We start from the raw sequence: 115055 nt of genomic DNA on the forward strand, positions 1-115055 counted from the left end.
AGCGTTTTGCCGTCCTTCAGCTGCGCTTGCAGTTCCTCCGCATCCAGCTTCAAGAGCGACAGCAGCTGCTCATTCTCCGAGAGAGAGGCGCCTTTTGCCAATTTTACGGTTCCTTGTCCGTTATGTGTTTTGAATACACCCAGCCTGATTTTATCAGGATCGTCTTTCTTCGCGCTTTGATCCGAACTTGTCACGACAGCAGGAGTAGCGGCATACGCGCTTCCTACACTTAGAACAGTTGCCATTGCTCCAAGGACCAAACCAACTTTTGCTTTACTCCACATTTTCTTATCACCCTTTCAGAATGTGTTGTACCCAGGCACATCCCTAGTGTAGTTCTCGTATCTTAAATTTGCCTTAAAGAAATGTGGAAAACCCTTGGAAAAGCTGTGGTGCTTCACGGAAAGCCGAGTTGGTCCAGTCACTGCGCCTATTCGCCGGTTTCGCGAAATGAAACGAGCAGCGTATGCTGGCATACCGTTTGCAAGTCCCGCCAAGCCCTGTTCACTGGTGCTTCTTCCATAATCGCGTTGATCCCCAGGTAGGGAAACAGGGACTGGGCGCAGTGCAGTGCGGTTTTCGCTGTTTGCTTGCACTTTCGGCTGATTTGCTGCCCGTCCGCTTCCGAAAGCTGAACGCAGCCGATCTGCTTCTGCCAAGTATCGTCAATCACGCGATAAAAATTGGCAACCGCTTGCTCAAACTCCGTATCCGCCTGCTCCAACCGGTCTGTGACAAAGCGGGACCGATCCGGATTGGATGCTTTCCAAGCTTCCCGGCTTAGATCGACCATCCGCCTTGCTTCATCCAAAAAGTGACGGCACACTCCGATGCTTACTGCTGCAAATGAGGTTTCGGCAAACTGCATGAAGGGATAGCGGAAGAGCGGGTCGGGGAAGCAGGTATGCTGCTTCGCAAGCTCAAAGGTCATTTCGGCCGGTACGTATGCCCCTTCAACCGAAATCGAATGGCTGGCGGTCGCTTTCAGACCGAAAGCCCGCCAGTCGTCCGCGATCTTGACCTGTTCAGGCAAAAGAATGAATGAGCGTATTTCCGGCGCGGCACTGGGCTTGTCTGCTTCAATCACGCAGTTTGCCGTAAACACGGTGGCATGTGTCGAGCCGCTGCAAAATTTCCACTGCCCGCTTACCTCATATCCGCCCGCTACCGGCCTTGCCACTCCCGAAGGAAAGCCGCTTCCGGCGATCACCGCCCTGGAGTCCGAGAAAATCCGCCGAGACACCTCTGGCGATATCGACGATGCGAAATATCCCCCGCCGGAGCCGATCGTCACCAGCCAGCCAAAACTGCCGTCAATCCACGAGGCCTGTTCAAATATTCGCAGGGCCTCAGGCAGCGGTACCATCCTTCCGCCAAGTTCTTTCGGCACAAACAGCTTGAACAGTCCAAGCTCATAAATATAGTCGAGAACCTGCGGTGTGACGGTTCCCGCTTTCTCCATTGCCAGGGATTGTTCCCTGATGACGCTCACCATATTTTTATTGAACATTTCCCGGAACCACTCCTCTTTCGGCAAAAATCTCTTGATTCGATAGCTTAATACATGCGAATCCTTTACAATGGAAACGGTCAGAAAATTTCATTTCCTTTAGAAGGGTACCTGCATGGACAAGGATAGCCGATTTTTGTTGAACGGTAAATAACCGAGCGGCTCAGCTCCATGTACAAGGCAGCCCACCAAGGCTAGGAGTGGTGTCATGCTGGCAATATGCAATACGATCATTTCAAAATTTCTTCCGTTGTGGATTATCTGCTTTGCCCTGCTCGCCTATCATTTTCCGCAACATTTCGTCATATTCAAGAACTGGACAGCCCCTGCTTTGGGATTCATCCTGTTTAACATGGGTCTGACACTGTCGCGCGAAAGCCTCAGACGAGTGATTTTGCAGCCAAAACTGGCCCTGCTCGGCGTCCTGGGAAAATGGACAATCACTTTGGGCGTCTCGATCCTGTTGGCCTTTCTCTTTTTTCCGGAAAATCCGGAACTGTTAGCCGGGGTGATCCTGGCTGGTTCGGTTCCCAGCGGCACCTCGGCCAATCTCTACACGTTTATGGCGGGCGGCACACTGGCGCTGAGTATTATGATGTCCTCTGTTGATACGCTGATCGGGCCGTTTCTTACACCCGTGATTATGAAAAGTGCCGTAGGCAGCGTCGTGCCGGTCGATTTTTGGGGCGTCTTTTTACAGATGGTCTACGTCGTGCTGATTCCGATCATGCTTGGATTATTGATTCAGATAAAGTGGGAAGCAAAGCTGACGCACGTCAAAAAGATCATTCCCCTGCTGTCGTCCGCCGCCCTCCTGATCATCGATGCAGCCGTTGTCTCGGGCGCGCAAGCGATGCTGAAGCAGTATGTCCACCTGCTGCCATTGCTGTTTGTTTGCGTGTTCCTGCAGGTAACCGTGCCGATGCTGCTCGGCTACGGCTACAGCGCTGCACTGGGAGCGCCTGAGCCGGACCGGCGCTCGATCGTTTACGAAATGGGCATCTGCAATACGGCGCTGGCGGCGCTTTTGGCCATTCATCACATCAGTCCAATCGCTGCCGTTCCGGCCGTGGCCAACATGATCACCAACACTTCTGTCGGAGCGCTGATTGCGATCTTATGGCAGCCGGCAGCAGACAGATTAGGACGAAACAAACAAAAGTGGCGGTCGGCGAAGCCCGGTTCCTGACCAGGCGCGTGACGACCTGCCACTTTTGCCAGAGTGCTCGGGCGCTAGACTCGACCCTGCAGACTTTCCGGAGGAGAATTGCAGACAAAGCGGTTGGATTGATGCCGCTTTGTCTGCATGGCGCAGAAGCTGTCTTTCGGTCCGCCGGTTTCCACCCGTGTGTTAAGGCCCGATCCCGGCCAGTTCCTGATCGTTTTTCGGCAGGTGGTAGATCGTGTCCAGGAACCGGTTCACTTCCGCTCTCTGCCGCTCCGCCTCACCGCTGTCCCAATCAAGCATTTCGGCCATCAAAGCGATCACTGCATCCGCATTCTCTTCGGCCTGCCGCAGGTCGAAATACGTCCAGCCGGTTCGCAGCCGCAGAAAATCGACAGCCTGGACCGTCATTTCTTCTTCAATGGAATAAGCCAGTTGAGCCGCCAGCAGTTCTTTCCGGGAATACCCCTGCGATCCGGACGGTCTGCCCTGCAAGCGTTCATAGATGTGCAGCGTGTTGGTCCCGTAGGTCTCGATCCATTCCCCGGCGACAGCCGGATCGACTCCTTTGGCTGCGCCCATCTGCAGCATTTCCTGTTTCCATTCCGCATACCGGGACCGGTCCTTGCATTCGCCGCCGCTGATGACGATCTGATCCGTCGTACAGCCCGGCAAGCTCCCTCTGCCCGCTTTGGCCAGCTGCTGACCTACCAGGTCCACCACCTTCTCCGCCATTTTGCGGAAGCCGGTCAGCTTGCCCCCGGCGATCGTGATCAAGCCGCTGTCGGAGATGAATATCTCGTCTTTGCGGGACAGCTCGGACGGTCCTTTGCCTTCTTCGTAGATCAACGGCCTGAGGCCGGCCCAATGCGACAGTATATCGCTTTCGGCAAGTTTGACCGAAGGGAACATAAAGTTGACCGCCCGGATCAAGTAGGCCCGGTCCTCTTCCGTCGTCCGCGGCAGGTCGACGGAGTGGGAGTAAGCCGTATCCGTGGTTCCGATATAGGTGATCTTGCCGCGCGGAATGACAAAGACCATTCGTCCGTCAGGCGTGTCGAAATACGCCGACTGCGCCACCGGCAGTCTGGCGTGATCGACTACCAGGTGAACGCCTTTGGTCAGGAACAGCCGCTTTCCCTGCAGTGAGCCGTCAAGCTTGCGTACACCATCGACCCAGGGACCGGCGGCATTGACGATTTTTTTGGCGTACAGCTCGATGCGTCTGCCGCTCACCCGGTCAAGCGCCCGCACCCCAACTACCCTCCCGTCCCGGTAGATAAACTCTGTCAGCTCGGTGTAATTGACGATCTTAGCCCCGTAGCGCCATGCCGTTTTCATGATGTCCAGTGTCAGCCGGGCATCGTCGGTACGGTATTCGTAGTAGAGCCCCGACCCCTTCAGTCCGTCTGGCTTCAGCAGCGGTTCATGCCGCAGCGTATCTGCTTTATTCAACATTTTTCGACGTTCTTTGCGCGCCACCCCGGCCAGCCAATCGTAGATATAAAGTCCGACAGATGAAGCCAGATAGCCGTACGTGCCGCCCTTGTAGATCGGCAGCAGCATCGGCGCCGGCGTGACCAGATGCGGAGCGTTTTTGTACAAGATCGTCCGCTCGCGTCCAACCTCCTGCACCAGCTTTACTTCTCCCTGCTTCAAATAGCGCAAGCCGCCGTGAATCAGTTTGGTCGAACGGCTGCTGGTGCCGGAGCCGAAGTCGGCTTTTTCCAGCAGCCCGACTCGCAGACCGCGTACGCTGGCGTCCAGGGCGATGCCCGCTCCGGTAATGCCGCCGCCGATGATGATCAAATCAAGTTCATTTTCTGCCATCTGATCGAGGACACACGCCCTGTTCTTTGCGGAAAATGTCATGTTCACAGTAGTCCTCCTCTCCTGCCCAATGGCGGAGTTAATTCGAAGAAGCCAGTTCTTCTTTAGCGGATGCTTTTCTTGCTGTATCAGGATGCTGATTCACCGAAGTTTATACTTTCTGATACAGAAAAACCCCCATGGAAAAGAGACGGCTTGCCGACAAGCCGCACCATTCCAAAGGGGTTTCTCCTGATCTCTACCCTTTTTGTGTACAGGTTCACTTCAGTTCATCCACAATTCTTTGCTTCCGACAGAAACGGCCAACGCTCCCGCTTCCAGTGCTTCGTCAATCTCTTTTTGCGTTCCGATCAGACCGCCGGCGATGATCGGAAGCGGCGTCAGATTGGTGATTTCGCCGATGACCCGGGGCATCACGCCCGGCATGATTTCCACCGCATCCGGCAGCGTCTGCTCGATGACCTTGATGCCCTTGACCACCGCATTGCGGTCGATCAAGAAAATGCGTTGAATGGCCATCAGGTTCATGTCTTTGGCCACGCGGATCAGGTTGCTGCGAGTGGAGAGAATGCCCGTCGGTTCGATATGCTGGGCTACATAAGCCACACCGCTCTTGTCGGCGGCAATTCCCTCTATAAATTCCATATGCAAAAACACGTGTTTATTTGCCTGTTTGCTCCGGGTCACCAGCTCTTTGATGTTAATAATGGAGCCGGTCAGCAAAAAAATGATATTGACCTTGCTCTTCAGCGCGTCGTCCAAATCTTCCTCTGACTGAACAGCGGCAATCGTTTGGTGCTCGACCATATCAACGATAGGATACATCAATATACCTCCGTGACGTTCGTGATGATCCTAATTATACCACCGTTCCGCTTACAAATTGACAATCTCTTTGATGCTGCCAAGCACATAACGAGGGCGGTACGGGCTTGTCTCTGCCATCTCTCTGGTGCTGATCCCGGTCAAAACAAGGACAGAGTTCATTCCCGTGTCATTGCCCATCTTGATATCGGTCTCCAGTCTGTCGCCGACCATATAGCAGTCCTCGTGCTTCAATCCCAGGTGCTGCACAGCGGCTTCAGCGGCAATCGCTGACGGTTTGCCGACGACCAGATCGATCGGCTTGCCGGTCGCTCCCTCCAGGGCGCCAATCAGCGCGCCCGTATCGGGAATCTGCCCGTCTTCCAGCGGGCAGGTTCGATCGGGATTGGAAGCGATCACTTTGGCTCCGCGAATGCTGGCCTGGTAGAGATCATTGAGCATGTCATACGTAAAGCTCCGATCCCAGGAGAGCACGACGTACTGTACGTTCAGCGGATCTTGGCTCATGTTGATCCCGTGTTTGCGCAGCTCTGCGCGGATCGGCTGTTCCCCGATGACCAGCACGCGGTCGTCTGGTTTGCAGACGCTTTGCAGATATCTGGCCACGATCAGGGAAGAGTTGATCACGTCATCCAAGCTGGTCGGTATCCCCATTTTCGTCAGCTTATGGGCGTACGATTCACGGGTGGCAATCGGTTTGTTGGACAGAAACACGACTTTGTCGCCGCGCTCCCGCAAGCTGTGGATCGCTTCCGCGGCGCCGTCGATCAGCCGGTCGCCCAGATAGACTGTTCCGTCTAGGTCAAAGATAAAGCCCTTCATGATGTCCCTCGCTCTCGTATTAGTACAAATGATCCTTCGCAAGTTTCTTGGCTATCGCTTGCAGAATGATGACGATCACGATGATCAGGATGGCCATGGCTGAAGCGGTGTAGTATTCGCCCCGCAGCAGGTTTTGGAAGACGGCCAGGCTCATCGGCGCCCAGTCAGTCGGCGCCAGCAAAATGGAGATGCTGGTTTCCTTGATGACGGTGACGAACACCAGGATAGCGCCTGCGGCAATCCCAGGCAGCATCAGCGGGCCGATGACCGTCAGGGCCGCGAGCAGCGGCGAGGCCCCAAGCGAAACTGCCGCTTCTTCGATGTCTTTGCGGATCGCCATCATCGACCCCATCGTCGAGCGAATCATGTACGGCATCCGGCGGATTGTGTAAGCGATGATCAACAGCAGCGCTGTCCCCGTCAACTGCAGCGGCGCGGTGTTAAACGTCTGGATCATGGCGATCCCAAGCGCAATCCCCGGCACGATCAGCGGAATGGACGAGACGAAGTCAAGGCCGGATGAGCCGCGGCGAACCACAAAGTACGAGACAAACGTAGCGACCACGACACTCAAGACGAGAGCGCCTGCAGCCAGGATCATGCTGTTGACGATATTCTGATACGATGTGCTGAAAATCGTCTTGTAGTGCGCAAGCGTGTACCCGTCCGGAAGCGCGTGGTGCCCCCAGGTGGTAGCGATGGAAGAGAGGAACACCGAGCCGGCTGCCAGCAATGGAACGAGCACGACCAATCCGGAATAAATCGTCAGGACGGTAAGCGCCCCTTTGTGGTCGTTCAGCTTTTGCTTGCTCGGCTTTCCGGAGATCGTCCCGTACTCCTTGCCGCGTACCACCAGGCGCTGCATCCAGAAGAAGAACGCTGCCACGAGCAGCATGATCACCGTCAACACGGCCGAGCCTGACCAGTTGAAGAATCCGGCGATTTCCCGATACGCTTCGACGACAATCAGGTTCAGATCTTTCGGCGCCAGGATAATAGGTGTTCCGAAATCGGAAAAACTGACGGTGAAGAGGAGCAGCATGCTGGAGACGATCCCTGGCATCGCCAAAGGCAGCGTCACCCGCAAAAAGGTATACCAGCTTTTCGCCCCCAGATTTTGCGACGCTTCTTCTAAAGTCACGTCACTGATCTTGAACGCGGCGACCATCGGCCACAGCGCATAGGGAAAGAAGAAAAAGATCTGCACCAGGGCGATCCCGAGCATCGATTGGACGTCGAACAGCACACCGTCCCCGCCCATGCTGCGGTAGATGTGATTGACCCACCCTGTTTTGCCGAACATCAGCTGAAATCCGTAAGAAGAGATAAACGTCGGACAGATCAGCGGAATCGTACAAAGGGCGGCGAACACCCCTTTCAGCGGCATCTTGGTGCGGGCGAAGGCGTAGGCGATCGGCAGCACCATCACTGTCACCAGCAGGGCTACGCTCGTTGACAGTTCCAGGCTGTTGACCAATGCGGCAAAGTAACCCTTGCCTTGAATGATGGCAGCGTAGGCATCCCACGACATTTCCGAGAGCTTTTTCAACGTCGAGCTGAAGATTTTTTGGCTGACGAAGCTGCCGAAGATGTTGATCGGCTGTCCGGTAAAGCTCACCAGCAGGATCGAAAACAGCGGAACGAGCAGGAAAACGAAAAAGAACAGGTAAATAAGCCATTTCAACAAGGTAAAACCTTCAAAGGTAAAACGCTTCTTCTTGGCCTTTTTCGGCGTTTGGACAGGCTGCTGATTGGTTGCGATCTGGCTCATAGGATCACCACGCGAGACGGATCGATTTCCAATTTTACTTTTACTCCAGGCGCAAGCAGCGGGTTGCCCCCCTCAAAAGTGGTGTCCACCTCAAATTGCAGATCGCCCACTTTGACGTCATAGCGGACAGCCGGCCCCAGGTAGGTAGACATCGTCACCGTCCCTGCCAATATGTTGTCGTTTGTCGTCGGTTGATCTTCCGTGTACAAACGTATGCTTTCAGGCCGAATAATCACTTCTACGTCTTTTTTGCCGGTCGGATAAGCTGAGCGCAAGACCTGCTGCTCATTGATCGCGATGATGGTCTGTCCATCGTTGCTGTCTTTGACTGTGCCGGTGAAGATGTTGGACGAGCCGACAAAATCGGCAACAAATTGTGAAACAGGATTGCTGTACAGCGCAGTTGGCGTGTCAACCTGAACCAGTTTGCCTTTGTTCATGACCGCTACCCGATCGGCCATGCTCATGGCCTCTTCCTGATCGTGGGTGACAAAGATCGTCGTAATCCCCACTTTTTGCTGAATTTGCCGAATCGTGACCCGCATGACATTGCGCAGCTTCTTGTCCAGGTTGGACAGCGGTTCATCCATCAGGAGCACAGCCGGTTCCATGATCAATGCACGGGCAAGGGCCACGCGCTGCTGCTGGCCGCCGGACAGCTCTGTCGGCAAACGGTCAGCCATTTGTCCCAGTTCGACAAAGTCGAGTGCATCCCGCACTTTCTGCTCGATCTCACGGTTCACCTTGCCCAGCCTGCGGTTCAGCAGATTGGCCAAAACCGCCATTTTGGTGCCGAATCCGCCCTGGTAAAAGCGGCGCATGTTTAAGCTGTAAGCGACGTTCTCAAAGACGGTCAGGTGCGGAAACAAGGCGTAGCTTTGAAACACCATGCCGCAGTTGCGCTGGTTGGCCGGAATTTGGCTGACGTCGCGGTCGCCAATGTAAATCTTGCCTGATGTCGGGGTTTCAAACCCGGCAATGCAGCGCATCGTAGTCGTCTTGCCGCAGCCGGAGGGACCCAAGAGGGCAAAAAATTCGCCCTCTTTGATCTCCAGATTGACATCTTCCAACGCGGTCACGCCGTTAAAGACTTTTCCCAGATGTTCGATTTTAACCGATCCCATGATGGAAGATCCCCCTTATTGGAATTTCTGGCGCCATTCGTTGCGTACGCGGTCGTAGTTCTCGACTACCCAATCCACGTCAAGCTCCATCGCGTGCGGCAGCACTTTTTCCAGTGTCAGCGGCGTTTTTGATTCTACCCCTGGCATGATCGGAATGTGGTACCAGTTTGCCAACTGCTGCTGCCCTTCCTGAGAAAGCAGGTAATCGATCATCGCCTTGCCGCCTTCCGGGTTCGGACCGTCTTTGACCAGGGAGGCTGGGTTGACGATGACCGGCGTTTTTTCCGGCACGATAAAGTCTACTTTTTCGCCTTTTGCCTTCATTTCATAGGCCATAAAGTCAAATGCGATGGCTACTTCCGCTTCCCCTTTTGCCACCGCTTTGGTCGGAGCGGAGCCGGAATCCGGTAAAGCGCTTACTTGATCAACCAATTTTTTGAAGTAGCCCCAGCCTTGCTCCTCGCCCTTGTCCATCAATTGGCTGAGAACCGTCAATGTAGCCGTTCCGGATGCTGCCGGGTTCGGCATTTGAATTTTGCCTTTCCATTTCGGATCAAGCAGGTCGTCCCACGTTTTCGGGGCGTCTTCCGGCTTCACCAGGTCGGTGTTGTACACAAAACCAAGCGCGAACACTTCCACGCCCACCCAGTTCCAATCCTTGTCGCGAACCTTGATGCCGTCCTTGATCTCCGGCCAATCCTTTACTGCTTCCGGTATGTAAGGAGTGATAATGTCCTTTGTCTTGGCCGTCTCAAACGGGAGGAAGCCGCCGCCGCCATACCACAAATCCCCCTGCGGGTTGTCTTTTTCGGCGATCAGCCGGTTGACGATTACGTTGGTTCCGCCGTACTGCACATTCACTTTGGAGCCCGGGAAAGCCTTTTCAAAATTGAGCCCGATTTCTTTCGTAAAGTCCGGTGTTTCAGGGGAGTACAGGGCAATCGACCCCAATTTTTTATCTCCTCCGCCAGAAGCCTCACCGCCGCTCGCTGCCCCGCCCCCAGTCGAACTCTCCGATGACGAACAACCGGCTGCGACAACAGATGTCAGCATAACGGCAGTCGCTGCGACACTGAACCACTTTTTCATCTTCATGCACAAAACCCCTCTTTCTTGTTTCGTTCCGTTGAACGATACGAAAAAAGAAACCCTTCCCCAATATAAACACGCCGCCCCCAGGAGCACTGTGTTTACGGGTAAGGGTTTCTCCATTTCTCCGCCTAACCGTAACGCTTATGATCGTTCAACTTTTACCAAAGTATATCCTATTATTTCTATTACTGTCAATGCAACTATTCTAAAAATATGGATTGATGGCAAGATTTCTTTTTTTCGGCACTTAACCCCGCCAAACACAAACGGTACTTGGGCTTTGTTCATTTTTGGAAAAAATACTTCATTAATAATCTATTTTTTTCCTTTTATGTAAACTACAAATGCTGCTTTGCCAAATGTTTTCCTGGCGTATACAATTGTTTTCATCAAAAAAACATATTACAATGCAAGTAATTCATCAGTGAAGCCTGACGACGATTAGGAATCTGACATTACGATAGAAGCAGCAAGGAGAAGAGGAAGCACAGTGGAAACCAAGGAATTGAAGAGAGGCCTCGAAGCGCGTCACATTCAGATGATTGCTTTGGGCGGCACAATCGGTGTTGGTTTATTTATGGGTTCAGTTAGCACGATCAAATGGACAGGTCCGTCAGTCATGCTTGCGTATGCAATTGCAGGAATTTTTATCTTTTTCATCATGCGCGCAATGGGGGAGATGCTGTACGTAGAACCAAGTACAGGTTCATTTGCGACCTTTGGCCATAAGTACATTCACCCCTTGGCCGGTTATCTGACGGCTTGGAGCAACTGGTTCCAGTGGGTGGTCGTCGGGATGTCGGAAATTATCGCTGTTGGGACGTATATGCAGTACTGGTTCCCGGATTTGCCCGCTTGGATACCAGGTATGATCGCAATGGTGATTCTCGGTGCAGCCAACTTATTTTCTGTTAAATCGTTTGGTGAATTTGAGTTTTGGTTTGCGATGATCAAAATTGTAACAATCGTATTGATGATTATCGCAGGGATTGGTCTGATCTTCTTTGGAATCGGCAACGGAGGAAACGCGATCGGATTATCCAACCTTTGGGAACACGGGGGCTTCTTTGCCGGTGGCTGGTCGGGCTTTTTCTATGCGCTATCGTTAGTGATCGGGGCGTATCAAGGCGTCGAACTGATCGGGATTACGGCAGGCGAGGCAAGAGACCCGCGAAAAACATTAACCAGTGCCATTCAAAGTATTATTTGGCGTATTTTGATCTTCTATATTGGCGCGATTTTTGTCATTGTTACCGTTTATCCCTGGGATCAATTGCATGCCATCGGCAGCCCTTTCGTCGCAACTTTCGCGAAAATTGGTATAACAGCAGCAGCCGGGCTGATTAACTTTGTCATCATCACCGCGGCAATGTCTGGCTGCAACAGCGGGATTTACAGTGCGGGGCGGATGCTTTATACATTGGGAATAAATGGACAGGCACCCAAAGTATTTACGAAACTGTCTCATCATGGCGTGCCTTTGCTGGGAACGATTGGCGTGCTTGTGGGTTTGGGCGTAGGCGTCATCTTAAGTTATATCGCACCAGAGAATCTGTTTGTGTATGTGTACAGTGCGAGTGTGCTTCCCGGTATGGTTCCCTGGTTTGTCATTCTGATCAGTCAAATCAAATTCAGAAAAGCAAAAGGGGCTGAAATGGAGCATCATCCATTCAAAATGCCGCTTGCCCCGGTGACAAACTACGCAACCATTGCCTTTTTGCTCTTGGTGTTGGTTGGCATGTGGTTCAATGACGATACACGCATCTCCCTCCTTGTGGGAATTGTTTTCTTGGGTATCGTTTCGATTAGTTTTTACGCTTTCGGAGTTGGCAAGGCTGTTCCAGTGGACAACCGGACAAAAGATGAAAACGCAAACAGCTAGATTAGCCGGTAGAAAAAGGGACATTGATCGCGATGTCCCTTTTTCTTGTTCGAAACGAGAATGCGCGCGACAGCTCTTTGATTGACAGCTTACACCTACATGATGTAGCGGAAGACAAGGCGTGGAAGCAGAATACAGTAATTACGTTTTTAGCCCGTTTAATTGAAAAAGGGATGGTTAAAGCGGCTCGGATCGGCAAGGCGAATCACTATCAACCCTGCATGTCTCGTCGCCATTCCCGCTAACACAACATGGACGGTTTCCAATGAAAAACCATGGGCTGTTGGAACCTACTACGCCAACTTCACATCGGGGAATGGCATGTCAGGTCAAGCAGCATTTACCTTAACGAAAGGGTAAGCAAGCTTGACACGGGCACCCGGAGCGTGCCGGTTCACAGTCTCGCTTTTCAACCCTGGTTATGTTTCCGAAGAAAGGCCATCATCATATGACATGTTTGTTTGGCTGACTGTTCGTCGTATTTCGGGGAATACGGGTCGCTAAATCCGTGGTTCCCGTTACACTTGTGCGCCTCGACATTGTCCTTGGCGTTCAAAACTGCCATGACCTCGTCAACATGAAACGATTTTTCTTCTTGCGGAAAGAACAGCAGCGCAGGGCATCGGGGATTGATTTCCAAAAAACCCCTAATACGAGAGCCGTAGTACCCGATGATTCCATCAAACTGCCGTTCTTCACTGCACATCCAGGCAACCGTCGCTCCAACGCTGAATCCGAGGACAAATATTTTTTTATACTGATTCTTACTGACTTTCAACCATTTTTTTACATGGAGACAGGCCTTGGGAAAACCTATTTTCTCCATAAAATAACGGTAGGCGTCTTCCTCTTGAGCGTAGTCAAAATGCGACTCTCGCTCCAAACAAATCGGGACAGAGGACGTCAACACCGCATTCGGCAAGGGATTGGCAAACCTTCTGCATATGCGAATTGATTCCGTAAATTTCATGAACGACGATGACTGCAGCAGCCGCGTTTTTCTGTATCCGAAGCATTCCTGTCACCCCTTACCCGATTATAGCGGAAGGACAGCATCACATCCAGATGACAAGCTCCCTCTGCCAGCAATGGCAGCGAGGGAGCTTGGCTGATCATGCATCATGCGCGCTGTTTTTTCAAGCTGTCCACCAGGGACAGGCCGGCTGATTGCAGCAGGACGACATCCATGCCGACGGTAAAATACTGGATGCCCTGGGCCGCCCATTCCTTCGCCTGTTCGGGGCTGGAGGCATGAATCCCGACAGCAATGCCCCTCTTGCGGATGGTTTCTGTCATCGACTGGATGGCCGCTTTTACCTTGGGATGTTCCACCTGACCGGGGTACCCCAGCGCCTGCGATAGATCCAGCGGCCCGATATAGACGACATCGATGCCGGGAACCTCCAGGATCGATTCCAAATTGGCCAAGCCGGGCTCCGATTCGATCTGGATAATCATCGCGGTCTCTTGCTGCGCTTCTGCAAGATGCTGCTCCAACGGAGTCATTCCCCAACGGTTTGCCCGCACCGGGCCGCCCAGTCCTCTCGTACCTGCCGGCGCGTACCTGGCCCCTTTTAACAGTTTTTCGCACTGTTCGGCTGTCTCGATCCGCGGCAGGATAAAGGAAGAAACCCCCAGATCCATCACCCGGTACAGGTCAGCCGGGTTTTGGGTAGCGGTTCTGACGATGAGCGGGACATTCTGTACAGTCCCGGCCAGAACCATGTAATCAAGCATTTGCAGATCAATCGCGCTGTGCTCCATATCGACGTGCAGGAAGTCGAAGCCCACGCTCCCCAAGGCCTCCACGACGATAGGCGAGGTCATTCGCAGCCAGGTTCCGTAGACGCACTCTCCCGCCTGCAGCTTGTTCTTGATTGAATTTTGTTCCAAATCGGTCTCCTCCTATTGCTGACGGGCTGCTTGTATCGCCGCCACATACTGTTTCGCCGTCCGGGTGATTTGCTGAAAGTCTCCGGCTTCGATCGCCTGGCGGTCAACCAGATTGCCGCCGATTCCGACCGCGGCCACGCCTGCTTTTACGAATGAAGCGACGTTCTCCAGGTTTACCCCGCCGGTCGGGATGACGGGGATATGCGGAAACGGCGCTTTTACATCCTTGATATAGGATACGCCAAGTCCGGCGGCCGGAAAGATTTTGACCAGATCAGCTCCCCATTCGATCGCCGTAATCATCTCGGTCGGCGTCATCACTCCCGGCACCGCTATTTTCCCGTAGCGCAGGGCCGTGCGAATCACATCGCGGTGCAGGCTGGGACTGAAGATGAAATCAGCCCCGCTTTGAATCGCCAATCGGGCTGATTCGCTGTCGATCACAGTCCCCGCACCGATGATTGCCCGACCCTTCCACTGCGCCGACAGTCTGCTGATCGCAGCAAGGGCCCCTGGTGAGTCCACTGTGACTTCAAGTGCGGTGACGCCCCCTTCGATGAGGCTTTCGGCAACCCGATCAACCTGTTTCTCGGGAATTCGCCGGATGACAGCGATCACGCCGCTTTCCACCAGTTTTTGCAAAAGAATAACTTTTGGCAGCAATCTGTCTCCTCCTCTTCTCCCAATCCTATCGCAATACCTCTTTTTCCTCGCTTTCGGGGGCAATCTGCTCCCAGGATGGATACCCTTCTACGTCGCCTGCCACAGTTAAGGCGTATGCGCCGACCCGATTCCCCAGTGCAACGGCTTCCCGGTAGGGCCAGCCGCGGATCAGGCCGGACAAAAAACCGGCGGCAAAGCCATCTCCCGCGCCGATCGGGTCCACAATCTGCCGAACAGGATACCCGGCTACGTACTCCGCCTGCTCACCAGCAGCGTAATAGGCCCCTTTTTCGCCCAGCTTGCATACGACGACTTTGGCGCGGCTTTGCAAAAGCCGCTCGGCGATTTTTTCCGGCTCCGCTTCCCCGGTCATGATCTCTCCCTCTTCGATGCCCGGCATCACGATATCACAGCGGCTGGCGATATCCATCAATACTTCTCTTGCCTCTTCCCTAGGCCAGAGCTTCAGCCGGATATTGGGATCGAAAACCACAGTGAGCCGGTGGCTTCGCGCGATCTCAATGGCCCGGTAAAGCGTGTCCCGACAGGAAGGGCTGAGCGCTGCCGTGATTCCCGTCAGATGAAGGAACCTGGCCTTGGCGATGTACGCCGCGTCCAGATCAGCCGGAGTCATCCGGCTTGCCGCCGATCCTCTGCGGTAATAATAGACCTTGGGATCTCCACCCGCTTGCCGCTCTTTGAAAAAAACCGCCGTGGGATGCGTTGCATCGAACACCACCCGGGAAGTGTCCACACCCTCGCCCCGGATATAATTGCGAATGTACAAGCCAAATTCATCATCGCCCAGCCGGCTGACCCAGCCAACCTGATGGCCCAGCCGCGACAGCGCGATCGCCACATTCGATTCCGCGCCGCCGATGGTTTTTTCAAAGGTACTTACATAACGAAGCGGACCTGTCGACCCTGGAATAAAGAGCACCATGGTTTCTCCGATTGTTACGACGTCCAAATTGGCCCACCTCCTTCAACATGTGCTGTAAACTCTATCTGCCCAGCCATCCTCCATCCACCGCAAGCACATGGCCATTTACGTAATCGGAGGCCCGTGAAGCGAGAAAGACGACGCTCCCCTTGAGATCGTCAGGATTGCCCCAGCGTCCTGCCGGAATTCTCTCCAGGATCTGCCGGTTTCGCGATTCATTCTGCCTGAGTGCTTCATTCATCTCCGTATCCATATACCCTGGTGCAATGGCATTAACATTGATCCCAAGGGCAGCCCATTCGTTTGCCAGCGCCTTGGTCAGCTGGGCGACGCCGCCTTTTGCCGCGGCATAGGCGGGGACTGTCACCCCGCCCTGAAACGACAACAGGGAAGCGATGTTGATGATCTTCCCCCGCCCCTGGGCGATCATCCGACGGCCGGCTTGCTGACACAGCAAAAAGACGGTTTTCAGATTGACATCAAGCACATCATCCCAGTCCTCCTCCGGGAATTGCGCGGCAGGGGAGCGGCGTTGAATCCCCCCGTTGTTCACCAGGATATCCACCCGCCCGAATGCGTCATCTACCTGGTCCATCACATGCTTCACCTGATTCATGTCCGCCAAATCACACAAGATTACTTCACAGCGGCGGCCCAACTCTTCGATCATCCGCTTTGTGGTTGGATCGGAAGTGCTTCTCGCGAGCAGGGCAATATCTGCACCCGCCTCTGCCAAAGCCAGCGCCATCGCCTGGCCAAGCCCTCGCGTCGCCCCCGTGACGACGGCCACCTGTCCGTGAAGATCGAACATGCTCAACGCCCATCAGCTCCCGTCTGATTGCTTGTTTCCTCAGCGCCGACTTGAATCAGGACCTTGACCGCATTCCCTCCGGACAGCAAGAGGTCAAAGCCTTTCTGTACGGCTCCCATCGGCAGGACATGGGTAATCAGCTTTTCAAAGTCAAACGGCTTGCTCAAAAGCCGGGCGGCAATCTCAAAATCTTTCGGTGTATACACCCGGACGCCTTTTAGCGTGATCTCCTTGAACATGGCTTGCAGCAAATCAATCGGTGCTGGTTTTTTGTATGCCGCGACAACCACGGCCGTCCCCCGCACCTTCGTCACCTGGGTCAGGATTTCCGAGACGGAAGGGTGGCCGGCGCAATCAAAGGTATGATCAGCGCCGTTTCCTGCTGTCTTCGCCAGAAGCTGCTCCACGATCCCGCCCGCTTCCGGATCAATCGTCTCAAATCCCAATTCTGCCGCCATTTGCAGCCGAAAGCGGTTGGTCTCGGCCACGATCACCCGGCTGGCGCCCAGCAGCTTCAGCGACACGGCCACACACATGCCGATCGGCCCGGCTCCAATAACCAATGCTGTATCGCCGGGGGTGAACGCCGCTTGCCGGACGGCATGGACGCCCACCGCCAGCGGCTCAATCAAAGCGCCCACTTTCAGCGATACGCCCTCGGGCAGTGCGTGGATCGTCTCGACCGGTGCGATCACATACTCAGCCATGGCCCCGTCGCGATCTATTCCCACCAGCTTCAAATCCTTGCAGACATGGCTCATCCCCGTCTGGCAAGGCACGCATTCTCCGCAGAACAACAGCGGCCGTATCGTAACCGGCGTTCCTGCCGCCAGTTCGGGATGGCCTTCTATCAGCGTTCCGGAAAGCTCATGCCCGATGATCAGCGGCCCCAGCGCTCGCGGATGGGCCCCGACGTAGATGTTCAAATCGGTGCCGCAGATACCGGCATAACTCACCTTGACCAGCGCCCACCCTTCAGGAGGAGTCGGCCTTTCTGTCTGTTCTACTCGTATTTGTCCCGCATCGTAATAGACCACACTGCTCATTTTATTCAAAAGGCTCACGCTCATTCCTCCTGCAGCTGATTCACCGGGTAGCGCGGTTCTTGTCCTGACAAGACGCGAACCGCTTCCTCGGCCGCCTTGCGCTTCAATTCATCGAAGGCTTGTTCCGAATACCAGGCGACGTGGGGTGTTATGATACATGTCTCATGCCGCAGCAGCGGGTTTTCCGGCGCGGGCGGCTCCAGCTCCATCACATCAAGCGCCGCTCCGGCAATCCACCCTTCCGTCAGTGCGCGATCCAGGGCACCCTCATGGATAATCGATCCGCGCGCCGTGTTGATGAGATAGGCGGAGGGCTTCATCGCCCGTAATTGGCTCTCGGCAAACAGGTATTTCGTCGCTTCCGTCAAGGGACAGTGGATCGAGATGAAATCGGAGCGCTCCAGAAGCGCTTCAAAACGGACCCGCTCGACAAAAGGCAGCGGGTCCGGCAGATCCTCCCGGTGATCGTAACCGATCACCTTGAAACCCGCCCCGTGGGCCTTCTCGGCAAAAACTCTCCCGATCCGCCCCAGTCCGACCACTCCGACTGTCTGGTCCCTGAGCCGCGGGATGGGACGGGAAATGCTGAACTCCCATTCGCCCCGGCGGACGGCATTGCCGAGCAGCAGCGTCTTTCTCGCCAGCGTGTACAGCAGGGCCAGTGCGTGATCAGATACTTCGTCGACGCCGTAATCCGGCACGTTGCAAATCTGAATCCCATAATCGGTCGCTGCCTGGATATCTACGTTGTTTACACCGACGCCATAGCGGACGATGACCTTGCAGCGCGGCAGTTGGCTCAATACGTTTCGCGTCAAGGGCGCATATTGATTCAACAGCCCGTCGGCATCCCGGCACTCCCGAATCACGTCCGCTTCTGTTTTGCATTGATGCAGAACCATCTGTCCCAAGGCTCTGTCGATGACATCTCGTTCAATCTCAACCGATGGATGGTCGCAATCGGTGATTCCTATTGTGAAGGAGTACATCTAGATCACCTTTCGCAGGAAAGATTGCGTCCGCTCGTTTTTGGGAGCTTGGAATATCTCCTCCGGCTTCCCTTCCTCAATGATGTAGCCTTGATCCATGAAGATCACCCGGTCGGCAACCTCGCGCGCAAACCCCATTTCATGCGTGACGACAACCATCGTCATCCCTTCACGGGCCAAATCCTTCATGACGTTCAATACTTCCCCGACCAGTTCAGGGTCAAGTGCCGAAGTCGGCTCATCGAACAGCATGATCTTGGGATCCATCGCCAAGGCCCGGGCGATCGCCACGCGCTGCATTTGCCCGCCCGAAAGACTGCCCGGATAGGCATTCGCCTTGTCTTTCAAACCGACCTTGTCCAGCAACTCGAGAGCCCTTGTCCTGGCCGCTTCTTTCGGCACGTTTTTCACGATCACCGGCGCCAGCATGACATTCTGGATCGCGGTCTTGTGCGGGAACAGGTTGAACTGTTGAAACACCATGCCCACTTCCGTCCGCACCTTGTTGATATCTGTCTTCCCGTGGGTGAGATCGTAATCGCCAATCAGCACCTGGCCGCTGGTGATCTCCTCCAACAGGTTGAGGCAGCGGAGAAACGTGCTTTTCCCGGACCCCGAGGGACCGATGACGCAAACCACCTCGCCCTCGCGGATCTGACAGTCGATTCCTTTTAAGACCTCCAGCTTGCCGTAGCTTTTATGCAAATTTTTCACTTGAATATTCATCCGGAATCTTCCCTCCCTTTACATGCCTTCATGGCTGCGTGCAGAGCTGTGGCTCACGCATTCGTCTGCAGAAATCTTCTTTCAAAGTAGTAAGCGGCCTTCGACAATCCAAAACAGATGACGAAATAGACGGCAGCCACAACCAGGAAAGAAGCGATCGGGTTAAAGGTGAGATTGCTGACTACTTTTCCCGCCTTCGTCAGATCGATGTATCCAATGATGGAAACCAGGGACGAATCCTTGATTAGCGCGATAAAAAATCCGATGCCAGGCGGAATGATGTATTGGAGCGCCTGCGGAACGATCACGTGCCGGAACTTTTGGAAGTAGCTCATCCCCAATGCGTCAGCAGCTTCAAATTGCCCTTTGGGAACGGATTGGATGCCACCCCTGACGATCTCGCCCATGTAAGCGCCGGCGTAGACGGAGAGGGCCAAGACAGCGGAAAACCCTTTGGAAAAATTGATGCCGATATCGAGCATGGGGAGTGCGAAGTAAACCAGAAAGATGATGACGAGAAGCGGAACACCCCTGACCAGCCTGATGTACAATCCGGAGAGGACATTCGCCAGCTTGTTTTTGGATGTCGCCCCCAGGCCGAGAATCACCCCTATGACTCCGCCAAAGAGCAAGGAAAAGAAACAAAGCTGAATCGTCAGCCACGCCCCCTTCAGGATCGGGATGATATGAATCCAACTGAAATCTTGTATCACCGGTTATCCCCTCCCCTTCACCATTTGAACACTTTCTTAGCCATAGCGTTTGACAGATAGACGAAAATGGACGAGCAGCCGTAGTAGAGCACGGCGGCAATCAGCGTAATTTCCAGCGTACGAGATGTTTGCGTCTCCACATTCATAATCTGGTACGTCAATTCCTCAAGCGAAATAATCGAGGCGACGGAAGAGAACAGGAACAACAAAATAAGCTGATTGGTCAAGGCCGGAAAGGCAGTACGAAATGCGGGGGCCAGTATGACATGCCGAAAAATTTGCGCTTTATTCATCCCGAGCGCGCTTCCCGCCTCATGAAGCCCTTTGGGTACACTGCTTAAACCCGCCCGGAATATCTCGGCCGTATAAGCACCGTTGTTTATCGTGATCCCGATCAAAGCAGACCACAGCGGACTGATGTCGATGCCAAGCTGTCCGAGACCGAAAAAGAGGATGTACAACTGGACGAGCAGCGGAGTATTGCGAATCAGTTCGATGTATGCATTTCCAAGAAAACGCAAAATGACATTCTTGCTCGATTTGCACAGAGCGACAAACAGGCCCAGCACCGTTCCTGCCAGCATGCAGATGACAGTGACGTACAAGCTTACAGCCAAACCGCTCAGCAGCTGGGGGATGTATGGAATAATATCGTGGAATACCAAATTCACGAACCAATCACCTCATTTTCAGGGTGATCAGAACGGGGGAAGGAGATTTCCCCGCGTTCCGATTGATGTCACGCAGCTTGAGGATTAATAGGTCAACAGTTTCGGGGCATCTACGCCAAACCACTTCTTGTACAGCTCGGCACCTTCTCCGGAGTAGTTCAGGTTGCGGATAAACTGGTTCAGGTAATTCAACCATTCCTGGTCGCCCTTTTTCACACCCATCGCAATGTAGGAAGACTTGAATGGCTGTCCCGGCAGCGATTCGAATTCCGGATTCTTCTTAAGGAGGTCGAGGATAATTCCGTCTTCTTCGACGAACACGTCCACTTTTCCGGTTTTCAAGGCCATAAAGGCATCTGAGGTGGCATCGAAACGGACGATCTGCGCCTCAGGGTAGTACTTGGACAGTGCGATGTCCCCTGTCGACCCCTTGGAGACCGACACCTTCTTGCCTTTCAAATCGTCCCAGCTCTTGATCGGTTTGTTCTTGGGATACATCGGGACCAGGCCGGCAGCGGAATACGGGATCGTAAAATCGATCGATTTTGCCCGTTCATTGGTTGGCGTAAACACCGCGATGGCGACGTCTACCTTGTCCGATTCAAGCAGCGGAATCCGGTTCACGCCGTCCGTGGTCACGAATTCTACCTCTGCTCCCAGGGATTCGGCAAGCAAGCGGGCGATATCAGGGTCGTATCCTTCATATTCGCCGTTCGCATTCAATACGCTCCAACCCGGACTGTCGGCATAGGTGGCTACTCTGATTTTTTTCGACTTGATGATCTTGTCCAGATGGCTCTCCGCGTTTTGCGCAGGTGTGGTGCTCGCATCAGAACTGCACCCGGAGATCAGCAGGATCATCGACATGACGAGAACGACAATGGCACTTTTGTTTTTCAGAAACATGTTGAGACTCCCCCTCGTTTTTCATTTTCTTTTATGTTTTCTTGCAAAATCACAGATTCGCCTGACGCCTTCAAATAATTTCGAATCTTCCGTAGCCAGCGAGATGCGGATCATCTGTTTCGCAGTCGACCCGAATGTCGCCCCCGGCGCCACCGCCACCCCTGATTCCTTCAGCAGGGCAAGGGCGGGATTTTCCCCGTTTGTCTCGACATCCGAAAAGTCGATCATCATGTAAAAGGCTCCCTTGGGCTTGAACGCCTTGATGCCGGCTTCTTCCAACAGCTTGTAGGAGTGGTCGCGGCGGGCTTTGTAGACGCCGCACATTTCCCTCACGAAGTCCTGCGGGGAAGAGATTGCTGTCTCGGCCGCCTTCTGGGAGACAGAGGATGCGCAGGAGATCAGCGGCTCCAGCACTTTGGAAATAATCGCCGCAATCCGCTGGGGAGCAACCGCATAGCCTACCCTCCAGCCTGTCATCGCGTAATTCTTGGAGAAGCCAAAGACGCTGATCACTCGCCCCTCCGTATCGTACGAGAGCGGAGAGATGTGCTTCTCTTCAAAGACGATGCCGTCGTAGACTTCGTCGGAAATGACGTACAGGTCATGTCTGGAGGCGAAGGCGAGAAGCTCCTTGATGTTCTCTTCGCGCAGCACGCCGCCAGTCGGATTGCCGGGAGAATTGATGATGATCGCCTTGGTATTCGGCGTGACCGCATGCTCCAGATCAGCCATATCCGGTACAAAGCCGGCATCCGGGCTGAGCTTGTAGCGCTTCGGGATCGATTCCTGGCTGAGGATGATCTGCTCGTAGTTGGGCCATCCCGGATCGGGTATCAGGACCTCCTCTCCGGACTCGACAAGTGACAGCACCGTTGCTGCCAGCGCATTGACCGCTCCGGCCGTCACGACGATCTGGTCCGCTTTGACGCGAAGAGCGTATTGCCGCTCTAGGTGCCCGCTGATCGCCTCGCGCAGCGAGAGCAGCCCCGCATTGGGCGTGTAGTGGGTAAATCCGTCATTCATGGCGGAAAATGCTGCCTCGCGAATGTGGAGCGGGGTGTTCACATTGGGTTCCCCTACCTCCAGGTGGATCACATCCGGCATGTTGGCCGAGTAATCCATGATTTCGCGTATCCCTGAGCGAGGCAGGGCGCTTCTGGTTTCTGACAACGCTTTCATGTTCGCTTGCTCCTCCTTGAAGGCTGGATATTAGATGTAAGTCTGCTTGTTACCGCCGGCCTTCCCTGCTGAGATTCAGTCCTCCCGCTGAAGATTTCCGTAAAAGGACTTGAAAACATTGTAATGTATAAGATAAGATATCTAATATATCAGTTACGGGACAATAAGTCATCCTCAGCAAATATGATGATCTCACTGTCAGAGAAAGCCCGTTTGCCGCGCAATCCATTTAGGAAATCGATTTAGGAAATCGATTTAGCTGTATTATAAATAATGCTGCCGACATATATCAAGAGTTTTTTTAATTAGCCGCTTATTTTTTCTTTCATGCATTTTCTGAATTTGGTTTATTGTTGTACGGCTCATGATCAAGCATCTTGGCGGCCGGTTGATTCTCTAGGGATCAGCTGCATCATCAGCTCGACTGTCCGCGGCAAATACTCCTGCTCCTTTTCAATCTGGGCGATGATCATTTCTGCAGCTTGCCGGCCTATCTCATAGGTTGGCTGGGCTATCACAGTCAGCGTAGGGCGGGCGATCGAAGCCCACTCCGGATCGTCGAAGCCGACCAGCAGCAAATCCTTTGGCACCTGGTAATGCAGCTGGTGAACCGCTTTGAGAGCCATCAGGGAAAGCTTTCCGTTCCCCAGGATCAACCCGATCGTCTCTTGGGAGGATCTGTTCTCCACCAGTTCCTTCACATGTGCCGTGATCAGTTCTTGGGAATAGGCCTCTGCGATGGTCAGCGAGGTTTTGAGCAGAGGGTTTCTCTTCGCAAACTGTTCAAAGGCCATAATCCGTTCGTATCTCGGGCTGATGCCATCCGGAGTGGAGATCATCAGGTGTATTCCTTGACAGCCGCGTTCCAGCAGATGCTCGATGGCCTGCATGATTCCCTGGCTGTTGTTGGTCGTTACCGTGTCAAACGGCATTCCCGGCAGCTTGCGGTCGATCAGCAGGACAGGGACGGATTTCCCGATCCGCATCAGCAGATCGTTGTTTTTTCCGGTGGAATTGATAATCAACCCGTCGATTTGCTTCGATTCCAGCATGATCAGGCAGTCGCGTTCTTTCTCCGGATTCTCGTTTGCATTGCTGATGATGATACTGTAGCCAAGCTGGGTACACACCTCCTCCACTCCCTGGATGACGGAGACCGTGTATGGATTGCCGATATCAGCCACGACAAACCCGATCGTATTGCTGCGATCGTTGCGAAGCCCGCGAGCCAGTTGATTGGGTTTGTAGTCAAGCTGTTCGACAGACTGCTGAATTCGCATTTTCGTTTCCTGACTCATCGCTTCAAAGCGTCCGTTCAAGAAACGGGAAATCGTCGTGGTCGATACACCCGCGTGTTCGGCTACGTCTTTGATTGTGATCTTTGCGAGTCTCTTTTTCATGTGCTGCCTCCTTAGTTAATCGTTATCGTATAACGATTAACTTTTCTTGTAAAACTATCATATTCTTACTTTTTTCCAGAATCAACTTCTTTTTCCCACAAATCAAAACACTCGCATGTTGATCGTTTACTTTACTGTGTAAATCAGGTAATATTACCACGAATAAAACCTGCTCGGCCGAAGCACTAGAGGTGAACTGGATGATTGACAAATCGAACCTGACTGATCGAGTCTACCTGCTCGTCAGAGACAAAATCTTGAATAAAGAATTTAAACCCGGCGAGCGAATCAACTACGACTCGCTCTGCGAAGAATTGGGCATCAGCAAAACCCCCCTGCGAGACGCGATAAACCGCCTGCAGCAGGATGGACTAATCGAGGTTAAGCCCCGTTCCGGGACCTTCGTCTACCAACCGCACGCCAAAAACATTACGGACATCTACGACGTCCGCAAAGCCCTTGAATGTCTCTCTCTCAACTTGGGCTTGGAGCGAATCCCGGAAGAGGTAGTCAATCAGCTCCTTGAAGACGCCAACCAGGCAACCCTGTACCTGCAGCAGAACAACTACAAGGGGTATTTTTCCATCGACAGAAACATCCACTCTACCATCATCAGGTACTCCAACAACGATTACGTCATCAAGATCATGGAAAGCCTGGAATACCAGCTCCAATGGTTTTCTGTCCTGACCAGCAAAAATTTTGACCGTCCCTATCACTCCAACGAGCAGCATAAAGAGATCTTGAAGGCGATTCAAAGAAAGGACCGCGAGAGGGCCATCGAGCTGCTGGCGATCCATATTGAAGAGGCAAAGATCATGATGCTGGAGGACTACGGCGCATAACAGGCGAAATGAAGGGGCTGTCCCCAGCAGTGAAAACCGCTGATGGGACACCCCCTTTTACTTTTGCGTATCTTTAGAAGAACAGGTCTTTTCGCATCTCCAGGTTGTGTTGTTCACAGTATTCCTTGTACCGCTTGATCTTGCTGAAGACATCGTCTTGGCCGATGATTTCATCCTGGTCATTCAGGTATTGGATGCTGCCTTCCAAAATAAACAGCGTCATCATCTCCTCTTCCCCCTCGACGACCAGGGTGTGAATATCGCCCGGCGGCTCGTAGACGAAGGTGCCCGGTTTGGCAACCCATTCGCGTTCGAGATACCTCCACTGGCCCTGCAGGGTATACGCCATTACCTGACCGCCGGTGTGGCGATGACGGTTGACTACTCCTCCCGGTTTCACTTTCAACAGATTGATCCACTGTCCATTCGCCAGGCTGAACCGCACCGGCTTAAACCAGACGCGGTCTCCCTGCGGAACCCATGGGACCTCGTCAATGTGAATCGCCAGATCGTCTACCATGAATAATTTGGTGAATTGATTAATATCGATGCTCATTGCTGCCCCTCCATTTGAATATTGTTTTATTTAACGGATGGAACCGGCGGAAACAGAGCCGGATCTCCCGCTAGAATACCGCCGTCCACCGGCAAATCAACCCCGGTGATGAACTGTGCGTGGTCGCCGAGCAAAAACTGGATAGCCGAGGCGACTTCCCCCGAAAGCCCGAATCGCCCTTGCGGAGTCCGCGACAAGATGCGCTCGCGAAACACCGGATCCCCAACGGCGCCCTGTGACAGATTCGTTTGGATATAGCCGGGACTCACTGCATTTACGCGAATATTGTACTCGGCCCATTCCACCGCGAGGCATTTGGTAACCTGGACAATGCCGCCCTTGGATGCAGCGTAAGCCAGCAGGTTTTTGCTTCCGTAGTGGGCCAGCATGGAGGCGAAGTTGACAATCGCTCCGCCGCCTGATTGGACCATATACGGTTGAACGGCCTGGCACATGAACACGCTGCCGCACAAGTTGATATCGAGCACCTGCCGCAGGTCATCCGCTTGCAGGCGAACGGCCGCCTCGCGCTTGATGATTCCTGCCGCGTTCACCAAGTAATCAATCCGCGAGAAGTGCTCGTGCACCAGAGCGGCCGCCCGTCGCGTTTCCTCTTGTACGGACACATCGGCATAGATAAACTTCAAATCCTTCCCCTGCTGCGTAAACTCTTGCTCCAGCGACTCTCCCTGTTCTATGGCGACGTCAATGACCGCAACAGCCAATCCTTGATCCGCAAGCTCGCGAACGACGGCGTTTCCCAACCCGGAAGCTCCGCCGGTTACAATCGCAACCTTTTTCATGTCTGAAGGCCCCTCCTACGTATAGTGAAATGTAATATCTGATATATTAGATATTAAAAAAGAATCCCTCGTTTGTCAATTTAGAAATGTCTGTTGATTGCAAGCAGCGCCCAGACAGGGAACTATGCTCCGGGATTCCGCCAGGGGAATCAGCAGGTTCTCCGGGATCATTTCGTAGTGGAACGTTGTGATCGATAGGTACAGAGCTGTAAATAAGATCGTCATAACAAAGGCGGCAAAACGCAACAAACGCGTTGCTGTACCCAACTCCCATCTCAGGTAATAGTCATCTGACGAAGAGAAGAATTCAAACAGGGAAGATGGAGCAGAAAATACGGAGGAACTTCCGTCCGTAAACCCGATAATTCTTCCGCCGACCAGTTTGGACACTGCACTGTCGGCATGCTCTGTGGGGATACTGCGGGAGGATCGAAATGGAGTAGCCATCTCGGTTTACTATGCTCTGTTTTGGATTTTGTCAGCAAAAACAGGCGAATCTCCGTTCGCAAAAGATTCGCCTGTCAAGTCAAACCGCTTTACTGTCTTGCCTCTACTACAGGGCGCCTCTGCTGTTTTTCAACGCTTGCGGACAAACGCGCCGACAACAGAAAAGCCAAAACCAGAAAACATACGATCATACCGACTACGCCGCTCCAACCGAAATCAGTCCAAAAAATGCCGCCGACCGTGCCGCCGATACTGGAGCCCGTGTAGTAAAAGAACAGATACAGCGACGCGGCTTGGGCTTTGTCATGGACGGCAAGCTTCCCGACCCAGCTGCTGGCGATGGAATGGCCGCCAAAAAATCCAAAGGTAAACACGGCGATTCCGATAATTTTGACCGGCAGGCTGCCGCTCAAGGTGAAACAAACGCCAATCAGCATGATCAACAGCGTACTTTTCAGCACTTTTGAACGACCGTATTTGTCCGAAAGCAAACCCATCCAGGTCGAACTGAACGTTCCCACGATATAAACCACAAAAATCCAGCCCACGACTGTCTGGCTGAGCGAGTAGGGAGGAGCGGTCAACTGAAAACCAATGTAATTGTACAGCGTGACGAAGCCGGCCATCAGCATGAATCCCAGTCCGTACAAGCACAGAAGCCTGGGCTCTTTCATTTGACTGGCCAATGACTTTACCATTTTGCCGACCTGCAGCGGACGCGGCTTGAAATTGCGCGAGGGCGGCAGCGCAAGCCAAAACAGCAGGCTGGCAACGACCCCCAGTACGCCAAGCCCGAAGATCGCTGTGCGCCAATCAAAAAAATCGGTCAGCATTCCGGTGATCACCCGTCCGCCCATCCCGCCGATCGAATTTCCGCTGATATACAGGCCCATTGCCACCCCCAAGCTCTTCGGTTCGATTTCCTCCCCCAGGTAGGCCATCGCGATCGCCGGCAGTCCGGCCAAAACGATTCCCTGTGCAACGCGAAAGGCCAACAGACTGTAAAAGTTTGTACTGTACGAGCTCCAGAGACAGAGCGCTGATACGGCAACCAGGGAGACGGTCATAATCCCCTTCCGCCCCCAGGCTTCGGAGAGCGAGCCGATGAACAGCATGCTGACCGCCAGCGCGATGGTCGCCAGTGACAGCGACAGACTGGCTGCGGCAGGCGGGATGTGAAACTCTTTGGCGATCTCCGGAAGCAGCGGCTGCGTGCAATACAGTACGGCAAATGTATTAAATCCCCCGGCAAACAAGGCGAAATTGGCCCTGCGAAAGCCGGCTGTCCCTCGTTTTAGATCATTCATGATGTCTAGCTCTCTTTTCCTTATGAAATTTACTTTCAGGCAGTATGGCAGGAACTTTTGACATAATCCAGAAAGACCTTCGTCACCGGAGACATGTATTTCGTCTCTTCCCAGGCTGCCCCGATCGTCCGGCTGCAGGGCGGGTCGGAAACGCGCAGCAGCTTGACCTTTGTCTTGTCCAGTACCTTGACGTCGGGAACCAAGGCGACCCCCAGCCTGGCGGCCACAAGCCCGGCCACAGTGGCAATCTCTTCGCCCTCAAAAGTCACTCTGGGCGAAAATCCGGCCAGCTGACACAATTTGTCCGTGATCGTGCGCATCCCGTAGCCGCCCTTAAAGGCGATAAACGGTTCTTCGGCAACCGCCGAAAGCTCGACCTGATCCCGCTGTGCCAACGGGTGATGGATGGATACGATCAGAAAAAGCTCCTCCGTGAGCAGCGGTTCCCAGCAGATCCCCTCCAATCCTTCCTGAAACGAAGTGAGGGCGAGATCGATTTTCCCTGACCTCAGCTGTTCCAGAATCATCTTTGTCGCCGCTTGATACAGTTGGAAGTTGACGTTGGCGTGCTTCATCCGAAACGAACTGAGCAGTTCCGGAACAAACTGGCTGCCCAGCGAATGCAAAAAGGCCAAAGCGACCGTGCCGTGGTCCGGGTTGATCAAATCCTGGATCTCACGCTTCCCTACTTCAAGCTCCTCGATTGCGCGTTCCACCCGCTGCAGAAATAGCTCTCCGTAGTGGTTGAGCACAACGTTCCGTCCCCGCCGTTCGAACAGGGGCGCCCCCAATTCTGTTTCCAGCTTGGAGATAGACCTGCTCAGTGCCGGCTGCGAAATGGAGAGGAGCTCTGCGGCCTGCGTAAAATGCTGGGTGCGGGCAACTGTTTGGAAATACTGAATTTGATGCAGCTCCATTAACCTTACCTCGCCTTCTATCTTACTTCACTTAAATGATAACTTCTAATTCCATATTTGCATCATAACCATGCATATAGGTTATCAATCATTGATCAAAAAACCCCAATCGAGGATTGGGGTCTTGTCATCTCAGGTCATTACTGCCCGATGATAATGCGCTCTTTCGGGTAGTGATAGCGAATCACCCGCTCGTCCCGCTTCAGCAACAGGAGCAGGTTGATGATGCCAATGCGTCCGATCAGCATCGTAATGATGAGGATCAATTTCCCCGGCGTGCTCAGCGCAGAGGTGATGCCCATCGATGAACCCGTTGTCCCGAAGGCCGAACACACCTCGTACACGATGTGCTGGACAGGCAGTTCTTCAATCCAGAGCAGCATGATAATCGCGGTGAAGACCAGGGTGATGGCGACGAAAAAGACCATGAAGGCGCGTTTGATGTCATCTTCCACCAGTTCTCTGCCGAACACTTTAACACTTTGGTGGCCGCGCATGTAATTCAGCACGGTCGCCAGCAGGACAAAAAACGTCGTGGTGCGGATCCCGCCCCCTACGCTGCTGGGAGAGGCCCCGATAAACATCAGCACCGACAGCATGACCAGCGTCGGGTTGGAAAGCGAACCTATATCCATCGTCGTCAAACCGGCGCTTCGTGACGAAACGGATTGGAACAAGGAGTAGAAAAGCGCTTCGTGCCACGGTTTCCCCTGTAAAAACGCTCCGTGTTCAAAGAGGTAAAAGAACACGGCTCCCGCCATAGCAAGAGAAAAATAGGTAATCGTCGTAATTTTTGTATATAGCGAAAAGTGGAACCGCTGCCTCATGCGGCGATGAGCCAGGTAACTTCTCACCTCGATCAATACGGGAAAGCCGATCGCCCCGCATACGATCAACAGCATGTTGATGATCTGGAAGACGTAATCCCGGGAAAATCCCATCAGAGAGCTGCCGTAGATGTCAAACCCGGCATTGGTAAAGGCGCTGACGGAAGCAAAAAAGCCATGGTAATAAGCGGAATACCAATTGTCGTGGTACCCAGCCCACAAAAAGTAACTCCCCAACAAAATCGTTCCAGCCAACTCGATGAAAATCGCCAAAAGCAGGATGTTGCGCATCAAGTCAACCAGTCCTGCCAGCGTCGGCCGGTTGTGGTCTGTCGCAATCCACTTTCGCTGCTCCAGCCCGATTTTTTGCCGGAACACCAGCCAGAAGAACGTCCCCAGTGTCATGATTCCGATCCCGCCGATCTGCAGGAGCAGGGAGATCAGCAGAATTCCCGCGTGATTAAATACCTCGTGAATCGTAACCACGGTAAGGCCTGTGACGCTGACGGCGCTCGATGCGGTAAACAGTGCGTCAATAAAAGATATCGTAACGCCCGGCCGGTGAAATACGGGCATCCACAACAGCACTGTGGCGATCAGAACGGTGATGATATAAAAGAGCACAATGATTTGAACCGAGCTTAGCCGACGTCTTTTGGAAGAAAAAGCCAAAAAATCTGCCTCCTGAAACAAGATACGTATCTCGAGCGATAGGAAAAGTGTAATACATCACCGCCAATTTCTCAAACCATATCCGTCAAAAAGTTATCCGTTCCCATTGTTAATCGTTGGAATAAAGAGTTATATTTTGGATTCCCTTGGGAATAAATGTTCATATAATTTCCGCCTGCTGACTGAGGGAGGCGTACTAAATGAATCATAAACCAGGTGCCCTTGGCATACTGCCCACTTTTTCTGTCATCGTCTTGGCGACAGGATTGATGAACCATGTGATCGTCATTCCTCCACTGCTTCAGGAAGCCAAACGGGATGCCTGGCTGAGTATAGCATTGACGCTTCTGCCCTACCTGTTGTGGGTCTCTCTGCTGCATACCATCATGAAGCGTACCGGCCAACAGCCTATTATCCCGTGGCTGAAGCAACACTACGGATCAGCAGTTGCCGGAGGTTTTCGGGCGTTTTTTTCGATCTATCTTTTCATAGGGAATGGAAAATCAGGAAGAAACAGGTCTGGCTAAAATTTACACCTGATTCCCTCGGCAGCGTTACCGTTGACGTGAAACTGACCAATGCCGGCAAGTATCGATTGCAGCAGTAGGTCCCTGGAGATGTTTCCAAGGACCTTTTTTGGTTTCTCAACAAAACCAACATCATTCTTTAACCTCTTCCTCGACGAGAATTAACAATCCATTCCTACAATTGAGGTGCCATTATTCGAATGGAGGTGCTGTTTAAAAATGAGAAAAAAAGCGCTCAAAGCTGTTACCTGTCTCGCCTTCGCCTGCTGTCTGCTGGCTGACAGCGCAGGGCCCTTGGCAGGCAATCCTGCTGCGGTATACGCTGCGGAGCAAACCGGAAAAGCGTCTGTTTACATCGCTCCGATCGACCGGGCAAAAATGCTGGCCGGCAGCAAGTTTGACTTTCGCGTGGAATTGAACAATCTATCGGCCCCGCCAAGCTCTGTCAGCATTCAGGTGAACGGCCAGGATGCCGAAACATTTTTTGGAAAACCGTTTGAAAAAACGCAAACGGACAAGAGTCAGGCGTTTACCATCCGCGACGTGACGATCAGCAAAGCCGGTACATATGAGGTGAGCGTGAAGGCTGACGGCCTGTCCAAATCGGTCAAGTACGAGGTGGTTGTAGCTGACAACAGCGGCAAAAAGGCGAAAAACGTCATCCTCTTCATCGGTGACGGCATGGCATTGCCGGACATTACCATCGCCAGAATCATGTCCAAAGGAATGACAGAGGGAAAATACAACGGTCTTTTGGAGATGGACCAATTCGAACAGCGGGCAGTGGTGACCACTTCCGGGATGGACTCTTTGGTTACCGACTCTGCCAATAGCGCCAGCGCCTACAATACGGGCCACAAGTCGGCTGTCAACGCGTTGGGCGTTTACCCGGACAATACGGAAGATTCCCTTGACGATCCCAAGGTAGAGACTTTGGCTGAAATGCTGAAACGCTCCAAAGGCATGTCTGTCGGCATTGTCACCACTTCTGAAATCGAAGATGCCACTCCCGCCGCAGTGGCTGCCCATACCCGCCGCCGTTCGGATAAAGCGGAAATCGCTGAGATGTTGTACAACCTGCAGCCTGAAGTGGTTATGGGCGGCGGATCGGCTTACTTCCTCCCGCAATCGACGCCTGGTTCCAAGCGAAAAGACGATAAGGACCTCTTCAACATGTTCCAGCAAAAAGGGTACACCATCGTTGAGAACGCGACACAATTGCAGGCAGTCAAAAAACCTGATAAGCTGCTGGGACTGTTCCACACCGGCGACATGAGCGTTTACTACGACCGGTCTACGCATAATCAAGCAGAACTGAAGTCATTTACCGATCAACCCAATTTATGGGATATGACGCAAAAAGCCATCGATGTCCTGAGCCAAAACAAGAACGGCTTCTTCTTGATGGTAGAAGGCGCCAGTATTGACAAGCAGCTCCATCCGCTGGATTGGGAGCGTGCGGCTTACGACACCATCGAAATGGACAAAGCAGTCGGCGTTGCCAAACGCTTTGCCGAGAAAAACGGCGATACCCTGGTCATCGTGACGGCAGACCATTCCCACTCGGTCAGCATTTCCGGCACGTACTGGGAAGGTGACGGAAAATCAGGCAGGGAAGCTGTACGCACCTATGAAGCTGCCAAGTTCCCCACCTATGTCGACAGCAACGGCGACGGCTTCCCGGACAATCCCGATGTCGACCGCAAGCTGGCTGTGGTCTTCGGTTCGCATCCCGACTACTACGAAGACTACAAGTTCGACCCGGTGCCGACCTCGCCGACCGTCAAAAACAAGGATGGCGTGTACGTGGCCAACCCCGCCAAATTGGCGAATCCCGATGATCCAAACCGCGACCGCTTCCTTAGGCCCGGTACGATCAGCCCGACGGCTGAAAGCCAAGGGGTGCACACGGCCGATGATGTGCCGTTGATGGCGTACGGCCCGGGCTCCGGCTACTTTAAAGGCACGATGGACAACACAGACGTGTTCTTCGGCATGGTTCATGCACTCGGACTAAAATTGCCGGAACCCAAACAAAAATGAGCAATGCCGGAGGTGCACGCATGCTGTCGGAAAAAAAGCGCATAACCGCTCTGCTTGCCAGTCTCCTCCCCCTCGCGCTGTTCATTTCCGGTTGTAATCACCCCGCTCCCCGCACCAGTGGGAGCGAGGGTGATTTGACCGTTCAATCGATATCAGAGGCGCCTGCTGTGTCCACCCCCACAACAGACGCTGAGGAAGACGCCAAGCCAAGTCAGACCCAGACCCCGGACAGCGGGACGGCCGAGGAACCGCAAGACTTTACGGCAGCAGTCCAACCAGCTGACGGGAAGAGCGAGGGACAGCAAAACACTCCGGAAAAAGCCGGACCAGCCCCCGGGAAGACGCCGGGTCAGCAAAACACCCCGGCAGCGGTCGAAGCACCCCCCGCGAAGGCCAATAGTCAGCCGAACACCCCGGCAACAGCCGTACCAAGCGTCGGGAAGACCATAGCTCAGCCCGCACCCAAGCGGCAACCAACCGATACCGCCGAGAAATCAGCCGCCAGCCCAACAGAATCATCCGCTCCCAAGGAAACCGAGACAGTCACCCGCCTAACCTTTCAGGATCTCTACTCTGACGTAACGGTAAGGGGAGTAAAAATCTCGGATAAAGTGAATCGGCTGTCTGGACAAAAGGTGGAGATGATCGGGTACATGGCTCCTCCGTTGACCGCACAAGTCCGTTTTTTTGTTTTAACGAAAGTGGCCTTGACCATCTGTCCTTTTTGTTCGACGGATGCCGACTGGCCGACGGATATTGTCGTTGTGTTTATGCCGGAAGGCAAGGAGATTACTCCAACGGAACACCAGGTGAAAGTGACCGGAACACTAAGTGTCGGCTCCCAGACGGATGAAGAGACAGGCTTTGTCAGCTTGATCCGCATTATGGCCGATCAGGTAGAGGTGCTGAAATAATGCTGGAGATTGCAAACCTGACGAAGTCGTACCGGCTTCCCGGCAGAGAACTGATCCATGTTTTGAACATCGCCCGCTTTCACATGGATGTTCAAGAGCGTGTGGCCTTGGTTGGCCCAAGCGGTTCGGGCAAGAGCACACTGCTGAACATCATCGCGGGAATTCTCCGTCCCACAAGCGGGCAGATTCGCCTGCTCGACCAGCAGCTCGAGATGCTGCCCGAGGCAAAGCTGGATCGGTTTCGCGCCCGGCACATCGGCTATGTCTTTCAGAGCTTTCATCTGCTGCCGGGATATACGGTCGTGGAAAATGTCCTGGCGGCGATGCGATTTGGCAAAACCATTCCCCCCAATGAGCAAAAACAGCGTGCCGTTGAGCTCCTGTCGCAAGTGGGACTGGAGCAAAGGCTGCATCACAAACCCGGACAGCTCAGCACCGGGGAACAGCAGCGGGTGTCGATTGCTCGCGCGCTGGCCAACCGCCCGGCCCTCGTTCTGGCCGATGAACCGACAGCCAGTCTTGATCGCGACAATGCTGCCCAGGTCTTTGCTTTGCTGATGGAGACGTGCCGATCGAATGACGCTGCACTGCTGCTCTGCACTCACGATCTGGAACTGGCAGGCAGATTGGATCGAATCATTCATATCCGCGATCTGTCCATAGCGGAACCGAGGGGGCGGTTAACTTGTCACTCTTGCATATGGCCTGGCGCAACCTGGTCAACCGAAGCATTCAAACCCTGATCACGATCGGCGTCGTTACCATCGGAGTCTCTTTGACGCTTGGCATCATGCTGCTTTCCGGCGGAGTGAAGCAAGGGATCATCAAAGCCAGCGAGCCCTTCGGCATGATCGTCGGTTCCAAAGGCAGCGCGAACCAATTGGTGTTCAACACCATTTTCCTGATGGATAACCCGCTGGCAAACATACCGCTGGACTATTACCATACGCTTGAGACAGACCCTCGCGTCGCCCAAGCGATCCCTTTTGCCTTGGGCGACAATTACCAAGGGTATCGGATTGTCGGCACCAGCCCGCAATTCTTTGAGCTGAAGGGAAGGCCGATTGATCCGCCGTACTTTCAACTGGAGGCCGGCAGGATATTCAATAAGCCGTATGAGGCTGTCATCGGGGCAAAGGCAGCCAAGGAGACCGGGTTGAAAATCGGCGACCGCTTTATCTCTGGTCACGGCGTAGCCCGGTCAATAGAACCAGAGGGAGAACACAAGGATCATCCATACACGGTGGTAGGAATCCTGCGCAGCGTATCTGCTCCAGCGGATCAAGGTATTTATGTGAGTATGGATAGTTACTGGATCAGCCACGAACACCATGAGCATGATGAGGGTGACCATCATGAACCCGTACAGAATGCCGTTGATAGCGATGAGCATGGCGACCACGAGGCTTTAGGTGTTACGGCTGCATTGATTAAACCGGCAAGCTACATGGACCTGATGAAGCTGTACCAGGAAATCAATCAGGGAAAAGAGGCACAAGCTGTCTTTCCCGGACAGGTGATTGCCAAAATATTTGACATGATGGGCAGCGGAGAAGAGATCCTGCAGTATATCAGCTGGGTTGTACTCGGCATGGCAGGGTTGACGATCATTCTCGCCCTGTACGGATCGACCGTTGAGAGGCGGCGCACCGTTTCCATCTTGCGAGCGATCGGGGCAAACAGAAACGCTGTTTTCACTATTATCTTCCTGGAATCCGTTCTTGTCGTATTCCTCGGGTGTGCCGGCGGGGTGCTTCTCGGATACGTCCTGTCCTGGATGTTGGCCCAGTACATCGGTTCCCAGGTTTCCATCACGGTAAGCATCACATACAGCTGGAAACTGCTGACTCTGATCGGAGGCGTCGGCCTCCTGGGAATCCTGGCTGGCATCGTGCCTGCAATCAGCGCGTACCGCACAGACGCAGCCCGCCACCTGAACGCAAATATATAAAAGAACACCGCTCGCTCAAGGGGCGGTGTTCTTTTGCGCTACATTTTGCCGATCTCTTTTTTGTACAGCCAGTAGGAGTATGCCAGCGGCAGCCCTGCAGTGATGATCACAACCGTTAAAGTGACGGCCGGCTTCCAATCGGTCGGCAAAAAGGCAGCCAGGATGATCAGCAATCCGCCAAGAAAGAACACTTTGCCGGCAAGGCGGTGCGTTTTCTTCCAGACCGTCTCACTGCAGAGCGTCCAGGGCGTTCGGATGCCAATAAAGTAATTCGTTCTGACCTGCTGCATGAAGTTACCGACGATAATAAAAATCGCGCCCAAGACGTAGTTTCCCAAGGTTCCGATCGGAATGTCATACCCTAAACCGGCGAGGACGGTGAGGATATTCACGATCGCCATTAATGCCAACACAGAATTGACAATGATCCCGTAGCCCTTGGTGAAGTACTTGTAGTTGGCCTTTTGGGGATCGATCCGGGGAACAACGACAAACAATCCGTAGATCAGAACCATCATTCCAACCATGGAGAGCATGGCCCCTGCCTTGGACTCATAGCGGTCGACTTCCCCGTTAAAGTTCCAGTGTACAGGCAGCTCTGCCGGAAGTTTTGGCAATGCGATCACCCAGATCAAGATGGTAATGCCAATCAGTAATAGCGGGAACACATGCTTCTTCATCATTTTTCTCCCTCATCTCCTCTGCTGTCCGTCTTCTGCGTAAAGTGGAAAGCCCAACTGATCAAATCTTGAAAGACTGTCGTATTGAGTGAGTAAACAACAAATTGGCCCTTCTTTTCATCCTGAACCAATTGGGCATTCTTTAAAATCTTGAGATGCTGGGAAATGCTCGGCTTCGTCATATCGAAGTGCTCTGAAATCTCCCCTGCAGTTAAGTCACGCGCTTTTAACAAATCGAGAATTTTCCTTCTTGTAGGATCAGACAAAGCTTTAAATGTCTCGTTCAAATTCCTCTCCTCACATTCTTGATTTAGATATTTAGTTATTTAACTAAATATTAAACATAAATCGTCCGAAAATCAAGTGTTTTCGTGGATACCTGCGAACACACCTGACGAACTTTCCCGCCCTGGGCCGGTTCAACCACCAGGCGGAACTGGAAATCCACATGTTTCAGGCATTCTTATGCGAACTGGAGGAACTGCGGCTGACCGATGAACTGCTTGGCACCTTGTCACCGCTTATGGCTGACCACATGTCCCGGGAAGAGTGCTATTACTTGATGAAGCTCTCAGAGGTTACAGACGTAAAGGCCCCCAACTGTTATCCGACGAAACCGCGTGTGGAAACGTGAAAAAAGGGAGCAATCGCTGCTCCCCTTTGCATCTTTGCATGACTCACTCTTCTTTTAACGGAGGCATTTTCGTTTTTTGGATGGAGCAGTTTCCGTCTGACCCGCAGCCGCTGCAGCCGCTGGCACAGCTTCCCGCTTTTGTCCGCTTCACAAAGGAGACCAACTGCCACAAGGCAAACCCAAGCACAGCGGCGATAACGACATAGATCATTTCCTTCCCCTCCGCTTCCGCATGATTTTACAGGATGAACCGAGTTATTTGGTAGACGAGGAACGCGATGACCCAGGCCGCGAGAAAACTGTACAAAATAGAGAGCAGCGTCCATTTCCAGGACCCGGTTTCCCGCTTCATGACCACCACGGTAGAGACACAAGGCGTGTAGAGCAAAACAAAGAACAAAAATGACAGGGCTGCGGCCGGCGAGAAAGCGCCTTGCAGCACGGTTCCGAGCGAACTGGCGGAATCCCCCGCACCGTAAACGATGCCCATGGTTGACACCACGACCTCTTTGGCCAGGAAACCGGTGATCAGCGAAACGCCAGCCTGCCATGTCCCGAACCCCAACGGGGCAAACATCGGTGCCACTATACCGCCGATCCAGGCCAGCAAGCTCTCATCCATCGGTACAAGACCCGTCCAGGAAAAGCTTCCGAGGAACCAAAGCAATACGGACATGCCGAATATGATCGTACCTGCTTTTCGCACAAACCCCTTCGCCTTATCCCAGGTATGCAGGAGCAGGCTTTTGAGCATCGGAGCCCGATAGGGAGGAAGCTCCATCAGGAACATCCCTTCGTCTGCTTTTACAAACCGCTTTAGTACAAGCGCTGTCAACACAGCCATCAAAATCCCGGTCAGATACAGCAAAAACACGATCTCTGCCCGATGGCTCACAAAGAAGGCAGATACGAACAGCGAGTAGACCGACAGCCGTGCCGAACAGGACATAAACGGCGATATCAGCGCCGTCACCAATCGGCCTCTTTGATCCTCCAACGTCCGGGCAGCCATAATCGCAGGCACATTGCAGCCGAATCCCAGGATCAGCGGAATGAATGCTTTCCCGTTAAGGCCGATCGCCCGCATGAACCGGTCCATCAGAATCGCCGCCCGGGCCATATACCCGGAGTCCTCCAGAAAGGACAAGCAGAGAAAGAGAATCCCGATCTGCGGCACAAACACTAAAACCGACCCGACACCTGCAAGGATGCCGTCCGTGGCCAGCTTGCTAAACCACTCCGGGCTGTCGAGCCCTGTGAGCATGGATTGCAGCCCCTCGGCAACCGGTCCGCTGAAAAAGGCATCCAGTTGGTCGGAGAGCGCTGTCCCCACCCAACTGAACGTTATCTGGAAGATCAAATACATAAACGCAAGGAAAATCGGGATGCCCAAAAAGCGGTGCAGAATCAGGCTGTCAATCCGATCGCTCCAGGTCTGCCCGACGGTCTTCTTCTGCACAGTGACCTCTTTGAGCAGCGCCTCAATCCAGGCGTAGCGGGCATTGCGTATCTCTTGATCAACCGCTGCGCCAGATGCTTCACGAACGCTCTCCAGCTGCTGCAGCAGCCCTGGTTCCACTTGCGAGCGGATGAGCTGTCCAACCGTATCATTGCGCTCCAGCCACATCGTCGCCAGCCAGCGCACATCCGGGGTCAGCTTCAGATTGCTCCTGCCGAGTATTGCCGACAATTCCGCTATCGCCGATTCCACCCGCTCAGGGTAGGGAATGTGCAAGGCGCTGCGTACCGGTCCTTCCGCAGCAAGACGCTGCAAGAGCAGCTGCTGCCCGGTTCCTTTGCGGGCGATCATCGGTATGACGGGCACACCCAGCTTTTGCTCCAGCAGCCGTACATCAATGTGCAATCCCCGTGAGCCAGCCACATCCATCATGTTGAGGGCCACCATGCTCGGCAGCCCCATCTCAAGCAATTGCACCGAGAAATAGAGATTTCGCTCCAGGTTGGAGGCATCGACAATATTCAAAATCGAATCCGGGGTCTCTTGAAGCAAAAAGGATATCGCCAGCTTCTCCTCAAGGGATTGCGCTGACAGACTGTACACTCCGGGCAGATCAATCAGCATGCTGCCGGCCAGCCCTTTAATCCATCCCTCTTTCTTCTCAACGGTGACGCCGGGCCAGTTGCCTACATACTGCCTGGTCCCCGTCAAGACATTAAAGAGCGAAGTCTTGCCCGCATTCGGATTTCCTACCAGGGCAATTGTCTGTTTCATCCGACCAACTTCTTCCTCATGGGCTCTGACATGTTGTTTTCTGTTCTAGTTCGTCGCTTCAATTTCGATGCAGCTCGCTTCTGACATGCGGAAACTTACCTGGTACCCGCGGACTTGTACGACAATCGGATCGCCCAGCGGTGCCTTCCGTACCACTTGCACCTCTGTTCCCGGCATCAGCCCGAGATCCATCATCCGCTTAGAGAAAGAATCTGCCAGCGACATCGCCTTGATTTTCGCTTTTTTTCCGATACTGCAATCGCTTAACAGCATATTGAAACACCCCGAATGATAATCATTATCAGATATGCTATCATGATAATTGATATGAATTATTTTTGTCTAGATGGAAAATGTGGGTCAGGCAGAAAATAAAAAACCCGAAGATCTCTCTCCGGGCCGCGAAGGTGTTTAACCCGACGTCAATGCCAACCATCCTTTCGATGGAGGAAGTAATCATTTCTGTTTCTTCCCCTTTTACGGTGATATTGACCACCCACTGGTCTGCATATCGCTTGACGCTGAGTTGAGTCACATGGCATCCGTCAAATTCCCGATGGATCTTCATCCTGACAAAACCAATCTTCGGCAGATACACGTATCCCTTCTTCTCAAACGTCTTTTTCACCGCACCCGGTTGCGGGTAGGTAAAGGAAGCATATCGGTCTTTGGATTTGTAACGGGGATACCCGGCTTCCTTGCGAAAAAAGCGCTGATAAGCATCATCGAGGCGTTGCAGGCAATCTTGCAACACCTGTGAATGGACTTCCTTGTATTCGGGGAACTCCCGTTTGAGTACAGGAAGCTCCTTTTGCTGCATCGAGTAGAAGATCGATGTGTCAAATTGCTTGTAAGCCAGTTCCCGCTGTGAGTCTATCTGATATGTGATCATGGATGACTTTTCGGCGATATTTGATGACCAGAACGACTTGTATTAATAGAAGAGGAATACTGAATAGTTGTTATTATCCAGTTTCATTACCATCACTTTCTTTCCTATGTCTACTACTGAAATATTCCACCATTCATCCCCCACCTAAGAGGTGGGAGACTTCTGGCGAAGCAGGTTAAAGTCAAACTTTTGCAGGTACTCCTGGATGCTTCTCGCGCTGTTTTGCAGCATGGCCAATGCCTCCGGCATTTTCTCCGCTGTCATGCGGTAGCTCGGCCCTGCGATCGACAGCGAAGCGACAACCTTGCCTTTTTTGTCAAACAGCGGAACGCTGAGGCCAAACGTATCCTCGAAGTACTCTCCTTCCGAAAAGCACCAGCCTTTGTTCTTGATGTCGGCCAGGTCGGCCAGCAGTGTTTGCGGATCGACGATGGTTTTTCCCGTAAAGGACTCAAGGCCGCTTTGAATGACAGCCTGCTGCTTTTCAGCCGGGAGGAAGGCCATGAGCACTTTGCTGGAAGCGCCTACATATAAAGGCGCTCTTGTACCGGGCGTCAGCAGGTACTTGACTTTCTGGGGACTCTCCACGATTTCCACGTCAACCGCTTCAATGCCGTCCAACAGGGTAAAGATAGCGGTCTCTCCGGTTTCTTCACACAGCGTTTGCATGACTGGGTGTACAAAATCGGACATGTGGAGCCGGTCCTGAACCAGCAAGCCGTACTCCCAAAACTTGATGCCCAGCTCGTACTTTTTTGTCTCCTGGTTTTGCACCAGGAAGCCGTATTTTACGTACGTAGTTAAAATTCTATGAATGATGGAATGGCTTACTGCCACTTCTTTGGCGAGTTCACGTACACCCCATGCCGGTGTCTCTTTTGTGAAGTATTTGAGGATTTCCAATGCGTTTTCCAGTGTTTTCAGTGTCATCTCTTCACGTTTTCCCTCGCTTCACTAGATTCAGCCTTGATTATAGTACAAGTTTGCTATTTTCGCCATCATTCTCCAAAACGCGGGGCTTTATGTGGAAAAAGCCGCTATCGTCTCACGTTGATAGCGGCAAAAAAACATCCAAATCAAGATCTGTTCAGGGCATAAAAGGCCAGCAAGCCCTCAGCCTCGACCGGGTCGATCACAGTCGTTCCCAATTCCTTCCGAATCAGCTGCGCCTTTCCGATGGTCGAGTAGCCGGTGCAAGCGAAGGCCAGCGTCTTGGCTCCCTTTTCCACCAGGGATCGGGCGGCCCGCAGCGCCTCTTTTTGGCCGGAAGGGGTAAGCAGGTCTGTCGTATTGGTCACCCCTTCCGGACAGGCGTGCCAGGCCAACTGCTCGCCTAACGCCTCCTGCATGACCCTTGGCGGGGTGCTGGTAATGTCGAGCAGCCCGACCGGCTCGCCAAAACCGCAGGCGACGAATGCCGCTGCGCTTCCCGCCCCGATCACCGGAACGGATACGTGCCGGCGCAGTTCTTTTCCCCCCGGATCATCGGCACAGCTCACCACCAAGACGCGGCATCCGGAAGCGGCCAGTTCTTTTCCCAAAGCGACGATCTTGGGAACGGCTATTCTTTCCGTTTCTTCGTCGTACACGCCGTGAGGTTGATCCGGAATGCATGCACTCCGGGTCGCTACCCCGTATTTTCCCTCGATGATAGCCCCGTGTTCACCCAGGATCTCTGGATTGGACGTCGTCAGCACCCGAATAATCCCGATCATGGCTATACGGTCAACCTTCCCTTTTGTAGTATGTTTATCTCGTCAATGTACACGTCAGGCTGGTGGACGACGAGATCGATATGCACGCCGGCATCGATGGACCCGCCGAAGGTGCGGTTGCTCCCAAAAGCGACGTGGATGGTGCCGTAGACCTTTTCGTCCTCCAGCACATTCCCCGTAACCCTGGCCTTGTCGTTCGTACCTATGCCAAATTCGCCCAATACCAGCCCATCTCCTTCTCCGAGCAGTTCCAACAATTGAGCCGCTTCGGCTCCCTGGGCGCCGGCGATGCGCCCCTGCTCCAGCGTGACGATAAGCGGTTCGCTCACCTTCCCGATCCCGGCGATGGAGCCGTCGACGACGATCTCGCCGACAGCCGTTCCTTCCACAGGGGCAAGATAGGCTTCCCCCGAGGGCAAATTGCCCGATTCCCCTGGATTCAGGTATACCCCTGTGCTGGCAATGCCCGCGCGCCCGGCAATGGAAAAGCGGAGTTCGGCCGTCCTTTTCAATCCGCACTTCACGGCCGTTCGTGAGGTATTGGCTGACTTTTTCCGTGCGGGCTCTCACCTGTCCGTAGTCTGCGGTGATCGCCCCTTCCGTAAACATGTCAGCGGTGATTCCCGGCATCGTCGCGATTCGGGCGCCTTTCGCCGCTCTTTCATGACCACAAGCATCGCTTCCGCTCCCAGGCCAAGGCCCGCCTGATGGATCGCTTCCGCTATGTCTTGTTTTTGCCGGTCGGATACGACCAGAAGCGTCTCGTCCGGCGATAGGCCAAGACTCGTCTCCAGTATGTTGCGGCTTGCATCGATCAACAGCGGATTCATCATCATTACCTCCTTGATTAAAACAGCTCTGAAACAATCTTGGCCACAAGGGCGTTCGACAACGCTTCTGCCATCGCCTTGTGTTCTTCCACGTACCCCATGCAATCCAGCAGGATGACGTCAGCCCCTTCGCTGGCCAGCTTTTCCGCCGCCTGTTCAAAATCGCTCGGATCGGCAGCATATGGCGACACTGCGGCATAGACTGCCGAGAGGCCGCCGCCCCATTGGCCGGACAAGGATTCCTGCTGCTCCAGCAGCGGGATGATGACGCCTACTTTTTTGTGCTTCAACATCGCTGACAGGGTCGATTGGACGATCTGATCAGGCTCGATCAACAAGGCCTGCCTCGCCGTCAGTCCCTCAAATGTGCCCGTGCACAGGACGAGAATATGTCTGCAGCCGGCCTCTTCCAGCTGATCAATTTTTTTGCCTGCAGAACGGGGGCTGCCTTGTCCCTTGACATGACAGCCGACTCGCCGGACAGCAGCCGGCTGGTCAGGATGCAATCATCCTGGCCCGGAGAAAAGGCGGCATCAATCTCCGCTTTGGTCAGCCCGTCCAACACTCCGACCTGGATGATCCCTTGGTCTTGCCATTTTTACCCGGGATCAAAATCTTGACGAAATCCGTCTTGCCCTTCTCTCCGGCAACGGTATCTACATCCACCTGCACATCAGCGTACGGGGCAAACAATTCCTTGATTCTGTGGCCGGAAGCATACATACTGTCCATCGCTTCGTAAACAGTGATTGTTTGCTTTAACGTCACGGCGTTCAACTCCTCTCTGTTTCAAACAAATACTTGATCATCAGCTTGCCGATGGCCTCTTCTACCGGCACAAACAACTTTTTGTTTCTCATCGGCGAGCCCAGCAGCAAATTCTCGCGCAAAACGGCAATCACCGCCGCCTTCTGCCCGTTGACGATCCGCGCCGACTCGAGCGGCAGACCGCTTTCCGCATCGAATGTCATGATCAGATCAGGGAACGTCGCCAGCCTTTTTCCCTTTGCCATGGTCATGTATTCATTCCAGAAAGTCAGCTCGAGGGAACCGATGTTCAGCCTGCCGACGTCAAATCCGCCGGTCGAGGTCAACTCGTACTGGGACACCACGCCTGTCTCCACGATTCTCCCGCGCAAGAACGAAGTCACGGCTTCGACCGCCTTCATCCCGGAGTGGGCCAGCATCTGCTCCCCGATCTGGATCGCCTGCTGGATCGCACCGGGACATCCGTTTTCCTTCACGTAGGCGACTAGTACCGGATTTCTCGCAACGGCCACCATGCCGCCCGCCTCCACAGAGGTTCGCCGCACCAGTGCAGCCATCTTCTCCAGGGAACCTCGGGCGCACATCTCGATGTACCGGCTCCCTTTTCCGCCTACGGCTGCCTGGATCGACACGTAGGATTCCAGCTCTGTCAGATTCATCGAACCCATGCTGCCCGTCGGGTGAGCCCTGCCGTTGCAAGGCGCATCCACCATGGGCAGGCCGGTCGCAGCCGACTGAAACCAACCGTTTACCGTCGTGCTGGCTCCGTTTTCATTGGTAATCAATCCGGCGATTCTGTGCTCGGAGTGCTGGAGCAGCGGCTGCAGGGCACGGGTGTAGTGAATCGGCTTGACGTACTGCTCCTGCGCCGCGGGAGCTCCGACTGCCGAGACAGTCACGACCCAGTCTCTATCATCCAGCTCATCTACTGTGACCAGCCGCGGCTCGCCGATTTCCAGCGCAAGCCTGCCCAGCTGCATGCCTTCCTCAATCGGCCCGCCACCGCCGCCGCCAAGCACCGCGCCGCCTAATACGGCGGCCTCCATTTTGCGTTCATCCAGTGAGATAACGTCCATTTTATCACCTTTGTCCTGTTATTTTTTCAGCGAGAAGACGGAGCTAAAGAAGCTGTACAGGGCGTCGTCGGCGATGAAACCCGCCGCCAAGATGCTCATCGACGATTCTGCGGATGTGCCTTTCCATTTCAACACGATACCGCGAATCAGCAGACCTGCCAGAACAGCCCACCCTGCTTCCGGATAGGCAAGCAGCATACCGGTTGCAAAAAGGATTCCCAATTGGTGCTTGGAACCGCCCAGCAGTTGCAGCAAAGCGCCTGGAATCGCCCAGAGGAACAGCTCCGTGGCGACGTTGCCGGACCACTCCTGCTTCGATCGTCGCAACGGAGACTTTATCGACCGGCGGCACGAGATTTTGCGCAAAATAACTTTTGTATGTCAAAAGCACCACCACGACAGCCACCGAGAACGCGATCATCGCAGCGATCAATTGCTGTCTCCGCCCTTCTTGTTCAAAAGCCTGATCCTTCCCGTTCCCACGGAGGATGTAGCCCGCTTTCAGATCGTAGCCCATGTCGGCAAAGGCCGGTCCGGTAGCAGCGCTAAATCCGACCACGAGTGCCAACGCGACCGGGGGAAAACCGATCACACAACCCAATGATCAACGTGATCAAAGCGACGGCAAAAGCGGGAAACCAGCCGGAGTGCATCGCGGAAATCCCGACGATCAATTCGTGCAGATAAGCGGCGAAAGCGGCAAAGACAATAAAACCGATGATCATTCCCAGCGACATGTGCGTAATCAATCCGCTGATCACTGCCAGAACCACTGCAATAATAATGTACAAAATGAGGCCTTGCACCAGTGTGCGGGAGGTGTCTTTTTCATTTTTCGTCACAGAAGCCTGCTCTGCCGAACTGTTCCCTTTTTTCTTGAAAATCACCAGCGATACCTGAATGAATGCGACCAGCCCTGCGCCGATCATCAGTCCGTGTGGAATGTACGAGTCCTTCAGATCGACGCCAAACAGCGTTGCGGAATACCCTTTGATCAACAGACCGATGCCAAACATCGCAAGCGCCCACATGTTCCCGATAAACGCAACACCGAATGCCGACATCGGAATGCCCAGGATGGAACCGACGACTCCGCCTGCGATCCCGACTCCGAGCAATCCTGCCCGCTTCCCTCCCTGGTCGCCGGCAAGGATCGATTCAGCGGTGGCTCGACCGTCCGGCCAGGTTCCCGACGCGGGAAAAACCTTCGAATCAAACAGCTTGTACAACAGAAATCCGTCGACGAACATGGCCAGCGCAGCCCCGATCAGCATCGGCAGGATCAATTCCGGTTTTCCGAAGATGAACGGAATGCCGATCGGAATCAACAGACTGTTGGCCGCTCCGAATGTGGCTGACGAGATGGACGTTTGAATCATATTTTGGCGATGGATGGAACGAAACTTCCGAAACAAGGTTACCGGTATTCTGGCAATGATCATGGCCAGCAGGACGCCAATAATCGCCGTATTGGCGGTAATGCCCAGGGTCAGAATCAATTGCATCCCGATGGCCGCCCCAAGGGCTGCCGTCACAATCGTCAGTACCAGTGTGCCCGGCTCGATTACTCTGGGATGCTTTTTCTGTTCCTCGTTTTTCATATGAACCCTCCTTTGTACCTATTATCGAACCACAGGTCCTATTTTTGATGAATACATATGCAATTATACAGACCAGGCCTGCTGCAATCAATCATAAATCTTCACCAGTTGGGACTTTCCCCAATTCTCGCTCTATTCTTTTTTTACGTCTGCAAACGCAGCAAAGCCGCTGGGAGATTGGCCTCCCAGCGGCTTTTTCCTCATCAACTGAATCTGCGACCCGCCATAAACGGCTGGCATTTGGAGGATTTTACATATTGTCCTACTAGTTTGATATCAGCGACAATTTATATCTATACATTTCCATGCTTGATTTCTCAAAGCAGGCAGCAGCTTTACTGCAGGAACACTTTTACCGTCGGATCGATATGAACATCCAGCAGGATCGGCTTCCGTTCGCCAAAGGCTTTTTGGAAAGCCGGCGCAATCTCATCCGGCGAAGTCACCTTGGCGGCTGCAATGCCAAGCCCTTCGGCTACACTTGCAAAATCAATCGGCGGAGTCAGGTCCATCCCTGGAAAATGGCTCCGTTTGGCTGATTCGCCATTGATGTTGAGAATGCCGCCCTTTAAAATCATGTAGCTCTGGTTGTTCAAGATCACGAATACGACAGGCAGGTTGTATTTGGCGGCATTCCATAAAGCTTGAATGTAATACAGGGAGGAGCCGTCCCCGATGATGTTGACGACTCTCCGGTCGGGCAGACCGAGCTGGGCGCCGAGAGAAGCCGGCATGCCATACCCCAGTCCGCCTCCTTTTAGGGCAATCAGGCTGTCTGGCTGCTGCAAATCGAGATAGTTGTGAACGTATTTTCCCGACGTGACCGATTCGTCGACGACAAAGGCATTTTTCGGCAGGCAGCGATTCAGCTCATGGATGACTCTGGCCGGAGATAGCGGGATGCTGTCGTACGTCTCTTCCAGTTCCTTTCGTTTTGCCGCATCTTTTTCCTGCCGCTTTGCCACGGCCTTGGCCTTGCGGGCGGCAAAATGCCTCCGCTCCTCCTCCGTTGCCTGCTGGCCGATCAGTTCGCACAGTTCCGCTAGGGCTGTCTTCGGATTGGCGATAATCGGGATATCGACAAACATATTTTTGCCAAGCTCCCACTCTCCGCTGTCAATCGCGATGACTTTCGCTTCCTTCTGCACCAAAGGCTGGTCGAAGTAGAGCAGCGGCGCTTGGCTGATCACGCCGGCAAAGAGGACGACATCAGCTTCTGCCAGCGCCTGCCGGATAAACGGCCCGTTAGGCAAAAAGCGCCCCTGAAATTGCGGATGGGTATAAGGGAAATTCAAGCGGGAAACCTGATGTTCCGCGTACACCATCGCCCCGGTCAATTCAGCCAATTCGACCAGGGCGGGGACGGCCCCGGTGCTGCCGATGCGGTCGCCCGCCACGATCATCGGGTGGGCGGCTGACCGGATGGCTGCCGCCGCCGCCTGGATGGCCTTCAGGTCTCCGCGGACTTCTGTTGCGATCCTCGTCAAAGGGATCGGATCGGCCGCCGATTCCTGCCACATCACATCGGATGGAAAGGACAGAAACACGGGACCCATCGGTTCGGTGAGGGCTACTTTAAAGGCCCGCTGCAGCACGACGGGCAGCTCCGCGGCATTCTTCACCTCCCAGCTCCATTTCGTATAACTCTTCACCATCTCCACCATTTCGCCCCACAGCGCAGGCTCCTGTACGCCGAATCGGGTGTCCTGCTGGCCGGCGGTCACGATCAGCGGCACCCCTGCCCGGTACGCATTGTACAGATTGCCAAAGCCGTGCCCGAGACCGGCCGCCACATGCAGATTGACCACGCCGGGCTTGCCGGTAGCCATCGCATAGCCTGCAGCCATACCGACACAAATATCCTCATGTAAAGAAAGCACATATTGAATGTCGGGATAGTTGACAAGGCCGTCGACCAGCGGCAGCTCCGTCGTTCCCGGATTGCCAAACAAATACTCTACTCCGTATTTGCGGAACGTCTCCAGTACAAAGTCTCTCGCTAACATAAGCACACCCCGTCCGTACCAAAAATTTTGAAAATTGTCATTTTATTATACCACAAAAAATCATATAAGAAAAATGTTTAAATCATATATGATTTTATATACAATCTCCTCATGACAGAGAAAAAACAAAGTACCAGCAAACAGGCCCTTGCCTATCAGGTGATATACTCCCGTATTGTCGAGGGTAAATATCCTCCGGGGCAAAGACTTGTAGTAGACCAAATAGCCAGGGAGCTTTCCATGAGTCCCATCCCTGTCCGCGAAGCGATCCGGCAGCTGGAGTCAGACGGATTGGTCACGACAAAACACAACAGCGGCGCGATCGTAGCTTTGATCAACGAACAGGAATACTTCGAGACGATGGAACTGCTCAGTCTGTTGGAGGGGTATGCCATAGCCTTGAGCTCGCTGTCCTTTCCCGCGGACAAGATTGACGATCTGCGAAACATCAATCAACAGATGAAAGGAGCTTTGGAGGATTTTGATTTTGTCCGTTTTGGAGAACTGAACAAGGATTTTCACTTCTTCACCTACGAATTTTGCCCCAATAAATTATTGACGGATCACATCCGGAACCTTTGGTCCAGATTGGATACCATCAGACGGACAGGTTCGATGTTCATCCCGAGCAGGGCAAAAGAATCGATCCAAGAGCACGAAGTGATCATTTCTTTACTGGAAGAAAAGCGGCCGTTCTCGGAAATCGAGCAATATGCTCGCACGCACAAGTTAAATACGCTGCAAGCGAGAAAAAAGCTGAAGGAGTCGCGGACAAAAACATAGAGAGAAGCGTTTCGCCTCTCTTTTTTTACCCATATATTACTGAAAATTTCCGATGTACATAATTTTTCATCTAGACGGAATACACTTTCGCTTGCCGGCTGACTATTTGAGTGAGGTGATAATCATGTTCAGATCAAACCGAGTTGCGCAGATTCCTCCCTACATGTTTGCGAAAATCAAAAAGAAAAAAGAGGAGATGGTTCAGTCCGGGATTGGGGCTGTCCAAAGTTGTTGTCCGTTCTGACGGCTCCGGCCCTGGAAAATCTGGGCGTGCCTCTGATCGCCGCCCACATGTTCATCCTGTTCTTTGGCGTGTTTGCCGACATCACTCCTCCGGTGGCGCTCGCCTCCTATGCAGGAGCCGTCATCGCAGGGTCTTCTCCGATGAACCGGGGTCACCACGATCAAGATTGCCGTCATCGGATTTATCGTTCCGTATTTGTTTGTTTACTAAGAGGACTCCTTGAACTATATCGCCGTTCGCAAGTTTTTGGAGTTTATTTCGGTTTCCTTATCGAGTGAGCAGTATAAAAAGCTGATCCGCCCATACGAATCAGCTTTTTATTCTTATTTCGAGCCGGGAGATTCTCATAACAAGTCCTGTAAGTTTTATCGGTTCCTTCCGTCTTACTTAACGTGAAAGGGAAAAGGGGCATAAAACTGCGCAGTGCCTTTGGAGATGGGAGGAGAAAAAATGGATGACGACAAGGATCTGGTACGAAGGGTGCTGACCGGTGACACCCAGGCATACAGCCAGATCATTGCCAGATATAAACAAAAAATTTTTGCTTTGATGTATCGTATGTCCGGTCATCCGCAAGATGCCCAGGATTTGGCCCAAGAGGTTTTTATCAAAGCCTTCTATCGTTTGCCGCAGTATTCCGGCGAAAAGAAGTTCTCTGCCTGGCTGTACCGGATTGCCACCAATCACTGTATCGACGAGCTGCGCAAGAAAAAACAAAGCGCAACCGTACCCCTGGACAGTGTCAATGCGCGAACGGAAACAACTCCAGAGTCGATATACCTGAAAAAAGAGCAAAGAGATCGGTTGGAGGAGCATATCGAAAAGCTGCCGGAAAATTATCGCATTATTTTTCTGTTGCGCCATACGCAGCAGTTATCTTATCAGGAAATAGCAGAAATTTTGGATATCTCCACCAATACGGTGCAGGTTCGCTTGTTCCGGGCGCGGCAGAAATTGCGCGAACGCATGGCAACAGAGGTAAAGGGAGGGAGCGCATGTGAAGTGTATGACTTCTGAAGATATGATGAGATTCCTGGATGAAGAGATGGCCGGTGGAGAAAGGGAACAGCTGGAGCAGCACCTCGCCCAGTGCGGTCACTGCCAACGTTTGCTGAAGCAGTATGCTGCTGACCTCCAGACGTTTGACCAGGTCGTCATGCGAGTAAGTGTGCCGGAATCCTTTACGGACGAAGTGATGGCAGCCCTGCTCTCTCCACTTCCCGAACAAGGACCATATCCGGAACAGCGAGCGAGCCTGCCGATGAGCCATCAACCAAAAACAAAGGGGAAAGATTGGATGAAAAAAATAACCTTTACCGCAGCGGGGTTTGTTCTGGCCGTATCGCTGGGAGCGTTTGTCTCTCCGACTTTTGCGGCATACGTCAAGCATGTGCCTGACTACGTGAAACAAATATTCTTTGGCAGCAGTGACACGGTCGATGAGGGAGTCCGGCAAGCTGCCGCGAATGGCTACGCCAGCGCGATCGATCAGAGTGTCACAGATCAGGGAATCACCTTGAACATAACGGAGGTGTTTGCCGACCCGTCGCGTGTGTACATCAAGTATGCGCTGAATAAAAACGGCGATGACTTTGAGGCGAAGGATATCAAGGGAGCTACAGGGTTTAGCGACGTCTGCACGATTCAGGACACCTCGGGTCAGGTAGTCAGCAGTCTGCATGGCTGGCAGCCCTATAACGGGGTTTTTGAATTTACTTTACAGGGCAACGAACCGAAACAGCTCAACATTCACGTTGACATCAGAGAGATCGACTCGACAAAGGGCAAGTGGGAATTAACGATTCCGGTTGACCTGGAAAAAGGACAGCTGGCGGTGAAAACAACGGAGATCAACCAGCAGTACACGTCACCGGAGGGTATCAACCTGTCCCTGCAGCATATCCAATTCCTGCCCAGCGTCACTCGGCTGCAGTTGGAAACCAGTCTGACCGCTGACCGCATCAAACAGCTGGAAGAGGCAATGGCCAAGCAGCAAGCTTCCGAGAAGCAGGGGGATGAAGTAACGGCAAAGCCGCAGCCAGTTTCAAAATACTTGGGCCATACGATTGCCAGTTACGGCTTGCATTATCATCTTCTGGACGGACAGGGACAGGTGGTCGCTGCTTACGATGACGAGTTCGATCCGGATTTCAACGATGATAAGAACAGGCTGCCCAATCAGGATTTGCAAGAAGCGGAGGGCAAGCTGGGAGGCAAGATAAGTCAGGCCCACGCCTTCACGCCCATAGCCGAACAGAAAAATCTGAAGTTCCAATTGCTCGGAATCTATTCGCAAGAGCCGGTATTTTTCTCCCGCTCCTTTGATCCCGGCACACTGTCGCGCCGACCGATTACGGAGAAAATCAATGGAAGTTCCATTACCATCAAAAGCTTCCGCCTGAAAACAGACACGAACAAAGAACAATTCGGAGACGCGATTCTTACCGACAAGCTCGCGATCCTGGAATTCGAAGGGACATTCGCCAAAGACAGAGTTGAAATTCCCAGGTTGAAGATCAAGGATGCCAGCGGAAACGAGTTGAATTACGATGCCACTACCAAGCGTGTAAAAAATCCGGATGGCACGATCAGCTTCCACTCCTGGATATTTATTCGTAATCTGGAAAAACAGCCGAAAGAGCTGACGCTTTCCTTTGACAGCATCACGAAGGTAAATCGCGATGTCAAATGGGAAGTTCCGATTCTGCCTGAAAAATAACCCGCTTGGATCGGTAAACCTCCACATCGTACAGTTCCATGATGTGGAGGTTTTTTCGACCAACGATTAGCTTGTCTCGATTTTTTCACCGACCATCATTTTAATCATGCCTTCAACCAGCTCCGGCACTTCTTCAAAAGCGCTTTTGACGTGAAGCCGTTCCGTCCGCTTGTGGGCATCCTTCCCAAATGGCCCGACATTCAGGACCGGCGCTTGAAGCTGTTTCATCGCTTCGAACGGGATGCTGTAGCTGTCTCCCCAGACCGGTGTGTTGGTCACGAAAGCGGTCCAGCCTTCCGTTTCGTCCTGATAATTGACATAGCTGAGGTCGCAGATGCCGTTGAAGAAGTGGATCTGATGAACAGGCAAAGCAAATTTTTTCAGCCCCTGCTCCTTCAGGTATTTGATACACCTGACGACGAGTTCATCGTCGGAGGAATGAACCGCCGGATAATAAGGCGGCGCGAACAGCAAGACCATCGCCGGCGCCAGCTCCTGGCACTGAATCATCAGGGTATCTGCAATGCGAAGCGATTTTTCGCGGTCGTCCCATTCTCCGTTTGCCAGAATGTTTGCTTTGATCGCTTCGACGGAAACTGTCCCTAATTTTTTGACAGCATGTGCAAGCAGATCTTCGTAACGCAAGACACGCACTTCTCCTACAGGTTCAATACGCTGCTCTTGGCAAATTGCCCTGTATGCTTCATTGCAAGCTTGGGCCGCTTCTTTCGCTACCATTTCGAATATATCCATGACTTCCGCAGCGGTTCGCTTCAGCACGAACACATTGTAGAGGCTTGCGGCGCGATACGGTGTTTGAACCGAGTACTCCATTTTTAAATCTTTTTGCTGCAGGGTGACCGGAAGCGGTGTCGTCTCGCCCATTACCGTTTCCCGGAAACGTTTGTTCCACTCCATGCGCTGGGTCAAAAACGAGGCGATGTAATTGGCGGTGATCCCGCTGAGCGGTTCGCCGACATGCGTCTCTTTCCCGTAAAACAGGGCAGACGGCATGATTTTGCCGATGGTCCCTGAATAGACGTAATAATTGTGGTCTCCCGGTCCTTGCGGAAACACCGGCTCCCCGTTTAAGAAGAGCTGATAGTCAAGTTCGTGCTCTTCCTTCAACTCCAATAAGGTGGTGACGGCAGCTCGCATGCCGGCCGAATTGACTTCCTCATCCGGCACGGTCAGCAAGAGGAGATTAATCGGCCATCGTTCGACAGACGCCTTTTCAATCAGCCCCATGTGCATCACGAGTCCCATTTTCATATCCATCGTGCCCCGGCCGAACAAATACTGACCAGACGCCAGGTCATGCCGGGCCTCTTCCGGCAGATCATCGATCCTTCCGTATAGCAGCCGGGTCAATTCCTCCGGCTGGTAAGCAAAAGGTTCGAGATCTCCATACTCTTCTGTATTCACCGTATCAAAATGACTGATGAGCACGATGGTTTTGGCGGTGTCGGAATGCTTGTATAAAGCCGTTAAAAAACGCCTGCCAAGATCGGCGTCGTGAAGCTTCAGGCAATCGGGATGTTGCTGAAAATACGCCAATTCCTGAAGTTTTGCCTGCACTTTTAGCGGAAAGTCGCGCTCTCCCTCTGTCAGCGTCATGCTTTTCCAGCTTACCGCTTCACACAATAACCTGCGCCGCGCTTCTGGCGTTCCCCATCTGAGCTGTGTCATGACTCCATATCCCCTTCAACTTATAATGGATCAGCGTCCATACTTGTGATGTCTTTCTGCTTTTTCGCATGTTTAAAGTGGTAATACAGGAAACACGCTAGTAAAAATCCGATGCCGATCAGCAAACTGACGATTTGCGTCGGATCAAATGCTAAAAATATCAGGATGGATACGCAAAAGACGATACAAACAATGGGAATGAGCGGATAAAACGGCACTTTGTACTGCAGATCTTCTACTCTCCCCCCTGCCCGCACGTATTTGCGCCGAAACATCAGCTGCGAAAAAGCGATGCCAATCCATGAAATCGTAACAGAAATCCCGGCAATTGACATCAACAAAACGAATACCGTGTCGGCTGCGATTACACTGGTCAGCAGCGATAGCAGGGAAAAACAGATCGTAAACGCCAGCGCGGAAAACGGAACCTTCCGCTTTGACAGTCTGCCAAACAGCTTTGGCGCCATTCCCTCGCCCGCCATCGCCCACAGCAGGCGGGTTGACGCGTAAATGCAGGAATTCCCCACGGATAAAATGGCGGTCAGGATCACGAAGTTCATGATGTCCGGCGCAAACGGAATGCCCGCCAGATCCATGAGAGTCACAAATGGGCTCTCCAACAATCCCAGTTCAGCCGATGGGAAAATGGCAGCCAAAATGACGATCGACGCGACGTAAAACACGATGATTCGAAACAGCACGTTCCGGATTGCACGGGGAATGTTCTTTTGCGGATTTTCGCTCTCTCCGGCAGCAATTCCGATCAGTTCCGACCCTTGGTAGGAGAAGATCACATTCATCATCGTGACGAAGAGGATGACAAACCCCGCCGGAAACAGGCCGGCCGGCGCCAGATTTGCCAGAAATGGAGCCGGGCGGTCGGCCAGGGGAATCATGCCGAAAATAGCGCCAAAACCGATGATGATAAAGAGCATGACGGCCAGCACTTTGATCCCGGCAAACCAGTACTCTGCCTCCGCGAAGCCCCTTGTGGTCAGGGCGTTGATCACAAACAGGATAACGATAAAAATCGCGCACCAAAGCCAAATCGAGATGCCCGGAAACCATCGCTGCATCAGTATGCCTGCGGCTGTAAATTCCACTCCGGCCGTTGTAGCCGACCCGACGAAATACATCCAGCCCAATGAAAAACCGGCGGAAGGACTGATGAATTTGCTGGCGTACGTCTGAAACGAGCCGGTAACGGGCATGTAGACAGCGAGTTCCCCCAAGCACACCATGACCAAATAGAGAATCAATCCGCCGAACAAATAACTGAGCAAGGCTCCGCCCGCTCCCGCTTCGTGAATGGTATAGCCGGCGTTTAAAAACAATCCTGTACCAATTACTCCCCCGAGGGACAACATAAACAAGTGGCGGCTCTTCATCGAGCGCTTCAACTGATTTTGCTGCAGGTCCTGATCGGTCATGGTTCTCACACCTCTCTTAGGATGGCCGGGACAAGTTCCAACTTAAAACCGCAGCGACAAGCAGCTCAAGCCGCCGTCCAATTTGCGGAATTCAGACATCTCCAGTTCAATCGTCTGATAACCCGCTTCGTTTATCTTTTGTTTCGTTTGGGGATAGCCAGCCGGAATGATGACGTAATCATTCACACGGATGCAATTCGCCGCGTACTCTTCTTCAGGCGGAACAATGATTTTCGTATATTCGCGAAAATCCGGATGCTCAACGAATTCGCCCGCCACGACAATGACTTGGTTGCCCAAATAAGAGATGCCCGTTTTTAAGTGAAAGAATTTTTCCAACGGAACAATCGTCGCCTGGTAGTTTTCAGACTGCAAAATCTCTTTTAATTGCTCGGCCCCCTCCAGGTTCGTTCGATCGGACAAGCCAATATAGAAATGGCGGTCTATTTGCAGCACGTCTCCGCCGTCAAGGGTGCCGGGAGATGTAATATGGTACATTTTTTCGTAATGGGTTTTGAGCACTGGCTCCATTTCCCTGATTTCTCCATTACGGGAAGGAGCGCCGGGATTCGAGATGACAGCGAATTCGGGAGTGAGCACCGCCGTATCCTCTACAAACGTGGAGTCCGGGAACTCCGGGCTTGGCGGAAGGACGATCACTTCCACCCCGCAGGTTTTCAGGGCTTCCCTGTAAGCTTGATGCTGCTGCAGCGCTTTTTCATATATGGGCGTTCCGAGATTTGCCGTGGTCAGCCCATGGATATAGCTTTCTCCGGGTGTTTTGACAATCGTCTTTGTAAACATAAACATGCGAATCCCTCCTCGTGATATTCGGCTTATGTGCGGATAACCGGACAGGTCAGACAAGTCGGTCCGCCTGTTCCCAAGTAAGATATTTCACGCCCTTTGTATTCGTACACCGTCGCCCCCGCCTCGATTAATCGCTGCTTGGTGTAAGGGTTTTCAGAAAGCATCACGCAAACCCGGGGCGCCAGCGCGAGAACATTGCAGCCGAGATTCTGGTATTCGGCTTCAGGCACTTCGATCAGTTGAATTCCCCGCTCGATCAGGTACTGCCTGAAAAAGACCGGCATCAACCTCGAATAGACGACGGCCAGGTCGGAATCGACGAGACTGATGAACGACATGAGATGGAGGCATTCGGCTTCCCCCTGATCATGCGGAAGCGGGACAACGATACATTCATCCACCACATCCTTGGTCATTTCCTTGATTTGCCGAATCGCTTCATCATTCGTTCGATAGCCGCGGCCGACAGCAAGCGTCCGATCGTCCAGCCAGACCAGGTCTCCCCCGTCCGCGACAGCACTGCCGGTCAGCTCTCCTACGATGGGAATGTTTTTCTCCTGCAAAAACCGTTTAAAGGCAGCAGCTTCGGGCTGACGCAGCGTTTTCCCCGATCGTAAAAGTATCGCCCCCTTCGGAGTAAACTTGACAGGGTCATGGGCATAGATGGAATCCAGTCCGACACCTTCTGAAGCGGGCAAAAATTCAATGCGCTCCACATGCTTCCTTAAGATGTCGAGAAACTGCTCGTATTCATTCAACGCTTCGACAAAATCGGGTTCTTCGATAAAGTTGAATGTTTTCCACTCTTTGCTGAGATGCTCTTGACTGACAAAAGCTTCCTTGGGATGTTTTACGATGACGGTGTGAAGCTTTTTGTACATCGACTGACAGTAATTCAAGTCTGCGCCCCCTTATTTTTCACATATCGGAACGGGATTCCTTTGACAGGAATTTTCTACGTTGATCTTATAGCAGTTGCCTTCCAGTGTCAATATATTCTTAATTCACAGAACCATTTAAATGGAACCATAATTTCAGTTATAGTATTGCTAGGGAAACTTGAATAGGGGATGAATATATGCAAACGATTGATCGGGCCATGCAGGTAACAGCAATCCTTGCCGGAAACGAGACAAAAAAGTGGTTTTCCATTACGGAGCTATCCAAAGAGTGCGATTTGCCCGCAAGCACGCTGCATCGTCTGCTGCAATCGATGAAGAAACACGGGCTGATCCAGCAAGATCCGGATACCAAACTCTATTCATTGGGGAATACCTGGCTTGAATACGGTTTGCAGATGTACGATACGATCGATTTTGTCAGTCTGGTTCGTCCGGAAATGGAGAAGTTGATGCTTGAGGTTGAAGAAAGCGTCTACTTCAGCAAACCGATCGGATTGGAATCGTTAATCGTCGAACGAATCGACTGCCCGACAAATTCGATTCGCGTGTACGACCAATTGGGAATCCGGATCCCGATGACCATCGGGGCCGCAAATAAAGTCATGCTGGCACATATGCCGCATGATGATGCCTTGAAAATCGTGAACTCGCTGCTGAAAAAAGAGGAGACGGAGAACTTTATCCAGATGCTGCGCGATGTGAAAAAGGCGGGGTACGGAATCAGCCACGGGGAGAAGACAAAAGGCACCTCGTCAGTGGCCGCACCTGTCTTTAATCAGCTGAATGAACTGTTGGGAGCCATCAGCATCGGCTATGTCAAGTTCAATGTGACAGAGGAAAGAGAGAACTTTCTAATCGAAAAAGTGCTCGCATACGGGGCGCGTATCTCCGCTAAACTGGGGTACAAGCCAAAAGAGTAGAACAAGCGAAACGACCGTCCGGCTCCTACGGCGGACGGTCGTTTTTGTTTTGTTTAGGCCTTTTACATTACACTTTCATGTTTGAAGACTGTACCACATCTCCGTTTCTGTACAGCAGCCCCTGTACGGCCGCCACGGTAAGGACGAGGACAGCATCCATAAAACCGATCAGCAAAATGGGGACCTCCAGCATGACACCGAGCATCGGTCCCATCAGACCGCCCATCATTCCGGATGCCATTCCCTCGATAGCTGCGAGCAACCCGACCGGTTTTCCCAGGAGAAATCCCGCCGCCATCCCGGCCGTGACGGCGATGACCGTAGCCAGTGTCAAATCATGTAGACAGACGATGGACAGTGTAAGCCCCAAGGCTGTACTGGAGGCGGCAGCGACGGCCATGGTGGCAACCATTCCCTCCATGCCTGAAAGCTGTGCCCGACGCTTGTACATGCAGATCACATAACAAGCTGTGATGAACAGAACGATGGCGATATTCGCGGCGATCAAGCCAACCCCTCCTCCATTATCATGGGTAGCCAGCCGATTAGTACAGGCTGTCAATCCACCCTGTCTCGTCAAGTTCCTCCACGATGCTGTTGTCGACGAGATCTGCTGGTTTCATCCGCTTCACTTCTTCACTTGTCGAGTTGTGTAAAAAGAACTGTACAGAAGCGTCAGACACGAGCGGTTTCTTGGGAAACGTCGGAAGATTGACTTCATATGTCTTTACAGCCATGTCCTCATCGTCAATTCCGGTCCATTTCATAATCGATTTGACAGCCAAGTCCCGGTCCTTCGCAATCAGTGCATTCGCCTCGATGAGCGCTGCTACAATGGCTTTGGCCACTTCCGGATGCTGCCCGTAATACTCGCGCGTCATCCCGATTCCTGCAAGCAGCACCTCGGTATTGGAGAAGTCGTAAACCTTTTGGTAACCCATTTCATCCATCTTAAACGAGGTAGGCGGTGCGACGACGTAGAATGCCCCCTCCCCCTTTAAAAAGGCGGCGGTTCGGTCGCCTTCGCCGCCCATGTAGAGCAGTTTGACGTCTCTGCCGACCGTTAAACCCTGCCCGGCGACAAATGACTGTGCCAGGTGGTCGTACAGCGAACCTTCCGCTGCCGTAATCATCGTTTTTCCCTGCAGGCTTGCCTTTACATCCGACGGATTTACGTCCTTTTGCGCGTAGACGTAAACTGCCGGCCGGTCGGCTACCGCCGCGAGGATGACGGAATCGTGACCTGCAGCCTTCGATTTGCCTACTGCGTCCACGCCGACCAGTCCCGCCTGAATTCCATTGCTGGTGATCGCCTCCTGCAGGCGGGGCGTTCCAGCGACGTAGATCACTTCGGCCTGAAGCCCGTACTTCTCCAGCAAGCCGGCATCCTTGGCAACCCACAGCGGCAGCATGGACGCACCTTGGGTCGGGTAGCCGATTTTAATCGATACGGCAGGGCTGACAGGCTTGGGGGCCTTCTCGTCTTCCTCCGCTTGGCCGCTATTCGCCGCGGCCGGAGTGCTCGGTGTTGGTTGATGGGAATGTCCGGTTTGTACAGGCTCAGGTGATCCGCAGCCCGTTAAAATCAACAACATTGCGATCAGGAAAAACACGCCTGGTCCAGCTCGTCTCATGCAGGTATCCCCCATTCTGGTTCCTTTTTCCGTATCTCAGCCGTGGTGGTGGCCGCAGCAGCTTCGGACGTTCCCCATCTCCCAGTGACTGTGTTTGCAGTACTTGGGGTCTGCCCCGACCATTTTCATGAACAGATGATGCCACTTTTGGCAGATGTTCAATTCAGTCAGGGTCCAATCGGTCGGGTCGTTGGCGTAATGCTGCCAATAGTCCCCTTCCACGTTAATCCCCGGAACTGCCGGAATCCACGATTCTGTCAGCAGCAGATCAGGGTCGCCGTACTTCGCGGCAATCTTGCGAATGTCCGGATCGTCCAGTGCCAAGAGCCGCCCGTCTTCGATCAGCTTTTCTGTGCCGCCGCCGATCATCTCGCAAGTCACCGTGGCAAAATACAAGTGGATATGCCAATGGCCCACCGGGAGCCCCATTTTTGCTGCTTGCCGCTCCAGACTGCTGGAGATCACCGTTCCAAAACCTATGTGGATACAACCGCTGCGCATCCGTTCGTACAGACAGCTCAGCCATCCCTTCAGAAAGTCCTTCCGCGGCCGGTGAATGTGCGGATTTGTCCCGATGGAGGCCTCCCACCAGTAGAGCAGCCCTTTCCCCGGGAACCCCGGATATTCTAAGTGGTTGGTTTCGTCCATCAATTTTCGGAGTTTGTCTCCGAACAAGCCGCCTTCGTGAATCTCCGTGATCTTGCTGTTTTCCACCTTCAGTTGAATCCACGGCACCGGGCCGATGTGATTCATCGTCCCGGCAATCACGCCGTGTCCGTCTTCTTTGGGAATGTACATCCACGGACGGCCGAGCACATGCCCGGGCAGATACGTTCTGCCGAAGTTTTTATTGTGCGTCCAGAATTTCTCGACGAGCTCTTCGTTGAAGAACTCACGGTTTCGATCGTAGTAGTCGTCGTGGTTGGTATACGTCAGATCGGTGCCCTCGGGGTCGACGATGCGAATGCGGCGGGCATGGCGAATCCGCTTCCAGGTCCACTTGTCGATGGCGTCAATCACTTCGTACGGTATCGTATGGGCTGGCGAGGCCAACAGCTCCGGCGTAATGAACGGCATCCGCTGTATTTTGATCTTGGCGTCGCACAAAACGGGACCGCCGTATCCCCAGAGGAGTTTGTCGTACTTGCCTTCCTGTTCGATTCGCTCCCATTCATCCATCCACTCCGCCAGTTCTTTGGTACGTGCCAGGTAGTACTCTACCTCGTTATGCCCCTCCCAGGAAGGAATCGGGCCTTTATCCGCCATCAAAATCTCGTACTTGGTGTTGTACTTCTCCAGAATTCGCTTGCACGCTTCGATGACCATCGGATCATGCCAGTTATCGACACGAAGCAGTACGCGCTCGCCGGGCTGCAGATCCCAGGCCGCGTGCAACCCCTGGCTGTAGGGCCGCTTGGCCACTTCTTCAAGATACGGCATTAACTGCTCCACACTGTTCACCGTTACGTATGGGGGGCAGCGCGGCGGATACTTTTCGATTAAAGGCGGTTCGGTAAAATTTGGTTTATTCATTGTACTTCCTCCTCGTTCACGGTTTTACGTCTTTTATTCACTGCGCCATTTTGCCAGGCGGTTTTCTCCCCATTTGATTGCTCCGGTAATCATCAGCCCCATCAGGACGATGACGACGATTCCCACAAACACGCGATCGATATTAAAATTGGCCGACGACTGAGCGACAAAATAACCGACGCCGCCGGTCGAGACGAACATCTCCGCAGCTACGACCCCGACTAAAGCCTGGCCCATCCCGATTCGCAGTCCGGATACGATATAAGGCAGGGCCCCTGGCAGCGCGACGGTGCGAAACGTCTGCAGCGGTGTCGCCCCGAACGCCCCGGCCACTCGCAGCAGATTGCGGTCAAGGGAATGCACGCCGATGATGGTGTTCAAAATGATCGGGAAAAAGGAGGCGAGAAACACGATCAACACTTTGCTCGCGAAGCCAACTCCAACCCACAACGTGATCAGCGGAAGCAAGACGATCCGCGGCGTGCCGAGCATCGCCGTCAGGAAAGGATCAAATGCCGCTCCCAGCGGACGGTACCAGCCAAACACCAACCCGAGAACCACCGCACTCACAGCCGCCAATCCGAAGCCGACGGTAAAATGGCCAAGCGTAAACAACAGGTGCTCCGTCAGGACTCCGTTCTGGAACAGCGTGATGCAGACCTGGACGATCTTAAGCGGAGAACTGAGAAAGATCGGGTTGATCAGGCCGATACGGTACAAAATCTCCCAGATTGCCAAAAAGGAAACCACGGCAATCGATCCGATATTCCTTGCTGCCCACCCGGTATGGTCAAAAGAAAGCCGTGTGCGAGCCATCAGTTTGCCTCCCTTAATTCTTCGCTGTCATGTGCGATGAACATCCAAATATGTGCTTCATATGCTTGAAATTCACTGCTTCGCTTTATCTCCAGCGGGCGCGGACGGGGAAGCCGAATCTCGGTCGTTTCACAAATCCGTCCCGGCCTGGCGCTCATCACCACGACCCGGTCAGCCAGGTAAACGGCCTCCCCGATATCGTGGGTTACCAGAATAACCGTCTGACTGGTGGCCGCCCAAATCCGCAGCAGCTCCACCTGCATGTACTCCCGCGTCTGGGCGTCCAATGCCCCAAACGGCTCATCTAACAGCATCAGGCTTGGTTCAATCGCCAGTGCTCTGGCCAAATTGACACGCTGCTGCATTCCTCCGGACAGCTGGTATGGATAATGGGAAGAGAATCCATCCAAACCGACTAAATGAAGCAGTTCTTCCCCCCGTTCCCTCCGTTTTTTCTTGTCGACCCCTGCCAGTTCCAATCCATAGATGATGTTGTCCAACGTCGTTCGCCAGGGAAACAGCGAGGCTTGCTGAAAAACGACCCCTCGATCCCGGCCCGGGCCTTTGATCGCCCGGCCATTCAACAGGATTTCTCCGTGTTTGATCGGCTGAAACCCGGCGATTGCGCCAAGCAGCGTCGATTTCCCGCAGCCGCTTGGCCCGACGATGCAGACGAACTCCCCTTCTCTCACTTTCAAGGAGAGGTCGGAAACAGCGGTTACCTCCTTTCCATCCTTTAGCGGGTACGTAATCGTTACATTACGGGCATGAAGCTTGGTCAGATCGTTCAAACAGTGTTCGCCTCCTTGTCGTTGATGTGCTGTTGCCTGCTCGTACAATGCAAGCTGCAAAATCAATGCCAACTGTCAGAACATTCATAATGGCGCAAATGCAGAGTGCGAATGTAACGTATTGTTTCAAATTTGAAACAATAATTGTTTCCACTGTTTCGAAATAAAACGAATGAAAAAGCACGAAAAAACGTCCAGCTCTCCTTGTTTGTAGGAAGAGCTGAACGTTCCGCGTCCGCCATCTATCTTTTATAATTCTCCCCTGCACAGCCGCCACAGTGTCGTGCGGCTCACACCCAGCCGCTTTGCCAGTTCAGTGCGATTCGAGTACCTGCAGGCTAATGCCTCGACCAACTGTTGTGTCATCTCCTTCAGACTGCCGGGGACGACCATGATTCGATCGTCTGCCGGACTCTCCGCCGACAACAGCGCCGCATGTGAAGTCATGGAATCGAGAATTTGCTGCATCGTCTCCGTTTCCTCCCCGCCTGTACCAGTGAGGATGACCCACCTCTCAACCATGTTTTCCAGTTCTCGAACATTCCCCGGCCAATGATATCGCAGACACCAATCGATTAAATCCGCCGGGAACGGTTTCGCGGTTAAACCTGTCAAACCCTCGTGCTTTTTTACGAGATGAACGATCAACGCGGGAATGTCATCCAATCGCTTCCGCAGCGGCGGCAATCTCAGGGGCAGCACATTAAGCCGGTAGAAAAGGTCGGGGCGAAACCGGCCGGCTTTCATTTCGACTTCCAGTTCAACGTTCGTTGCCGCAACAATTCGCACGTCAATCGGAATCACCCGGTCCCCACCAACGCGCATGACCTCCTTCTCCTGCAAGACACGGAGGAGGCGCATCTGCAAGTGCGGTGAAATGCTTCCGATCTCATCCAAAAAGATCGTTCCGTTGTGGGCTTGTTCGAACACCCCGGAACGGCCGCCTTTTCTGGCACCGGTAAAAGCGCCATCGGTATAGCCGAACAATTCGCTTTCCAGCAGTTGTTCCGGAAGTGCGGAGCAGTTGACGGCGACAAACGGTCCCTTGCTGCGCCTTGCGTTAGCCTGATGCATGCTCTGGGCCAAAATCTCTTTTCCTGTACCGCTCTCCCCGTAGATTAAGACAGTCGAATCCATCGCCCCGTACTTCCTCGCCAGTTCGACAACCTGCTTCATCCCGGAATCTTCTACGACCAAATCATCCAGTGAAAATTTTGAGACTAATCCTTTTTTGTTCAAGTCTTTACGGATCTCCCGTTCCATATGTTGTATGCGTTGGATGTCATTCACTGTCACGACGGTACCAATCCGTTCCGTTCTGACGGCAATGTGTTCGGTGTACACCTTCAGTTCGGTTCCTTTGTTAATGACGACCTGATTTGTCAGTTCTCCGTCACCCGACTGCTGATACTCCTCCTCCCCGCCGGAGGGGAGAATCCCCAGTTCGGGCAGCGAGCGTCCGATGATCTGGCTGCTTGGCATCTGGAGCAGCTTTTCGATCTTCCGGTTGCACAATGTTACGGTGCCTTGCGGGTCGGTAATCATCAACCCCTCGGAAACGCTGTTAAAGATCGTCCGCAATTTTTCCAGGTGCTCCGCGTCCTGCCTGCGCATCGCTATCGCATCTATGGCCCGATACACCGACTGCGCAATGCTGCGAACACTCATCTCTACCAGCACCGCTTTTAATCCGTACTGCTGTGCCAAAGCGACCGCATAGGCCGCCCCGACTACAACTACCTCGATCCCGTCGGCTTTGGCTCTTTTGGCGGACTCGATGAAGCCGTCCAGATCCTCGAAGTAGTATTGGCTGACGTTTGTGCCGATCATGTCCGTCAAATCGTTAAACTCATAGCTAAACTCTTTGTGCTCGTACCCCAGTACGGCTATCCGCTCACCCATTTGCCGGGCGATATACAGTGCTTTTAACACATCAAGGTCGGTCATGTGCGAACTGATGACGGGAATCTGCAGCTTCTGTCGGAGCATTCGATAGGTAATGCCCCTGCTGATCACCGCGTCAACTTCCCCCGCTTCCACCAGAATCGTCACGCTTTCGACAGCCTTCTCCAGCACACCGTGAACCACTTTGATGGGAATGCCCAGCTCCCGCTCTACTTTCAAGACGATATCAGGCGCTTTTGGAAAAGGAAGATTCATGACAATTCTTGGCTCCATTGATTCCTCCTGCCGCAGAAACAGCCAATCTCGAGTGCGATTAAAGTTTATTTCCATCATAGGTTTTAATATTCGAAATAGTCAATATTCAAATCAGGTAATTCAACCCGAAAATCCGGGCTGCCTTTCCCATCTCCCGCCTGCAGGGAAAGACTCGCCCGGATTCAGCACATCACACCCTTCTCCTCTGAAAGAAGAAGGCAAAGACCGTCACCGCCAGCCGAATCAAGTCAAACTGCTTATTTCGACGATCGTCTCCAGCGAGTATCCTCCAGTGGCCTGATTGCGCCATGGTCCGTCGCCTCCCATAGGCGGAGGGCCCATGTTCATGTTGCCGCGATTTTGGCCTGCCCCCATCTGCGGCAGCCGTCCCGCCGCGCTTTCCTTGTTCTTTCGTCACGATCGTGTTGCGGTTATTCATCAGGTACTCCAGCAGCTCGTACTGCTTGCCGCCCAGCTTGATGATGTCGCCTTCGATGCAGACTTGATGCGTTTTCGTATTTGGCTGCAGATCTTTAAAGCGCATGATCTGTTCTCTAAAGTCCCCGAGTGTACGCCGAACGAGAGCTTCCAGATGCAGCAGCAGTTCCTCCCCGATGAAACGGCTTGACCAGGTAGTCGTCGGCTCCCTTTTTAAAGCTGCGTATCTTGTCGTCAATGCCATCCTTGGCGGTCAGCATGATGACGGGAGTCGCGATTTGCCGGCATCGCAGCTCTTCCAACACCTCGTACCCGTTCATATGCGGCAGCATGATGTCCAGGATGATCACATCGAATATATTTTGCGAGGCCAAAAACAAACCTCTCCTCGCCTTCGAACGCTTGCGTGGCCTCAAACATCGGCCGTGCCGTTTCGCGTATCGTGTCGGAAAGTTGTCGATCGTCTTCAATAAATAACAATTTCATGGACAGCACCTCTATGAAAAATCGCCGGGACTACTATGTCCAAAATGAGAGATTTACGCAACCGGCAGCTTGAAGAGAAGCGGCCCGCGGCCAAAAGATATCGCTTCATCGGTATACAGTCACCTGGGCTGCATATGGATACCCGAACCAGGATGACTGGTCATCTTTACCGGGGATAACAGGGGTTCTCCTGACGGCGAATTGCTCCGCGGGCAGCAGGTCTTCAATGAAGGGCAGCCCGGGAGCGTAATAGAAGGACCCTGCATGTTTAATGGAATGCAGGATCTCCATGTACTTTTCCGCGTATTGGCGGGGCTGTCCATCCCTTCGCAGATGATGGTGCCTGAAGTGATTGGAAAAGGCCATGTGGGAGATGACCGTTCCCCAAGTGTTTGCTTCAAAAGAAAAAGACAGCCAATCTGCCCGATGCATGTATCCATCGGTCTCGCAAAATTTATCGATCCCATATGCCTCACAGCCGTTTTCCCGCAGGAAGCGAACCAGCTTGCCCTCTTTTCCCGCGCCGATATTAAGGATCGGTTCTTGAAGCTGGGACAATTCGATTCCGAGCAGACGGATTTGGAGTTCCGGGGTATATTCATGACAGGGGATTTCAAACAATTGGTTGATTGTCCGCAAACCGCCAAACAATGCAGTATTCCGGATGCTGCCGAGATAGGTTCGCAGCGATTGAAAGTGTGCGGCGATCAGGAATTGTATTTCGCCGAGCAGCCGTTCTCTGCTGTCAATCCGGAGGAGATCGCTGACAGCCAGCCCCCAGGTACGACAAGTAGATGTTGCAAAGCTCGGTTTTCTCGCGGGGGGTCAGGACAACGAACTGGTTTACCTCCAGCAATCTGCTCTCCAGGCAATTCGCCAAATGCTCGGCCAGGAGATGTCGGACCGTTCGCTCACCCGCTTCCAGTCCGGACGCCAAAAGGAGGCGGATCTCCCGGCGGTAGCGATAGGTAAAGTCGACCATTTCCGCTGATACTCCGATCTCTTCCGCCCGGCAGGTGAACAGATTCTTGTTGCGATTTACTTGAAACTGCAAATTGGTCAGAAAAAAAACTTTCTGCAACAAGTCCCTTAAATGTTCCATACATCCTCCTTCAACCTGGATCAATCCGAAGTCTATCTATAGTATACACACGATCAAGCACGGATGAAAAACCCGCAGCCGGGACATCCGTGCTTTTTCCTGCCCTAGACCATGGTCAAACCGCCGCTGACCGACAGGGTTTGGCCGGTGACGTAATTCGCTTCATCGGAGGCAAAATAGGCGACGGCACCGGCAATATCCTCCGGGTGCGCCAACCTGCGGAAGGGAATCACCTTCTCCAGTGCCTCCGCGATCCCCCGGTTATACGTTCCAATCTCCGCGAACAGCGGCGTGTCGGCGGGACCCGGCGCAACACAGTTGACATTGATTTTGTACCGCGCCATTTCCCGGGCCAGCGTCTTGGTAAAGGCGATCACTCCGCCTTTGGCTGCCGAGTACACCGCCTCCCCGCTTGAACCCACCCTTCCGGCATCGGAGGCGATGTTGACGACCTTTCCGTACCCGTGTTCGATCATCAGCGGCAAGATCACTTTACAGGTGTGAATTTGGCCCATCAGGTTGATTTTTATCACCTTGTCCCAGGTCTCCGGCTCGCTTTGCAAAAAAGGCTCCACCTTATCCCACCCGGCGTTATTCACCAGGACGTCAATTTTTCCGTAATGTGCCTTAACCTTCTCCACCGCCTCGCCCACAGCGGCCAGGCTCGTCACATCACAGGGGATCGCGGCGGCCTCTCCGCCGCTTTCTTCGATGAGACGGACCGTTTCGTTCGCGTTCTCCAGATTGATATCCGCCGCCGCCACCGCCATCCCGCGGGCAGCCAGCGTTCGCGCTATGGCTTGGCCTATTCCCCTTCCGGCGCCGGTCACAAAGGCGATGCGCTGTTTTGTCATGGCATGTTTCCCTCCCGTGTCATATTGAAGCTGCTATTTTCTGAACCTGGCAAAATTGACCTGCCGCTTTTCCACAAAGGCATTTCGCCCTTCCATGGCCTCCTCCGTATTGTAGAACATGGCGAGGCTGCCCATCGCCAGTTGGGAAATCCCCTCGATATTGGCGCTGTCGGCATTAAACGAATACTTCAGCATCTTCAGCGCCGTCGGACTCTTCTCCAGGATTTGCCGGCACCAGTCCTCCGTTTCCGCCATCAGGTTTTCATGGGAGACGACCTTGTTGACCAGCCCCATCTGCAGCGCCTCCTCCGCTGTGTACTGCCGGCACAGGTACCATATTTCCCGCGCTTTTTTCTCGCCCACGATTCTGGCCAGGTAGGCGCTGCCGAATCCGGCGTCATAGCTGCCCACTTTGGGGCCAGATTGGCCAAAAATGGCTCGGTCCGAAGCGATGGTCAGATCGCAGATGACATGCAGCACGTGCCCCCCGCCGATCGCATAGCCGTTTACGGCGGCGATGACCGGCTTGGGGATATTGCGGATTGCGGCGTGCAGCGCCTCTACCTCCAGTCCAATGCCGCCCGCGAGGCCGCCGGAACCGTCATACCCCTTGGAATCCCGTTCTTTCTGGTCCCCTCCGGCGCAAAAAGCTTTATCTCCCGCTCCGGTCAGCACCACGACGCCGATCTGATTGTCATCCCAGGCGTCGCGGAAGGCCCAGATCATCTCCCGGACGGTCCGGGCGCGAAATGCGTTGTAGACACGCGGCCGATTGATCGTAATTTTGGCTGTCCCCTGCTTTTTTTCATAGAGAATATCCGTCAGTTCCATTGCCTTTCCTCCCATCTTTCTCCCTGCATAAAAATCGTCTTTAATAGGGGCGAAATTCCTTTCCCAACAGCTCCCGGGCAATGACGATCTGCTGAATCTGGGCCGTGCCGTCCCCGATCTCCAGTCCGATCACATCCCGCAGCCGCTGTTCGATCGGCATCTCTTTGGTATACCCGTAATGCCCATGCAGCAGCAGGCACTGGTGAATGGTCTCCTCGGCCACTTTGGGGCCCCACCACTTGCACATAGCTGCTTCTGTCGTGTGCGGCCTGCCTTGATCCCGCAGCCACAGCCCACGACAGCACTGCCAGCGAACCAGCTCCATCTGCGTGAAGTGGGTCACGATCGGAAAAAGAGACGCCTTCAAACCTGGCCAACGGCTGCCCGAAAGCATGCCGCGTTTTGACGTGATCGATCGTTTCCTCCAACGTTTGCATGGCGGCGCCCAGGCACTGCAGTCCGATCAGGATGCGGCTGAGGTCAAATCCGTTCATCACCTGGTAGAATCCGCGATTTTCCTCGCCGATCAGGCTGGACGCCGGTATTTCGACCTTGTCGAAGTAGAGCGAACCCCGGCCAATCGGCACGTTCCCCATGTCTTCATACCTGCTGCGTTCGATGCCGGGAAGGTCTGCCGGCACCAGGAATGCGCTCACACCGCGGGCGCCGGGCTCTGCTCCCGTTCTGGCAAACACGATGAACGCATCCGCGACCGTCGCCATGCTGATTCCCGATTTTTCGCACGAGATCAGGTAAGCGTCTCCCCGCCGCTCCGCCTTCGTGCGCATCCCCGCTGCATCCGATCCCGCCCCGGGTTCGGTAATGGCGATGCCGATGATTTTGTCCCCGCAGGCGAGCGGCGGCAGCCAGGACCGCTTCAGTTCTTCCGACGCGTGCTTGCCGAGGATTTCCGCGATGAGCGCATTGAGCATCACAGCATAGGTCATGTTAAAATCCCCGCGCCCGATTTCTTCCGCGGCAATCCCCGCTGTCACACAGTCCGCCTCGCTGCCTCCGTACTCGGCAGGCACTCGCAGCCCCGTAATCCCTAATCGGCCCATTTTTTTCCACGTCTCCCGAGAAAATGCGCCCTGCCGATCCCATTGCATGTAGTACGGCAAGAGCTCAGACCTGGAAAAATCCCTGAGTACCCGGCGAAGCTCTTCCTGCTCCCCGGTAAATGAGAAATCTACCATCCGTTTTGCTCCCTCTTTTCGCAAACACTTACTTCAAATTGTATTTCGACAGCTTTCTGTACAAGCTGGCAATGTGGATTTTCAGGATTTGCGCGGCAATCATCCGGTCGCCGCCCGATTTTTTCAAGGCGCGGCGAATCGCGGCTGCTTCCGCCTTGGCTACCTCCGCTTCCAATGGCAAGCACTCCCCAAGTGAACTGCCTTGCGTCATCTCCTCCTCTGACTCGATTTCATCCGCATCCGGGAACACCCTGACGTGTTCGAGCGTGAGCGTGCTGCCTTCCACCACATTCATGCCTCTTTCAATCGCGGCTTGCAGCTCCCGCACATTTCCGGGCCAGGGATAGTGAAGCAGCCATTGTCTGAGCGGGGCGTCGATTTGCTTTACGCCTGCATCCATCCGCTTGTTAAAATGGTCGATAAAGTACTCGGTCAAGCGCAAAATATCTTCCTTGCGGTGGCGCAGCGGCGGAATTTTCAACTCAAAAACGTGAAGGCGATAGTACAGGTCCTGACGGAATTTCCCCTCCCGGACAAGCGTCCTCAAGTTTTTGTTGGTGGCTGCAATAATCCGGATATCCACATCCTTTCGGCCCGTTCCGCCAATCCTCTCCACCTCCCGCTCCTGCAGGACGCGCAGGAGTTTTCCCTGCACCGGCAAGGGAAGCTCCGAGACTTCGTCCAGAAACAGCGTTCCGTGTTGGGCCAATTCCACCTTTCCTGCTTTCCCCTCACGCCTGGCTCCGCTGAACGCTCCCCTTTCATAGCCGAAGAGTTCGGATTCGAACAGTTCCTCGGGTACCGCCGCGCAATTGACGGCGACGAAGGGACCGCCGCGACGCGGACTCAAATCGTGGATCGCCTGGGAGAATAGCTCCTTGCCCGTACCGCTTTCGCCCGTGATCAAAACAGTCGAACTGCTTTTGGCTACCCTGGCAGCCAATTCCTTGATTCTCTCCATTGCCGGACTTGAACCGATAATTTGGTCAAAACTGTAGCGATGGGCGTAATCGCTGCGCCCCGCCTTCCCCGCCTTCCTCGCCTGCCAGTCCTCCCCGGGTTTTACGGCTTGCCAGAAAGCCAAAACCTCATTTGCCTGAATGTCTTGCCCACGCAGGATCACACGGCAGCAAAAGCCGCCATCAGGATCAGGCGACACATGAACCAGACACGGTTCCTCCCCGATCAACCCGAAGACGATCCGCTGCTCCTCCTCCCTGCCGTGGTCGAGCCATACAGGACTTTTGAACAGACGTTCAACCGGCAGCCCGACAAGTTCTTTCCGGTCAAACCCAAAATGTCGGCAAAAATCATCGCACAGACAGCGAATTTTCCCTCTGGCATCTGCTTCGAGCAGAATCCGATCCAGTTCGGCAGGGCTGCGCCGCTCCTCCCACGGCTCCTGGATCAGCGAGTGGAACGAATGCATCCCTGCGGGCACGCGATCCCCGACCACGATCACGGACTGCAGCGCGGGCCACTGGGGCCTCAGGCGCTCAATCATCTCTGGATAGCGGAATCCGCGAAACTCATCGGGGATGGCGATCATCTTCGATTCGGCCATCCCGACCATGTAGCCGATCTCCCGTTCCCGGTAAATCGGCACCAGAGGATTGCTGACGGCCCCGATGCGCGTTGCGGCGAGATGCAAAATCACGAATTCGTTCCAATTGGGCAGTTGAAAGGAAATCACATCCCCCCTGCAGAGTCCCAGCTCCAGCAAGCCGAGCGCCACCCGGTCGACCAGATGTCCCAGCTCCCGGTAGGTATAGCGGCTTTTGCGGTCGACGATTGCCGTCTTGTCGGGGTATTTTCGGATTGCCTCGGCGAGATAATCTATCATGGTCTTGTTCGGCCAAAGCGTTTTGTACCTGTCTACATACTCATTTGTTGGAATAGTTCGCAAATTCACAGCCCATCTCCTCCATATTTGACGAAGTATTCACGTTCATCAGATCGCAGCGTATGGACCTCTTTCGCTCCCCCTTTTATCAACAGATAAAGCAAATGCTGTGCCAATATCCCGCCGCGTTTGTACAGCGGGAGGACGGCCCCTGTTTCGTAATCCTGCAAAAGATCTCGCAAATCTGCGATGAAAATATGCGAATAAAGCAGAGATGCGCAAAGGCGCTTGACGAGCTGTCGGCAAAACACTACAATGCGTAGTGTGAGGTGCTTGTCCGATGAAAATTCAAAATTTCAAGTTCCACGAGACCGGGTTGAATCGCTTTTTTGGGCCGCTTGAAGCCAAGATCATGAACATCTTGTGGAACGGCTCGGAAATGACCATTAAAGATGTTCAGCAAAAGTTGGCAGAAGAAAAAACGACCAATTTTAACACTGTGATGACGGTGATCAACCGATTGGCAGAAAAGGGAATTCTGCAGAAACGCTCAGAAGGGAGAGCCTCCTTGTACCGGCCTGTCCTGACCAGAGAACAGTTTTTGGAAGCGCAGTCCAAAGAATTGACGAACGAGCTGCTGGAGGAATTCGGCTCGCTTGCGGTCAGCCACATACTGGACGCCCTGGAAGAAGTGGATCAGGAGCTTTTGGAAAAGCTTGAGGAAAAAATAAAAGAATTGAAAAAGGGAACATGACACATGTGGAAAAGTCAATCGAGGCTGTGATTTTTATATCTGGTGTGCTGATAGCCGGTACGATTCTCCTGCAGATGGGCATGTACGTCCTGCATGTTCTGCTGGGTCGGGAGATCGCCTTTAATCTGATTCAAGTATGCCAAAACGGGATGCACCTGCTTGGCCTCTCTTCGCTTGGCTACGTTCTCGATGCATTCGTTTTCTATACGCTCTTGTCAACCGTCTGGAAAACAGCAGAACAGATGCTGGCGTCGAAGAAGATGTACAACAGGCTGCGAGCCCGCCGCCATCCGGCGCTTACTGACGAGATCAATCAAAAATACGGCGGCAAAAACCGCGATTTTCTGGTGATATCCCACCCGGCTCCGCTCGCCTTTACGATGGGCTTCCATCCCAGGATCATTCTCTCAACCGGACTGTTTCACGCCCTGGAGCAAGCGGAACTGGAAGCCGTGATCTATCACGAGCTGTACCATCAAAAACACGGTGATCCTTTCAAGACCTTTTTGCTGTCTCTGTTCGCATCCGTCTTGTGCTATATTCCCATCTTAAAATGGCTGCAGCAAAAATATAAGATCATCCGGGAAGTGCTCGCGGACAACGATGCGATCAATCGCATGGGGACTTCCGTTTACCTGGGGAGCGCCTTAGTCAAGCTGTTGAAGCGAGGCAATCAGGTCCAGCAGCCGTTTGCCCACGTCTCCTTTACAGAGGTGTCGATCAATTACCGGATCAAGCGGATCCTCGACCCCGAGGCGGAGTTCCCGTTACAACTGCCGCCGGCGCCTACGATGGTGTCAATCTACGTGCTCTTGCTGTTGTGGACGGTGTTTTTCGTCGTCCTGTCGCAGCCTGCATAACCGTTCACACTGCATTTGGCAGTGCTCAAAAAGGAGGAAGTTCCATTGGCTCATACCGTTAAAAAGGCAGCTTCAAAAAACACACGCAGCATGCCGAAAGAACAGCAGCAAAAAAACATGAAGCGGCTCGTCTGGATTACTTGCGCATGCATCGCAGCGATCATCGCCGTCATCGTCATCACCCAGCCCAGCTCCGATCCCGTCCCGTTTGCCTACGAGAAGCTGCCGAGGCTGGGGAATGCAGACGCTCCGGTGAAGATCGTAGAGTTTGGCGATTACAAATGTCCCGTCTGCCAGCTGTTCAATCAGCAGATCAAGCCGCAGCTGATGCAAGATTACATCGACAAGGGACTCGTCTCTTTCTACTTTATGAACGATACGTTCATTGGGCCTGACTCTTACACGGCGGCTTTGGCGGCCCAGTCCGTTTTCCATCAGAGTCCTGAAGACTTCTGGAAATTTTTTGATGCCGTCTACCAAAATCAAGGGGACGAGAATACTGAGTGGGCCACGCCGGAATTCCTCGTTGAGCTTGCCCGCAAGGAAAACTTGCCGATCGACTACGACAAGCTGAAGCAGGACATCCAGAACGAAACGTACGGGGCCGAGGTGGACGAGCACAACGCATACGCCCAAAAAATCGGCGTTACAAGCACGCCGACTCTGTTCATCAACGGTCAAAAGTTTGAGAACACCTTTGACTACAATGCGCTGAAGACGGCGATCGATCAGGCCGTGAAAGGCGGATCATAACGATGGCATCCACAGGGTTCGCTGCTTTCTGCAAAAAATACTGCCTCTACCTGGCCTGGGTGGTATCGCTCGTCGCTGTCGGCGGGAGCTTGTACTTTAGTGAAATGCTTGGCTTCATTCCCTGCAAGCTCTGCTGGTTTCAGCGCATCTTCATGTATCCCCAGGCCGTGCTGCTCGGCATGGCAAGCTACCGGAACGACCGGAGCCTTATTCCGTATCTGCTGCCGCTGAACATCATCGGTGGGAGCATTTCGCTCTACCATTATGCGGAACAAAAAATTCCCGCCCTGGCCAAGGTACTGCCCTGCACGGCAGGCGTACCTTGCAGCCAGGATTACATCAACTGGCTCGGGTTTATTACCATTCCGCTGCTGGCGCTCTGTGCTTTTACCTTAATCACGTGTTTTTTGTGGATGGGGCGAAGCTCTACTCGCTGATCTCAGCGACGCGACCGAGGATCATGCCGGAGATGACCGTATCGCCCGGAGCTACCTCCAGACTGTGGGCATATCCTGTTACCGGGGAGAGGATTTCATGGGTGACTCCTTTGACATGAAGCGAAAACATCGCCTCTCCCTGCTCTACCTTGTCTCCCTGCTCGAACAGGATGCGGGCCACTGTTCCGTCAAACGGAGCGATGACATCAAAGTGAATCACCCGTCTCATCACCCCGTTCCCGCTTCCATTGAATCGCCTGGTATTTTCTGCTGATGGTGGATTGGCTGACGCCCAGCGCTTTTGCAGCCAGCGACGTCGTTTTATACTCTTCCATCGCCATAGTGATCAACTGTTCCTCCAATGCTTTCATGGCTTCTTTTAAAGAAACGATCTTATGCAAATTGCGCGGCACATGCGTTTTCTTGCCTTTTTTGAGCAGCGGCGTGATCTGGTACGAGTCGATTAGGTCTTCATCCGAGGTGACCGACAGGCGTTCGATGATGTTTTGCAGTTCGCGGACATTGCCCGGCCACGAATACGATTCCAACACGTCCAGCGCATCCTGTGACAACTGATTTTTTCTGCCGTACTTTTCATTGAACTTCTGCAAAAAGTACAAGCTGAGGAGCGGGATGTCTTCCGGACGCTCCCGCAGCGGCGGGATGTGAATCGGGATCACGTTCAGCCGGTAGTAGAGATCCTCGCGAAAGCTTCCCTGTTCAACCATTTTCTCCAGGTTTTTATTGGTTGCGGCGATAATCTGCACGTCCACTTCCTCCACTTTGGTGCCGCCCACCGGGATGATTTCCCGCTCCTGCAGCACCCGCAGCAGCTTTACCTGCAGACTCAAGGGCATCTCGGCGATCTCGTCCAGGAAGAGGATTCCTTTATTTGCCATCTGGAAGTAACCGATCTTTCCGTTGGCATTCGCCCCGGTAAAAGCTCCCTTCTCGTATCCAAACAGTTCGCTTTCCAGCAGCGCTTCCGGTATCGCCCCGCAGTTTACCTTGATAAACGGCTTGTTGTGCCTCGCCCCGATCTCATGAATCGCCCGGGCGAACACCTCTTTTCCTACCCCGGACTCGCCGGTCAGCAGGACAGTGGATGCGACGTTTGCCACTTTTTGAATGTATTTCATCACTTTTTCGATTTTCCCGCTGCCGTAGATCACTTGGCGGTCCCGCACGTAATGCTTCTGGTCGCGCAGGTTTTCCAGTTCCTTTTTATACCGCTCCGACATTTTCTTGGCGTGACGCAGTTCTTCCTTTAACAGCACGGTTTCCGTAATGTCGCGCAGGGCGATGACGATCCGCTCCAGCTTGCCTTTTTCGTCAAACACCGGGTTTCCCACAGCCAGCACATTTTTCCCCGAGCGGCTCTCCTGGGTGACCGATACCTTTCGCTTCCGTTCCAGGACCATTTTGACAATCGCGGCAAAAAACGTCCCTTCGTGTTCAAGCTCCATCAGGTTGATGCCGATCAGCTGCTCCTTCTCGATCTCCCAGAAATCCTTGATCAGGTTGCCGCTGTAGCGGAGCAGGACCCCGTTCCCGTCCACGACCAGGATTTCGTCGTAAATGGAAGAAAGGATGGCCTGCAGGTCTTTGTTCAGGTTTTTGACGTACTCCAGCTCCATCGCCATGTTTTCGATATAGGGCAAATCCTGCAGAACGATGATCGCCCCCGTCACGCTGCCGTGTTTGTTGCGAATCGGCCCGAAGTCTGCCAGGACGCCGATCCGTTCGTTGACGATGATGTGATTCAGGATCACCTCGCCGTGGCCGGTCACCTTTTCGAAAATCTCCTGATCGAAGATGTCGCCGATCCGCTGCCGCCGCAGTTCTTCGGGGGAGAGGCGAATCATCCGCAAGACTTCCGAACTGAAGTTTTCAATTCGCCCGTGGGTGTCGGCGACGATGATCCCCATCGGGATGGAGTTGAGCAGCGAACGAATCCAGTCCGTATGGCTCGACTGATTGGTCAGAAGGTAGTAGAGAATGTCTTCCCGCTGCAGATATCCGGCCAGCTGCCCGTCACGGTTCAAGATGACGACCACTTCTTCGCCCAGTACCTTGATAAAGTCCAGCATGTCGGCTTCCCGCTGAATGGACATCAGATTGGTGCGAAAGGGAAGCTGACCTGCCGGCCGGCTCATCCATTCCTTGTCGCTGATCGACGGCATCATATCGGTATTGCGGATAAAAGCGACAACTCTGCCGTGCTCGCGCTCGGTGATAAACACGTACGGTTCATTGTACTCCGACATGATTTTCCACACATCGTTTCCCGTAGACTCCATCGTGACAGTATACGCTTCCCTGACAAACCACTTTGAAACCATAAAGGCCTCCCAAATGATTGACTATTCCTGCAATTATTATAATACAGCGAAGAGGCTGTCACCCAGCCTCTTTCGTCTTGGCAGATTTGTTTAGGAGCGAATGGCATCCAGAACCTGTTTGAAGGCGGCGATTACTTTGTCCGCTTCCTGATAGGTGATGGTAAGCGGCGGCTCGATGCGGATCGTCTTGGCATTGATCAGGGTACCGGCGACCAGCACGCCCTTGTCGAACAAGCCCTTGGATACCTCGTAGCCGATCTCATCCGTCCGGAATTCGATGCCGATCAACAGTCCCAATCCGCGGACTTCCATGACCTTATCGGAATGACCGGCCGCCGCGCTGCGCAGCCCTTGCAGCATGTAATCGCCCAGCTCGGCCGCTCTCGCCGGAAGATTCTCCTCAATCAGGACGTTAATGGTCGCGATCGCCGCAGCGCATGCCAGCGGATTGCCGCCAAACGTCGTCGTATGCATGAACGGATTGGGGAAGAAGCTTTTGAACACTTCCTCTGTCGCGACCACGGCCCCCGCCGGCATGATGCCGCCGCCAAAGGCCTTGGCCAGACACATGATGTCAGGTACAACGCCGTAATGCTCGGCAGCAAACATCTTGCCTGTCCGTCCCATCCCGGTTTGCACTTCGTCAAAGATAAGCAGGGCGCCAAACTGGTCGCAAAGCTTGCGAACCTGCTGCAAATAACCGTCCGGCGGAAGATTTACCCCGCCCTCTCCCTGAATCGGCTCAAGAATGACCGCAGCGACGTCCTCCCCTGTCAGCGCGCACGCTTCAAACGTCTTTCTCATCATGTCGATGTCGCCAAAGTGCACGTGCCTAAAACCGGGAATCATCGGCAAAAACGGCTTGCGGAAGACGCCTTTGGCCGTACCCGACAGCGATCCCAGGCTCTTGCCGTGGAACGCTTTCGTCGCAGCGATGAAGGTGATGCGGTCGCTGTACATTTTGGCCAGCTTGATCGCCGCCTCGATCGTCTCGGTGCCGCTGTTGCCAAAGTAGGAGTACTTCAAGTCACCAGGGGTAATGTCGGCGAGAATCTTGGCCAGCATCGCCCGAAGCGGATCGAGCAGATCCTGGCTGTGCAGCGCCTGCCGGTTCAACTGGTTGATGACCGCCTGCACGACCTTCGGATGGCGGTGGCCGACATTGTAGATGCCGAATCCGCCGAGACAGTCGATGTACTCTTTGCCGTTCACATCGACGAAGCAGTTGGCGCCGGAATCCTTCCATTCCACGGCGGCAAACTGTCCGTCCTTGGTCACCGATTTGCGGTACGCGAGAAAGCCGGGGTTGACGTGGTCGCGGAAGTTGTCTACCGTCTGCCTGGTCACCCACTCTGCCTCTTCTTTGCTGATCTCTTCTTTTGCAATCAATCCAAGCACCTTGTTGGTGTATTCATATACTTCCGACAATCTGTCGATCAACTTTTCCTGTTTGTGCCGTACGCCGCTGTTTGTACTCATAAAAGCCTCCCATTTGCTTGCACGGCCGATTACCCTTCAAACCAGCCGATTGGTTCCACCTGCAGGTTGATATTGATTTGTTTCACTTCGGTAAACTCGTCAAAGCCGAAGGTGCCCAGGTTGCGGCCGATCCCGCTTTGCTTGTAGCCGCCCCACGGGGCTTCGTTGTACGTCGGATGGTAGGTGTTGATCCAGGTGATGCCGGCGCGGAGCTTCTTGATCACGCGCAGCGCCTTGGCTCCGTCGTTGGTAAAGACACCTCCCGCCAGGCCGTAAGCGGTATCGTTGGCCAGCCTGACCGCCTCTGCCTCGTCCTTGAATTTCTGTACGACCAGCACCGGTCCGAAGATCTCTTCCTGCACGACCCGCATTTCCGGGGTGGTGTCGACAAAGATCGTCGGCTCGACAAAATATCCCTTCTCCAAACCGTTTGCCGTAATCCGGCGGCCGCCGCATACCAGCCGCGCCCCTTCCTGCTTGCCGAGCTCGATGTAGCGAAGCACCTTTTCCATATGCGCTTCGCTGACGAGCGGTCCCATCTCTGTCGATGGTTCAAGGCCGGGGCCTACGCGGATTTTCCCTGCCCGCTCCACCAGCCGCTCGACAAAGCGGTCGTGGATGCTCTCTTCGAGCAACAGCCGCGAGCCGGCGGAGCAGACCTGCCCCTGGTTGGCGAAGATCGCGAACAAGGCATAGTCGACTGCCGTCTCGAAGTCGGCGTCGGCGAAGACGATGTTGGGGGATTTGCCGCCAAGCTCAAGCGAGATCTTCTTGATATTGCCGGCGGCCGCTTTCATGATGCTGCGCCCCGTAACCGTTCCCCCCGTGAACGAGATCATGTCGACCTCATGGCTTTCCGCCAGCTCGTTGCCAACTGTCAGACCGGCGCCCATCACCATGTTGGCCACCCCTTTGGGAACCCCCGCTTCCTCGATGATTTCAAACAATTTGCCCGCTGTGACCGGCGTTACTTCCGACGGTTTGAACACGATCGTATTGCCGGCGGCAAGGGCCGGGGCAATCTTCCAGACAGCCATCAGCAAGGGGTAATTCCACGGAACGATCAATCCGCAAACGCCAACTGGTTCGCGGACGACCAACGCCTGCATCGGATCGGCGACGTGGTACGTCTGGCCGTCCGGTTTTGTCACCATGCCGGCATAGTAGCGAAAACACGCCGCCGCATCTGCCACATCTGCCGCTGTCTCGCGCAGAGGTTTGCCGTTGTCCAGAGTCTCCAGCCGGGCGATCTCCTCCGCGTTTTGCTCCAGCTTGTCGGCGATGGCAAACAGGCACGCTGCCCGCTGCGCCGCCGGAATCTCAGACCAGACGCCGCTTTCGAACGCATCTCTTGCCGCCGAAATGGCCTCGCGGGCGTCTTCTACATCGCCTTCGGCTGCCAGCGCGATAACCTCCCCGTTGGCGGGATTAACGATTTCCCTGGTTTTTCCGCTTTTAGCGTCTACCCATTGGCCGTTCACATACATCTGAAGCTTGATCATCCCTATCCCTTCCTTTTCCGTTATCCTTCATTGTTCGTACGCAAGCATATACCGTGCCAATCGGCTGATTCCCCTTCACGCCCGCTTTTTGCTTGGGAGCAGCAGATCGATTTTATGCAAAACTGAATTATTTATGCGATGTTGGGTAGCTGTTACACCGTATGCTGGAATTCGAACTGCGGCGGTTTCCTGAAGAAGAGCTTGCTCAAATGCAGAAGATCGAGAAAGTCAGCCGCATTCCAGATCAACCCGACCATAAATCCAACGTAGGGGTATGATCGTCCTCGACGCATAGGTGTAAGCCGAACCGGCCCGGGGGAATACCTTGACCATCTTTCCGTAGCTGGACGCCGTAAACAGCAAAACAGCCAGCGTCAAGACGTAAGCGGCCGGAACATGGCCGTCCGTTACCTCTGACACGATCCCAATCGCATCGAAAACAGCCATCGGTGCCAAGTAACCGGGCCCGATGACGACAATATGCCACAGCTTCAACGATCTTTTCAGTTCTGCAGTCCGCAGTTCCAAACGAATTCCTCCTCATCGCTTCAAAGTGATAGGTCAGCTGAATAGCCGAAAAAAACCATGTCCTTTATGCAAAATTGAATAATCTATTCAAATCTGGGAAATAGCAATAAAAAAACCAAGCCGGGCGCATTACAAAAATCGCCTGGCTTGGCAGTCTGTCTACGTTCCGCCCGTGAAACCCGCGCGAAAAAGAAGCGAGCACTTTCGAATAAACCATTCATTTTTGCATGCTAACGGGCCGTTAAACTGCTATAATACATGTATTTCAACATTGGCATTGTTTTTGCAATTTGAAAAAGCCTGATAGAAAATGATTCAGTGAGGTTGTTTGCAATGCAATGGAAACTATTTCTCATAGCCGTTCTGCTCTCGATGATCCTGTAGCGGGGCAAGTACTCCTTAACGCCATACCATCACCACAATCAAGAGGAGGAACTTGCCATGAAATATCCGCTCAGTCCAGATGTACAGCCTGAATTTTGCACGACCGGCTCTTTTATGCGCCTGCCCGCTTCCACTGAGAATCCCAAGCTGGCGATCGTCGGCATGCCATATGATACCGCCGCCTCGTTTCGAGTCGGCGCCCGCTTTGCGCCGCAGGCGATCCGCCAGGCTTCCATGACGCTGTTTCCCTACCATCCCGTACACAAGGTGTATCCGTTCGAGGAGACCAATGCCATCGATATCGGGGATGTATCAGTGATCCCTCACAATATTCACCGCAGCTACGAGCGTATCGAAGAAGCCGTGCTGGGTCTGATGAAGCAGGGGATCATCCCGATCGGTCTCGGCGGCGACCACTCCGTCACGCTGGCCAGCCTGCGGGCAGCCGCCAAGGTATACGGCCCGGTAGCGATGATTCAGTTTGATTCCCATACCGATACCTGGGATACCTACTACGAAGAAAAGTACTGGCACGGTTCGCCGTTTATCCGGGCTTACGAAGAAAACCTGCTGCAAGCCGACAAAGTGTTCCAGATTGGCATCCGCGGCACGCTGAACCACCCTGGCGACATTGAGGCCAGTTACGAGTTGGGCTATAACGTGATTACCTCTCAAGACCTGCGCAACCGGGGCATTGCCAACGTCGTCTGCGAGATCAAGGATAAGCTTGGAGATACTCCTTGCTTTTTGACCTTTGACATCGATTTCGTCGATCCGGCCTTCGCCCCCGGAACCGGCACGCCTGAAGCGGGCGGATTCACAAGCAGTGAAAGCCTGGAACTCATTCGCTCGCTCACCGGCCTCAACTATATCGGGTTTGATCTGGTGGAGGTTCTGCCCTCCTACGACCCGGCCAACATCACCTCCCTGTTGGCTGCTACCCTGATTCACGATTTCGCATGCCATGTTGCACTTAAGGAAAAGCGAAGCTATTAATTGTAGCTATACTGTCCTTCCATAAAAAGAAGTAGATCACCCTTGAGCCTAGCAAGCTGGGTGATCTACTTCTGTGACCTGCTTCTTTAGCTGAGAGCCGCCCCCCTATGGGGAACGTATGACGCAATGTTCACTTGTCATTGCCCTGCTGCGCTCTTTTGCCCAGCTCTTCCAACACTGCTTCCCAATACTCTTTCATCTCTTCCCGCACATGCTTGTCTACAAGATGTTCCTGATGAAAACTGATCGTTGTCTTATCGCCCGCTTTTGGGAGTATCCTTACCAGGCTGCAACCCCTCTACCGAGGCGACCAGCTCCCAGGCCCTCTCCTGCGATACAGGCAGGGTCCTTCTTACGCCAACTTGAAATCCGGCCGATTTCGTTTGTCCGACAACTCTCTGCTCCACACATTCAGCCCCTCTAATCGTGCTTGCGCATCAACTGCCTCATTTTTTCTTCGGTATCCGAGCCGGCAGAAGGCGTGTACACGCTTAAACGCAAATCGTTGTGTCCCTGAATCAACAGCGACGTCAGGTCAAACAGCATTTTCCCCGCCTTGGCATGCCGAAACTCGATGAATACCTCCGGTGCCGAGCTGACATCGTTGTGATTCCAAAAGTTTCGAAACTCGGGATTTGCTTTACCCATCTTTTCAATAAATTCATTATACCAGGGGTCGCCTACATACTGCCCGTAATAAGAACGGAAAATCGCCAGAAAGCCGCGGACAAAATCGCTCCAGTTAACTGCCAGCGCTTTAAATTCCTTCCTGGTAAACAGGATCCAGATAATGTTTCGCTCATCTGGCGGCACCAATAAAAAATCCATGAACACCCGGGCCGCAGCTTCGTTCCAACCGACGATATTGCAGCGCCGGTCCGAGACCATGGTCGGAAAATGCCGAAACTCGCTGAGAATCAGTTTGGTGGCGGCACTCATCACCGGAGGGCTTTCCGCTGTTGCCGAGGAGGCCGTTTGGCCGTGCGCAAGCATGAACAGGTATTTCCGCTCGTCCTCATTCAACTGCAGCGTATGCGCGATCCGGTCCAAAACCTGCGGAGACACGCTGATATCCCGCCCCTGTTCAAGCCATGTATACCAGGTTGTACTGACCCCGGAGAGCTGGGCTACCTCTTCCCTGCGAAGTCCAGGCGTGCGCCTTCTTCCGCCTGCCGGCAGTCCCACTTCATTCGGTTTCAATTTTGCCCGGTGTGTTTTTAAAAACTCGGACAGAGCCAAAAGGCGTACATCGTTATTCAATCCCGTTCACCTCAATCTGGACGGAGACCTATTCTATTATTAATTATACTATGATAGACAACAACTTGTAATATGATAAAGTCTGTGACATGATAATGTATATTTTTATATACAATGGAGGGGAAACAGATGTCACGTGTAGTAATAACTGGACTCGGAGTAATCACCCCGATCGGAAATGACGTGGATAGCTTCTGGAAAAACCTCGTTGCCGGAAAATCGGGAATTACTCTGATCGACACTTTCGATACCACTGAATATAAAACCAAATTTGCCGGGCTGGTCCGGGATTTCCAACCGGAAGCTTACATCGACCGCCGCGAGGCCCGCAGGATGGACCGGTTTTGCCAATTTGCCGTCGCTGCGGCCAAGCAGGCCCTCGACGATGCAGCCCTCCAGATAGATGAAAACAATGCAGAGCGCACGGGTGTCTACATCGGCTCCGGGATCGGCGGCATCCAAACATTATTGGAGAACTACCGAACCATGCTCACCCGCGGCCCTGGCCGTGTAAGTCCTACGATGGTTCCGGTCATGATCCCCAACATGGCGGCCGCTCAGGTAAGCATTCTGTATGGCATCAAGGGACCGACGTTGGCACCTGTCACGGCCTGCGCCACCGGCAACAACGCGATCGGTGAGGCGTTCAAGCTGATCCAGCGCGGCGGCGCCGATATAGTCGTCGCCGGCGGCACGGAATCGACGGTGACGGACTTGGCGATCGCCGGATTTGGCAATGCGACGGCACTCTCCACTCGCAATGACGAACCAGAGCGCGCCAGCCGCCCGTTCGATGCCCAGCGCGACGGTTTCGTGGCGGCTGAAGGCGCAGGCGTGCTCGTTCTCGAATCGCTGGAACACGCTGAGAAGCGGGGAGCCCGCATCTACGCGGAAGTCATCGGCTATGGCGCCTCCTCTGACGCCTACCACATGGTAGCGACCGATCCGGAGGGGCTGGGGGCATACCGGGCGATGAAAGCAGCCCTCGACGACGCCGGGATAGCACCGGAAGACGTCGATTACATCAATGCCCATGCGACCAGTACTCCAATCGGCGACCGCTCGGAGACCATGGCGATTAAAAAGTTGTTTGGCGATTACGCTTACCGCCTCCCGATCAGCTCCAACAAATCGATGTTTGGCCATATGCTCGGGGCAGCAGGCGGAGTGGAAGCCGTAGCCCTGGTCAAAACGTTGCAGAATGGCGTCATTCCGCCTACAATCAACCTGGAACATCCCGACCCGGAGTGCGATCTCGATTACGTTCCCAACCACGCCAGAGAAGCAGATCTGCAAATCGGACTATCCAACTCCTTCGGGTTCGGCGGCCACAACGCGGTTATCGTACTGAAAAAATATTAATCAACGTCCATAAAGCGAAAAAGGATGGGAATTTGCACCCCCATCCTTTTTTTGTCGCCTTCATGTCCCGGACTGTTTGCCATTCACTGAACGCTTCACACGGTTTTTCTTTTGCGCTGTCCCCACGTTTTGAAGGCCGACAGCAGGAAGATCGCGACGAGAGATGCGACTTGCAGCGCGATTCCGACGTAAAGCTGTCAGCTCCCGTACTTGTAATACGGCTTCCATCTCATCACTCCTTCCCGCTTGATTGGCCGGGCGGATCGGTAGCTTTTCCGAATGCTATCCGCCCGTGAATGGGTCAGTGCCAGCTGCAATGCCTCATCGAGTCGACCGGAATGGTTTCGATTTCCTTGCCGCTCAGGTCGACGCGGTCTGGAACGGTCTGGTTCAGATCGGTCAAGTCGACTGCCAGGTTAACGGCGACTTCGTGTTTTTTTCCCGGCTTCGTCCTTGCCGACGATCACGATTTTCGCCGTCTCATGCTCGATGTAATTGTCTCGATTGATGGCCGCGTCGAGGTCAATCTCCTGCACTTTGATCTCATCTGTCAGCTTCGGAAGGTTCGGCTTCAGACCGATCGCTGCAGCCGGGATTTGCGGGTGCTCCCCGTCCGGCTGGCCGCTGCCGTGTTCCATGCCGGATGCTTTTTTGACGATGAAGGAGCCAAGTGCATTGACAGCGACCGGCACTTGTTCACCGCTCAGATGAAGGGATACATGCTTGCCGCCGTTCGTGCCGTCTTCCAAGGTGACTTGGTCCCGCAGATGTCCGACCAACGCGTCGATTACGTTCTCCGCTTCCCCTGTCATCGCCGGTTTTTCGTTATAGTTCTGCTATTTTCTACCAGTCGCCTCCATGACCCGGTACACGTCGCTGTCTGCCGGTTTGACGACCGTCTTGTCTTCCTGCCGATAGACATTCACAGCCTTCGTGCCGCCAGCGCTGCTGTCCGCCTGGATGGCTGCACTTGCGGCATGCCGGATAAAATCAGCCTTGACGTTGGATTGGACCTTCAACATTTCCGCGTCGTTATCGGTGATGGTGACATGCAGATGGCCGGTGATGCTGGAAACGGCCAGATTGTTTTTCAGGGCGGTTTTGTAGACGTCATACCCGGAGCTTCCTGCAGCCGCGGTAAAGCCGCTGGCCAGCAGCATGACGGCTCCGACCCCGATGCCAGTCCCCATCGCCATCCACTTCTTTTTCATCGTGAATCCCTCCATGACAAGTTATTATTGGTTCAGAAAGCCTTCACCTGCCGGAAAACTTTCTGTATTCAGCGTAGCCTGCAACCCTAAACTGCCTGTAAACCAATTCTAAAAAAAGTCTAAAATGATGTTTTGCCGGTTGCCCAAGGGGATTGCTTCTTCCCGCCTGCATGAGAAAAAGCTCCTTATCTCTGCTGAGATAAGGAGCTTTTTGTTCTATAGTATCGCCTGCCACTCGCGAAGATCGAGCTTCCGGGATCCTTCCCGTACATGCGGATCGCTTTCCGCCAACTGCCGCGCTTCTTCCCAACTGTCGGCAATATACACGACCAAACCGCCCGAACCGTCGGCAAACGGTCCTCTTCCCCATACTTTTCCCGCCCGCTGCAGCTGCTCCAGATACGCGATGTGCCGGGAGCGGACCTCCTGATTTTTTACCGGGTCAAGCATGTGCAGGATGGCTGCATAGTACGCCATCTTCCTCCCCCTTCCACCGGATGTTTTTATTCCAGTCTAACATCCTCCAAGGTACGACCGGCAAAACTCCTGCAAATTGGCGGTCAGCCCGCCGTTTCCAAATTTGATCTGCGACGTCCGCTTCACGCTCTTCTGGAATGTCAGGTATTCGAGAAACGAAAGGACAGCCTTCCTCCGCTTCGTGATATGTGTCAACCCTCTGGCGTAAAGCGATGTCTCAATCGTGTTGTAGACGCCCCGGTTTATGCCGTAGACGTCTTCACACAACTTGCCAAAGGCAAAATCCGTCAAATGCACCTCGTCCTCTGCCGAGTTTAATAGTTCAAAGCGCTTTTGTACGTTTTGTACATCTTTTGCAATTTGCCGCGTCAACTGGTCTGCGCGAGGAAATTTCATCTCATCACGCACAAAGAAGCAGACATCCACTTCCAGCCTGGCACCGTAGATCGATTGGTCAAAGTTCAACAAGTGTACTTCGTAGTGCACGGCCGGCTGCAGCTCTGTGAAGGTGGGACGGATGCCGGCGTTCATGACCCCTTCGTATTGATTGCCCTGGTACCGGGCGATGACGCCGTACACCCCCAGCCGAAACTCGCCTTCGATCGCTTCCACCTGGAGATTGGCTGTGGGAAATCCCAGTTTCCTGGCAACCTGTCGTCCCCGGGTGACGGATCCCTTGATCATGCCAAGTGTATTGCGACGGATCTCCACAGTTTTCATGCACAACCCTCCATACCTTGCATGCAGATCTTTCGACTAGCCCCTCTTCAGTCCCTTTTGCATCATCACCAATTCGCGGGCCAGTGCCCGAATGCGCTCCTGTACGTCTGGATCAACAATCTGATTGTTCCGGAAGTGATCGTTGTGGGCGTACACGTAACCGGGCGCGACAAAGGCGCGGAAGTACCCCGCAATTGGTTTCAGTTGGTTTTCAATCACCAGGTAGTGTTGGTAGGTGCCCCCTGTCGCGATAAATCCCATCACCTTGTGGCGGAATGCGGACACCGGCACCAAGTCGAACAAGTTTTTCAGCGCGCCGCTGAGCGATCCCTGGAAGACAGGGGTGCCGATCAGGTAAAAATCAGCCGAGGAAACAATGTCAATGACCCGCTTGGTATCCCCTTCATATTTGGACGGGTCGCGGCCGTCGCAAAACTGCACATCGTACTGTTTTAGGTCCAGGTACTCCACCTCTGTCTCAGGGAAGCTAGCCTTTACCTCTTCCAACACGTTTTGTACCACAATCCCGGTTTTGGAACCGGTGATTGTACCAGAAATTCCTAGCAATTTCATCCGTATTCACCTCGATTATTTGATGCTGTTCCTTCGGCTGCTGCCGATTGTCAGCGGCTAGGAGGCCAAAACGATAGCGTTTTCGGGATCCCAGGTGACGTATACCTGGTCGCCGACAGACAGCATCCGCTCTCCGACCATGTGGATTTGCTTTTTTACGATAATGGTTTGGTTGGCCGACGATGTCAGCTTGTACTTGTAATTGTCGCCGAGGAAAACGGACTCCACGACTTTTGCCTCCATGAAGTTGGGGGAGGTCAGCTTGTCTCTGTTTGTCTCAATCTCCACCTTTTCCGGCCGAACCATCAGGACAACCTCGTCACCTTTACCACAGTCTTGTTTCGCTGATGCGTACAAAGTCCGGCCGCTTGCATCCGTGATCACCGTCTGTGGGCCGGACCGATCCGCCACCCTGCCCGGAAACAGGTTGGAATCGCCGAGGAATTCCGCAACGAAACGAGTGCGGGGATGGTCGTACAGATCAAGCGGCGTTCCCAATTGCTCGATCCGCCCTTTGTTGAAAATGGCGATCCGATCGCTCATCTTCAGCGCTTCCTCCTGATCGTGGGTGACGTAAATGATCGTCAATCCCAACTGACTGTGCAGGCGCCGTATCTCCAGCTGCATCGTTTCCCGCAGCTTCTTGTCCAGGGCAGCAAGCGGCTCGTCCATCAACAGGATATTGGGCTGAAACACCAGTGCCCGCGCCAGAGCCACCCGCTGCTGCTGACCGCCGGACAACTCCTGCGGCCTGCGCTGCCCAAATCCGTCCAGCTCGATCAGCTTCAGCATGTCGTTGACTCTTCGCTGAATTTCGCTTTTCTCCAGCTTGCGCATTTTCAGGGGAAACGCGATGTTGTCCGCGATGGTCATGTGCGGAAACAGCGAGTACTGTTGGAACACCATCCCGATATTTCGCTGATGTGGGGGTTTGTCGAGAATAGTTTGTCCGGATTGCAAAATATCGCCGGAGGTCGGCTCCAAAAATCCGGCAATCGCCAGCAAAGTCGTCGATTTGCCCGATCCGCTGGAACCCAAGAGCGTCATGAATTCCCCCCGTTTAATCTGCAGTGAAACGTCGTCGACTGCCAGGAAGTCCTTGTACTCCTTGCGAAGGTTTACGATATGCAGGTAATTTTCTTCCGCTTGTTGTCTTGTCATCATGCGCTTCTCCTTTCTACTCCCGTTTGCCGGAAGGACTGCCGAACACGTCAGCGGAGCCTTTTGACGTTGTGACTACCAGCATGATGGTAGAGAGTGCGATCATAATGGTAGAAAGTGCGGCGATGACGGGGGACAGATCCAGCCGCAGTGTCGTCCATATCTTGACGGGCAGCGTTATCGTTTGCGGGTCTGTCACGAACATCGACGTAATCACTTCATCCCATGAGATCGCAAACGCGAACACGGCACCCGAAGTCACACCGGGCCGAATGAGCGGCAGCACCACGTAGCGAAACGTCTGCCACGGCCCCGCACCACAGCTGGCCGCTGCGTATTCCACAGCCGGACTCACCGCCCGAAATGCGTTGGAGACATTAATCACGACGTAGGGAAGGGCCAGGACGGTATGCGTAATGACCAGACCGGTCAGTGTTCCGTTCATCCCAAGCTTGAGAAACAGGCTGTAGACCGCAATCGCGTAGATGATGTACGGCATGATCATCGGCATCAGCAATAGGCCGTTTAAAAGGTCCCGACCCGGAAATTTTCCTCTCACCAATGCGTAACTGACCGGAACCCCGATTAATTGCGATAGGAAGACAACGGAAATGCCTACCTTCACACTGTTCATAATCGGTCCCCACCAGTCCGGGGAGCTGAACAGTTCTCCATACCATTTGAGGGTCCACGACGGAGGCGGGAACTGAAGCCACGGCGAGGAGCCAAAGGACAGCAAGGGAATGATGACGATCGGCAGCAGCAGAAACAGCACGATGAGACCGACAGCGAAGTAGAGCAGGATACGGCCCGCTTTTACCTGTCTTACGGAGCGACGGGTGCGGGGACGTTCCTTGGCTTTGGCGTGTATCGTGGTCAACGCGATTTCTCCCTTCTTCATGAAGCTCTCCTCTCCAAACGGTTGATTTTTAGATAGAAGACAAAGAAAATCATCGTCGTTGTGACCAGTACCACGGCTGCGGTTGCTCCCATGCCCCAGTTCAAGAGAGATTGGATTTGCTCTGCAATAAACTGCCCGATCATGGTGTCCTTGGAACCGCCAAGCAGTGCCGGTGTAATGTAATAACCGATCGTCATGACAAAGACCATGATCGAGCCGGCTCCTACTCCGGGAAGTGTCAGCGGCATAAAGATCCGCGTGAACACGACAGCCGGCGGCGCCCCCAAATTCGCTCCCGCTCGCATCAAGCCCGGATCAATGCTGGCCATCGTCGCATAGATCGGCAAAATCATAAACGGCAGCATGGTGTATACCATTCCGATGATGACGCCCGTAAAATTGTGAATCAATTGCAGCGGCTCATGGATGATGCCGAGATACAGCAGGGAACGATTGATGATGCCTTCGCTTTGCAGCAGGACCATCCAGGCGTAGGTTCGCACCAGCAAACTGGTCCAAAACGGTATCAGCACTGCGATCAGGATGAACTTCCTCATTTTGGACCCCACCGTCGTCATCGCGTAGGCGACCAGATAGCCCAGCACCAGCGTGATAAGTGTCACGGCAACGGCAATTTTAAACGTGTTGGCCAGCGAGCCGAGGTACGCCGATTCACGAAAGAATGCGGCGTAATTCTGCAGACCCCACTGCGGCTCGCTAAAACTTCGCAACAGGATGGTGACAATCGGATAGATAAAGAACAGGGCAAGCAATCCAACAGCCGGAATGACAAGCAGCATCTTGTTTGACCGCGTTGCTCCCAGGCGGATACGCTTCCTGCTTACTGTTTGCATACTCATTGCATTCCTCCTCAGGTCTTGGGTACCGAGACACTTTCTGCTGAGGGCGGCGTGGCGCTGCCATCCTTATGACAAGCGCCACGCCGGCGATGTTTCCGCGATGGTTTGCTGCTTACTTCAGCAACCAGGCGTTCCACTGTTGGATCACTTTGTCTTTGTTTTCCGCCCAGTAAGCCACGTCCAAGAGCACTTGCGACTCTTTGTGTTGAGAGGGCAGGTACGGGAAGAGCTTGCTGTCTACCAGGCCCATCGATTTCACGTTAATCGGTTCGTAGGATGTTTCATTGGCAAATCCCGCCTGTGCATCGACGCTTACCGCGTGGGCGATAAACTTCATGGCTGCCTCCTTGTTTTTGGCCCCTTTGGGAACAACCAGGTAATCCCCTGTCCGAATGTTTTGCGTCCAATCGATTTCGACAGGTGCCCCATCGTTTATCAGCGAATACATCCGACCGTTCCATACATAACCCATGCTCACCTCGCCATTGGCCATCAACTGTTGGGACTGCGCCCCCGTCTGCCACCACTTGATCGACGGCTTCAACTCATCCAGCTTGCGGAACGCGCGGTCAAGATCGAGCGGATACAGCTTGGACGGTTCGACGCCGTCGGCGAGCAGCGCCATTTCAAGCACGCCGACGGTCGGCCACTTGTAGACCGTACGATCGCCTGGGAATGCTGTCTGATCGAAAAAATCCTTCCACCCTTGCGGCTTTTCCTTGATTTTGCTGGTATTGTAGGCGTTTACAAACGAGTAGGCAAAGCTCCCTACGCCGTAATCAAACACGAAGTCGGGGTCGAGATCGCCTTTGTTGATCACCGAGAAATCCAGCGGTTCCAACAGACCGTCCTTAGCCGCCTGATAGGCAAAGTCGCCTTCCACGTCTACGACGTCCCATTTGACGTCGCCGCTTTCCACCATCGCCTTGAACTTGCCATAGTCGGTAGGGCCGTCCTGCACGACCTTGATTCCTGTCTCTTCTTCAAAAGGCTTCCCCCAGTACTTCATTTGGGCATCCTGGGTCGTTCCCCCCCAACTGACAAAGGTAACCGAACCCCCGCTGCCTTGTGCGGACGGCTGTCCACCCTCAGTAGAGGAACTGCCGGAATTTCCGCATCCCGCGATCAAAGCCATCGTCAAGGAAACGGCCCCTAACCTGGCGAACAAGCGCCTTTTTCCGTTTTTTTCATAAGAATCCCCCTATTTCTGATAAATAAGACAACTTTTGTTATCTCATGATGAACGGATCGGGCATCGGTTCGGTGGAGGTATTTACCCAAACCACCTTGCTCTGCGTGTATTCGTAGATGGCCTCCCAGCCGCCCTCCCTGCCGTAACCGCTGAACTTCACCCCGCCGATCGGCGCGATCGGCGAAATGCTGCGATACGTGTTGACCCAGACGATGCCGGCCCGGATGGCTTTGGCTACCCGATGTGCTTTCCCCACATTGCTGGTCCATATCCCTGCCGCAAGCCCGTACTTGCTCTCATTTGCCAGCTTGACTACTTCCTCTTCGCCGCGAAACGGGATAACGGTCAGGACCGGGCCAAAAATTTCTTCCTGGGCAATTTTCATTTGGTTGCTTGCATCCTCAAAGATCGTCGGCGTATAGTACCAGCCTTTTCCCAGCCCCTCGGGACGTCTCCCGCCAAACACGAGCTTGGCGCCTTCATCCAGTCCGGCCTGGACATACTCTTCCACCCGCTGCAGCTGCCCGGGGATGGCAAGCGGCCCCATCTCGGTTTCACCGGCCATTGGATCGCCGATCTTGATGTCCGAAGCTCTGCCGACCAACAGCTCCATCACCTTGTCGTACACATCCGCGTGGATAAACGCCCGCGAACCGGCGACGCAGCTTTGTCCCGCCGCCCCGAATATTCCCGCGACAATCCCCATCGCGGCATTGTACGGATCAGCGTCTTCAAACACGATGTTGGGGGACTTGCCGCCAAGCTCCAATGAGACGCGGGCGAAATTCTCCGCAGAGCCGCGCACCACATGACGGGCGGACTCCGGACCGCCGGTAAAGGCAATGCGATTTACCAGCGGGTGAGAGGTTAGCGCGCTTCCCACAGGATTGCCAAAGCCGGTCACCACGTTCACTACACCGGGCGGGAATCCGGCTTCCTCGACCAGCCGCATCAGTTCCAATAGGGAAGCGGAGGTCACCTCGGAAGGCTTGATCACAATCGTATTGCCGACGGCAAGCGCCGGAGCCAGTTTCAGCGTCGTCAAATAGAGCGGAGAGTTCCACGGAGTGATCGCAGCGACCACGCCCAATGGTTCCCGCGTGGAGAACACGAACAAGTCCGGCTTGTCAATGGGCAGCGTTTCACCGTGAATCTTGTCCGCCAGGCCTGCGAAATAGTGGTAAAACTCCGGCAAGTACTTCAACTGACCGCGCATTTCGCGAAGGAGTTTTCCGTTGTCCAATGTTTCATATACAGCCAGTTCTTCGGCCCGCTCGGCAATCAGATCGCCCAGGCGGCGCAGCAGCTTGCCGCGCTGGGTGTAGGTCATCCCGGCCCAGGCAGAATCTTCAAACGCTTTGCAGGCAGCCCGGACAGCCCGGTCCACATCCTCTGCCGTCCCCTTGGGAACCGTGCACCACGGCTCGCCGGTAGCCGGATTGAAGCTTGTGAAGGTTTCACCGGAAGCGGAGTCCACCCATTGACCATCGATGTACATTTGGTATCGTTTCAATTGGTTTTCCATACTGCCTCCTGTTTGTTATCCGTGTTTTTTCAAAAACGAAAGCAGAATTCGGTTAAACTCGGCTGCCCGTTCCACAGGCATCATGTGTTTCCCGCCCATTAGGATTTCCACGCTGGAATCCTTGATCTGCCTGCCCAGCATCCTCGCCATTTCTGGCGTTGATCCGCTGTCTTTTTCACCGGTGACGATCAAAGTCGGACACGCGATCTGCGGCAGTTCGTCGAACAGCTCCGCATCTGCATTGGCAAATACCGTGTAGGCTGCCAGGTAAGCTGCCGGATCGTTTTCCTCAAGGCGCCTTCTGACCGCTTCGACCACGTCCGCCCGATCCTTGCGAAACGCCGCTGTAAACCAACGTTCCAGGGCAGCGTCAATCGTGGCCGTATGCCCTTTTTCCCTGACTTCTTCCACACGGGAGAGCACGCCATTTCGCTGCTCGGGTGTCCGCTTGGCAACCGAATTGGCGATGACCAGGGCGGACAATCTGTTCGGGGCCTTCAGCGCAAAGGCTTCAGCCACGAGTCCCCCCATCGAAAAGCCGAGAATATGGGCCTTGGCGATATCCAGACGGTCGATTAACATCTGCAGCTGATCTGCGAACTGGGCCAGTGTGTACGGTCCTGGGGGGCGGGCCGATCGCCCGTGTCCCAGCATGTCGTAGAGAATCACCCGGTAGTGTCGGGACAGCTCGTCCACCTGCCGCTCCCACATGGTATGGTCAAGTCCGACGCCGTGAATCAGCACAAGGGGAAACCCGCTGCCCGCTTCCGCATAATACGTGAGTCTGTTTCCTTCACCGGCAAACGGCATGTTACACTAGCCCCATTTCCTTCATGTCCTGATGACGATTGCCGATCCGCGGGAACGGTCGCCCTCCCGTCGAAACACCGATGGCTACAATCATTTCATCTTCGCGGGGAGCATCCCCGATGTTGAATTCGAATGTCAGGTAGTGCGAACGCATGGATTCGTCCGTTTTGTGAACCATCGGGATCGTTACGAGGCTTCCTGCTCCTGCGCGCCTGCTGGAAAAGGGCAGAATGCTTGTCCCGTGGACGGCATCCCGGAACTTGTTTCCGAACTTCAATGTATGGATCAGAGCATTGGCGTGCTCCAGCTCCCCGTTCAGTCCGACGTTCGCTGCCTTTCCGTAAGCTTCGACATCGTCTGCCGAACCCACCAGCTTAAACAGGTACCCAACCAGCAGCTCGCCCAGTTTTGGTGCGATCTCGTCGATTTCCGGCTTCAGGTTCTCCACGTATCCCCTGCCTGCCCAGGGGTTCGTGATCACCGCCGCCACGGCCGCCATGGCAATCGGCGGATTCACCTCGCGGCCTCCTTCGCTGCGCAGTTCCTCGTAAGCGGTATACACCTTTCTAATGTCCAACATGTCGTGTCCTCCCTGTACGCAATTCGTTCGTTCGATTATTTGTTGATTCGCGGCATGACTTCTTCGGCGAACAATTTCAGGCTGCGCATGATCTTTTTGTGGTGCAGGCTGCCGTGATTCATCCACAGCAACAGGTTTTGGAGATTCAACTCTTCCTTCAATTCCAGAATCTTTTCTGCCACGTAGTCCGGCGTCCCGACCAGGAGGTTGCGCGGGTGCAGGAAGTCGAAGCTCAGCTCTGTTCCCGGTTGTAGCTCTTCGCCCGGGTCGAGCAGATTGCCCAGACCGCGCCAATGACAAATCCAGCGGTAGGTATGGAGGATGGCTTCCTCTGCGTCCCGGCGGGCCTCTTCCATCGTCTCGGCTATATAGCAGTCGCGTACAAGAGCAAGATCCTCACCCAGTTGAACCGGCACGCCCCTGGCTTCTTCGGCGGTTTGCCGGTACAGTTCGAACCGCCCCTTCAGTTCTTTGACGGTCGGCATCCAGAAAATCCCTTTTACGTTGTTCTGCGCGGCCCATTTGATCGAACGGGGCGTATCGATCACCTGCCAGAGCGGCGGCAGCGGACGTTGGTAGGGAGGCGGCATGATCGACATCCTGGTGATCTCGCCTTTTTCCATATCCATGTACTCTTCCGTTTGCGGGCTAAGCGGATGATTCCACTTCAGGCCCGGAGCCGGGAACTGGTAGAAACGTCCCTGATGGGAGAAGAACCGTTCTGAGAGCGCTTTCTTTAGAATGGCAAATGTCTCTTCGAACAGCGCTCTGTTTTGCTCCTGATCCTTGGGGTCGGACAACTGGTTCAGGTTCATCGCTTCACGGCCGTAAAGGCCGCGTCCCACTCCCACTTCCACCCGTCCCCCGCTCAACTGGTCCAGGAGGGCGATATCTTCCGCGAGGCGCAGAGGGTGCCAAAATGTGATGATGTTGGCGGCTTGTCCGATGCGGATCCGCTTCGTTCTCGCAGCGATATCTGCCCCCATCAAAATCGGGTTGGGGATTAATTCGTATCCTTCGTGGCCGAAGTGATGCTCCGTGTACCAGATCGAATCAAAACCGGCTGCATCACAAAAGATCGCCTGCTCTCTCGCTTCCTCGATCGCTTTATAAAATGTTTCGTGACGGCCAGGGCCGGCCAGGTTGGCAAATAATCCAAACTTCATATTCGATCCACACACCTTTCCGATTGTTCTCTCAAAAATGTTTCAATATTTCTGTCAGATCTATTCAGCAAATCCCATCTCAATCAGTTTCTTGGCAAGCCCTTCTCTCAATTTGTCGGCGCTTGCCCTGACGTGCTCCCGCATGAACCTCTCTGCCTTTTGATCTTCGCCGGACTTGATCGCCTCGTAAATTTGGCGGTGCTCATCCAAGGATTTTTTCAGCCGCTGCGGCTGTGAAAGCGTCAGGTACACGTACCGGCTGTACGGCAGCTGATTGCTGGACATTTGAAACAAATCCTGCAATTTTTTATTGTCGGAGCCCCTCATAATGGCACCGTGAAAACGGTCGTTTGCGTCCACGTAGAGGTCGATATTTCCTTTTTGCACGGCGTCTTCCAGATCCTTTGTCGCTTCCGCCAGCTCGACCAGCTCCGGCACATCTCCGCGTCGGGACAGTAATGCGGCCGCCACCCCCTCCAACACCTCCTTTACCGTAAACAACTCGTTGATTTCCTTTTCAGTAGGTTTGGTGACACAAGTACCGACACGTGGGATGACCTCGACAAGCCCTTCCCGCTGCAATTGCTTAAGCGCCTCACGTACAGGCGTTCTGCTGACGCCAAACAACTGCGCCAACGAAGTCTCCGAGAGCTTCTCCCCGGGACGAAAATACCCGGATACAATCGACTTCCGCAGTGCGTTGGTCACCTGTGTGTGAATACTCTCGATGGACAACTCCGTAGGAAACGACTTCTCCATAACAACACCCCATCTTGATTCTGCCATCTTGTACCATGCAGCATAGCGTATGTACCATGTACCATACAAGGCGGTTCATTAGAAAGTTTACAAGAAATGAATCTATTGCGTCAATATAAACTTTTCAAAATTTAATTGCCGCGCTCTTTGACTGCAATCGCATTCCGAAACACCAAACAGAGCCAAGGATTGAACCCCTTGGCTCCCGTTTGGGCCGTCCTATTCTCTCTCTGGAGCCCCCATGATCCGCTCCACAACGTTTTTCTCCAGCAGGGCGAGGGAAATATCTGAAAGCTGCCGCGGCCGCTTTGCGTGATTGGGAATGTCCAGTGCAATCTGCCCATCCTCGATTAAGATGATCCGGTCTGCCAATCGCACCGCCTCCCGGACGTCATGGGTGACAAGCAAAGCCGTAAAGCCCAGGTCGAGCCATATCCTTTCGATGAGATTTTGCATCTCCAGGCGCGTTAACGCATCCAGCGCGCTCAGCGGTTCGTCCAACAGCAGCAGTGAAGGCTCGTGAACCAGCGCTCGAGCGAGTGCAACGCGCTGCTTTTGCCCGCCTGAAAGTGTCGAGGGCCATTCTTTTTGAAACGGCAGCAGGCCGACCGCATCCAATACTCGTTCTGCCTTTTCCCGCCAATTACCCTTCAGACCCAAGCCGACATTTTCAATTACCTTCTTCCACGGCAGCAGCCGCGAATCTTGGTACATCATGGTCGCCTTGGACTGCGATTCCTTTACCGGCACACCGTCAAACAGCAATTGTCCGTCGGTTAACGCATCCAATCCCGCAATCAGGCGCAGCAGCGTACTTTTCCCGCTCCCGCTCTTCCCTACGATGGCGACAAACTCCCCCGGCTCGATCGCCAGGTCAACGCCTTTCAATACTTCTTTATCGCCAAATGTTTTGACGACATGGTTTACGTGAATATGAACCCCCCGGGATTTACCCGTTTCTTCTTTTCTGCTCTCCAGTGCGCTGCCGCTCATCCTGCTTCCTCCTCAGTTTTGAATGTTATAGCTGGGATGCCAGCGGAGTGCCCGGCGCTCTCCCCAATGCGCCAGCAAATCTGCCAGCTTGCCAAGCAAGGCATACAAAATGATGCTGATGATGATGATGTCGGTCTGCATGAATTCGCGGGCATTCGTCGCCAAATAGCCGATCCCTTCGTTTGTGGCGATCGTTTCCGCGATGATCAGCGTCAGCCACATGACGCCCAGCGCGTAGCGGATCCCCACGAAGATCGATGGCAGCGCTCCCGGCAGTAAAATCTCTCGAAACAATTGATAACCCTTCAGCCCGTACATGCGCCCCATTTCGATATAGCCGGCGTCCACCGTACGAATGCCGTGCAAGGTGTTGATGTAAACGGGAAACATCACCCCTAGTGCTACCAAAAAAATCTTCGAGCCTTCATCAATGCCCAGCCAGATGATGACAAGCGGAACGAGCGCCAGATGGGGAATGGTGCGAATCATCTGAACGGTCGTATCCGTCAATCGAAATGACGTTCTGGACAACCCGTTCAGCATTCCCAGAATAAAACCGATGCCCCCGCCAATCAACCCTCCAATAAACGCCCGGCTTAGACTCGCTTCGATATGATACGCCAGCTCCCCCGTCAGAATCAGATTCCAGGCCGACAACAGTACGGTCGCCGGCGATGGAAACAACTGCGAAGAAATGAGTTCGATTGAAGAACAAACTTGCCAACCCGCCAAGAGCAGAAGGGGAAGCAGCCAAGGCAAAGCCTGTTGCACAACTTTCGTTTTCATTACGCTTTTCACCCTGCCTTTACTTACTCAATTCCGGTGTCCACTTCGCATCGACCGGCATGACTTCCGCTACATTTACCTTTTTCGGGATCAGTCCGATGCGGTAAAAGACATCTGCCTGCACCTGTTGGGCTTGAATCACTTCCGGTGAGATTTTCTCCACACCGTACTGGCGGCGCTCAATCGCTCTTGTCATCACCTTTTGATCGATGCCCAGCATCTCAGACAGCAGCTTGATCACTTCCGGTTTATTTTCGTTTGCCCATTCATCCGATTTTTGGGTTGCTTCCAAAATGGCTTTTACCAATTCCGGGTGTTCCTCAGCAAACTTCACATTGGCGAAGTAAAAGGTCCGGTTGGGGTACTGGTAGTCAATGCCTTCCGTCAGGTTTACCGTCTGCAGGTCGGTTTCCACCCCGGCAAAGAACGGATCCCAGGAAGCCAGCGCGTCTACCTGCTTCGTTTCAAACACCGCGCGTCCTTGGGAAGCGTCTTTCACGTATACCCACTCGACATCATCAGCAGTCAACCCCGCTTTTTCCAATGCCAGCACCGCCAGATAGTGGTGATTGCCGCCTTTTAGCGCCGCGATTTTCTTGCCTTTCAGATTGGCGATGCTTTTGATCCCGGAGTCTTTGAGAACCATGACTCCTACTCCTTCTGGGTTGGGCAAGTCCGCTCCGACGTAAACCAGCGGCTTGTTGCTCGCTTGTGCGAAGATGCCTGGGCCATCCGCCGCATGTCCGTAGTCGATGCTGCCGGAGAACAATGCTTCAAGCAGCGGACCGCCTGATGCGAATACTTTCCATTCCACCTGATAGCCCTGCTCTTTCAGGCTTTTCTCCAGCAAGCGGCTCTCTTTTAAAATGTTTAGCGTATTTCCTTTTTGGTAGCCGATCCGAATCACTTTCCCGCTCTTGTCCGCACTGCCTGTTTGCTGGTCTGTTGAACCGCTCGTTTGCGTGTCCGCCGAACCGCTGTCCGGTTTTCCCACGGAGCCGCACCCAGCCAGCACCAGCATAAGCACCAGGAAAATTGCCGTCCAACGTCTGATGACTGTGTAGTTGTTCATGTACTGTCCACTCCTCGATTCTCTATTATTCATATGAAAATAGTAGGAATTACGTGTAAAAAAAATGACTTCCCTTGTTTAATCAAGGAACCGGTAGATGCCTCCCAAGACTTTTTGATCTCCCTTGGCAGAGCCCCCCGCGATTCCCGCCAAAAAAGCGCGTTCCCCGCGTGCGGCAAGCACTTCGGATACAGCTCCGCCAATGCCGATCGGACTTGCAAACACGAGGTTCCCGCCAGGAAGCAAGAGCGGTTGACACCTAGCCTGCAGCGATTCATCCACATACGCTTCGCCCGGTTTCAAACCAAGCCACTTCGCCCAATTGGCCGCCGTGCTCTCCGCGTCTTTTACTGCAAAAGCGACAAAGGATAAAGAAAGATCACCAGCCGGATGCGGGGCGATGACTCCTCTGTCTGTCAGATCACTTCTTCTCTCCTCATCGCTCTCGTCCCATTGAATGATAAAGGGAAGCGGCAATTCCTGATCGGGATGGCCTATATACAGCAACCGCCAGCTCACGACACTTCCATCCGGCCTTCGGCGGCTGAGCGGAACCGGCCCGTTCACTGTCAGCCCCTGCCGGGCAAAGTATTCGGCATCATGCTCGATTTGCGTTGTCCGAATGGCAATCCGGGCGAATCCTTCCGTATAGGAGTCGTTCACAACCGTCTCGATTAAACTGTACGCGAGATTGGGCCTCTCCTCGATTAACTTCTTATCATAGGCGCTCAAAAACTCGACATAACTTAAGTCAAAATAGCTAAGGGCATTGTATGTACCCCTGTTTTCATGGACGCCGCCCTCAACCGCGTGGACTCCTTGCTGCCTGAACAGCTGGACAGCCTCCTTCGGATCATTCACGAAATGAACCAGATGATCAAATTGAAATCTCATGATTTCTCTCCTCCGTTTCACGAATGTTTAATCATATCGCAAAAAGCAAAATCGTATCCGCGGCAAAGCTGCCAACCAATTCATACTATGTTGGTAGGTTTAATTGGATTTATACTTATTTTAATTCCCTGAAACGTAATGTCAAGCAAAAATACTTCCATAGATCTTCACTCTTTTGAAAGTGGCTAAAACTGCCGGTAACCCTTGGCCAGATCCTGGTGCAGATCATTTCGGCCCAACAAGCCTTTGTTTGGCCAGCGTTACCTCCCGTGTACGGATGCTGGAATGACATGCTACAGATATGGGAATTCAAGCGGGCATACTCATCTCGGTCCAATTTGCCGGACAAATGCCATATAAGGTCGCCGGAAGGATGAACCCTTCGACGATCCCACCACTTCGAAGGCAAAACTATATATCTTTGAAAATCAATTGTGGAAGGTGGAGAAAGGAAGTCGCCAATTCGCTGATGAAACCCAGATCATATAAGATACTGATAATTTTCCTCAATGGTTTTCCTCACATTGGCGACATGGTGCTTCATAGCTTCTTCTGCACCTAAAGCGTCCCGCTCTTTCAATGCCTGGTAGATATTCTTATGTTCCTGTAACGACTTTTCGTTTCTTCCAGGTACTAAAATGGTTCGAAAATGATACCGAATCAGCTGCGTTTTGATCATGTTCACCATCTTCACGGCTTGAATATTTTTAGCAAGCTTATAAATCGTATCGTGAAACTCGATATTTAACTTGGTGTATTCGTCGTAATTGTTTTCACACAGGTAATTTTCCATTTTAGACAAAATTTGCTCCAGATGGTTTAGATCATCCTCCAAAAAGTTCGGAACTGCCGAACGGATAATTAATCCCTCCAACACTTCCCTGATTTCAAGATAGTTTTTCACTTCTTCTATCGTAAACGACTTAATCGTAGCACCTTTATTGTTTTCTATAATAACTAAATTCTCCTGTTCCAATTTCAGCAAGGCGGTTTTGACCGTATTGCGGCTGACGCCAATGATTTCCGAAAGCTGACTTTCCACTAGTTTTTGAGAAGGTCTGTAAGTACCATTCAGTATTCTTTCCTTAATAAACTGGTATGCAAATTCCATTTGACGACTCATGGGAAAAATCCCCCCTCAAATAGATTGACAACATTATTTTCAACATTAATTTAACACAATTTTGATTTACATTCATTCTAAATTGTCAGATCATGGTTATCAAATTCAGGCATCGAAATAATGCAGTTTCATGTAGATAGCGACCATCTTGACGTACCCAAAGTAAAAACCCCCGTAAGACGAGGGTTTCTCACTAAGGCATTCATCTGGTAACAGGGACACATGTTAACCAAATAGATTAGGTATCAAAAGTGTGATACTAGGCACATATGTGATGATGAGCAGCATCAAATATGCAACGAAAATAAAAGGGATTAACGTCCGCGCTAAGGTCTCCATCCGAATGCCTCCTATAGATGTAGCAATAAATAGAGCCGTACCTACGGGAGGGGTTATTAATCCAATGGTCAGGTTAATGGAAACAATAATGCCGAAATGCACAGGATCTATCCCTAGGTTCATGGCTACCGGCAACAAAATCGGTACCAGAATAATCATCGCCGGAATTCCGTCAATGAACATTCCCGTGATAAACAAAATAATATTTAGAAGCAGCAAAAAGATGATCGGATTGTCGGAGATATTAACCAAGAATTCCGCAACTTCGTTCGGAACTCTTTCAAAGGCGAGAACCCAACTCGACAGCCCCGCCATGGAAAAGATAAAGGTGACGATAGCCGTATTCATCGCGGTGTTAAGCAATATCTTGGGAAGTTCCTTTAGTTTCAATTCGCGATATATGAAAAATCCCACGATAAAGGCCACAAGTGCAGCTGCAGCCGCAGATTCGGTAGCCGTAAACACCCCTGAAAGTATGCCGATCAAAATAATAATCGGAATGATTAATGCGGGAAATACGGATAAAAAAGCCTCCCGGATCTTTCCGACCGTTGCCCTTTCTGATTTTGGAAAGTTTTCCCTTATCGATGCAATGTAAATCAAAATCATAATGCCAACTGCTAATAAAATACCAGGAATGATCCCGGCCAAGAACATCTTTGTAATCGATGTTTCGCTGATCACTCCATAAATGATAAAGACCAAACTGGGCGGAATGATAGGTCCGAGAAGCGCCGATGACACGGTAAGGGCCGAACTGAATTCTTTCTTATAGCCTTCTTTCTCCATGGCTGGTACCATGACTCTGCTCATCATGGCTGTTTGAGCATTTGCAGATCCCAATATCGAGGCCAGGAACACATTGGTGGCAACATTCACATAAGCGAGTCCACCGCGGAAGTGCCCAATGACCACATTGGCAAATCGGATAAGACGAGTGGTAATTCCCCCAGAATTCATCAGTTCCCCAACAAATACAAACAACGGAATAGCCAGCAGCCCAAAATTTTGCACGCCTTGAAAAATTCGTAGAGGGGCTGTCCCAAAAAGCTCAAAATTTGAACTGGAGAAAATATATGCGACGGAACTTATTCCCATTACGAAAGCGATCGGCACGCCTAATAGAAGCAACAAAATAAAAGCAAGCGACATAATTAGCATTTAGAACATCTCCTCTTCCCATTTAAAATCCGAAGAGTTCCTAAATAAAATTTGAAGTATGTTATGGATAGTAAAAATCATCGTGATGATCATGGATACCGGCACAATGGAATAGGGAATCCATGCCGGGATTTGCAGAGCAGAAGTCTTGATTTGAAGCACATTGGGAGATGTCACCCATTGGTAACCATATATTACAAAGAAAAGCGAAAAGAGGAAAATAAACAGCTGAATAAACAATTGCGCCCCCTTCTCGAACTTTCCGAGTTTCTCCAACAAGATGGTGACAGCCACCATGGAATGATGTTTGATACTTAGGCTCGCTCCTAAAAAGGTTATCCAAGCCAAAAGGAACAAAGCAATCTCTTGCGTCCCAATAATGGGCAGCTTCAATACATACCGGAACAAAACCGCCAAGTTCAGGTCGAGGATGAGAACCCCGACGCTGAACTGGAGGATAACAACAATCATGCGATCCAGAAAATTGCTTATATTCTGTATAAAGATAGCAACTGATCTCATATTGTTAACCCTCTCCTACGAAGAATATCGGTTGGACTTCACTGCTTCCCTAATTCCTCGGCTTTTTCTACAAACGCTTTGATTTTTTCATCGCCATTCGTGTATTTATCGTAGAAATGAGCAATTTTACGTTGACCCTCGTCATTCATTTTCAGCGTTCCGATGGTCACGCCGCCCTGTTTCATCAAATCAAGGCTTTGATTTTCAATTCCAGTGATCAATTCAACATTACTTTTTCTTGCAAGCTCAAATGCATCCTTTATCAGCTCTTGATCATCCGCCGACAATTTATTCCACACTGCTTCACTAACCAGACCGGATGAAGTAAATGCCATGTGTTTCGTTTGTGTATAATACTTTCCGATTTCGTGGTATTTGCCGTTTACGATGCTGGTGGGACCCGAATCAATCACGTTAATAACCCCGGTTTGGAAAGCGCTGTAGATTTCCGTCAAATCAATTGGCGTAGGGTTGGCTCCAAACGTTTGCCAAAAGTCAACGATTGCTGGACTCGGTGTAACACGAATGTTTGTCCCTTTCAAATCGTCCAAACTTTCAATTAGTGAGTCTTTTGACAAGACATCCCGCATTTCGATGACGAGGTAGCCCAGAGAAACGACTCCCGCATCTGGCAAGGTATCGAATAGTGCTTTCGCCTCTTCTGTATTCCCCATCTCATAGGCTGCTTGCGCATTGGGAATCAGGAAAGGCATGAACCAGGCATTGAAACTGCTGGAGTGATTGGCTAATTCACCAGATATGACGATTCCCATGTCTAGAGAACCAGACTTTAGTTGGTTCATTACTTCCGCATCCGTCCCCAGCGTAGACTCAGGATAGAATTGCACTTCAATTCGTCCGTTGGATTTCTCCTCCAATTCCTTTTTAAACACTTCCATGGTTTTATAGTGGATATGGCTTTGTCCTCCACTGAAGGCTACTTTAAATTTGCGCTTTTCCTGCGTGTGATTGCCATTGTCCGCGCCTGACATGTTTTGACTTTGCTTGTTCCCTGTGGAGTCCGGTTTGCCGCCACAAGCCCCTAGAATCAGTGACAAAAGCAATACCAGCACACCAAAAAGCAGTTTTTTTCTCCTCATATTGCCACCATTCCTTTTTATAACGTTCAGCATCGTTTTTTATTTCCTTATCATTCCATGGGGATCGATGACGAATTTCTTCGCTGCGCCTTTGTCAAAATCCGCGTATGCCTGAGGTGCTTCGTCCAGTGAAATCAAAGTCGCATTCACTGCTTTGGCAATCTGTGCCTTGCCATGCAGAATCGACATCATCAGTTCCCGATGATATCTCATCACGGGCGTTTGCCCGGTCACAAATGTATGGGCTTTTGCCCAACCCAATCCCAACCGAACCTTAAGCGTGCCCACTTTGGCATCTTCGTCGACAGCCCCAGGATCCCCCGTCACATAGAGTCCCGGGATACCCAATCGCCCCCCTGCCCGAGTAACCGTCATAATCGTATTCAAAACGGTAGCCGGCGCTTCGGTATGATCAGGACCATGCCCGTGCGCTTCAAACCCTACGCAGTCAATGGCTGCGTCCACCTCCGGCACCCCGAGAATTTGTTCGATCTGTTCTGCTGGATTGTCGTGCAGGCTCAAATCAACAGTCTCGCAGCCAAAACTTTTTGCCTGCTTTAATCGCTCCGCATTCAAATCTCCTACGATGACGACCGCAGCGCCCAAGAGCTGTGCCGAATGCGCTGCCGCCAATCCTACCGGACCCGCACCCGCCACGTAAACAGTAGACCCTGGCCTGACCCCCGCCGAGACCGCTCCGTGATAGCCGGTTGGGAAGATATCGGAGAGCATCGTCAAATCTAGAATTTTCTCCATGGCCTGATCTTTATCCGGAAACTTCAGCAACTGAAAATCGGCGTATGGAACCATGACATACTCGGCCTGGCCGCCAACCCAGCCGCCCATGTCCACATATCCGTATGCTCCCCCTGCTCGGTCCGGATTGACATTTTCGCAAATATGGGTCTGTTGTTCCTTACAGGACCGACAACGGCCACATGCAATGTTGAACGGGACGGAAACCAGATCCCCCTTTTGAAGAAATTCCACATCCCTGCCAACCTCGATAACTTCTCCGGTGATCTCGTGCCCCAGCACAAGTCCTCCCGGCGCTGTAGTCCGGCCACGCACCATGTGCTGGTCGCTGCCGCAAATATTGGTTGTCACGACTTTAAGAATGACCCCATGATCGCACTTCCGTCCGACATTTTTGGGATGTACTCCAGGCCCGTCCTTCAACACCAATTCCGGAAAATCGATCTGCTTCACGGCCACACGTCCCAGTTCTACGTACACAACCCCTCTGTTACCTGCCATTACCCTTCCTCCTTTTCCTCATCTAAAAGTATTGAAAGAACCTATAAGTTTGAAAAATCAACCTCTTCTTACAACGGACAGACTATCGTAGTACGCCACGTTTTCTTTACCCAGCACCTCACGCAATCCATAGAAATCAAGACTTACCTCCCCTCTGGCGATTTTGGCTTTCGTCTGCTCTTCCTTATCTAATCTTTGCAGCGATGAGACGAGGGCTGTTTGCAGATCGTCCTGATGGACAACCACTACTCCGTCATCGTCGGCCAAAACCAGGTCTCCGGGGTTTACCGCAGCGCCTCCGCATATAGCAGGGGCATTCACCCATCCCCCTTTGGATTTGGTCGTGCCCTGGGGCGAGATCGCTTTTGTCCAGATCGGGAACCCAAGCTCGCGGATTTGAGCGACATCGCGGATTCCGGCATCAATAACCACCCCTTGTACACCGCGCTTTTGCAGCGCCGTGACAATCAGCTCACCGATCATACCGGAAGTGCTGTTTCCGATGGTCGTGACTACAAGAACGTCACCCGGTTGACATACTTCGACCGCAGCATGGATCATCAAGTTATCTTCTGCGTAACAAACGGCGGTTACAGCCGGGCCGCAAATGAAAGTATTCGGGATGATCGGCTTGATCTCGTTATGTACAAGCCCGATCTTCCCCTGAGCCTCATACACCGTTGATACACTCAACTTCTGGAATTGCTCGATGACTTTCTTATCCGGTCGTGAAATATTCTTGACAACATACTTTTGCATTAGACAAATTCACTCCCCACGTAAGGAAAGGTTCTGCTGAACGCTTCCGCGTATTTGTATTCCTTTCTGCCGGAGCATCTTCTGGCGTGATTTCCCCGAAGTTTGGCCTTCCATCCGTAATATTCGATCAAATGTTGCTGTGCTTTGAAACACTTCATGGCTGCTTCCTTATGCTCATACGTTTCCGTGATGTCGATGATCAGGTCCGGTTTGAAATCGCTGATTTCTGACTGATGAGGCTCAAAGCCAAACAATCGGGTCTGCTTGACGGATGGGTACCCTTCGATCCGTACACCATTCGACGTAGACTGGACGCTTGCGTCAAACACGTATTTGAAAACTGTTTCGTGATCCGGGTTGAAAGCATCCCGGGGACCATGCGAGAGGATGTGGTGCGGTCGGACTTCCCTAATCTTTTTGACCAATCGCTCCATCCGTTCCGGGGTAATCTCCATGAAATAGTCTTCATAATCCCAAATCTCGTAATTCTTTACGCCAAGACACATGGCCGCCGCTTCAATCTCCTCTTGGCGGACAGTTTTCACATTGTCCATGGTTTGACCCTCGACATTCCAAAGGTCATTGGATTCCCCTCTTGCCCCGTAACTTAAGATAACAAGGGAGACATTGGCGCCATGTTTTATATACTTGGCGATGGTTCCCCCCGCCCTCCATACAAAATCTGCCGCATGTGCGCTAACCACCATCAAGTTCACGTTTTTGTCGATCATGTTTCTCCTTCTCCTTATCCTTCTTTTTCAACCAGGCTACTCGGATTATCCACCATCATGGTACGGATATCCCCGGTGCTAAACCCGTTGTCCAGCAGGTTCCTTACAAAGATCTGCATTCCTTCATCCGGATATGGCCCCGCCGGCTGCCCCAAATCGCTGGATAATATGCAGTGATTGGGACCCACCGAGTGTATCTGTTCATATACGGACTCCCATGTATCTTTATTGGAGTGGGGAGTCGTAAAGCAGTGTTCCATATACGCTCCCCGTTGTGCGAGTTCCCTTTGCTCGGCAATCGATAGTCTGATCGAAGGAAAATTGGGATGTGTGACGACGATTTTTTTTACACCGATTTTACCTGCAGCCTCGATCAGGGCAAAAATCTCATCCTTTCCCAAATGCCCTGTGGCTAACACCAGATCGTATTTGCTGATGATTCTCAAAATCTTGTAAACTTCATGCTTTAATTCTCTCCCGTTAAAGAGGTTGATAGTAGGCATGGGGCTGCCCTGTCGCTCGAATTCCTGACGCAGCTTTGCCCAGTGCGGCAGTTTCTCTGGTTTGCTCGCGCGAAAATGCTGTTGTTCATTTTCAGCATCAAACGTGGGCATCCATACTATTTTTGCACCATCCAAAGCGGCCATTTCCACCGCAATCGGATTGAGACCCCCGACAGAATTGTTCAGGCAGATGGCGCCGATAACGTTCATGCCCGGGTACACCTGATTCAGAAGTTTAGCCCTGGCGGAGGTTACAAAATAGTGGGATTTGATCCCGTATCCCTTCATCCCCAGCCGCTGCAGCCGCTTCGCCATTTCCAGATCGTCCAGTTTCCTTGGAAGCACGTCAGGCCCTGTATGTACATGCAGGTCATAGGCTCCTTGAAACAGATCAGTGATTTCCACTTTTCCTCCACATCCTCTTGTCATTTTATCTCGGCCGTCACCCAAGTTACTCATCCACTACCGGCGTCCCGTACGTATGGAAACTCGCAATGGTAGGTGTCTTCCATGCCTGTCCTTTTGCCCGCTCGGCTTGCGTCCATGTGATGGGTTCCCAATCGGGCGCGAAGATCAGGTATCCTCCCGAGCAAATCTCGATCCGATTGCCTCCCGGTTCAAAAGTGTACAGGAAGATCGTTTGCTGAATGGCATGTTTGGCAGGTCCTCCCTCAATATCGAGGTCATGCTCAATCAAGATGTCCGCAGCCCGCATGACATCTTCCCGGCTGTCCACGCAAAAGGCGATATGATGAAGCCTCCCCCGCACATTTTTGGCGTCAACGGTGTAAACCATTTCATAAGCCTTTTGCCCGGAATACAACCATGATCCAGCTATCGTTCCGTTATCGAGTGCGATTTGTTCACTGACTCTCAAGCCCAAGTTATCTTGTAAAAACTGACTGGACGGCTCCACTTTCTGGGCAAACAGATTTACGTGATCCAGTTGCCTGACCGACACGCCCTGTGCCGTGTATTTCTGAGGTTGGTTCTTCAAAGCGGGGCGGAGGCGGGACGGTGCTTGATATTTTTCTGATTCGTAATAGATCTCGAATTTGTGGCCATCAGGATCCAAAAATTCATATGTCTTGCCGTGCCCCTGATCGCCGTCGGTCCAGCCCAAACCGAACCCCGATTTTTCTATGGCTGCCGCGCGTCTCTCCAGCGCCTTGGGGGAACTTGCCCGGTATGCGGTATGTCCGATGCCCGCCTTTTCGGATTCTGTCAGCTTCAGACAATATTGTTCATATTGTCCCCATCCGCGCAGATAGACTGACTGTTCCTGTCGAGCAACTTCTTCCATGCCTAAGACATCCCTGAAGAAACGAAGACTTTCGTCCGCTCGAGGTGTCAGCAATTCAACATGAGCAAGATGGGCAATATCACGAACCGGTTCTTTCATCGCACTCACTCAATAGGCCTCCTATCGTTTAAATATCGAACAGTGCCGCTCTTAAAACGCATCATGCCAGGATAAAGTAGTTTTCCACAATCGTCCGGCGGACGTTGGCCACGTGTTCCTTGATCGCATCTTCCGCTGCCTTTTCCTTCCCCGCCTTTATGGCTTCGAGAATCCTCTCATGTTCTTCATATGAATCCCGGGTTCTTCCCGGGACAAGAATCGTCCGGTAATGAAGCTGATTCAATTGTGTTTTGATGGTGTAAATCATGGCCACGGCTTCCGTATTTTTGGAGGCACTGTAGATCACATTGTGGAACTCGCGATTTAACCTTGAATACTCATCAAAGCGATGTTCCTGAAGTTGCGTTTTCATCTCTCTTAAAAACTCTTCCAATTTCTCGATGTCCCCGTCCCCAATATTACGAGCTGCACTCCTGGCCACGAGTCCCTCCAACACTTCCCGAATTTCCAAATAATTGATGATTTCTTCAAATGAAAATGACTTGATGATCGCTCCTTTGTTGGATTTCACTTCAACCAAATTTTCCCTCTCCAGCATCATCAAAGCTTTTTTGATGGTGTTCCGGCTGACCCCTACCATTTTTGCAAGCTCAATTTCGGTTAGTTTTTGTGAGGGTTTGAACGTTCCGCTAATAATTTTTTCTTTCATGAAATGAAACGCGTATTCCGTCTGTCCACCCATCTTTTGACCTCTTTTTCCAGAAAATTAGCGGTATGAATCATTTACAAGAACATGCTGAGATTCATGACTCCCAATACGGCTTGATCGGGAATGATTTTACGCGAAGCAATTTGCCACTGATTGTTCACTTTTCGCAGTACATCCAAGCGTTCCCCGCATAATTGTTCAATCCCGGCATCCCCCGCCCTGCTCCGCAAGAACAAAAAGCTGTTGCGAACGGACAACGAATCATCCGCTGAACCATTCTCGATGATGATGTTTGTCACCAAATGACGGGTTCGCGGCGCGGGATCCTCTGCCCAAGCGGAAGTCGTTCGCAGCCTTTTCACCCTTGTGGTCAGGGATTTCTTAGTCTCTTCGAAATACAACGAGTTTTCAGAAATATTGGAACCGTCTTTGTTTTCACAGGTGACCCGCATCGGCATTCGGTACACAATATCGTTCGTCAAAAGATCCAGCCATTCCTCAAACTTCCTGTTGTCCAGCAAATACGCCTCATGATAATAAAACCGGTTAATTTCATACTGCAACTCGGCGTTCATGTCATAACCTCCTGGCATTTATGTAAAGCGTACTCGATATCTGACCCGCCTTTTTACTCCATGTCTTTGGCCAACAACTCCAACCAATACTCATGAATGCCGCGAAAAGCAAAATCCACATAGCAAGTTGGATATGCCGTTCCCGGACCGGGCCACGAGGAGTCGGGCTCTACCTTCCCCATACCCATCATGTAATTGTACAAGTTGTTGTAGCTTAAATATTTATCCCTGGCCATCGTTCCCTTGCTGGCCTGCACTACACGGGTCCAAATTTCCGTATCGTCCATTTCCAGCGTTCCGGATGGACCGAATGAGGAAATATACCCTTTGTATGCATTTTCCTTCAATTCTTCAGGAGCTGCCTTGTCAATCAAAAACCACGACCAAATTTCAATTTTTTCAGGACCAAGCGGCCGCCACACCCGTAACGTCAGATAGTTGTGCAAATGCCCCTCACTTCCGTGTATCGGACAATGAAACGACAAATTGGGAAAACAAGAACCAACAATTACGGTGGTTTTGTAGAAAACGTCCAATTGTCCCTTGCTCAGGTTTCTTTCAAACATTGACCACATCTCCTCCGGCATACCCTGATAAGGGGGCAAGTTTGCACCGGGAGAGGCGACATTGACATTCACACAATGCCCATGTTTTAGTACCACTTGATGACCATAGCTTGAGTACAAGGGATCGCTTGGACTGATCCCCAGCTCCACTGTGGATTTATGGACAGTTGGTACGTGATAAGGATCTCCTCCGAAGTTTTCCAACGTGCACTTCCAGTTTGTGTTCACAATCCAGCGCTGCGGAGTCCCTCTCACTTCCATTCCGCCATCGCTTCGTTTCAGGAAAATGTCCCAGTACCATATCAGGTCGCCTAAATATTCTTCGAGCGACATGGCATTAGGATCCAGATTGCCAAAAATCAATCCTTGATACGTCTCCACCCTCGGGATAGGTCGAAGCGCCCATTCTTCCTTGTCCATTGCTTCTCCGTAGACTTTGTTGCCGGCAACGATGCCGATTAATTTTCCATCAAGGTTAAAACTCCAACCGTGGAACGGACACGTAAACGTCTTCTTGTTGCCGAAGTCGGCCGTACACAAATGGGTCCCCCTGTGGGTGCAAGAATTCAAAAAAGCTTTGATTTCTCCTGTATTGGTTTTAACTAGCAGCACCGGATCGTTCACCATCCACCTTGTGACGTAGTCACCAGGCTGCTTCAGTTCGGATTCGTGGCCCAAAAACTGCCACGTACGTGAAAAGATATTATTTAATTCCATTTCATAAATATCCGGATCCGTTTGCAGCCACTGGGGAAGGAGTCCCTGATCCAGTTTTTCTTGAATTTCCTTCAGTAATTCTCGGTCGAATGCTCGGTCAAAACGGGTTTTCACACTCATCTTTATCCCCCCACTTTTTTTACACAGTGAATTCTACTCCGCTGTCCACGTTATCGTCTGCAACCTCACGTGTTGGCTCCGGTTTATCACCTCCCAGACAAGATCAAATGCAGCAAGCAGTGCAATCGCCGAATCCCCTTAAACTAGAGCGGCCAAAACGTCGGCATATCGTTCCGGTGTTTTGTAATGAAACTGCTCGTTTAACTTTGCTTCGGCCAGCTGCTTTAACTTGCTTCTTGTCGCTTCGGACATCATCGAATCCAAGTGCATTTGTCTCAGTGTTTCAACCACCTCTTCCATTTCGCTGACCCTGCGTTCGGCATGGATGACTGTACGCGTGATCAACAGGTCCGACAATTCCCGGACGGATTTGCTTAGCGTTTGTTCAAGTGAATCCAAGATCAATTCGTTCACGCCAAACTTTTGCCCAGCCAACAGGGTCTCGAAAAGGATCATTGTAAACCCTTTCATAAAAATACTGCGAAACATTTTGATGGCTGACGAGCTGCCAGGTTCGTCGCTAATCCACGTGATATTCATCCCGAATGGACCCATCTTTTCCTTAAACAAGCTTGCCCCTTTGCCACTAACCCAAAGGGGCACCCTGTGTAAGTTGGGTGGCACCGCATCCATTACAGCCGCATCCACGAAACGTGTACTGTAGTTTTCCAGGATGTAGGCGATTTCTTTTTTGACCATGGGAGATGCAGCATTCAGATCAACATAGAACTGCACGTTTCCCAACAAGGGAGCCGCCTTTTTTGCAATATCAAGTGCGTATTTCGCGCTAGTCGCACAAAATACGATACTGCTGTGTTGAAACAGTTCTTCCATGGATTCCATCAACACCACGTTCAAAGACTGCGCTCGCTCCTTAATCAATGGACCGACATCCGGATCGGCTGCCTTAACATCATAGGCATAGATGGTTTCAATTCCTTCCGATCGCAATCCCTTGCTAATATAAGTTGCTGCTTCGCCAAATCCGATAAAACCAATGTGAGGAACGTTCATAAAGTATCACCCCTTGATCGATTATTCATTCAACATCAAATTTTTAGACTATTTAAGTCAAAAAAATTTAAAGCTTATCAATTGTCCCCTAAATACATAATCAATAATGACAACAAAATTGATTAACAATTCAGCATGCAATCTTATTATATTCTTCGCCAAAACATGTGTCAATTGTCCCCGGCAAAAAAACGCTGCTTTGCTAAATGTTGTGGGATTCTAGGAATAATCTACGAGAAATCCAATGTGAGCTAAAAAAACCCATTTTTAAAAATTACTTTGACAGATAGAGCAATTCAGGTTAATATTACTCCATGAGACAGAGTACCTGACGCAAGGAGGTTCATTACCATTCGAAGCGACATTATCCGTGGACATTTGGATCCAATCATTCTTCGCTTGATCCTGGAAAAAGACCGGTACGGTTACGAAATCTCCAAAGAAATCAGTCTGCGAACAAAAGACCGATTCCACATCAAGGAAGCTACCTTGTACGCTGTATTTCAACGATTGGAGAGCAGAGAGCTGATCGATTCCTACTATGGAGAAATTTCCCACGGAGGCAGAAGAAAATATTATCGAATAACGACGTTAGGCAAGGCTTATCTGAAAGAAACGGTTCGAGAGTGGCAGGAAACCAAGAAAATCATCGATCTGTTTATGGAGGGATTGTAATTGCGAATCAAACAACATGTAGACGCATTGTTCAAGGATGTTCCGGAAAGCGAAAAGAAACAAATCATCAAACAGGAAATCATCGAAAACCTGGAAGAGAAAGTATTCGATCTGATGCAGCAGGGCAAAGCAGAGGAAGATGCGGTCAATAAAGCACTCGTAGAATTCGGGGACATCGAGGAGATCAAAAAGGAACTGGGGGTTGGACAGCCATTAAAAAAGAATATGGCGAAAATCAATCTCGGTTTCTCCATCTGGGGGAGCGCGCTCATTATTGCGCTGTTTACTTTCATCAATTTCTACTATACTCCTGACAACATCTGGTTTGTTTACCCCACCTTCGCTGTTCTGTGGTGGCCGCTATCCATGTTTTTCTATTGGTTGCGTTCCAGGTAAGGAAGGAGGGTGATCATGGACAGATATACGATCGGTTTTGTCGCAGCGGGCAGCCTGATGAGCATGGTTTTTCTGGTGGTTGTGAACTACTTGACGAGTCCGGATTTCATGTGGTTTCTTTACCCTGTTTTTGCTCTATTGGTCTGGTCGATTAGCTGGATTTTTCTCATGCAAAGGAAACACAAGCTCCATTCTGTCCTATGCAGCCTCTTGATTATCGTATTTCTCATTGTGATCAACTATCTCCATTCACCTGACCATCCCTGGTTTCTTTATGCGATTTTCCCGATAGTCTGGTGGCCCGTTTCCACACTATTCGGAAAAAAAGCAAAAACGCTACCTTTTGCATGCATCGCCAGTCTTTGCACGATTGTCTACTACTCCATCTTGAACATATACATCTCGCCTCCGTATCCGTGGGCGATCTATCCCGCCTATGCAGTCCTGTGTTGGCCGCTCGCTTTATACTATGTACAGAATAGAAACTATTTCGGATTATCCATCTCTGCCAGTTTCCTGACGATTCTCTTTTTTATCACAGTCAATCTTGTCTCTTCACCGGGTACCATTTGGGCGATCTACCCTATCTTCCTGATCCTATGGTGGCCGCTCAGTATGTATTACTATCATTTTAAAAAGGCACAGCTTCACGCTTCCACCAAAGAGAAATACTAGACACCGCGTGATGAAAGGGGGAAATATTCAGATTGGTGCATCGTCAGGAAACATACATTTCGTGATATCGAGGCCCAGAATATTTCCATGGAATGTACTTCGGGCAATATCCAAGGGAGCGGAATCACAGGAAGTCTCCAAGTTACTTCGAAATCAAGTTCTGTCACCGTTGACGAGCTTTCCGCAATTCCATCGTGAATGTCACCTCAGGAAACGTCAAAATCACTCAGAAAACAGCGGCGAACGCGGACATAAACGCAAGCTCCGGCAACGTGACGATTACGGTGGCCAAAAGTTTTGCCGGTTCGGCACACTTCCAAAAGGAAAATACTAAAATAAAGGGGAAAATATGAATAACCAAAGCGCACGCAAATTGAAACAGCACATTGCCGCGTTCGAAAAATCAAATGCATGGACCAGTATTCGACAGATCTGCAACACGATTATCCCATTTTTTCTCCTTTGGTATCTCGCCTATCAGAGCCTTGCGATCTCGTATTGGCTGACGCTGGGTATAGCCATTCTCGCTGCTGGATTTGTCATTCGGATTTTCATCCTCTTTCACGATTGTTGCCACTATTCTTTCTTTAAAAATCGCCGGGCCAATGAGATTTTAGGCACAATCACAGGCATCCTGACGTTTCATCCTTACGACAAATGGCGGCATAGCCATTCGATCCATCACGCGACCAGCAGCAATTTAAATAAACGCGGCGTCGGGGATATATGGATCCTCACAGTGGAAGAATACCTGTCTGCATCAGTATGGAAGCGGAAAGCTTACCGCCTGTACCGAAATCCATTGATCATGTTCGTGCTTGGTCCCTTCTACAATATGCTGATCGAGAATCGCTTTAACAGGAAAGACGCCAAGCTGCCGGAACGTTTTAACACCTATCTTACGAATATGGGCATTGTTACCGTATCGGGATTGCTCTGCTGGGCAATCGGATGGCAAGCCTTCCTGCTGATCCAGGTCCCTATTTTTTACCTTTCGGGAGCTGCCGGCATATGGCTCTTTTACGTG

At 52.6% G+C, this 115055-nt stretch carries 119 protein-coding genes and 5 pseudogenes (1 of these 124 cut by a window edge); 25 read left to right on the plus strand and 99 right to left on the minus strand.

Annotation, left to right across the window (positions count from 1 at the left end; translation table 11 throughout):
* Together HGBM_RS30840 and HGBM_RS18520 are read right to left on the minus strand one after the other, a co-directional pair.
* Positions 1–284, minus strand: a pseudogene (locus HGBM_RS30840) (hypothetical protein); the annotation flags it as partial.
* Positions 285–430: 146 nt separating this feature from the next.
* Positions 431–1537, minus strand: a complete 1107-nt coding sequence (locus HGBM_RS18520) for an acyl-CoA dehydrogenase family protein (protein WP_261798175.1) — start codon at positions 1535–1537, stop codon at positions 431–433.
* A gap of 181 nt (positions 1538–1718) precedes the next feature.
* On the opposite strand from HGBM_RS18520, the gene HGBM_RS18525 reads away from it, so the two are divergent.
* Positions 1719–2699, plus strand: coding sequence for a bile acid:sodium symporter family protein (locus HGBM_RS18525; RefSeq protein WP_019122579.1), 981 nt, complete (start codon positions 1719–1721; stop codon positions 2697–2699).
* A 162-nt stretch (positions 2700–2861) separates the two neighbouring features.
* Here the strand turns inward: HGBM_RS18525 and HGBM_RS18530 are convergent, their stop codons facing one another.
* The 6 genes from HGBM_RS18530 to HGBM_RS18555 all read right to left on the minus strand — a co-directional run bounded on the left by HGBM_RS18530 (position 2862) and on the right by HGBM_RS18555 (position 10142).
* On the minus strand, positions 2862–4547 hold the full coding sequence (locus tag HGBM_RS18530) for a glycerol-3-phosphate dehydrogenase/oxidase (RefSeq protein WP_035287516.1): 1686 nt from the start codon (positions 4545–4547) through the stop codon (positions 2862–2864).
* Positions 4548–4769: 222 nt separating this feature from the next.
* Positions 4770–5330 carry a glycerol-3-phosphate responsive antiterminator gene (locus HGBM_RS18535; RefSeq protein ID WP_019122581.1) on the minus strand — a complete coding sequence of 187 codons (561 nt, stop codon included), beginning with the start codon at positions 5328–5330 and terminating at the stop codon, positions 4770–4772.
* 51 nt (positions 5331–5381) lie between these two features.
* Entirely contained in the window at positions 5382–6152 is a 771-nt protein-coding gene (locus HGBM_RS18540; RefSeq protein ID WP_019122582.1) for an HAD-IIA family hydrolase, read from the minus strand.
* Between the two features lie 19 nt (positions 6153–6171).
* On the minus strand, positions 6172–7923 hold the full coding sequence (locus tag HGBM_RS18545) for an ABC transporter permease (RefSeq protein WP_019122583.1): 1752 nt from the start codon (positions 7921–7923) through the stop codon (positions 6172–6174).
* On the minus strand, positions 7920–9047 hold the full coding sequence (locus HGBM_RS18550) for an ABC transporter ATP-binding protein (RefSeq protein ID WP_019122584.1): 1128 nt from the start codon (positions 9045–9047) through the stop codon (positions 7920–7922). Before HGBM_RS18550 ends, HGBM_RS18545 begins: the two co-directional genes overlap by 4 nt.
* A 15-nt stretch (positions 9048–9062) precedes the next feature.
* A complete protein-coding gene (locus HGBM_RS18555; RefSeq protein WP_019122585.1) occupies positions 9063–10142 on the minus strand; it encodes an extracellular solute-binding protein in 1080 nt (359 codons plus the stop codon).
* Between the two features lie 487 nt (positions 10143–10629).
* Between HGBM_RS18555 and HGBM_RS18560 the strand changes: the two genes are divergently transcribed.
* Complete coding sequence (locus HGBM_RS18560; RefSeq protein WP_019122586.1) at positions 10630–12021, plus strand: amino acid permease; 1392 nt, start codon at positions 10630–10632, stop codon at positions 12019–12021.
* A gap of 32 nt (positions 12022–12053) precedes the next feature.
* Positions 12054–12266 (plus strand): BlaI/MecI/CopY family transcriptional regulator, encoded by a 213-nt coding sequence (locus HGBM_RS32605; protein ID WP_081590240.1) that lies wholly within the window; start codon positions 12054–12056, stop codon positions 12264–12266.
* Positions 12267–12430: 164 nt separating this feature from the next.
* Here HGBM_RS32605 and HGBM_RS27935 read toward each other — a convergent pair whose 3' ends face one another.
* From HGBM_RS27935 to HGBM_RS18625, 14 genes are all read right to left on the minus strand, one after another.
* Positions 12431–12847: a dienelactone hydrolase family protein gene (locus HGBM_RS27935; protein WP_315969971.1), complete on the minus strand. Its 417-nt coding sequence runs from the start codon at positions 12845–12847 to the stop codon at positions 12431–12433.
* Between the two features lie 34 nt (positions 12848–12881).
* Positions 12882–13037: a dienelactone hydrolase family protein gene (locus HGBM_RS32300; RefSeq protein WP_315969969.1), complete on the minus strand. Its 156-nt coding sequence runs from the start codon at positions 13035–13037 to the stop codon at positions 12882–12884.
* A gap of 103 nt (positions 13038–13140) precedes the next feature.
* Complete coding sequence (locus HGBM_RS18570; RefSeq protein WP_019122587.1) at positions 13141–13914, minus strand: HpcH/HpaI aldolase family protein; 774 nt, start codon at positions 13912–13914, stop codon at positions 13141–13143.
* A gap of 12 nt (positions 13915–13926) precedes the next feature.
* Positions 13927–14577 (minus strand): bifunctional 4-hydroxy-2-oxoglutarate aldolase/2-dehydro-3-deoxy-phosphogluconate aldolase, encoded by a 651-nt coding sequence (locus tag HGBM_RS18575; RefSeq protein WP_019122588.1) that lies wholly within the window; start codon positions 14575–14577, stop codon positions 13927–13929.
* A 25-nt stretch (positions 14578–14602) separates the two neighbouring features.
* Entirely contained in the window at positions 14603–15547 is a 945-nt protein-coding gene (locus tag HGBM_RS18580; RefSeq protein WP_019122589.1) for a sugar kinase, read from the minus strand.
* A 34-nt stretch (positions 15548–15581) separates the two neighbouring features.
* Positions 15582–16331: a 2-dehydro-3-deoxy-D-gluconate 5-dehydrogenase KduD gene (gene kduD, locus HGBM_RS18585; protein ID WP_035287470.1), complete on the minus strand. Its 750-nt coding sequence runs from the start codon at positions 16329–16331 to the stop codon at positions 15582–15584.
* A 2-nt stretch (positions 16332–16333) separates the two neighbouring features.
* On the minus strand, positions 16334–17395 hold the full coding sequence (locus HGBM_RS18590; protein WP_019122591.1) for a zinc-dependent alcohol dehydrogenase: 1062 nt from the start codon (positions 17393–17395) through the stop codon (positions 16334–16336).
* Between the two features lie 2 nt (positions 17396–17397).
* Positions 17398–18366, minus strand: coding sequence for a C-terminal binding protein (locus HGBM_RS18595; RefSeq protein ID WP_019122592.1), 969 nt, complete (start codon positions 18364–18366; stop codon positions 17398–17400).
* On the minus strand, positions 18367–19092 hold the full coding sequence (locus HGBM_RS18600; RefSeq protein ID WP_019122593.1) for an amino acid ABC transporter ATP-binding protein: 726 nt from the start codon (positions 19090–19092) through the stop codon (positions 18367–18369). It abuts the gene before it with no gap.
* Between the two features lie 53 nt (positions 19093–19145).
* Positions 19146–19805 carry an amino acid ABC transporter permease gene (locus tag HGBM_RS18605; RefSeq protein ID WP_019122594.1) on the minus strand — a complete coding sequence of 220 codons (660 nt, stop codon included), beginning with the start codon at positions 19803–19805 and terminating at the stop codon, positions 19146–19148.
* 17 nt (positions 19806–19822) lie between these two features.
* Entirely contained in the window at positions 19823–20476 is a 654-nt protein-coding gene (locus HGBM_RS18610) for an amino acid ABC transporter permease (protein ID WP_019122595.1), read from the minus strand.
* An 84-nt stretch (positions 20477–20560) separates the two neighbouring features.
* Positions 20561–21382: a transporter substrate-binding domain-containing protein gene (locus HGBM_RS18615; protein WP_019122596.1), complete on the minus strand. Its 822-nt coding sequence runs from the start codon at positions 21380–21382 to the stop codon at positions 20561–20563.
* Between the two features lie 21 nt (positions 21383–21403).
* A complete protein-coding gene (locus HGBM_RS18620) occupies positions 21404–22561 on the minus strand; it encodes a pyridoxal phosphate-dependent aminotransferase (protein WP_019122597.1) in 1158 nt (385 codons plus the stop codon).
* A 368-nt stretch (positions 22562–22929) separates the two neighbouring features.
* A complete protein-coding gene (locus tag HGBM_RS18625) occupies positions 22930–23961 on the minus strand; it encodes a LacI family DNA-binding transcriptional regulator (RefSeq protein ID WP_019122598.1) in 1032 nt (343 codons plus the stop codon).
* 200 nt (positions 23962–24161) lie between these two features.
* On the opposite strand from HGBM_RS18625, the gene HGBM_RS18630 reads away from it, so the two are divergent.
* Entirely contained in the window at positions 24162–24806 is a 645-nt protein-coding gene (locus HGBM_RS18630) for a GntR family transcriptional regulator (protein WP_019122599.1), read from the plus strand.
* Between the two features lie 73 nt (positions 24807–24879).
* Here HGBM_RS18630 and HGBM_RS18635 read toward each other — a convergent pair whose 3' ends face one another.
* From HGBM_RS18635 to HGBM_RS18660, 6 genes are all read right to left on the minus strand, one after another.
* A complete protein-coding gene (locus HGBM_RS18635; protein WP_019122600.1) occupies positions 24880–25362 on the minus strand; it encodes a 2,4'-dihydroxyacetophenone dioxygenase family protein in 483 nt (160 codons plus the stop codon).
* 26 nt (positions 25363–25388) lie between these two features.
* Entirely contained in the window at positions 25389–26165 is a 777-nt protein-coding gene (locus HGBM_RS18640; RefSeq protein WP_019122601.1) for an SDR family NAD(P)-dependent oxidoreductase, read from the minus strand.
* Between the two features lie 75 nt (positions 26166–26240).
* Entirely contained in the window at positions 26241–26612 is a 372-nt protein-coding gene (locus tag HGBM_RS18645; RefSeq protein ID WP_081590241.1) for a spore germination protein, read from the minus strand.
* A gap of 89 nt (positions 26613–26701) precedes the next feature.
* A complete protein-coding gene (locus HGBM_RS18650) occupies positions 26702–27919 on the minus strand; it encodes an MFS transporter (protein WP_019122603.1) in 1218 nt (405 codons plus the stop codon).
* A 35-nt stretch (positions 27920–27954) separates the two neighbouring features.
* Entirely contained in the window at positions 27955–28836 is an 882-nt protein-coding gene (locus HGBM_RS18655; protein WP_019122604.1) for a LysR family transcriptional regulator, read from the minus strand.
* A 140-nt stretch (positions 28837–28976) separates the two neighbouring features.
* Positions 28977–30335 carry a TrkH family potassium uptake protein gene (locus tag HGBM_RS18660; protein WP_019122605.1) on the minus strand — a complete coding sequence of 453 codons (1359 nt, stop codon included), beginning with the start codon at positions 30333–30335 and terminating at the stop codon, positions 28977–28979.
* Between the two features lie 200 nt (positions 30336–30535).
* Between HGBM_RS18660 and HGBM_RS18665 the strand changes: the two genes are divergently transcribed.
* The 5 genes from HGBM_RS18665 (at position 30536) to HGBM_RS18685 (ending at position 35770) form a co-directional block, all read left to right on the plus strand.
* On the plus strand, positions 30536–30862 hold the full coding sequence (locus tag HGBM_RS18665) for a GerAB/ArcD/ProY family transporter (RefSeq protein WP_019122606.1): 327 nt from the start codon (positions 30536–30538) through the stop codon (positions 30860–30862).
* A gap of 219 nt (positions 30863–31081) precedes the next feature.
* The gene (locus HGBM_RS18670) at positions 31082–32905 is read left to right on the plus strand and encodes an alkaline phosphatase (protein WP_019122607.1); all 1824 of its coding nucleotides are present in this window, start codon (positions 31082–31084) and stop codon (positions 32903–32905) included.
* A gap of 20 nt (positions 32906–32925) precedes the next feature.
* Positions 32926–33819, plus strand: a complete 894-nt coding sequence (locus tag HGBM_RS31220) for a hypothetical protein (protein WP_019122608.1) — start codon at positions 32926–32928, stop codon at positions 33817–33819.
* Positions 33819–34562 carry an ABC transporter ATP-binding protein gene (locus HGBM_RS27945; protein ID WP_019122609.1) on the plus strand — a complete coding sequence of 248 codons (744 nt, stop codon included), beginning with the start codon at positions 33819–33821 and terminating at the stop codon, positions 34560–34562. The genes HGBM_RS31220 and HGBM_RS27945 overlap by 1 nt, the downstream gene beginning before the upstream one ends.
* The gene (locus HGBM_RS18685) at positions 34505–35770 is read left to right on the plus strand and encodes an ABC transporter permease (protein WP_147512924.1); all 1266 of its coding nucleotides are present in this window, start codon (positions 34505–34507) and stop codon (positions 35768–35770) included. The genes HGBM_RS27945 and HGBM_RS18685 overlap by 58 nt, the downstream gene beginning before the upstream one ends.
* Positions 35771–35808: 38 nt before the next feature.
* On the opposite strand, the gene HGBM_RS18690 is transcribed toward HGBM_RS18685, so the two are convergent.
* Entirely contained in the window at positions 35809–36450 is a 642-nt protein-coding gene (locus HGBM_RS18690) for an SdpI family protein (protein ID WP_026074522.1), read from the minus strand.
* Positions 36450–36737 carry an autorepressor SdpR family transcription factor gene (locus HGBM_RS18695; RefSeq protein ID WP_019122612.1) on the minus strand — a complete coding sequence of 96 codons (288 nt, stop codon included), beginning with the start codon at positions 36735–36737 and terminating at the stop codon, positions 36450–36452. Before HGBM_RS18695 ends, HGBM_RS18690 begins: the two co-directional genes overlap by 1 nt.
* 86 nt (positions 36738–36823) lie before the next feature.
* Here HGBM_RS18695 and HGBM_RS27950 point away from each other — a divergent pair.
* Positions 36824–37084 (plus strand): annotated as a pseudogene (locus tag HGBM_RS27950) (DUF2935 domain-containing protein); the annotation flags it as partial.
* Between the two features lie 43 nt (positions 37085–37127).
* On the opposite strand, the gene HGBM_RS29770 reads toward HGBM_RS27950, so the two are convergent.
* The 13 genes and pseudogenes from HGBM_RS29770 to HGBM_RS18755 all read right to left on the minus strand — a co-directional run bounded on the left by HGBM_RS29770 (position 37128) and on the right by HGBM_RS18755 (position 48205).
* The gene (locus tag HGBM_RS29770) at positions 37128–37295 is read right to left on the minus strand and encodes a FeoB-associated Cys-rich membrane protein (protein WP_019122614.1); all 168 of its coding nucleotides are present in this window, start codon (positions 37293–37295) and stop codon (positions 37128–37130) included.
* 27 nt (positions 37296–37322) lie between these two features.
* Positions 37323–39317, minus strand: a complete 1995-nt coding sequence (gene feoB / locus HGBM_RS18710; RefSeq protein ID WP_019122615.1) for a ferrous iron transport protein B — start codon at positions 39315–39317, stop codon at positions 37323–37325.
* Positions 39318–39362: 45 nt separating this feature from the next.
* Complete coding sequence (locus HGBM_RS18715) at positions 39363–39590, minus strand: FeoA family protein (protein ID WP_019122616.1); 228 nt, start codon at positions 39588–39590, stop codon at positions 39363–39365.
* A 40-nt stretch (positions 39591–39630) separates the two neighbouring features.
* Positions 39631–40209, minus strand: coding sequence for an RNA-guided endonuclease InsQ/TnpB family protein (locus HGBM_RS27955; RefSeq protein ID WP_019122617.1), 579 nt, complete (start codon positions 40207–40209; stop codon positions 39631–39633).
* Between the two features lie 144 nt (positions 40210–40353).
* The gene (locus HGBM_RS18725) at positions 40354–41139 is read right to left on the minus strand and encodes an IclR family transcriptional regulator (protein ID WP_019122618.1); all 786 of its coding nucleotides are present in this window, start codon (positions 41137–41139) and stop codon (positions 40354–40356) included.
* Positions 41140–41285: 146 nt separating this feature from the next.
* Positions 41286–41924 carry an aspartate/glutamate racemase family protein gene (locus HGBM_RS18730; RefSeq protein ID WP_019122619.1) on the minus strand — a complete coding sequence of 213 codons (639 nt, stop codon included), beginning with the start codon at positions 41922–41924 and terminating at the stop codon, positions 41286–41288.
* A 2-nt stretch (positions 41925–41926) separates the two neighbouring features.
* Positions 41927–42754 (minus strand): annotated as a pseudogene (locus tag HGBM_RS27960) (aminopeptidase).
* A gap of 17 nt (positions 42755–42771) precedes the next feature.
* The gene (locus HGBM_RS27965) at positions 42772–43176 is read right to left on the minus strand and encodes an AroM family protein (RefSeq protein ID WP_390620995.1); all 405 of its coding nucleotides are present in this window, start codon (positions 43174–43176) and stop codon (positions 42772–42774) included.
* Positions 43107–43319 (minus strand): AroM family protein, encoded by a 213-nt coding sequence (locus HGBM_RS32610; protein ID WP_390620994.1) that lies wholly within the window; start codon positions 43317–43319, stop codon positions 43107–43109. The genes HGBM_RS27965 and HGBM_RS32610 overlap by 70 nt, the downstream gene beginning before the upstream one ends.
* Positions 43304–43522, minus strand: coding sequence for a hypothetical protein (locus tag HGBM_RS29040; RefSeq protein WP_019122620.1), 219 nt, complete (start codon positions 43520–43522; stop codon positions 43304–43306). The genes HGBM_RS32610 and HGBM_RS29040 overlap by 16 nt, the downstream gene beginning before the upstream one ends.
* A 5-nt stretch (positions 43523–43527) precedes the next feature.
* Entirely contained in the window at positions 43528–44598 is a 1071-nt protein-coding gene (locus HGBM_RS18745; protein ID WP_019122621.1) for an S-methyl thiohydantoin desulfurase family protein, read from the minus strand.
* A gap of 18 nt (positions 44599–44616) precedes the next feature.
* Positions 44617–46199, minus strand: a pseudogene (locus HGBM_RS27970) (OPT/YSL family transporter).
* 335 nt (positions 46200–46534) lie between these two features.
* Positions 46535–48205, minus strand: coding sequence for a thiamine pyrophosphate-binding protein (locus HGBM_RS18755; RefSeq protein WP_019122622.1), 1671 nt, complete (start codon positions 48203–48205; stop codon positions 46535–46537).
* Between the two features lie 111 nt (positions 48206–48316).
* Between HGBM_RS18755 and HGBM_RS18760 the strand changes: the two genes are divergently transcribed.
* From HGBM_RS18760 to HGBM_RS18780, 4 genes are all read left to right on the plus strand, one after another.
* The gene (locus HGBM_RS18760) at positions 48317–48988 is read left to right on the plus strand and encodes a GntR family transcriptional regulator (RefSeq protein ID WP_026074524.1); all 672 of its coding nucleotides are present in this window, start codon (positions 48317–48319) and stop codon (positions 48986–48988) included.
* Positions 48989–49216: 228 nt separating this feature from the next.
* Positions 49217–49510, plus strand: a complete 294-nt coding sequence (locus tag HGBM_RS18770) for a TRAP transporter large permease subunit (RefSeq protein ID WP_035287475.1) — start codon at positions 49217–49219, stop codon at positions 49508–49510.
* 172 nt (positions 49511–49682) lie between these two features.
* Positions 49683–50249 carry an RNA polymerase sigma factor gene (locus HGBM_RS18775; protein WP_019122625.1) on the plus strand — a complete coding sequence of 189 codons (567 nt, stop codon included), beginning with the start codon at positions 49683–49685 and terminating at the stop codon, positions 50247–50249.
* Entirely contained in the window at positions 50239–51951 is a 1713-nt protein-coding gene (locus HGBM_RS18780) for a DUF4179 domain-containing protein (protein WP_019122626.1), read from the plus strand. The genes HGBM_RS18775 and HGBM_RS18780 overlap by 11 nt, the downstream gene beginning before the upstream one ends.
* Before the next feature lie 66 nt (positions 51952–52017).
* Here HGBM_RS18780 and HGBM_RS18785 read toward each other — a convergent pair whose 3' ends face one another.
* From HGBM_RS18785 to HGBM_RS18800, 4 genes are read right to left on the minus strand one after another with little or no spacing between them, the layout of a single operon-like run.
* Positions 52018–53640, minus strand: coding sequence for a M20/M25/M40 family metallo-hydrolase (locus tag HGBM_RS18785; protein ID WP_019122627.1), 1623 nt, complete (start codon positions 53638–53640; stop codon positions 52018–52020).
* 20 nt (positions 53641–53660) lie between these two features.
* On the minus strand, positions 53661–55070 hold the full coding sequence (locus HGBM_RS18790) for an amino acid permease (RefSeq protein ID WP_019122628.1): 1410 nt from the start codon (positions 55068–55070) through the stop codon (positions 53661–53663).
* A 42-nt stretch (positions 55071–55112) separates the two neighbouring features.
* A complete protein-coding gene (locus tag HGBM_RS18795; RefSeq protein WP_026074526.1) occupies positions 55113–55874 on the minus strand; it encodes a dimethylarginine dimethylaminohydrolase family protein in 762 nt (253 codons plus the stop codon).
* Positions 55875–55906: 32 nt separating this feature from the next.
* On the minus strand, positions 55907–56761 hold the full coding sequence (locus tag HGBM_RS18800; RefSeq protein WP_035287528.1) for a dimethylarginine dimethylaminohydrolase family protein: 855 nt from the start codon (positions 56759–56761) through the stop codon (positions 55907–55909).
* A 197-nt stretch (positions 56762–56958) separates the two neighbouring features.
* On the opposite strand from HGBM_RS18800, the gene HGBM_RS18805 reads away from it, so the two are divergent.
* Positions 56959–57702 (plus strand): IclR family transcriptional regulator, encoded by a 744-nt coding sequence (locus tag HGBM_RS18805; RefSeq protein ID WP_019122631.1) that lies wholly within the window; start codon positions 56959–56961, stop codon positions 57700–57702.
* A 67-nt stretch (positions 57703–57769) separates the two neighbouring features.
* Here the strand turns inward: HGBM_RS18805 and HGBM_RS27975 are convergent, their stop codons facing one another.
* From HGBM_RS27975 to HGBM_RS29055, 14 genes are all read right to left on the minus strand, one after another.
* Positions 57770–58210 carry a hypothetical protein gene (locus HGBM_RS27975; RefSeq protein ID WP_019122632.1) on the minus strand — a complete coding sequence of 147 codons (441 nt, stop codon included), beginning with the start codon at positions 58208–58210 and terminating at the stop codon, positions 57770–57772.
* A gap of 37 nt (positions 58211–58247) precedes the next feature.
* Positions 58248–59336 (minus strand): ABC transporter substrate-binding protein, encoded by a 1089-nt coding sequence (locus HGBM_RS18815; protein WP_019122633.1) that lies wholly within the window; start codon positions 59334–59336, stop codon positions 58248–58250.
* A gap of 36 nt (positions 59337–59372) precedes the next feature.
* Positions 59373–60869: a hypothetical protein gene (locus tag HGBM_RS18820; RefSeq protein ID WP_019122634.1), complete on the minus strand. Its 1497-nt coding sequence runs from the start codon at positions 60867–60869 to the stop codon at positions 59373–59375.
* Positions 60870–60902: 33 nt separating this feature from the next.
* Positions 60903–61685: an ABC transporter permease gene (locus HGBM_RS18825; protein ID WP_019122635.1), complete on the minus strand. Its 783-nt coding sequence runs from the start codon at positions 61683–61685 to the stop codon at positions 60903–60905.
* On the minus strand, positions 61685–62476 hold the full coding sequence (locus HGBM_RS18830; protein WP_019122636.1) for an ABC transporter ATP-binding protein: 792 nt from the start codon (positions 62474–62476) through the stop codon (positions 61685–61687). The genes HGBM_RS18825 and HGBM_RS18830 overlap by 1 nt, the downstream gene beginning before the upstream one ends.
* 249 nt (positions 62477–62725) lie before the next feature.
* Positions 62726–64654 carry a sigma 54-interacting transcriptional regulator gene (locus HGBM_RS18835; protein ID WP_019122637.1) on the minus strand — a complete coding sequence of 643 codons (1929 nt, stop codon included), beginning with the start codon at positions 64652–64654 and terminating at the stop codon, positions 62726–62728.
* Positions 64655–64826: 172 nt separating this feature from the next.
* A complete protein-coding gene (locus HGBM_RS31855; protein WP_019122638.1) occupies positions 64827–65180 on the minus strand; it encodes a helix-turn-helix domain-containing protein in 354 nt (117 codons plus the stop codon).
* 10 nt (positions 65181–65190) lie between these two features.
* On the minus strand, positions 65191–65448 hold the full coding sequence (locus HGBM_RS31860) for a response regulator (protein ID WP_026074527.1): 258 nt from the start codon (positions 65446–65448) through the stop codon (positions 65191–65193).
* 217 nt (positions 65449–65665) lie between these two features.
* A complete protein-coding gene (locus tag HGBM_RS27985; RefSeq protein WP_019122639.1) occupies positions 65666–66211 on the minus strand; it encodes a hypothetical protein in 546 nt (181 codons plus the stop codon).
* Between the two features lie 94 nt (positions 66212–66305).
* Positions 66306–66662, minus strand: coding sequence for a hypothetical protein (locus HGBM_RS18855; protein WP_019122640.1), 357 nt, complete (start codon positions 66660–66662; stop codon positions 66306–66308).
* 104 nt (positions 66663–66766) lie between these two features.
* Positions 66767–67516, minus strand: a complete 750-nt coding sequence (locus tag HGBM_RS18860; protein WP_019122641.1) for an SDR family NAD(P)-dependent oxidoreductase — start codon at positions 67514–67516, stop codon at positions 66767–66769.
* Positions 67517–67549: 33 nt separating this feature from the next.
* Positions 67550–68347 (minus strand): 1,4-dihydroxy-2-naphthoyl-CoA synthase, encoded by a 798-nt coding sequence (gene menB, locus HGBM_RS18865; RefSeq protein ID WP_019122642.1) that lies wholly within the window; start codon positions 68345–68347, stop codon positions 67550–67552.
* A complete protein-coding gene (locus HGBM_RS32615) occupies positions 68338–69543 on the minus strand; it encodes an acyl-CoA dehydrogenase family protein (RefSeq protein WP_245553016.1) in 1206 nt (401 codons plus the stop codon). Before HGBM_RS32615 ends, menB begins: the two co-directional genes overlap by 10 nt.
* Before the next feature lie 28 nt (positions 69544–69571).
* A complete protein-coding gene (locus HGBM_RS29055) occupies positions 69572–71455 on the minus strand; it encodes a sigma 54-interacting transcriptional regulator (protein ID WP_019122643.1) in 1884 nt (627 codons plus the stop codon).
* A gap of 271 nt (positions 71456–71726) precedes the next feature.
* Here HGBM_RS29055 and HGBM_RS18885 point away from each other — a divergent pair, with 271 nt between their 5' ends.
* From HGBM_RS18885 to HGBM_RS18900, 4 genes are read left to right on the plus strand one after another with little or no spacing between them, the layout of a single operon-like run.
* Positions 71727–72140, plus strand: a complete 414-nt coding sequence (locus HGBM_RS18885; RefSeq protein WP_019122645.1) for a BlaI/MecI/CopY family transcriptional regulator — start codon at positions 71727–71729, stop codon at positions 72138–72140.
* A gap of 5 nt (positions 72141–72145) precedes the next feature.
* The gene (locus tag HGBM_RS18890; protein ID WP_245553017.1) at positions 72146–73000 is read left to right on the plus strand and encodes a M56 family metallopeptidase; all 855 of its coding nucleotides are present in this window, start codon (positions 72146–72148) and stop codon (positions 72998–73000) included.
* A 45-nt stretch (positions 73001–73045) separates the two neighbouring features.
* A complete protein-coding gene (locus HGBM_RS18895; RefSeq protein ID WP_019122646.1) occupies positions 73046–73753 on the plus strand; it encodes a DsbA family protein in 708 nt (235 codons plus the stop codon).
* A gap of 2 nt (positions 73754–73755) precedes the next feature.
* A complete protein-coding gene (locus HGBM_RS18900) occupies positions 73756–74190 on the plus strand; it encodes a disulfide oxidoreductase (protein WP_019122647.1) in 435 nt (144 codons plus the stop codon).
* Here the strand turns inward: HGBM_RS18900 and HGBM_RS18905 are convergent.
* From HGBM_RS18905 to HGBM_RS18925, 5 genes and pseudogenes are all read right to left on the minus strand, one after another.
* Positions 74180–74419, minus strand: coding sequence for a biotin/lipoyl-containing protein (locus HGBM_RS18905; protein WP_035287479.1), 240 nt, complete (start codon positions 74417–74419; stop codon positions 74180–74182). The genes HGBM_RS18900 and HGBM_RS18905 overlap by 11 nt on opposite strands.
* A complete protein-coding gene (locus HGBM_RS18910) occupies positions 74397–76532 on the minus strand; it encodes a sigma 54-interacting transcriptional regulator (protein WP_019122649.1) in 2136 nt (711 codons plus the stop codon). Before HGBM_RS18910 ends, HGBM_RS18905 begins: the two co-directional genes overlap by 23 nt.
* Positions 76533–76622: 90 nt before the next feature.
* The gene (locus tag HGBM_RS18915) at positions 76623–78011 is read right to left on the minus strand and encodes a putrescine aminotransferase (protein WP_019122650.1); all 1389 of its coding nucleotides are present in this window, start codon (positions 78009–78011) and stop codon (positions 76623–76625) included.
* Between the two features lie 29 nt (positions 78012–78040).
* Positions 78041–79513 carry an aldehyde dehydrogenase family protein gene (locus HGBM_RS18920; RefSeq protein WP_019122651.1) on the minus strand — a complete coding sequence of 491 codons (1473 nt, stop codon included), beginning with the start codon at positions 79511–79513 and terminating at the stop codon, positions 78041–78043.
* A 188-nt stretch (positions 79514–79701) separates the two neighbouring features.
* Positions 79702–80035: pseudogene (locus tag HGBM_RS18925) on the minus strand (Putrescine importer PuuP); the annotation flags it as partial.
* Between the two features lie 447 nt (positions 80036–80482).
* Between HGBM_RS18925 and speB the strand changes: the two are divergent.
* A complete protein-coding gene (gene speB, locus HGBM_RS18930; protein WP_019122652.1) occupies positions 80483–81421 on the plus strand; it encodes an agmatinase in 939 nt (312 codons plus the stop codon).
* A gap of 254 nt (positions 81422–81675) precedes the next feature.
* Here speB and HGBM_RS32305 read toward each other — a convergent pair whose 3' ends face one another.
* Complete coding sequence (locus tag HGBM_RS32305) at positions 81676–81828, minus strand: hypothetical protein (protein WP_315969970.1); 153 nt, start codon at positions 81826–81828, stop codon at positions 81676–81678.
* Between the two features lie 13 nt (positions 81829–81841).
* The gene (locus HGBM_RS18940) at positions 81842–82681 is read right to left on the minus strand and encodes a helix-turn-helix transcriptional regulator (RefSeq protein WP_019122653.1); all 840 of its coding nucleotides are present in this window, start codon (positions 82679–82681) and stop codon (positions 81842–81844) included.
* A 129-nt stretch (positions 82682–82810) separates the two neighbouring features.
* Between HGBM_RS18940 and fabF the strand changes: the two genes are divergently transcribed.
* A complete protein-coding gene (gene fabF / locus HGBM_RS18945) occupies positions 82811–84043 on the plus strand; it encodes a beta-ketoacyl-ACP synthase II (RefSeq protein WP_019122654.1) in 1233 nt (410 codons plus the stop codon).
* A gap of 416 nt (positions 84044–84459) precedes the next feature.
* Here fabF and HGBM_RS18950 read toward each other — a convergent pair whose 3' ends face one another.
* The 31 genes from HGBM_RS18950 to HGBM_RS19100 form a co-directional block, all read right to left on the minus strand.
* The gene (locus HGBM_RS18950) at positions 84460–84855 is read right to left on the minus strand and encodes a hypothetical protein (RefSeq protein ID WP_019122655.1); all 396 of its coding nucleotides are present in this window, start codon (positions 84853–84855) and stop codon (positions 84460–84462) included.
* Positions 84856–84879: 24 nt separating this feature from the next.
* Positions 84880–85254 (minus strand): hypothetical protein, encoded by a 375-nt coding sequence (locus HGBM_RS18955; RefSeq protein WP_019122656.1) that lies wholly within the window; start codon positions 85252–85254, stop codon positions 84880–84882.
* Between the two features lie 216 nt (positions 85255–85470).
* On the minus strand, positions 85471–85731 hold the full coding sequence (locus HGBM_RS18960; RefSeq protein WP_019122657.1) for a YciI family protein: 261 nt from the start codon (positions 85729–85731) through the stop codon (positions 85471–85473).
* 36 nt (positions 85732–85767) lie between these two features.
* Positions 85768–86451, minus strand: coding sequence for a riboflavin kinase (locus tag HGBM_RS28000; RefSeq protein ID WP_019122658.1), 684 nt, complete (start codon positions 86449–86451; stop codon positions 85768–85770).
* Positions 86452–86487: 36 nt separating this feature from the next.
* Positions 86488–87024: an NADPH-dependent FMN reductase gene (locus HGBM_RS18970; RefSeq protein WP_019122659.1), complete on the minus strand. Its 537-nt coding sequence runs from the start codon at positions 87022–87024 to the stop codon at positions 86488–86490.
* Positions 87025–87081: 57 nt separating this feature from the next.
* Positions 87082–88185, minus strand: a complete 1104-nt coding sequence (locus tag HGBM_RS18975) for an ABC transporter ATP-binding protein (protein WP_019122660.1) — start codon at positions 88183–88185, stop codon at positions 87082–87084.
* A gap of 16 nt (positions 88186–88201) precedes the next feature.
* Positions 88202–89086: an ABC transporter permease gene (locus HGBM_RS28005; RefSeq protein ID WP_019122661.1), complete on the minus strand. Its 885-nt coding sequence runs from the start codon at positions 89084–89086 to the stop codon at positions 88202–88204.
* Entirely contained in the window at positions 89083–89946 is an 864-nt protein-coding gene (locus HGBM_RS18985; protein WP_019122662.1) for an ABC transporter permease, read from the minus strand. Before HGBM_RS18985 ends, HGBM_RS28005 begins: the two co-directional genes overlap by 4 nt.
* A gap of 112 nt (positions 89947–90058) precedes the next feature.
* The gene (locus HGBM_RS18990; RefSeq protein WP_081590248.1) at positions 90059–91081 is read right to left on the minus strand and encodes an ABC transporter substrate-binding protein; all 1023 of its coding nucleotides are present in this window, start codon (positions 91079–91081) and stop codon (positions 90059–90061) included.
* A gap of 94 nt (positions 91082–91175) precedes the next feature.
* Entirely contained in the window at positions 91176–92663 is a 1488-nt protein-coding gene (locus HGBM_RS18995) for an aldehyde dehydrogenase (RefSeq protein ID WP_019122664.1), read from the minus strand.
* Between the two features lie 15 nt (positions 92664–92678).
* The gene (locus HGBM_RS19000) at positions 92679–93473 is read right to left on the minus strand and encodes an alpha/beta fold hydrolase (RefSeq protein ID WP_019122665.1); all 795 of its coding nucleotides are present in this window, start codon (positions 93471–93473) and stop codon (positions 92679–92681) included.
* 1 nt (position 93474) lies between these two features.
* Positions 93475–94053: an amino acid synthesis family protein gene (locus HGBM_RS19005; RefSeq protein WP_019122666.1), complete on the minus strand. Its 579-nt coding sequence runs from the start codon at positions 94051–94053 to the stop codon at positions 93475–93477.
* A gap of 35 nt (positions 94054–94088) precedes the next feature.
* The gene (locus HGBM_RS19010; protein WP_019122667.1) at positions 94089–95219 is read right to left on the minus strand and encodes an LLM class flavin-dependent oxidoreductase; all 1131 of its coding nucleotides are present in this window, start codon (positions 95217–95219) and stop codon (positions 94089–94091) included.
* Between the two features lie 60 nt (positions 95220–95279).
* Positions 95280–95978 carry a GntR family transcriptional regulator gene (locus HGBM_RS32145; protein ID WP_019122668.1) on the minus strand — a complete coding sequence of 233 codons (699 nt, stop codon included), beginning with the start codon at positions 95976–95978 and terminating at the stop codon, positions 95280–95282.
* 219 nt (positions 95979–96197) lie between these two features.
* Complete coding sequence (locus HGBM_RS19020; RefSeq protein ID WP_019122669.1) at positions 96198–96971, minus strand: ATP-binding cassette domain-containing protein; 774 nt, start codon at positions 96969–96971, stop codon at positions 96198–96200.
* Positions 96972–96983: 12 nt separating this feature from the next.
* Positions 96984–97757 carry an ABC transporter permease subunit gene (locus HGBM_RS19025; protein WP_019122670.1) on the minus strand — a complete coding sequence of 258 codons (774 nt, stop codon included), beginning with the start codon at positions 97755–97757 and terminating at the stop codon, positions 96984–96986.
* A gap of 19 nt (positions 97758–97776) precedes the next feature.
* A complete protein-coding gene (locus HGBM_RS19030; protein ID WP_019122671.1) occupies positions 97777–98829 on the minus strand; it encodes a sulfonate ABC transporter substrate-binding protein in 1053 nt (350 codons plus the stop codon).
* A 78-nt stretch (positions 98830–98907) separates the two neighbouring features.
* A complete protein-coding gene (locus HGBM_RS19035) occupies positions 98908–99723 on the minus strand; it encodes a VOC family protein (RefSeq protein WP_019122672.1) in 816 nt (271 codons plus the stop codon).
* Between the two features lie 481 nt (positions 99724–100204).
* Complete coding sequence (locus HGBM_RS19040) at positions 100205–100846, minus strand: GntR family transcriptional regulator (protein ID WP_019122673.1); 642 nt, start codon at positions 100844–100846, stop codon at positions 100205–100207.
* Positions 100847–101071: 225 nt separating this feature from the next.
* Positions 101072–102346 carry a TRAP transporter large permease gene (locus HGBM_RS19045; RefSeq protein ID WP_019122674.1) on the minus strand — a complete coding sequence of 425 codons (1275 nt, stop codon included), beginning with the start codon at positions 102344–102346 and terminating at the stop codon, positions 101072–101074.
* Complete coding sequence (locus HGBM_RS19050; RefSeq protein ID WP_019122675.1) at positions 102347–102868, minus strand: TRAP transporter small permease; 522 nt, start codon at positions 102866–102868, stop codon at positions 102347–102349.
* 38 nt (positions 102869–102906) lie between these two features.
* Positions 102907–104001: a TRAP transporter substrate-binding protein gene (locus tag HGBM_RS19055; RefSeq protein ID WP_019122676.1), complete on the minus strand. Its 1095-nt coding sequence runs from the start codon at positions 103999–104001 to the stop codon at positions 102907–102909.
* 6 nt (positions 104002–104007) lie between these two features.
* Positions 104008–105225 carry a formaldehyde dehydrogenase, glutathione-independent gene (fdhA, locus tag HGBM_RS19060; RefSeq protein WP_019122677.1) on the minus strand — a complete coding sequence of 406 codons (1218 nt, stop codon included), beginning with the start codon at positions 105223–105225 and terminating at the stop codon, positions 104008–104010.
* Positions 105226–105282: 57 nt separating this feature from the next.
* A complete protein-coding gene (locus HGBM_RS19065) occupies positions 105283–105984 on the minus strand; it encodes a 4-carboxy-4-hydroxy-2-oxoadipate aldolase/oxaloacetate decarboxylase (protein WP_019122678.1) in 702 nt (233 codons plus the stop codon).
* Positions 105984–106715 carry a PIG-L deacetylase family protein gene (locus tag HGBM_RS19070; protein WP_019122679.1) on the minus strand — a complete coding sequence of 244 codons (732 nt, stop codon included), beginning with the start codon at positions 106713–106715 and terminating at the stop codon, positions 105984–105986. The genes HGBM_RS19065 and HGBM_RS19070 overlap by 1 nt, the downstream gene beginning before the upstream one ends.
* 14 nt (positions 106716–106729) lie before the next feature.
* Entirely contained in the window at positions 106730–107677 is a 948-nt protein-coding gene (locus HGBM_RS19075; protein ID WP_245553018.1) for a DUF6282 family protein, read from the minus strand.
* On the minus strand, positions 107670–108620 hold the full coding sequence (locus HGBM_RS19080) for a catechol 2,3-dioxygenase (protein ID WP_147512932.1): 951 nt from the start codon (positions 108618–108620) through the stop codon (positions 107670–107672). Before HGBM_RS19080 ends, HGBM_RS19075 begins: the two co-directional genes overlap by 8 nt.
* 61 nt (positions 108621–108681) lie before the next feature.
* Positions 108682–109323, minus strand: coding sequence for a GntR family transcriptional regulator (locus HGBM_RS19085; RefSeq protein ID WP_019122682.1), 642 nt, complete (start codon positions 109321–109323; stop codon positions 108682–108684).
* A 41-nt stretch (positions 109324–109364) separates the two neighbouring features.
* Positions 109365–109865, minus strand: coding sequence for an aromatic-ring-hydroxylating dioxygenase subunit beta (locus HGBM_RS19090; protein ID WP_019122683.1), 501 nt, complete (start codon positions 109863–109865; stop codon positions 109365–109367).
* Positions 109866–109918: 53 nt separating this feature from the next.
* Positions 109919–111268, minus strand: a complete 1350-nt coding sequence (locus tag HGBM_RS19095) for an aromatic ring-hydroxylating oxygenase subunit alpha (protein WP_019122684.1) — start codon at positions 111266–111268, stop codon at positions 109919–109921.
* A 138-nt stretch (positions 111269–111406) separates the two neighbouring features.
* The gene (locus HGBM_RS19100; RefSeq protein ID WP_019122685.1) at positions 111407–112282 is read right to left on the minus strand and encodes an NAD(P)-dependent oxidoreductase; all 876 of its coding nucleotides are present in this window, start codon (positions 112280–112282) and stop codon (positions 111407–111409) included.
* 378 nt (positions 112283–112660) lie between these two features.
* Here HGBM_RS19100 and HGBM_RS19105 point away from each other — a divergent pair, with 378 nt between their 5' ends.
* The 4 genes from HGBM_RS19105 to desA form a co-directional block, all read left to right on the plus strand.
* Positions 112661–112957, plus strand: coding sequence for a PadR family transcriptional regulator (locus HGBM_RS19105; protein ID WP_019122686.1), 297 nt, complete (start codon positions 112661–112663; stop codon positions 112955–112957).
* Complete coding sequence (locus HGBM_RS19110; protein ID WP_019122687.1) at positions 112958–113353, plus strand: permease prefix domain 1-containing protein; 396 nt, start codon at positions 112958–112960, stop codon at positions 113351–113353. It abuts the gene before it with no gap.
* 15 nt (positions 113354–113368) lie between these two features.
* Positions 113369–114028, plus strand: a complete 660-nt coding sequence (locus HGBM_RS19115) for a 2TM domain-containing protein (protein ID WP_019122688.1) — start codon at positions 113369–113371, stop codon at positions 114026–114028.
* Between the two features lie 349 nt (positions 114029–114377).
* Positions 114378–115055 carry the 5' portion of a Delta(5) desaturase DesA gene (gene desA, locus HGBM_RS19120; protein ID WP_019122689.1) on the plus strand. 330 nt of this gene lie beyond the right edge of the window, so 678 of the gene's 1008 nt are visible here — the first part of the coding sequence; it begins with the start codon at positions 114378–114380; the stop codon falls past the right edge of the window.

The organism is Brevibacillus massiliensis (assembly GCF_000311785.1).
Classification (GTDB): domain Bacteria; phylum Bacillota; class Bacilli; order Brevibacillales; family Brevibacillaceae; genus Brevibacillus_C; species Brevibacillus_C massiliensis.

Excerpts from the sequence above, each read along its gene's own strand:
- HGBM_RS18525 (WP_019122579.1), top strand. The coding sequence starts at position 1,719 with ATGCTGGCAATATGCAATACGATCATTTCAAAATTTCTTCCGTTGTGG.
- HGBM_RS18530 (WP_035287516.1), bottom strand. The coding sequence starts at position 4,547 with ATGACATTTTCCGCAAAGAACAGGGCGTGTGTCCTCGATCAGATGGCA.
- HGBM_RS18535 (WP_019122581.1), bottom strand. The coding sequence starts at position 5,330 with ATGTATCCTATCGTTGATATGGTCGAGCACCAAACGATTGCCGCTGTT.
- HGBM_RS18540 (WP_019122582.1), bottom strand. The coding sequence starts at position 6,152 with ATGAAGGGCTTTATCTTTGACCTAGACGGAACAGTCTATCTGGGCGAC.
- HGBM_RS18545 (WP_019122583.1), bottom strand. The coding sequence starts at position 7,923 with ATGAGCCAGATCGCAACCAATCAGCAGCCTGTCCAAACGCCGAAAAAG.
- HGBM_RS18550 (WP_019122584.1), bottom strand. The coding sequence starts at position 9,047 with ATGGGATCGGTTAAAATCGAACATCTGGGAAAAGTCTTTAACGGCGTG.
- HGBM_RS18555 (WP_019122585.1), bottom strand. The coding sequence starts at position 10,142 with ATGAAGATGAAAAAGTGGTTCAGTGTCGCAGCGACTGCCGTTATGCTG.
- HGBM_RS32605 (WP_081590240.1), top strand. The coding sequence starts at position 12,054 with ATGTCCCTTTTTCTTGTTCGAAACGAGAATGCGCGCGACAGCTCTTTG.
- HGBM_RS27935 (WP_315969971.1), bottom strand. The coding sequence starts at position 12,847 with ATGGAGAAAATAGGTTTTCCCAAGGCCTGTCTCCATGTAAAAAAATGG.
- HGBM_RS32300 (WP_315969969.1), bottom strand. The coding sequence starts at position 13,037 with ATGCTTCGGATACAGAAAAACGCGGCTGCTGCAGTCATCGTCGTTCAT.
- kduD (WP_035287470.1), bottom strand. The coding sequence starts at position 16,331 with ATGTTCGATCTTCACGGACAGGTGGCCGTCGTCACGGGGGCGACGCGA.
- HGBM_RS18595 (WP_019122592.1), bottom strand. The coding sequence starts at position 18,366 with ATGTACTCCTTCACAATAGGAATCACCGATTGCGACCATCCATCGGTT.
- HGBM_RS18600 (WP_019122593.1), bottom strand. The coding sequence starts at position 19,092 with ATGAATATTCAAGTGAAAAATTTGCATAAAAGCTACGGCAAGCTGGAG.
- HGBM_RS18615 (WP_019122596.1), bottom strand. The coding sequence starts at position 21,382 with ATGTTTCTGAAAAACAAAAGTGCCATTGTCGTTCTCGTCATGTCGATG.
- HGBM_RS18620 (WP_019122597.1), bottom strand. The coding sequence starts at position 22,561 with ATGAAAGCGTTGTCAGAAACCAGAAGCGCCCTGCCTCGCTCAGGGATA.
- HGBM_RS18625 (WP_019122598.1), bottom strand. The coding sequence starts at position 23,961 with ATGAAAAAGAGACTCGCAAAGATCACAATCAAAGACGTAGCCGAACAC.
- HGBM_RS18630 (WP_019122599.1), top strand. The coding sequence starts at position 24,162 with ATGATTGACAAATCGAACCTGACTGATCGAGTCTACCTGCTCGTCAGA.
- HGBM_RS18635 (WP_019122600.1), bottom strand. The coding sequence starts at position 25,362 with ATGAGCATCGATATTAATCAATTCACCAAATTATTCATGGTAGACGAT.
- HGBM_RS18640 (WP_019122601.1), bottom strand. The coding sequence starts at position 26,165 with ATGAAAAAGGTTGCGATTGTAACCGGCGGAGCTTCCGGGTTGGGAAAC.
- HGBM_RS18645 (WP_081590241.1), bottom strand. The coding sequence starts at position 26,612 with ATGGCTACTCCATTTCGATCCTCCCGCAGTATCCCCACAGAGCATGCC.
- HGBM_RS18650 (WP_019122603.1), bottom strand. The coding sequence starts at position 27,919 with ATGAATGATCTAAAACGAGGGACAGCCGGCTTTCGCAGGGCCAATTTC.
- HGBM_RS18655 (WP_019122604.1), bottom strand. The coding sequence starts at position 28,836 with ATGGAGCTGCATCAAATTCAGTATTTCCAAACAGTTGCCCGCACCCAG.
- HGBM_RS18665 (WP_019122606.1), top strand. The coding sequence starts at position 30,536 with ATGAATCATAAACCAGGTGCCCTTGGCATACTGCCCACTTTTTCTGTC.
- HGBM_RS18670 (WP_019122607.1), top strand. The coding sequence starts at position 31,082 with ATGAGAAAAAAAGCGCTCAAAGCTGTTACCTGTCTCGCCTTCGCCTGC.
- HGBM_RS31220 (WP_019122608.1), top strand. The coding sequence starts at position 32,926 with ATGCTGTCGGAAAAAAAGCGCATAACCGCTCTGCTTGCCAGTCTCCTC.
- HGBM_RS27945 (WP_019122609.1), top strand. The coding sequence starts at position 33,819 with ATGCTGGAGATTGCAAACCTGACGAAGTCGTACCGGCTTCCCGGCAGA.
- HGBM_RS18690 (WP_026074522.1), bottom strand. The coding sequence starts at position 36,450 with ATGAAGAAGCATGTGTTCCCGCTATTACTGATTGGCATTACCATCTTG.
- HGBM_RS29770 (WP_019122614.1), bottom strand. The coding sequence starts at position 37,295 with ATGATCTATGTCGTTATCGCCGCTGTGCTTGGGTTTGCCTTGTGGCAG.
- feoB (WP_019122615.1), bottom strand. The coding sequence starts at position 39,317 with ATGAAACAGACAATTGCCCTGGTAGGAAATCCGAATGCGGGCAAGACT.
- HGBM_RS18715 (WP_019122616.1), bottom strand. The coding sequence starts at position 39,590 with ATGCTGTTAAGCGATTGCAGTATCGGAAAAAAAGCGAAAATCAAGGCG.
- HGBM_RS27955 (WP_019122617.1), bottom strand. The coding sequence starts at position 40,209 with ATGATCACATATCAGATAGACTCACAGCGGGAACTGGCTTACAAGCAA.
- HGBM_RS18725 (WP_019122618.1), bottom strand. The coding sequence starts at position 41,139 with ATGACACTGAAAACACTGGAAAACGCATTGGAAATCCTCAAATACTTC.
- HGBM_RS18730 (WP_019122619.1), bottom strand. The coding sequence starts at position 41,924 with ATGATCGGGATTATTCGGGTGCTGACGACGTCCAATCCAGAGATCCTG.
- HGBM_RS18745 (WP_019122621.1), bottom strand. The coding sequence starts at position 44,598 with ATGGACGTTATCTCACTGGATGAACGCAAAATGGAGGCCGCCGTATTA.
- HGBM_RS18755 (WP_019122622.1), bottom strand. The coding sequence starts at position 48,205 with ATGTTAGCGAGAGACTTTGTACTGGAGACGTTCCGCAAATACGGAGTA.
- HGBM_RS18760 (WP_026074524.1), top strand. The coding sequence starts at position 48,317 with ATGACAGAGAAAAAACAAAGTACCAGCAAACAGGCCCTTGCCTATCAG.
- HGBM_RS18775 (WP_019122625.1), top strand. The coding sequence starts at position 49,683 with ATGGATGACGACAAGGATCTGGTACGAAGGGTGCTGACCGGTGACACC.
- HGBM_RS18780 (WP_019122626.1), top strand. The coding sequence starts at position 50,239 with ATGACTTCTGAAGATATGATGAGATTCCTGGATGAAGAGATGGCCGGT.
- HGBM_RS18785 (WP_019122627.1), bottom strand. The coding sequence starts at position 53,640 with ATGACACAGCTCAGATGGGGAACGCCAGAAGCGCGGCGCAGGTTATTG.
- HGBM_RS18790 (WP_019122628.1), bottom strand. The coding sequence starts at position 55,070 with ATGACCGATCAGGACCTGCAGCAAAATCAGTTGAAGCGCTCGATGAAG.
- HGBM_RS18795 (WP_026074526.1), bottom strand. The coding sequence starts at position 55,874 with ATGTTTACAAAGACGATTGTCAAAACACCCGGAGAAAGCTATATCCAT.
- HGBM_RS18800 (WP_035287528.1), bottom strand. The coding sequence starts at position 56,761 with ATGTACAAAAAGCTTCACACCGTCATCGTAAAACATCCCAAGGAAGCT.
- HGBM_RS18805 (WP_019122631.1), top strand. The coding sequence starts at position 56,959 with ATGCAAACGATTGATCGGGCCATGCAGGTAACAGCAATCCTTGCCGGA.
- HGBM_RS18815 (WP_019122633.1), bottom strand. The coding sequence starts at position 59,336 with ATGAGACGAGCTGGACCAGGCGTGTTTTTCCTGATCGCAATGTTGTTG.
- HGBM_RS18820 (WP_019122634.1), bottom strand. The coding sequence starts at position 60,869 with ATGAATAAACCAAATTTTACCGAACCGCCTTTAATCGAAAAGTATCCG.
- HGBM_RS18825 (WP_019122635.1), bottom strand. The coding sequence starts at position 61,685 with ATGGCTCGCACACGGCTTTCTTTTGACCATACCGGGTGGGCAGCAAGG.
- HGBM_RS18835 (WP_019122637.1), bottom strand. The coding sequence starts at position 64,654 with ATGGAGCCAAGAATTGTCATGAATCTTCCTTTTCCAAAAGCGCCTGAT.
- HGBM_RS31855 (WP_019122638.1), bottom strand. The coding sequence starts at position 65,180 with ATGCGCTTTAAAGATCTGCAGCCAAATACGAAAACGCATCAAGTCTGC.
- HGBM_RS18855 (WP_019122640.1), bottom strand. The coding sequence starts at position 66,662 with ATGGAACATTTAAGGGACTTGTTGCAGAAAGTTTTTTTTCTGACCAAT.
- HGBM_RS18860 (WP_019122641.1), bottom strand. The coding sequence starts at position 67,516 with ATGACAAAACAGCGCATCGCCTTTGTGACCGGCGCCGGAAGGGGAATA.
- menB (WP_019122642.1), bottom strand. The coding sequence starts at position 68,347 with ATGGAACTGACGGATATTCTCTATGAAAAAAAGCAGGGGACAGCCAAA.
- HGBM_RS32615 (WP_245553016.1), bottom strand. The coding sequence starts at position 69,543 with ATGGTAGATTTCTCATTTACCGGGGAGCAGGAAGAGCTTCGCCGGGTA.
- HGBM_RS18885 (WP_019122645.1), top strand. The coding sequence starts at position 71,727 with ATGAAAATTCAAAATTTCAAGTTCCACGAGACCGGGTTGAATCGCTTT.
- HGBM_RS18900 (WP_019122647.1), top strand. The coding sequence starts at position 73,756 with ATGGCATCCACAGGGTTCGCTGCTTTCTGCAAAAAATACTGCCTCTAC.
- HGBM_RS18905 (WP_035287479.1), bottom strand. The coding sequence starts at position 74,419 with ATGAGACGGGTGATTCACTTTGATGTCATCGCTCCGTTTGACGGAACA.
- HGBM_RS18910 (WP_019122649.1), bottom strand. The coding sequence starts at position 76,532 with ATGGTTTCAAAGTGGTTTGTCAGGGAAGCGTATACTGTCACGATGGAG.
- HGBM_RS18915 (WP_019122650.1), bottom strand. The coding sequence starts at position 78,011 with ATGAGTACAAACAGCGGCGTACGGCACAAACAGGAAAAGTTGATCGAC.
- HGBM_RS18920 (WP_019122651.1), bottom strand. The coding sequence starts at position 79,513 with ATGATCAAGCTTCAGATGTATGTGAACGGCCAATGGGTAGACGCTAAA.
- speB (WP_019122652.1), top strand. The coding sequence starts at position 80,483 with ATGAAATATCCGCTCAGTCCAGATGTACAGCCTGAATTTTGCACGACC.
- fabF (WP_019122654.1), top strand. The coding sequence starts at position 82,811 with ATGTCACGTGTAGTAATAACTGGACTCGGAGTAATCACCCCGATCGGA.
- HGBM_RS18950 (WP_019122655.1), bottom strand. The coding sequence starts at position 84,855 with ATGACAGGGGAAGCGGAGAACGTAATCGACGCGTTGGTCGGACATCTG.
- HGBM_RS18955 (WP_019122656.1), bottom strand. The coding sequence starts at position 85,254 with ATGAAAAAGAAGTGGATGGCGATGGGGACTGGCATCGGGGTCGGAGCC.
- HGBM_RS18960 (WP_019122657.1), bottom strand. The coding sequence starts at position 85,731 with ATGGCGTACTATGCAGCCATCCTGCACATGCTTGACCCGGTAAAAAAT.
- HGBM_RS28000 (WP_019122658.1), bottom strand. The coding sequence starts at position 86,451 with ATGAAAACTGTGGAGATCCGTCGCAATACACTTGGCATGATCAAGGGA.
- HGBM_RS18970 (WP_019122659.1), bottom strand. The coding sequence starts at position 87,024 with ATGAAATTGCTAGGAATTTCTGGTACAATCACCGGTTCCAAAACCGGG.
- HGBM_RS18975 (WP_019122660.1), bottom strand. The coding sequence starts at position 88,185 with ATGACAAGACAACAAGCGGAAGAAAATTACCTGCATATCGTAAACCTT.
- HGBM_RS28005 (WP_019122661.1), bottom strand. The coding sequence starts at position 89,086 with ATGAAGAAGGGAGAAATCGCGTTGACCACGATACACGCCAAAGCCAAG.
- HGBM_RS18985 (WP_019122662.1), bottom strand. The coding sequence starts at position 89,946 with ATGAGTATGCAAACAGTAAGCAGGAAGCGTATCCGCCTGGGAGCAACG.
- HGBM_RS18990 (WP_081590248.1), bottom strand. The coding sequence starts at position 91,081 with ATGGCTTTGATCGCGGGATGCGGAAATTCCGGCAGTTCCTCTACTGAG.
- HGBM_RS18995 (WP_019122664.1), bottom strand. The coding sequence starts at position 92,663 with ATGGAAAACCAATTGAAACGATACCAAATGTACATCGATGGTCAATGG.
- HGBM_RS19000 (WP_019122665.1), bottom strand. The coding sequence starts at position 93,473 with ATGCCGTTTGCCGGTGAAGGAAACAGACTCACGTATTATGCGGAAGCG.
- HGBM_RS19005 (WP_019122666.1), bottom strand. The coding sequence starts at position 94,053 with ATGTTGGACATTAGAAAGGTGTATACCGCTTACGAGGAACTGCGCAGC.
- HGBM_RS19010 (WP_019122667.1), bottom strand. The coding sequence starts at position 95,219 with ATGAAGTTTGGATTATTTGCCAACCTGGCCGGCCCTGGCCGTCACGAA.
- HGBM_RS32145 (WP_019122668.1), bottom strand. The coding sequence starts at position 95,978 with ATGGAGAAGTCGTTTCCTACGGAGTTGTCCATCGAGAGTATTCACACA.
- HGBM_RS19020 (WP_019122669.1), bottom strand. The coding sequence starts at position 96,971 with ATGAGCGGCAGCGCACTGGAGAGCAGAAAAGAAGAAACGGGTAAATCC.
- HGBM_RS19025 (WP_019122670.1), bottom strand. The coding sequence starts at position 97,757 with ATGAAAACGAAAGTTGTGCAACAGGCTTTGCCTTGGCTGCTTCCCCTT.
- HGBM_RS19030 (WP_019122671.1), bottom strand. The coding sequence starts at position 98,829 with ATGAACAACTACACAGTCATCAGACGTTGGACGGCAATTTTCCTGGTG.
- HGBM_RS19035 (WP_019122672.1), bottom strand. The coding sequence starts at position 99,723 with ATGAGATTTCAATTTGATCATCTGGTTCATTTCGTGAATGATCCGAAG.
- HGBM_RS19040 (WP_019122673.1), bottom strand. The coding sequence starts at position 100,846 with ATGAGTCGTCAAATGGAATTTGCATACCAGTTTATTAAGGAAAGAATA.
- HGBM_RS19045 (WP_019122674.1), bottom strand. The coding sequence starts at position 102,346 with ATGCTAATTATGTCGCTTGCTTTTATTTTGTTGCTTCTATTAGGCGTG.
- HGBM_RS19050 (WP_019122675.1), bottom strand. The coding sequence starts at position 102,868 with ATGAGATCAGTTGCTATCTTTATACAGAATATAAGCAATTTTCTGGAT.
- HGBM_RS19055 (WP_019122676.1), bottom strand. The coding sequence starts at position 104,001 with ATGCTGAACGTTATAAAAAGGAATGGTGGCAATATGAGGAGAAAAAAA.
- fdhA (WP_019122677.1), bottom strand. The coding sequence starts at position 105,225 with ATGGCAGGTAACAGAGGGGTTGTGTACGTAGAACTGGGACGTGTGGCC.
- HGBM_RS19065 (WP_019122678.1), bottom strand. The coding sequence starts at position 105,984 with ATGCAAAAGTATGTTGTCAAGAATATTTCACGACCGGATAAGAAAGTC.
- HGBM_RS19070 (WP_019122679.1), bottom strand. The coding sequence starts at position 106,715 with ATGATCGACAAAAACGTGAACTTGATGGTGGTTAGCGCACATGCGGCA.
- HGBM_RS19075 (WP_245553018.1), bottom strand. The coding sequence starts at position 107,677 with ATGAGTAACTTGGGTGACGGCCGAGATAAAATGACAAGAGGATGTGGA.
- HGBM_RS19080 (WP_147512932.1), bottom strand. The coding sequence starts at position 108,620 with ATGAAAGAACCGGTTCGTGATATTGCCCATCTTGCTCATGTTGAATTG.
- HGBM_RS19085 (WP_019122682.1), bottom strand. The coding sequence starts at position 109,323 with ATGGGTGGACAGACGGAATACGCGTTTCATTTCATGAAAGAAAAAATT.
- HGBM_RS19090 (WP_019122683.1), bottom strand. The coding sequence starts at position 109,865 with ATGAACGCCGAGTTGCAGTATGAAATTAACCGGTTTTATTATCATGAG.
- HGBM_RS19095 (WP_019122684.1), bottom strand. The coding sequence starts at position 111,268 with ATGAGTGTGAAAACCCGTTTTGACCGAGCATTCGACCGAGAATTACTG.
- HGBM_RS19100 (WP_019122685.1), bottom strand. The coding sequence starts at position 112,282 with ATGAACGTTCCTCACATTGGTTTTATCGGATTTGGCGAAGCAGCAACT.
- HGBM_RS19115 (WP_019122688.1), top strand. The coding sequence starts at position 113,369 with ATGGACAGATATACGATCGGTTTTGTCGCAGCGGGCAGCCTGATGAGC.